This is a genomic window from Janthinobacterium sp. BJB304 (genome assembly GCF_002735765.1).
GTDB lineage: Bacteria > Pseudomonadota > Gammaproteobacteria > Burkholderiales > Burkholderiaceae_D > Janthinobacterium.
The window spans coordinates 1-109,383 of the sequence record NZ_PDZN01000023.1 but is presented as its reverse complement, the minus strand read 5'-3'; the positions used below and the strand labels follow the sequence as shown (position 1 = coordinate 109,383).

The following is a 109,383-nucleotide window of genomic DNA, read 5'->3' as shown; positions in this document are numbered from 1 at the left end:
GACAGATGCCGGGGCGGGCGCAGCAGGCGCAACAGCAGGCTCGGCCGCCGTCGCGCCGTCGAGCGCCGGGTCGCTGATGGCCAGCGGCTGCTCGGCGGCAGGCGCTGGTTCCGCCTGCGCGGGCAAGACTGGAACAGCTTCCGGCGCCGGCGCTGCCGGCTTGCTTGAGAGAAAATAGTAAGCGCCCGCACCGCCCAGCAGTACTACTGCGGCGACGGCTGCAGCGATCAGTTTCATGCGGCTGCCCGCCGCTGGGCTGTCACTTGGCGTGTCGGCCACGGGAGCTGGCGCTGGTGCGGGTGCGGGTGCGGGTGCAGGATCGGCACGGCGCTTTTCCAGCACGGGCGGTGGCGGCGGTGGCGGTGGCGCGACCGGTTCCGGGATGAAGACGGGAACGGGTTCCGGAACAGCTTGCGCGACCATTTCTGCCACTGGAGCGGGCTCAGGAACGACCACACTGACTGGTTCAGGAATCGGCGCCGACACAGGTACCGCAACAGGTTCTGGTGGCAGCACTGGCGCCACGGCAAAGCTGAACGCGCATTTGGGGCAGAACTTGGCGTCGGGCTTGCAATCATGGCCGCACTGGCCACAGGATTTGCCCGGCACGGCAGCGGCGGCGGTCGTGGCGGCGGCAAACGTCGTGCCGCAGGAAGAACAGAATTTGGCGCCCGGCTTATTCTCGGCTTGGCAGGAAAGGCATTTCAATTGGCATCTCTTTTCATATCAACGCTGGGAGTCGCGTACGCTGGCGCTTGCCAGAAAGGCAGCATTGTTGCCGTACGGCTAAATATCCAACGAGTATATTTTCAAACACCAAGTTGCCACAAGGGAAAATTGCCTTTTGCTCTATTCAATTTTTAAATATTGGTAAAAATCCCGCCGCCACGGCGGTTTGCCGCCCCATCTTGGTGCGCCCATAGCAAAAAACCCGGCAACGCAGTACGCGTTGCCGGGTTTTTCAGAGGATGCCCGAGGGCGGAAGACTATCTACTTGCGTCCACCCCGTGCCGGCGCGGCATGGCCGCCCTTGGCTGGCGGCTTGCTGCCACGGCCCATCGGCACGGCGGCCGGCTTGGCCTTCGTTTTGATGGTCGACAGAATCGATGGACGCACTTTCGACTCGGCGGCCGACGCTTTGGGCGCCGCTGCCGTGCCGCCCAGGGCGATGCGGTTCTTGCCCGGCGTGACCTTGAACTTGTCCGGCGTGCCGGCGCCATGCGTCTGGCGGCTGCGTTCGCCTGCGGCCAGGCCGCCCGATTCCGACGACGTCCAGGCCGGTATCAAGTGCTTGTCGCCATTGCCGATCAAGTCGCCACGGCCCATATTGACCAGCGCTTCGCGCAAAATCGGCCAGTTGGCCGGGTCCTGGTAGCGCAGGAACGCTTTATGGGTGCGGCGGATCTTGCCGCTGCGCGCCGTTTCCACCACTTCCGAGTCGGCTGTCACCTTGCGCAGCGGATTCTTGCGCGTGTGGTACATCGTCGTGGCCATGGCCATCGGCGTGGGCATGAAGGTCTGTACCTGGTCCAGCTTGAAATTGTTTTTCTTCAGCCACAGTGCCAGGTTCAGCATGTCCAGGTCCGTCGTACCCGGATGGGCGGCGATGAAATACGGGATCAAATACTGCTTCTTGCCCGCTTCCAGCGAAAAACGGTCGAACATTTCCTTGAACTCGTCGTAGGCGCCGATGCCGGGCTTCATCATCTTCGACAAGGTGCCCTCTTCCGTATGCTCAGGGGCAATCTTCAACAGGCCGCCCACATGGTGCGTGACCAGTTCCTTCACGTACTCGGGCGAACGCACGGCCAGGTCGTAGCGCAATCCCGAACTGATCAGCACTTTCTTGATGCCGGGAATGGCGCGCGCCTTGCGGTACAGGGAAATGAGCTTGCTGTGGTCCGTGCCCAGGTTCACGCAGATGGACGGGTACACGCAGGACAGGCGGCGGCACGACACTTCGATCTCTTTTTCCTTGCAGGCGAGGCGGTACATATTCGCCGTCGGTCCGCCCATATCGGAAATGGTACCCGTAAAACCTTTGGTTTTATCGCGGATATGCTCGATTTCACGCAGGATCGACGGTTCCGAGCGGCTCTGGATGATGCGGCCTTCATGCTCGGTAATCGAGCAGAAGGTGCAGCCGCCGAAGCAGCCGCGCATGATGTTGACGGAAAAGCGGATCATTTCCCAGGCGGGGATGTGCGCCTTGCCATAGCTCGGGTGCGGTGCGCGCGCGTAGTTCATGTCGTACACGCCATCCATCTCGTCCATGGCCAGCGGCAGCGGCGGCGGATTGAGCCACACGTCGCGCTCGCCGTGCGCCTGCACCATGGCGCGCGCATTGCCGGGATTCGATTCCAGGTGGAACACGCGCGACGCGTGCGCATACATGACGGGGTCATCCTTGACGACGTCGTAGGCGGGCAGGCGCACGACGGTCTTGTCGTGCTTTTCCTTGGCCATGGCCAGGCGCTCTTCGCGGCTCATGATGCGGATCGGCTTGATGACTTCGGCCGATTTCGACGCATTTTCCGTGGCGCAGGCGGTCTTGTCTTCCTGCACCATCTCGTACGGGCTGTAGTGCGGGTCGATCTTGCCCGGCACGTCGACGCGGGTGGAATTGTGCACGCCCCAGTCGTCGCCGGGCAGCCAGCCGGACGGCACCATGAAGGCCGTGCCGCGCAAGTCGCGGATATCCTTGATGGCTTCGCCGGCGGCCAGGCGGTGCGTCAGGTCGACCAGCGCCCGCTCGGCATTACCGAAAATCAGCAAATCAGCCTTGGAATCGGGCAAGACGGAACGGCGGACCTTGTCCGACCAGTAATCGTAATGGGCGATTCGGCGCAGGGATGCTTCGATGCTGCCGATGACGATGGGCACGTCGGAATACGCTTCGCGCGCGCGCTGGGCGTACACGGTGACGGCGCGGTCCGGGCGCTTGTTCGGTTCCGCATTGGCCGTGTAGGCGTCGTCCGAGCGGATCTTGCGGTCGGCCGTGTACTGGTTGACCATGGAATCCATGTTGCCGGCGGTAATGCCGTAGTACAGGCGCGGCTTGCCGAGGATGCGAAAGGCGTCGGCCGACAGCCAGTCGGGCTGGCTGATGATGCCGACGCGATAACCCTGCGCTTCGAGCAGGCGGCCGACCAGGGCCATGCCGAAACTCGGATGGTCGATGTAGGCGTCGCCCGTGACGAGGATGACGTCGCACTGGTCCCAGCCCAGCGCGTCCATCTCGGCACGCGACATCGGCAGGAAAGGCGCCACGGCAGCGCGGGCAGACCGCTTGGGAACGGTCGCAAATAAATTGGTAGGGGAGCTCATAGGGTACGGATTGTACCGGAATTGGCCATTTCCAACCTGACGGCCTGCTTTTTACTGTTGGATTTCAGTACAAAAAACGTTTATTTTTCAATCACTTGGGGAAAGAAGGCCCGTCCCGGCAGGGCAAGGCCCGGCATTTCCAGAAACTTGCTTAAATGCCCATGTTGGCTAAAATTTCACCCAATTCGCGCAACGCCGGCTCCAGTTTCGGATGCTTGACGGCAAACTTGGCCGACAATTCCTGGCTGCGCTCGGCCAATCCATAGGTGGTGGACTCTTCTTCCTGCTCCTGCGCGGCGCGCTTTTCCATCAGCAACTTGATGTCGACATCGAGTTTTTGCAGCAAACCATGCAGTTCTTCATCGACGGGACCGCTGGTTGCGAGTGTCGAATGCAGCTGTTGCAGCGATTCCTTGAGTTTGCTATCCATGTTTTTTCCTGTCAGTCAGTAAATTGCGTGTCCAGGAACAATTGTTCCACCTTGCTCCTGGCCCACGGGGTCTTGCGCAAAAACTTCAGGCTCGACTTGATGCTGGGATCGCTGATGAAGCAATTGATATCGATGTGCTTGGCCAAGCCGTCCCAGCCGTAGTGGGCGTGCAGGCGCGTCACGATACCTTCCAGGGTAATGCCATTCAAATCTTGCTGACTCATATACTCTTTCAACTGCCTTCTTGTTTACATCTTACTCAATTCTACGCCGCCGGCACGGAAAGCTTGCGTGCGCCATGTCAACGCAACGCAAGCTTCTGATGAGGACGTCTTACTTGGCGTTCAAGCCCCGGCGTTCCAGCAGCGGTTCCACGGTGGCGTCGCGGCCGCGGAAGTCACGGAACAGTTGCAGCGCGTCGACGCTGCCGCCGCGCGACAGCAATTTGCTGCGGAACCAGTCGCCGTTCTTGCGCGTCAAGCCGCCGTTTTCCTTGAACCAGTTGACCGATTCCGCGTCCAGCTTTTCCGACCACAGGTAGGCGTAATACGCTGCCGAGTAGCCGCCCGAGAAGCTGTGCGAGAAATAACTGGTGCGATAGCGCGGCGGCACGGGCGCGTAGTCGACACCCGCGTCTTTCAGCGATGCCGCTTCAAAGGCCAGCACGTCCGTCGGGATCTGGCTCGGCGCCAGCTGGTGCCAGCGCTGGTCCAGCAGAGCCGCCGACAGGTATTCCGTCGTCATGAAGCCCTGGTTGAATTTCTTCGCCGCCGTGACCTTGTCGAGCAATTCCTGCGGCATGGCCGCGCCGCTCTGGTAGTGCTTGGCGTAGTTTTGCAGCACTTCCGGCCAGACGGCCCACATTTCATTGACTTGCGACGGGTACTCGACGAAGTCGCTCGGCACGCTGGTGCCGGCAAAGCGCGGGTATTTCACGTTCGAAAACATGCCGTGCAGCGCATGGCCGAATTCGTGGAACATGGTCGTCACTTCATCAAACGTCAATAGCGTCGGCTGGCCGGCGGGCGGCTTCGGAATATTCAACTGGTTGGCGACGACGGGATGCGTGCCCATCAGCGATGATTGCGACACATATTCATTCATCCACGCGCCGCCATGCTTGTTGCCGCGCGCATAGAAGTCGGCGATGAACAGGGCCAGCGGCTTGCCGTTGGCATCCAGAACGTCGTAGACGCGCACGTCCGGGTTGTACACCGGCAAGTCCTTCCGCTCCTTGAAACTGATGCCGTACAACTTGTTCGCGGCAAAGAAGACGCCGTTGTTCAGCACGCTGTTCAATTCCAAATACGGTTTCAGCTCGTTTTCATCGAAATTGAAACGCTGCTTGCGCAGCTTGTCCGTGTAGATGGCCCAGTCGGCCGCTGCCACCTGGAAACCGCCTTTTTCCGCATCGACCACTTGCTGCAGGTCGGCCGCTTCGCGGCGCGCATTGGCGACGGCCGGTTTCGCCAGTTCCGACAGCAGGGTGTTGACGGCCGTCGTGGTCTTGGCCGTCTGGTCTTCCAGCGCATACGCGGCGTAGTTGGCGTAACCGAGCAAGGTCGCCCGTTCGGCGCGCAGTTTGGCCAGTTTCAGCACGATGGCGCGGTTGTCGAACTCGCCGCCCTGGCTGCCGCGGTTCAGCGACGCGTCCATCAGGCGCTGACGCGTCTTGCGATCCGTCAATACGGCCAGCGGCGGCTGGCCGCTGGTGTTGACGAGGGCGATGACGAACTTGCCCGTCAAGCCCCGTTCCTTGGCGGCCGTGGCGGCCGTATCGATATCGCTGTCCGTCATGCCGGCCAGCTCGGCACGCGTGTCGACGACGATGCTCTTGGCATTCGTTTCCTTCAGCACGTTTTGCGCGAAGGCCGTTTCCAGGCCCGCCTGCTCGGCGTTATAGGCTTTCAGTTTTTCCTTGTCCGCATCGGACAGCTTGGCGCCGGCGCGCACGAAATCCGTGTGATAGCGTTCGAGCAGGCGCAGGGATTCGGCATCGAGGCCCAGCTTGTCGCGCTTGGCGTACAGGGTGTCGATACGGGCGAACAGTTTCGGGTTCAGCGTGATGGCATCGCCATGCGCGGCCAGTTTCGGCGACACGTCCACTTCCACCGCTTCCAGCACGGCATTGGTATTGGTTGAGGTCATGTTGCTGAAGATGCTCTGCACGCGGTGCAGCAGCTGTCCCGTGCGCTCGAGGGCCACGATGGTGTTCTCGAACGTGGCCGGCTGACGGTTGTTGGCAATCGCATTGACTTCGGCCAGCTGGCGTTTCATGCCTTCGGCAAACGCCGGCGCATAGTGACCATCCTTGATCAGGCCGAACTGCGGCATCTGGAACGGCAGCGGGCTCACTTTGAGCAGGGGGTTCTGGGCGCTGACGGCGGCGGCAGGCGCGGTTTTTGCAGTGGCGGCCAGGGCGGATGGGGCGGCGTGGGCCAGCATGACGCTGGCGGCGATGACGAGCAGTTGTGGACGGATCATGACATCTTTCAGGAAGCGCGGGGAAGAACCGCGATCGCGTCGCGGGCCAGTGGCAGATCATAGCAGCCTGTCACACAGGCGTCATCCAACATGGGCGATCCTGTGGTGCAGCACGCCAAATGCGCGGTTTACCACGGTTTACAGGCAAAATCCCCAAATAAAAATGGCCGCCAATTGCTTGGCAGCCATTTTTTCATTGACCCAGCCTTGACGCCGGAATCACCCGATTACTTGCCGTTCAAGCCACGGCGTTCCAGCAGCGGCTCGATCTTCGCATCGCGGCCGCGGAAGTTGCGGTAGATGTCGAGCGCATCGGCGCTGCCGCCGCGCGACAGCAACTTGGCTCTGAACCAGTCGCCGTTCTTGCGCGTCAGGCCGCCGTTTTCCTTGAACCACTCAACCGTGTCGGCATCGAGCTTTTCCGACCACAGATACGCGTAGTAGCCGGCCGAATAACCGCCCGCGAACGCATGCGAGAAATACGTGGTGCGGTAGCGCGGCGGTGCCGGGGAGAAATCGACACCCGCTTCCGTCAAGGCGGTTTTTTCAAACGCCAGCACGTCGGTGGGGATCTGTGCCGGGGTCAGCTGGTGCCAGCGCTGGTCCAGCAGGGCCGAGGCCAGGTATTCCGTCGTCTTGTAGCCCTGGTTGAAGTTGTCGGCCGCCGTCACCTTGGCCAGCAGTTCGGCTGGAATGGCCGCGCCCGTCTGGTAGTGCTTGGCGTAGTTTTGCAGCACTTCCGGCCACAGCGCCCACATTTCATTGACTTGCGACGGGTATTCGACGAAGTCGCGCGGCACGCTGGTGCCGGCGAAGCGCGGGTATTTCACGTTCGAAAACATGCCGTGCAGCGCATGGCCGAATTCGTGGAACATGGTGTTGACTTCGTCAAACGTCATCAGGGTCGGCTGGCCCGCTTCCGGCTTTGGAATGTTGAGGTTATTCGCGATCACCGGCTTGCGGTTCAGCAAGCTCGACTGACCCACATAGGCATTCGCCCAGGCGCCGCCACGCTTGTTGCTGCGCGCGTAAGGGTCAAGCGTAAAGATGGCCAGTTGCGTGCCGTCTTCATTGAAGACGTCGTACACCAGCATGTCGGACGTGTAAACGGGCAAGTCGGTGCGCTGCTTGAAAGTGAGGCCGTACAACTTGCCGGCGGCAAAGAACACGCCACGGGTCAAGACGCTGTGCATTTCAAAGTACGGTTTCAACTGATTTTCATCAAAGTTGTAGCGTTCGGCGCGCACCTTGTCGCTGTAGAAGGCCCAGTCGGCGGCGCCTACCTTGAAGCCGCCTTTGCCTGCATCGATGACCTTCTGGATATCGTCCGCTTCGCGGCGCGCGTTGACGACGGCCGGCTTCGCCAACTCGCCCAGCAGGGCGTTGACGGCGGTGGTGTCGTGCGCCGTCTGGTCTTCCAGCGAGTAGGCCGCGTAGTTCGGGTAGCCCATCAGTGCGGCACGTTCGGCGCGCAGCTTTGCCAGTGCCAGCACTTCCTCGGTGTTGTCGAACTCGCCGCCACGGCTGCCGCGCGCTTGCGATGCCGCCATGATGCGTTCGCGCACAGCGCGGTTGGTCAGCAGCGACAGCGGCGCCTGGCCCGTCGTGTTGACGAGGGCAATCACGTATTTGCCATCGAGGCCGCGCTTCTTGGCCAGGCCGGCAGCCACTTCGATGGCGGCCGGCGACAGCCCGTCGAGTTCTTCACGCGTATCGACGACGACGGCCGAAGCGTTCAATTCCTTCAGCACGTTCTGCGCGAACTTGGTCGACAGGGCCGCCAGCTGGCCGTTGTAGGCGCGCAGCTTTTCCTTATCAAGCGCCGACAGCTTGGCGCCGGCGCGGACAAAATCGGTGTGGTAGCGTTCCAGCAGGCGTTTCGATTCGGCATCGAGGCCCAGCTTGTCGCGCTTGGCGTACAGGCTGTCGATGCGCTTGAACAATTTGTCGTTGAGCATGATCGCGTCGCTGTGGGCCGCCATCTTCGGCGCCAGCTCGCGTTCCAGGCTCTGGATCGTGTCATTCGTGTTGGAACCGGACATCACGGAAAACACGGTGCGCACGCGGCTCAGCAGCTGGCCCGAGCGTTCCATGGCCACGATGGTGTTGTCGAACGTGGCCGGTTTCTTGTTATTCGCAATCGCGTTGATTTCCGCCAGGTTGGCGGCCATGCCTGCCGTAAAGGCGGGCGCGTAGTCGGCGTCCTGCACCTTGTCGAACGGCGGATAGTTAAAGGGCAGGCTGCTCGCCTGCGCAAACGGGTTCGAGGCGGGCAAGGCGGCGGTAGCGGCGGGCACGGTGGTAGCGGCGGTGGCGGCAAAAGCGGCGGCGGCTGGCGCCAGCATCAGGCTGGCGGCGATGACGAGCATTGTAGGACGGGTCATGTCTTCTTTCAAGGAACGCAAGAGAGCCGCGATTGTGTCGCGGGCCAGCCTGAAATAATAACAGCCTGACACACTTGCGTCACCAGCAACTACCGGTGGTAGCGCGCCCGCCAGTGATGAACGGTTTTCATGCGCCCCGCACTACGATGCCGATTTAATAATGCGGCGGACGTTCGTTGACCAGCCCGCCATTCGCCTGCTGCGCCCCGTCGCGCACATGCTCGCCCAGCTTGTGCAGCATCGCTTCCAGCTGGTCGATGCGCTTGCCCTGCTGGTACACCATCTGGTTCAGCGACTCGACCAGATCTTCCTGCTGCGCCAGCTTGATTTCGATATCGACGAAACGTACTTCCATCTGTTCTGCATTGTCCATGGTGCTCTCGGTGATTCCTGACTGAAAGGGGGCATTCTACCGCCGCAGCGGCGTGAGCCAGGACAAACTCCCTCCATTCGCCGCCGGACGGGCCCCGATTTCTGTTTATTCTTCCTGGATGGGCTCAAGCCGCTTGACGAATGAGAACAAACGATTACAATGAACACACCAACGCCACCCGAACCAGTACTGATCGATACGCGCAAGACGACAGAATACCGGCGCTGGGAAGATTCCCTGCACGATGTGGCGGCGGCGGCCATCGATGCGCGCATCAAGCATTTGCAGCATGGTAAAAAGGGCGACTGGCGGTCAGTGGGCGAAGGCGTGTGCGAGTTGCGTTTTTTACAGACGGGACCCGGCTGGCGCGTGTATTTTCACGAGACCAACCTGGGCACCCTGATCTTGCTGCTGTTGGGTGGCAACAAATCGAACCAGCGACGCGACATCAAACAGGCGCAAGCGATCCTCAGGGAGCTGAAAGCCCGGCAGGCAGCCATCCGCAAAGCGGCGGCAAGCCTATCGACAGGAGCACGAAAGAAATGAACCAACATATCGACCATGACACCTTCGACCTCGACGACCTGGAAGCCTTAGGCCTGAGCAAATTTGATCCGACGCAACACCTGACCAGCAAGGCCGCCGTGGCCGCCTACATGAGCGAAATCGTCGCCACCGGCAACGCCGAACTGTTCCAGTCCGCCATGAACGACGTGGTGCGCGCCTACGGCATGGGCAAGGTGGCGGCCCGGGCCGACATCACGCGCGAAGGCGCGTATAAAGCCTTGCGCGAAGGTAGCAAGCCGCGCTTTGAAACCATTTTGAAGATGCTCGATGCGCTGGGCATGCAACTGGCCATCGTGCCCAAAACCACGCCCGACAGCACCGTGGAAGCGTGAACGCTGCTTAAGCCTTCGGCGCGGCCAGCAAGGCCTTCATGCGCGCCAATCTTTCCTTGGGCGAAATCACTTCCGCTTCCGTCGGCACGGCGTCGCCCACGTCGAGTTGCATTTCCTTGATGAAGCGCGACGGGTCGCAATGGACTTGCTCGCCCGCCCGCTTGCGCTTCTTGCACCAGGTAATGTGCAAGGTGCGCTGCGCGCGCGTGATACCCACGTACATCAGCCGCCGCTCTTCCTGGATGCGCGCGGCGATGGTTTCGGCCGGCGCGTCAGGGTCGCCCTTGTGCGGCAAAATCCCCTCTTCCACGCCAACGAGAAATACGTGCGGAAACTCCAGCCCTTTCGACGCGTGCAAGGTGGACATGCGCACGGCATCCTGCTCTTCGTCCTTGCCCTCGAGCATGGTCATCAGGGCCACCATCTGCGTCAGTTCCAGCACGTTCTTTTCTTCGCCGTCGCGGTCCTTGCCGCCCCGGCCCCGTTCCTTGAGCCAGTTGACGAATTCGAGCACGTTCTGCCACTTGCTTTGCGCTTGCCGTTCCTCGAAGGCATCGTACAGATACGATTCGTAGTGGATTTCCTTCATCATGTCGTCCAGCACTTCGGCCGCATTGTCGCCGCTGCCGGCAGCGCCGGGACGGCTGGCGCGCGATTCGAGGTCGTTGATGAAGTTGCAGAAGTCGCGCAGCGGACCCAGCTGGCGGTCCGTCAGCTTGGCCTCGATGCCGCCCTTGAACACGGCCTGGAACAGCGAGCACTGCCACTGCCCGGAAAACGCGCCCAGCACCTCCAGGGTCGACTGGCCCACGCCGCGGCGCGGCGTCGTCACGGCGCGAATGAAGGCCGGGTCGTCGTCTTCGTTGGCCAGCAGGCGCAGGTAGCTGATGATGTCCTTGATCTCGGCCTTGTCGAAGAAGCTCTGGCCGCCCGAAATCGTGTAGGGGATGCGTTCCTTGCGCAGACATTGTTCGATGATGCGCGCCTGGTGGTTGCCCCGGTACAGAATCGCGTAATCGGAAAATTTGTTCTTGCGCTCGAAATGGTCGGCCGAGATCATGATGGCGACCTGCTCCGCCTCCTGCTCGTCCGTCTGCATGCCCAGCACCTTGATCGGCTCGCCCAGGCCGTGTTCCGACCACAGCGACTTTTCAAACAGCTTCGGATTGTTGCCGATGACGGCATTGGCCGCGTTCAGCACGCGCATGGTGGAGCGGTAATTCTGCTCAAGCTTGATCACGCGCAAGTCGGGGAAATCCGTTTCCAGCGTTTTTAAATTTTCCACCGTGGCACCGCGCCACGCATAGATCGCCTGATCGTCGTCGCCCACGGCCGTAAACATCGGCTTCTTGCCGATGCCCGTCACCATCAGTTTGACCAGTTCGTACTGGCAGGTATTCGTATCCTGGTATTCATCGACCAGCAGGTAGCGCAAACGGCGCTGCCACTTGTCGCGCACGGGGCCGTTGTTGCGGAACAATTCCACGGGCAGGCGGATCAGATCGTCGAAATCGACGGCCTGGTAGGCGGAGAGCGTTGCCACATAGCTGCGGTAGATGCGCGCCGCGTTGGCTTCATCTTCATCCTTGGCTTGCGCCAGCGCCATGTCCGGATCGATCAGGCCATTTTTCCACAGCGACATGGCATTCTGGATGCCGCGGATCACCTGTTTATCGGTGGTAATGGCGAGGTCTTGCACGAGGGAAAAACAGTCGTCGCTGTCCATGATGGAAAAGCGATCCTTGAGGCCCACGCCATTGGCTTCCTGGCGCAGGATTTTCACGCCCAGCGAGTGAAAGGTCGACACCGTCAACTGCTTGGCCTGGCGCGGCTGTTTCAACAGCTTGGCGATGCGTTCCTGCATTTCCAGCGCCGCCTTGTTGGTGAAGGTCAGCGCGGCAATGGTGCGCGGGTCATAACCCCGGTCTTCGATCAGATGGGCGATCTTTTGCGTGATCACGCGCGTCTTGCCCGAACCGGCGCCCGCCAGCACCAGGCAGGGGCCGTCGAGGTAGGTAACCGCTTCGCTTTGGGGCGCATTCAGACCGAACTGTGGTGCTTTGGACATCAGGGTATTTCCGCAGGGAACAGCAGCCCATTGTAACAGCGTCGCGCCCGCCATTTGCACGGCAAGATCTGCATGAAAAACAGGCAATGGCATTGATATATCGCCATATGCCGCCATCTTGGCCGATGCAATGCGTGCGGCGATGCCACGCCTGGAGTACCATTCCGCCTATATCGCCCGTGCGCGCCCACTTACCGAATGGCAGTCCCATGAAATTTGAACACCTGATTGAAATCAATGATCCGTTGAATCCGCTGATCGACACCTTGACCCTGGAACAAGTGTGGCGCGGCCTCGTCTTGCGCGCCGAGTCGCCGAAGCTGTTCGTGCCGCACCTCGATGAGTGCCGGATCAGCGAGCGCTGCGATGCAGGTTTCGCGCGCAGCCTGCGCTATGGCGAACTGGTCATCAACGACAAGGTGGTGCTGGTGCCGCAACTGCAGGTGCGCTATGAAGTGCCGGCGCAACAGGATATCAGCGCTTCCTCGCTGGTGATGACCATCGAAATGCCCGACGAAGCGAGCCTGTGGGTGCGCTTCCAGTACGACGACGGCCATGACGCGGCCACCGATGCGGCCAACGCCCTGTACGACGACTTCCGCCGCTCGGCCTACAAGGAGTCGGACATCGACACGGTGCGCATCATGCGCGAGCTGGCGCTCGAGGGACGGCTCGATGCAGGTCTGCTGAATTAAGCTCCCGCGCTAAATTCGTGCGCTGCGGCCCCATAACTGGTCGGGGCGAAACTGCAGTCCCGCCTGCTCCGCGCTGAGCACTTCGCGGATGGCGTGCAAGTCCACGCGCGTATCGCGCCGCAGCGGCACGTCCAGGCGCGCGCCGCGGGGGCCGACCAGCGACTGCACGTGGGGCGTGGTGGCGTTCAAGCCCTTGCGCGTGACGACGCCGATTTCTCCATTGAGTAATTTGACGAAAGTGCCGACCGGATAGATGCCCAGCTCGCGCACCAGCAGGGACGCCAGCGGCGCATCCAGGGTGGCCTTGTCGGCCATCAACATTTCACGCAAGGCCACGTTCGGCAGCAAAGGCTGGCGGTAGCTGCGCTTCGAGACGCGCGCGCAATAGCGGTCGGCCAGCATGATCAGCCGGGCGCCGATGCCGATCGCCTCGCCTTGCGTGCCCAGCGGATAGCCGCTGCCATCGATATTTTCATGATGCTGCAGCACGGCCTGCAGCCAGACGGCATCCGTGACGCCGGCCGCGCGCAGCAAGTCGACAGCGGCTTGCGGATGGGCGCGCAAATAGGCGCGTTCCTGTGCGTCCAGCGGGCCCGCCTTGTGCTGGAAATCCGCATGGCGTTCCAGCATGCCCACATTCATGCTCAGCGCGGCCAGCAGCACGCTGCGCACGACGGCGTCGTCGAGTTTCAGGGCGCGCGCCAGCAGGGCCGTGATGACGGCCGTGTCGACGCTGTGGCGCACGGCAAAGTCGCCCGCGCCCTGGTTGTGCAGGATGCAGGCCAGCGCCACGTCGGCATCCAGAACAACGGCCTCTTCCACCAGTTGCGCCAGCGGCGCCAGGGACAGGTGGCTGCCCGCCTGCCCGGCGGCGACGGCCGGCAAGACGAGGGCCAGCCCTGCCGTGACGAGGTTCAGCATGCGCAGGGCCGATGGCGCTTCCGTGGCCGTGCGCGGCACGTCGGCGCTGGTATCGGCGATGACGCCGCGCGCCAGCAGCAATGCGATCTGGTTTTCGCTGCTGATGACATGGCCCAGCCTGGCCAGCAAGCCGCCCGTTTCGCCATGCACGTCCCAGGGCAGGGCCACGCCCAGGGCGAGTTCTCCCGCGTAAATGCGCCGAATTTTCACATCGTCTCCATCATCGCCTGCACCCGCTTGTTTTTACCATCCTGGCATCAGCGGCATGTGCCAATTGAAATGTTTTTTGCTTTTAATCAATATTTCAATGTGGCAGCGATGATCGCGCAATCATGTGCGCTTGTCTACAAAATTGTATAAATATCAAAATTGCATCAGACGCCAGGCGAGCAGTCGGCGCAGCCGGGTGCGTGTTCCGGGTCTTTTTCCAGGTGCAGCGCCAGTTCGCGCAAGGCCGTGCGCACGCCTTCCTCGATGACGGGGTGGTAGAACGGCATGTCGAGCATGGCCGGCACCGTCAGCTGCGCCTGGCAGGCCCAGGCCAGCAAGTGGCCCAGGTGTTCCGCCCGTGGGCCGATCAGCTCGGCGCCAAGAAAGCGCTTGCTGCCGAATTCCGCATACACGCGCAACATGCCCTGGTTTTGCAGCATGACGCGGCTGCGGCCCTGGTTGCCGAACGACACGGCACCGACGGCAAAGCGGCCCGCGTGACTGACGCACAATTGCTGGTAGGTGGCGCCCACGGTGGCGATCTGCGGCTCCGTGAAAGCGATCGCCAGCGGCGTGCGGCGCAAGCCAGGTTTGACGTCGGGAAAGCGCGCCGCGTTGTCACCCGCTATGCGGCCCTCGTCGGCCGCTTCGGGCAGCAGCGGCAAGGCGTTGTCGGCATCGCCCGCGATGAAGATGGCGCTGGTGCCGCACTGCATGGTGTGCGGGTCATGCAGGGGGATGCTGTGGCGGTCGAGCTCGATTTGCGCCGTGTCCAGGCCGATCTTGTCCACGTTCGGACGGCGGCCGATGGCGGCCAGCACGTACTCGAACTGCTCGTTTTTTTCCTGACCCGCATCATCGCGGCTGGTCAGCGCGATGCCGCCGCCGTCCGGCGTTGTTGCCATGTGCGCGACCTGGGTCATGAAACGGATATCGAGTTCGCGCGCCAGCACGGCATCGGCCTCCCGCAGCACCAGCGGGTCCGTCAGCTGCGCGACCTTATTGCCGCGCGCAAACAAGGTCACGCGCACGCCCAGCCGCGCCAGCGCCTGGCCCAGTTCCAGACCGATGACGCCGCTGCCGACCACGGCGACTGACTTTGGCAAGTCCGTCCATTCGAACACGGCGTCGCTCGTGATGACGCGCTCGCCCGCCGCCTGCCACTCGGGCGGCACGATGGGCGTGGAACCGGTGGCGATCACCACGCTGGCCGCTTCGACAAGCGTATGTTCGTCGACCTGCAGCTTGCCCGGCGCAATGAAGCGGGCGTGGCCGCGCAGTTTTTCTTCCTCGGGGATGGCGTTGACGCCGTCGAGCACGAAGCCGACAAAACGGTCGCGCTCGCTGCGCACCCTGGCCATCACTTGCCGGCCGTCGATGCGCACGGGGCCCGGATGCACGCCAAAAGCGGGCGCGGCGGCCACGGCATGGGCCGCCTCGGCCGCCGCGATCAGGAGTTTGCTGGGCATGCAGCCGACCCTGGCGCACGTCGTGCCGTACGGCCCGCTTTCGATCATCAGCACGCGCTTGCCCTGCATGCGCGCGGCCTTGTGCGCCGTCATGCCGGCCGTGCCGCTGCCGATCACGGCTACATCCACTTGTATCGTTTTCATCGTGCTACTTATCTCCGCGTCAGATTGCTCACAGCGTTCGATACTACCCGTTTGCCGAAAATAAGGTTTTACTTTGCTGCAATATGTGTATTAGTATAACTAATCAATTCTAAAATTTATAAGCTGAGCTAATGGGATCACTCGATTATCGCGCGCTGGCCGTGCTGGACGCCGTGGCCAGCCATGGCAGTTTCGACAAGGCCGCCCTGGCGCTGGGCATCACCCAGTCGGCCGTCTCGCAGCGCATCAAGGCGCTGGAAGACGCCAGCGGGCGCTTGCTGATCATCCGTGGCCAGCCAGCCGTGCCGACGGGCCTGGGCCAGCGATTGATCGTGCATCACCGCAACGTCAAGCTGATGGAAGCATCGCTCGACATCGACCTGGGCAACAGCGTCAGCATGCCGGAAATCGCCATCGCCATCGATGCCGACAGCCTGGCCACGTGGTTCCCCGACACCTTGTCCGCCCTGCTGGCACCACCGCGCTGCCAACTCGACGTGCGCCTGGCCGACAGCGACAGCGCCCTGCAGATGGTGCGCGACGGCTCCGTGTTCGGCTGCGTGGCGGCCGAATCCGGCACGGCGCTCGACGCGGCGGCCGCCACCAGCGTCACGCCGCTGGGCACCTTGCGCTATGTCTGCGTGGCCACGCCCGTGTTTGCGGGCCACTGGTTCGGCGACGGTTTTATTGCCGAGGCGGTGCAACTGGCGCCCGCCGTCGTGGGCCAGCACGGCTTGCTGGCGCGTTTCCTCGCTGAACAATTGAGCATGCGCGAACCGTTTCCGCACCATACCTTGCCGGTCGAAGCGACGCGCCGCGCCTGCGTCCAGGATGGCCTGGCCTACGGCCTGATGCCGCAGCGCCTGGCCGCGCAGGCGCTGGCGACGGACCGGCTGGTCGACCTGCTGCCGGGCAGCACCCTGGACGTGCCGCTGAGCTGGCACGCGTGGACCCTGGACACGCCGTTTACCAAGCTGTTGTCGGAACAGATCGTCAAATCGGCGCGCGATTACCTGCAGTAATTTAAATATCGAGCGGGTCCACTTCCAGCGACCATTTCACGCGCGTCTTCATGGCGCGCAACTCCGCTAACCATTCCTTCAGGAACGCCTGCAAGGCCGGCCGCGAAGGCGATTCGAGCAGCAGCTGGGCGCGGTCCACGTTGTAGACGCGCGTCATGCTCATGGGAATCGGGTCATTGATGGTCACCTGCGGGTGTTCCATGCACTCTTTCGCCGCCTGCAGGAATTCGATGGCCGTGGCCAGCTCGGGCGCCTCGGCACGCAGCAGGGCCTGGAACAGATACGGCGGCAGCGCCGCCTGGGCCCGCTCTTCCAGCAAGGTCGTGGCGAAATGGTCGTAATCGTGGTTGACGACGGCGTCGTACAGCGGATGGCGCGCATAGCGCGTCTGGATCAGCACTTCACTGACGCTGCCGCCTTCCGTCTGCGCGGCCCGCCCGGCGCGGCCCGCCACCTGCATCAGCTGGGCGAACAGGCGTTCGCTGGCCCGGTAATCCTGGGAAAACAGGGCCGTGTCCGGGTTCAGGATGCCGACCAGGGTCAGCTTTTTGAAATCGTGGCCCTTGGCCACCATCTGCGTGCCGATCAGGATATCGACTTCGCCCCGGTGCACGGTGTCGAACGCTTCCTGCGCACTGCCCTTCTTGCGCGTGGAATCGGCGTCGATGCGCAAAATGCGCGCCTCTGGAAACAATTGCTGCAAGCCCTCTTCCACGCGTTGCGTGCCCCGTCCCAGCGGCTGCAAGTCGATGTTGCCGCACGTGGGGCAATGGCGGGGAATGCGCAATTCCAGGCTGCAATGGTGGCAACGCAAGCGGTGTTCGGGCTTGTGCAGCACCATGAACGAAGTGCAGCGCGTGCAATTGCTGATCCAGCCGCACGATTCGCAGCAGATCACGGGCGAATAGCCGCGCCGGTTCAGGAACAGCAGCGACTGCTCGCCGCGCTCCATGCGCAGTTTTAATGCGGCGACCAGATGCGAGGTCAGGCCATCCTTCGGCTTGTCGCGCTCCATGTCGAGGATCTTGACGCGCGGCAGGACCGCATTTTTGACGGCCCGCTCGCGCAATTCCAGCTTGCGGTAGCGCCCCGTCTGCGCGTGGTGCCAGCTTTCCAGCGACGGCGTGGCCGAACCGAGCACGATGGGAATCTGCAATTGCCAGGCGCGCCACACGGCCAGGTCGCGCGCGGAATAACGCAAGCCTTCCTGCTGCTTGTAGGAAGGATCGTGCTCTTCGTCGATGACGATCAGTTTCAATTTCGGCAAGGACGCCAGGATGGCCAAGCGCGTGCCGAGCACGATGCGCGCCTGGCCCTGGTGCGCGGCCAGCCAGTGCAGCATGCGCTCGCCTTCGGACAGGCTGCTGTGCAGGGTGGCCAGCATGACGCCGGGAAAACGCGCGCGGATATTGCCTTCCAGCTGGGGCGTCAGGTTGATTTCCGGCACTAAAATCAGGATTTGCGCATCGTCCTCGCGCGCCAGCACCTGGGCGCACGCCTGCAGATACACTTCCGTCTTGCCGCTGCCCGTCACGCCGTACAGCAGGGTCGGCTTGAAACCCTGCGCGCCGCCGATGGCGTCCGCCGCCTCTTGCTGGGCAGCATTGAGCGCAGGCATGTTCAGCGGCGTGCCGTCATGCGCGTCGGCCAGCTTGCCCAGCTTCTTGATGGCGCGGTCGAGCGCCACGGTGGTGAGCACGCGCAAATTCTTCGGCAAGCCCGGCAAGGCCACTTCACCGAGCGGGCGCTGGTAGTAATCGGCGGCGAAGGCGGCCAGCGCCAGCCACTGTTCCGACAGCGGCGCCAGCTGGCTGCGCACGGCCAGCACGTCCTTCAATTTCGCGGCGGGCACATCGGTGCTGTCGGACACGCCGACGATCAGCCCCATCACTTCGCGCCGGCCGAATGGCACCAGCGCCAGCTGCCCCACTTGCGGCAGCGGCACGGCAGCGCCCGTATCCGCCGCCGCTGTCCAGCGGTAGTCGAACAAGGCGTTCAAGGGCGTGTCGAGCGCGATTTTCAGGATGCACGACGTCAAAATGCACTGCGACATGGGGATAGGGCCTATCTCAATAAAAAAGCGCGCCGCAGGGGCGATGGCGCGGCGGGATGTCCGGCATCAAGCCAGCGGGCCATGATACTTGTTTCATCCGTCAAACGCCTAACGACGGACGGGACGGCGTACTCTCGTGCCTGAAGAAAATTCTGTGGATAACTTTGTGGACAAAGCAAAATTAACTTTCAGAAAAATGTGGACATAAAATTTCGACTGCCGTCAAGAGCGGCACGCAAGAAAAATTAATCATTTAAAATCAATGGCTTAAAAATTGATGCCCGGGCGGCCACAAATCCACAGGGCATTTCCGCCGCTGTGCATAACTGAGCCATTTGTAATGTATTTATACAGAAATCGGCACCATTTTGAGGCGTCCGATCGGGAAAGACGCGGACGGCATGCAGCAAAATTGACAATTGCCGGGCAAGCGTTCGTTTTTACCTGACGGACGGCGAAACATTGTTCAATTATCATGCACTGCAACATGCACTTCAGGTGAAACCTGAACATCGGCGCTAAGTATCGGTTAACAAAATACTTTTCAATTTTATCCACAGAATCTGTTGATAACTTTGTGGACAATGAAGGAATAAGGCAAGCGGACGAAAGAATAACCTTATCAATAGCAACAAAGTCCGCTAGTCAATGAATTTTTTATTCCTTAATAATCAATCACTTGCAAATCGCCCCCGGGCATGGCTTTGACACTGCCTCTTATTTCCGCAGCAAAAAAAATTGTGCATAAGTCGGTATGTCTTGCTAAGGCGCAGCAAAGAAAAAGGCAGGCTTCCGTTGGAAAGCCTGCCTTTTCTGCCCCTGCGCCAGGGGAAAACGACGACTTACTGGCCGCTGCGCATGGCGCGGCTCATGCTGTGCACGGCTTCCACCATCGCTGCCACGGATTCCGGCGGCGTGAACTGGGAAATGCCATGACCCAGGTTGAACACGTGGCCCGTACCAGCCGATGGCGCGCCGAAGGCGTTGAGCACTTTCGCCACTTCGGCGCGGATCTGCTCGGGGCTGGCGAACAGGATGGCAGGGTCGAGGTTGCCCTGCAAGCCCACTTTATGGCCCACCAGCTGGCGCGCGCGCGTCAGGTTGACGGTCCAGTCCAGGCCCACGGCATCGGCGCCGATGTCGGCGATCTGCTCGATCCACTGGCCGCCGCCCTTGGTAAACACGATGGCGGGAATCTTGACGCCATCCTTGTCGCGTTTCAGCTGCGCCACCACTTGCTGCATGTAGGCCAGCGAGAATTCCTGGTAGGCGCCGTCAGCCAGCGCACCGCCCCAGGAATCGAAGATCATCACGGCTTGCGCGCCAGCGTCGATCTGCGCATTCAGATACTGCGCCACGGACGTGGCGTTGATCGCCAGGATGTGGTGCATCAGGTCAGGGCGGTTGTACAGCATCTTCTTGATGGTATGGAACTCTTTCGAGCCGCCGCCTTCCACCATGTAGCACGCCAGGGTCCACGGGCTGCCGGAAAAACCGATCAGCGGCACGCGGCCATTGAGTTCCGTGCGGATTTGCGTGACGGCCTTGAAGACATAGTCGAGCGACGCCAGGTCCGGCACTTGCAAGGCCTTCACGTCCTGCTCCGTGCGCAGCGGGCGCTCGAACTTCGGCCCTTCGCCATCGGCGAAATACAGGCCCAGGCCCATGGCGTCAGGCACCGTCAGGATGTCCGAAAACAAAATGGCCGCGTCGAGCGGGAAACGCTCCAGGGGCTGCAAGGTGACTTCCGTTGCGTAATCGGGATTCTTCGCCAGGCCCAGGAAGGAGCCGGCCCGCTCGCGCGTGGCGCGGTATTCGGGCAGGTAGCGGCCCGCCTGGCGCATCAGCCAGACAGGAGTGTGCTCGGTCGGCTGGCGCAGCAGGGCGCGCAGGAAAGTGTCATTCTGGAGCGGAGCAAATTGTGGCATGGCAGGCAATCGAGCTTGGAGAAGCGGTATTATCGCATCCAATCGCCGCCATTTCATTGATTCCGGTGCCGCTTTGCAGCATTTGCCACGCACAGCGATGACTTTCGTTGTGCCTGCCCTTCCATTATGATGATGAACGCCGCCGCGCTGCCTGACGCCGCCTGGAGGCCCCTCTTCCCACCACGACACGGAGCCCGCATGACCTCGACCGCATCCAGCACCCCTTATGGCATTTGGCCATCGCCGATCAGCGCGGCCATCGTCGCCGCCGGCGCCTCGCCGCTGACGCAGCTGGCCCTGGGAGGAGCGGATGGCGCCGACGTGTTCTGGCTGGCCGGGCGCGCCAGCGAGGCGGGCCGCAACACCCTGCTGCGCCAGCGCGGCGCGCGTGTCGATGAACTCACGCCAGTGCCGTTCAATGTGCGCAGTCGCGTGCATGAATACGGCGGCGGCGCGTATGCAGTGGCCGGCGATACCGTGTATTTCTCGCATTTCGCCGACAATTGCCTGTACCGCGTGGCCGGCGACGCCGCGCCCGAAGCGTTCACCACGGGCGGCAATACGCGCCATGCGGACTTCGTCGTCGATGCGGCCCGTGCCCGCCTGATCGCCGTGCGCGAACAGCATCCGGCAGAGGGACATGCGCAGCCGGAAAACTGCCTGACCGCCGTCGGCTTCGACGGGCACGAAACGGTGCTGGCGCGCGGCCACGATTTTTATGCGGCGCCGCGTTTGTCGCCGGACGGTAGCCAGCTCGCCTGGATCAGCTGGGACCACCCGCGCCTGCCGTGGCAAGGCACGGAACTGTGGCTGGCCGACGTGCAGGCGGACGGCAGTCTCGGTTCGCCCCGCCTGATCGCCGGCGGTGCGCGCGAGTCGATTTGCCAGCCGGAATGGTCGCCGAACGGCTTGCTGCACTTCGTTTCCGACAGCAGCGGCTGGTGGAATTTGTACCGTCTGCACGGCGCCGACATCGAGGCGCTGTGCCCGATGGAAGCGGAATTTGCCACGCCGCACTGGACATTCGGCGGCAGCATGTACGGTTTTCTTTCCGACGACGAGATCGTCTGCACGTATATCCAGTCCGGCATCAGCTACCTGGCGCAATTGAACGTGACGGCGGCCAAGCTGGAACCGATACCGCACCCGTACCAGGAAATCCGCGAACTGCGCGTGGGGCCCGGCTTCGTCGCGCTGCTGGGCGGCAGTCCCACCATCGCGCTGGAACTGGCGCGCATTGACCTGTCGAACCATGAACTGGAAGTGCTGGCGCAGTCGATCACGGCCTTGCCCGCGCTGGCTTACCTGTCCGTGCCGCGCAGCTTGAGTTTCCCTAGCAGCAATGGCCGCACGGCGTACGCGTTCTTCTATGCGCCCACGAATGGCGACGTGCAGGCGCCGGCAGGCACCTTGCCGCCTGTCATCGTCATCAGTCATGGCGGCCCCACGAGCATGGCCAGCAATACCTTGAAGCTGGCGACGCAATACTGGACCAGCCGCGGCATCGGCGTGCTCGACGTCAACTACGGCGGCAGCAGCGGCTTCGGCCGCGAATACCGCGACGCGCTGCGCGGTCAGTGGGGCATCGTCGACGTGGAAGACTGCATCGCCGGCGCCCGCTACCTGGCCGCCAACGGCCTGGCCGACCCGGAACGCCTGATCATCCGCGGCGGCAGCGCGGGCGGACTGACGACCCTGTGCGCACTGACCTTCCACGACGTCTTCAAGGCCGGCGCCAGCTACTATGGCGTATCCGACCTGAAGGGCCTGGACGACGATTCGCACAAATTCGAATCGCGCTACACCGATTACCTGATCGCCCCCCAGCCGCAAGCCGAGGCGCTGTACCGCGAGCGCTCGCCCATCCACCACACGGACAAACTGTCGCGCCCGATGATCTTCTTCCAGGGCCTCGATGACAAGGTGGTGCCGCCGCAGCAATCGCAGCTGATGGTCGACGCCATGCAGGCGCGCGGCGTGCCCGTCGCCTACGTGCCGCTCGAAGGCGAGGGCCACGGCTTCCGCAAGGCGGAAAACATCGTGCGCACCCTCGACGCGGAACTGTATTTCTATCAGCGCGTATTTGGCCTGCCCGTGACGGCCGGCGAGCCGCCCGTGCACATCGCCAACTTGCCCGCATGAGCGAACAGCATGTAGAGCAACATCTGCTGGACGAGTTCGCCGCACTGGAGCAGCACGAACAGATGATCCTGGCCTTGCTGGCCATCGCGGGCGAACCGGTGGGCAAGCATGCCGTGTATGAACACTTGCAGCGCGCCAATGTCGTCGAGCCGGACGGCACGCCGTTTTCCCTGCTGGTGGTAACCAACATGCTGCAACGGCTGACGCGTCTGGCGCTGGCCAGCGAGGTGGTGGGGCGCGGTTTTGCCTGCGAAGCCAGGCTGCGCTGGCCCGCCATGCGCGCCGCCATCGAGCACCTGGTGTTCCGCGACCTGTGCCAGGCCATCGAGCTGATCAACCCCGTGCGCCGCAACTGGGATGGCTATGTGGAATTGCGCAGCTACCGGCAAGGCGTGGCGCGCCTGCGCATCGCCCTCTTGCGCAATGACGAGGTGCGCCACGTGGCCGCCATCCTGGCCGCCTGCATGGCGTGCTATGAAGCGCAGCAGCTGCATCCGCTGATCGAGATCTTCGGCCGGCCGTTCGAGCCGGAAATGTTGTCTTTCGTCATGCCGCAATTGCAGGACGACATCCTCGCCGTGCTGTTGGGCAACGCCCCGCGCGAACCGGCCACGGCGCACGCCATCCGTACCTACGCGCGCGCGCACCACGCGCGCCAGGCGGCCGCGGGCGACCACATCGGCGCCGCCCTGCCGCTGGCCTTGGCCGAGGACGCCCTGCTGTGCGGCGAACTCGACGCGGCCGCGCGCTACCTGGCGGGCCAGCAGGGGCCGCAGGCGCTGTTTGTCGACAGCAGCATCGCCCTGTTGCGCGGCGAACATGCGCACGCCGTGGCGGGCTTTGAAACGGCCCTGAAAGGGTTACGCAAGGAAACAGGCAAGCGCAAGCTGTGCTTTACGGGCATCGGCGGCCACCTGTACGTGCTGGCCTTGCTGCGCGGCAACGACGCCAAGCTGCTGAAAAGCGCGGAGACCTACCTCGATATCGCGCTGCATGCGCAACCGAACCACGACAGCATCGTCTACCAGCAACTCAATACCTTGCGCCTGGTGCGCGCCGGCGTGCTGCAAGCCGATGCGATCCCCACGCGCAGCTGGGAAACGGGACTGCAGGCGCAGCTGTTCCAGGCCTTGCTGTACTACTGGCTTGCGCTACCGCAATTGAGCGAGCGCAAGGATCAACTGCGCCTGTTGGTGCAGCAAGCGGACGCGGCCGGCTACGACCTGATTGCCGCGCAGGCGGCCGGCTTGCTGGGCTTGCTGGGCGAGCCGCAGCAGGAGCGCTATGCCACGGCCAAACGGGCGCAACACGGTCTGACGGACATGGCGCCGTGGTTCGAGCGCCAGGAAGCGTGGCAGCGCCAGCTGAGCGCCCTGATCAACCTGCAGCAGAACGCGCCCGCCGAAGCGCTGGGCGGCGTCTCGCGCCTCGTGTGGCTGGTGGCGTTCGACCCGCGCTTCGGCCTGACGGCCGTGGAAGTGCGCGAGCAGAAACGCGACGCGCGGGGCGGCTGGAGCAAGGGCCGCGCCATGGGCCTCAAGCGCCTGGCCGAAGAGGCGGGCGACATCGATTTCCTCACGCCGCAAGACGCGCGCGCGGCCGGCAGCATCGCGCCGTTCAAACAATATTATTCGTCGGCGCCGCGCTATGAAATCGAGCTGGACAAGGCTGCCGTGCTGCTGGTGGGCCACCCGCTCGTCTTCTGGCTCGATCACCCCGACACGCGCGTGGAACTGATCGCCGGCGCGCCCGAGCTCCTGATCAAATCGCACGAGGGGCAACTGTGGCTGGGCATGCAGCCGCCGCTGCCCGACAACGGCGGCAACGTCGTGGTGCAGCGCGAGACGCCGACGCGCCTGCGCGTGGTGCACATCCTCGACGAACACCGGCGCATCGGCGCCATCGTGGGCCTGGGCCTGTCCGTGCCGCTGCACGCGGAAAAACAGGTGATGCAGGCCATCGGCGCCATCTCGTCCATGGTCACCGTGCAGTCCGACATTGGCGGCGGCGCGGGAGACGCGGAAGCGATCACGGCCGACCACCGCCTGCACGTGCATTTGCTGCCCTACCAGCAGGGGTTAAAGATGCAGATTCTGGTCCGCCCGCTGCTCGACAACGGCGCCTATTACGCGCCGGGCAGCGGCGCCGAAAGCGTGTTTGCCGATGTGGCGGGCCGGGCCGTGCAAGCGCGGCGCGACCTGAATGCGGAACGCGAAGCGCAGCGCCAGCTGATCGGAAAATGTCTGGTGCTGGAAGAGGCGGAAGAAGAGCATGGCGAATGGCTGCTGGGCCAGCCAGCGCTGGGCCTGCAATTGCTGGTGGAGCTGCAATCGCTCGACCCCGCCGGCATGGTCTTGGCCTGGCCCGAAGGCGAAACCATGCGCGTGTCGAAGCGCATCGACAGCGGCCAGATGCGCCTGAATATCAAGAGCGAAAAAGACTGGTTTGCCGCCAGCGGCGAAGTGCAGATCGATGAAGACAAGGTCATGGATTTGCGCGCGCTGCTCGATTTGATGCAGAACAATAAAAGCCGCTTCGTGGCCTTGGGCGACAACCAGTTCCTCGCCCTCAGCGATGAATTGCACCGGCGCCTGTCGGAACTGGCCGCGTATGGCGAAGCGCATGCCGATGGCGTACACATCCACCCGCTGGCCGCGTTTGCGCTGGAAGAGCTGGCCAACGATGCGGGCGGCGTGAAGGCCGACAAACTGTGGCGCGAACACCTGCTGCGCCTGCGCGCGCTCGACGACTATCAACCGCATCTGCCCAGCACCCTGCAGGCCGACTTGCGCGATTACCAGCTGGCCGGCTACGAATGGCTGGCGCGATTGGCGCACTGGGGCGTGGGCGCCTGCCTGGCCGACGACATGGGACTCGGCAAGACGCTACAGGCGCTGGCGCTGATCCTGGCGCGTGCGCCGAACGGCCCCACCCTCGTCGTCGCCCCCACGTCCGTGTGCATGAACTGGATCAGCGAAGCGCAGCGCTTCGCGCCCACCTTGAACGTCAAACTGTTCGGCAGCGGCGACCGGGCCGACATGCTCGACACCCTGCAGCCGTTCGACGTGGTGGTGGCCAGCTATGGCTTGCTGCAGCAGGAAGCCGCCATGTTTGCCGGCGTGCGCTGGCATACGATCGTGCTCGACGAAGCGCAGGCGATCAAGAATGGCGCCACCAAGCGCTCGCAAGCCGTGATGGCCCTGCAAGGCGACTTCCGCATGGTGGCCAGCGGCACGCCGCTGGAAAACCACCTGGGCGAACTGTGGAATCTGTTCCGTTTTATTAACCCGGGCTTGCTGGGCACCCTGGACCAGTTCAATTTGCGTTTTGCGGGACCGATCGAAAAGGATCAGGACAAGCGGGCGGCGGCCGGCGCGCGCCTGCGGCTGCGCCGCCTGATCGCGCCGTTCATCCTGCGCCGCACGAAGACGCAAGTGCTGTCGGAATTGCCGTCACGCACGGAAATCGTGCTGGAAGTGGAATTGTCGCCGCAGGAAACGGCGCTGTACGAATCCTTGCGCCGCGAAGCGCTGGAAAAGCTGGCCATGGTGGAAGGACCGGCCTCGAAAAAGGCCATCCAGATCCTGGCCGAGATCATGAAACTGCGCCGCGCCTGCTGCAATCCGCAACTGGTGGCGCCGGAACTGGGCCTGGCCAGCAGCAAGCTGGCCGCCTTCGCCGAACTGCTGTCGGGCTTGCTGGAAAACCGCCACAAGGTGCTCGTCTTCAGCCAGTTCGTCGACCATTTGACACTCATCCGCAAGCACCTGGAGCAGCATGGCGTCAGCTATCAGTATCTCGACGGCAGCACGCCCATGCAGGAGCGCAAGCGCCGGGTCGACGCCTTCCAGGCGGGCGATGGCGACGTCTTCCTGATCAGCCTGAAGGCGGGCGGCATGGGCATCAACCTGACGGCGGCCGATTACGTGATCCACATGGACCCGTGGTGGAACCCGGCCGTGGAAGACCAGGCCTCGGACCGCGCCCACCGCATGGGGCAATTGCGCCCCGTTACCATTTACCGGCTGGTGGCGAAACACACGATCGAGGAAGGCATCGTCGAATTGCACCAGCACAAGCGCGACCTGGCCGACAGTCTGCTGGAAGGCAGCGATGCGGCCGCGCGCATGTCGGCCAGTGACATGCTGGGCATGCTGCAGGAAGGGCTGAAGCGATGAGCTTGAAAAAATGCACGGGGAAGCCGCGTTCCATGCGATGATCGTTTTTCCCTGTTTTGATGCCACGCCATGACCGACTATATCGCCACCAGCGCCGGCCAGCGCGCCACCTTTTTGTGCGGCAAATCCTGGACCGCTTATGTCAGCACCTTCATCATCGCCGTGCTGCTGTTCTTTGCCGCCCTGCCGCTGGCCTTCAAGTACAACGCGCGCGCCGCCTTCGTGGTGCTGATCGGCTCGGCGCTGATCGTCGCCTACCGCCTGCTGACCATCCGCAGCTATCAGCTGTACTACGACGAGGCGGGCGTGTGGCTGGCGTCCGGCATCTTGCCGTGGAAAAAGAAACTGACGGGCGTCAAGTGGCGCGACATGGATGAAGCCGTCTATGAAACCAACTTCTGGAGCTGGCTGTTCCAGTCCTATACGGTAAGAGTCCGCCAGCGCTACACGCAGGAAACGGAAATCCACGCCACCGGCATGGCGCGCGGCAAGGATGCCGTGGCGGCCATCAATGCGCGCCACCAGGACCTGCTGCGCGGCAGCGCCATCGTCGTCTAGCGCCGCGCGTTCCCGGCGCAAAAAACTGCGCAGCGGCGGCAATTAATGCTAATCTTTGGGCCGCCCAGGCAAGCAAGGCCAACCTTTCAATAGTTGTTTGTTACTTATATTATCAGTTTATTATTTTCTGATACCGACAAACAGCAAAATATTCAAGAGATAAACTATGCTGATCAAAAATAAAGTTGCGCTCGCCGCATTGATGATGGCTTTTACCCTGACACCGGCCAGCGCCGCCAAGAAACCGCAGAAGCAAGGCAAGGCCGGCACCAGCAGCAGCAAGAAAAAAACCGTCGGCAAGAAAGCGGCCGTCGTCACGGCGGCCACGGCAGCGACGGTCGCGGCCGTCGCCAGCGAGAACAGCAGCGACCGCTCCATGAATAACCTCAGCGGCCAATTCCTCACGGCCCTGTGGCGCCTGGACCCGGAAAGCGCGATTTCGGTCGGCAAGTACGATGGCGCCGCCAACCTGAGCATTCCCGACGCGGCCAGCCGCCAGAAGCAGCTGGCCTTCATCGAAGAATGGCTGGGCAAATTCGGCAAGCTGAATGCCGGCAAGATGTCGGACAAGCAACGCACCGACCTGGCCTTGCTGACGAATAAATTGCAGTCGGACCGCTGGTATCTGACCACCTTCCGCGAATTCGAATGGAATCCCGCCCAGTACAACGTGGCTGGCTCCATCGATTTCATCCTGAACACGGAATACGCGGCCCAGCCGCAGCGCCTGCGCACCTTGCTCAAGCGTATCGCCACCGTGCCGCAATACTACGCGGCCGCCCGCGCCAGCATCGTCAACCCCACGCGCGAGCACACGCAGCTGGCCATCGCCCAGAGCGCCGGCGTGCTCAGCGTGCTTGACGACCTGAACAAGACGGCACAGGGTTCCATCCTGACGCCGGCGGAAAAGCAGCTGTACAGCGCGCGCATCGCCGCGGCCCGCACGGCCGTGCAAGGCTATGCGGCCTGGCTGACGGAACAGGATGCCGCGCTGGCGCAGAACGGCAATGCGCGCTCCTTCCGCATCGGCAAAGATTTATATGAACAGAAATTCGCCTACGATATCCAGGCCAGCGTGAGCGCCGAGCAGATGTACCAGAAAGCCCTGGCCGCGCGCGAAAAGCTGCTCGAGCACATGGATAGCCTGTCCGACGAGCTGTGGGTGAAAACCATGGGCAGCACGGCCAAGCCGGCGGACCGCACGGCGAAGATCGGCATGGTGATCGACAAGCTGTCCAGCAAGCACGTGGCTCCCGCCGACTTCGTGCCGGAAATCCGCCGCCAGATCCCGGAATTGCAGGAGTGGGTGACCAGCCACAACCTGCTGACGATGGACCCGAAAAAGCCTCTGGTCGTGCGTGAAACGCCCGCCTACCAGCGCGGCGTGGCCGGCGCCAGCATCGAGGCACCCGGCCCCTACCGCCCGCAGGACCGCACCTATTACAACGTGACGCCGCTCGACGGCGAAACGCCGGAACAGGCGGAAAGCAGCTTGCGCGAGTACAACCACTGGATCTTGCAGATCCTGAACATCCACGAAGCCATCCCCGGCCACTACACGCAGCTCGTGTACGCGAACAAGTCGCCGTCGCTGGTCAAATCGATCTTCGGCAATGGCGCCATGATCGAAGGCTGGGCCGTGTATGGCGAGCGCATGATGCTCGAATCGGGCTATGGCAACAACGCGCCGGAAATGTGGCTGATGTATTCGAAGTGGAACTTGCGCAGCGTCACCAACACCATCCTCGACTACAGCGTGCACGTGCTGGGCATGACGGAAGCGCAAGCGCTCGACCTGCTGACGCGCCAGGCCTTCCAGACCAAGCGTGAAGCGACGGAAAAATGGCGCCGCGTGCAGTTGAGCTCGGTGCAACTGACCAGCTATTTCAGCGGCTACAGCGAAATCATGGACTTGCGCGAACAGCGCAAGCAAGCGCTGGGCAACAAGTTCGTGCTGAAGGATTTCCACGAGCAATTCCTCAGCTATGGCAGCGCCCCCGTGAAAGTCATCAAGGAATTGATGAATTAAGCGGCGCTCGCCGTCAGCTTGCAAAGGGCGCTGCGGCGCCCTTTTTGCATGCGTTTGCGCCGCCGCAAACCACCAGCGCCCCTGTCCATTAAACTGACGGGAAGGCAGGCGCCACCGCACTCCTCACTGGCAATTGCCGATTTTTCTGCTAGGGTGAGTTCAGGAGCGTCCATGCATATGCCCATCCAGTTCGACACCCTCGATTACGCCAAACGCCTCGCCTCGGCGGGCGTGCCCACACAGCAGGCGGAAGCCCATGCCACGGCCCTGGGCGAGGTACTGGGTTCGGCCGTCGTCGTGCATGGCGAACTGGCGGCGCTGGAGCGCAATCTGCTGGGGGAAATCAAGCTGGTGTCGCAGAACGTCGATACCAAGGTAGGCGCCCTGGAGGTGAAGATCGATGCGCTGGAGCTCAGGCTCGACACCAAAATAGACGCCCTGGAGCAAAAATTCGACGCCCGCCTGGAACGCCTGGACTTGCGCCATGGCGCCGACATGAAACACGTCTACTGGATGATGAGCACCGTGATCCTGCTCAACCTGGGCATCCTCAGCAAACTGATGCTGCAGTAAGCGCGCACTAACTTTCTCGACAATGAAAAAGCCGCTGCTCCCGGGGGAGGTCAGCGGCTTTTGCCTGCGAGTATAGTAAAGCATCTAGGACGCCTCTTCCGGCGCCTGGGTAGCCTTGACGAAGATGGGCGCCACCAGCAGGCCCAGCTCGAACAGCAGGCACATCGGGATGGCCAGCGAGAACTGGCTGACCACGTCCGGCGGCGTGACGATGGCGGCAATGACGAAGGCGCCGACGATGATGTAGGGACGCACTTCCTTGAGTTTCGCGATGGAAACCAACCCCATGCGCACGAGGATCACCACCACCACGGGCACTTCGAACGTGGCGCCAAAGGCCAGGCACATCGACATGACGAAATCGAGGTAGTTTTCGATATCCGGCGTCACCGCGATCGACGACGGCGAAAAGTCGCTGATGAAGTGAAACACGCGGCCAAACACAAAGAAATAGCAGAAGGCCACGCCGGCCATGAACAGCAGCGACGAGGAGATGACCAGCGGCGCGATCAAACGCTTTTCATGCGTGTACAGGCCGGGGGCGATAAACGCCCACATCTGGTACAGCACCCAGGGCAAGGCGACGATAAAGGCGATCACCAGCGTCACTTTCATCGGCACGAGGAAGGGCGAGATGACGCCGGTGGCGATCATTTTCGAGCCGGCCGGCAGCGAGGCGATCATCGGCGCGGCAATGAAATCGTAGATATGCGAAGGGCCGGGCCAGTAAAACAGCACGGCGCAGACGACGGCGATGCCGATCGACGCCTTGACCAGGCGGTTGCGCAGCTCGACCAGATGCGAGATAAAGGTTTCTTCCACCGGAGATTTGCTACTCATGAGTAAAAGGAGGAGGAACTGGCACGCGGACGGAAACGCGCCACGCGGGCGGCCGCCGACTGCACGTGCAGCTTGCCGCCATGGCGCTGCTTGTACCAGCCAGGGATGGCGGAATTGCGCACCAGTTTCTTGCGGCGGAATTCGCGCGCCTTGCGGGCCAGGTCATCGTTGGTGGCGCGCAGCATGGCTTCATGGGCGTCGTGATGCCCCTCATACGAACTGGAATCGCCGCGCCAGGCGTTTTCCACCTCGGCCAGGTTGCCGGAAATCGAATTTTCCACGCCATGCATGGATTTCTCCACACTTTGCTTGACGGAATGGGCCGCCTCCTGCACTTCCTTCTGCAGGTTTTTCAGCTCTTCCATTTCAATTTCGCGCGAGACTTCGGATTTCACCTGGTTCAGGTAGCGTTGCGCGCGGCCATACAGGGTGCCGGCCATGCGCGCCACTCTCGGCAACTTTTCAGGGCCGATGACTATCAACGCAACCACGCCGATGATGGCGATTTTAGAGAGACCGAGATCGATCATAAGCGGACAAGGCTGTTACCGGACGAGGCAAGCGCCCCGCCACGCTATCAGGACTTGCTTTTCTCTTTCGTTTCCACGTCGATGGTGCTTTTGTCGGCCACTTGCGATGGCGCAGCAGGAGGGGTATTGGCTGCCGGCGCGTCATCGTCGCCCTTGACGCCATCCTTGAAGCCTTTGACGGCCTTGCCGATATCACCGCCGATATTGCCCAGTTTCTTGGTGCCGAAGACCAGCATCACGATAACCAGAACGATCACCCAGTGCCAAATACTCAATGAACCCATCACATTCTCCTTGCGGGACGGTGCCCGAATAGCGTCAACCAATGCCGGTAGTATACACGCGAACCCGGCGCACGGCGAAATCAGTGCTGGCCGCGCCAGGGACGGGGACCGCCGTACACATGCATGTGCAGGTGATACACCTCTTGCCCACCGTTCGGGCCGCTGTTGATCATGGTCTTGAAGCCGCCGGCAGGCGTGCCATCGGCGTCATAGCTGACGGCGCAGCCAAATTCGGCGGCGAGTTTCGGCGCCAGGCGCAGCAGCTTGCCCAGTATTTCCGTATGGCTGTCGTCGCAATCGGACAGGCTGGCCACGTGGCGCTTCGGGATCAACAGCAGATGCACGGGGGCGGCCGGGTTGATGTCCTTGAAGGCCAGCAAGTCGTCATCCTCATACACGATGGTCGAGGGAATTTGTTTTGCAGCAATCTTGCAGAAAATACAGTTATCCACGCACGCTCCAGTAGGTCAGTGTTTGTCTGTTTCGCCAGCGTCGCGCAGCTCGTCCTTGCGCGCCGCCTTTTCCTCGAGGCCGGACAGGCCTTCGCGGCGCGCCAGCTCGTCGAGCACCTGCTGCGGCGTCAGGTCGAACTGCGCCAGCATCACCAGCGAGTGAAACCACAGGTCGGCGCATTCGTACAAGACCTTCGACGGGTCGTTGTCGCGGCGCGCATCCTTGGCGGCCATCACCGTTTCCGTCGCTTCCTCGCCGATTTTTTTCAAAATGGCATCATCGCCCTTGGCAAACAGGCGCGCGACATACGAGGTGGCGGGGTCGCCGCCATTGGCCAGCTTGCGCGATTCGATCACGGCGGCCAGGCGTTTTAACGTTTCACTCATTTGCTCTTGCTTTCCGCATAAATCGTCTCAGGGTCTTTCAGGACGGGGTCGGTGATCTGCCATTCGCCCGTTTTCTCGTCGCCTTCGAACTTCTGGAAGAAGCAAGAATGGCGACCCGTATGGCAGGCGATGCCGCCCGCTTGCTCGATTTTCAGCAAGACCACGTCTTCGTCGCAATCGAGGCGGATTTCCAGCACCTTTTGCGTGTGACCCGATTCTTCGCCCTTGTGCCACAGTTTCTTGCGCGAACGGCTCCAGTATACGGCTTCGCCCAGCTCCACCGTGCGCGCAAGCGCGTCGCGGTTCATCCAGGCGAACATCAGCACGTCATTGCTGCCCGCTTCCTGCGCGATCACGGGCACCAGGCCGTGCTCGTCCCATTTGACCTTTTTCAGCCACTTGGCATTGCTTGCTACGATGGTTCCGTTCTGCATGTTCTTCTATCCCGCTGATATTGACTTGCTTGTCTTTACGCCAGGCGCATGGGGATGCCCTGCTGCGCCATGAAGCGCTTGGCTTCCTGCACCGTGTGCTGGCCATAGTGGAAGATGCTGGCGGCCAGCACGGCGTCCGCCCGGCCCACCTTGATGCCGTCGACCAGGTCTTGCAAGCCGCCCACGCCGCCCGAGGCGATCACGGGAATGCTGACGGCATCGGATACGCCGCGCGTCAGGCCCAGGTCGAAGCCCACCTTGGTGCCGTCGCGGTCCATGCTGGTGAGCAAGATTTCACCGGCGCCCAGGCTTTCCATTTTACGCGCCCATTCGAACGCGTCCAGGCCCGTGGCCGTGCGTCCGCCATGGGTAAACACTTCCCACTTGCCGGGCGACACCTGCTTGGCGTCGATGGCGACGACGATGCATTGCGAACCGTGCTTTTGCGATGCCTCAAACACCAGCTGGGGGTTCGTCACGGCCGAGGTGTTGATGCTGACCTTGTCGGCGCCCGCATTGAGCAGCCGGCGCACGTCTTCCACCACGCGCACGCCGCCGCCCACGGTCAGCGGAATGAACACTTGCGACGCCACCGCTTCGATGATGTCGAAGATCAGGCCGCGGTTGTCGCTCGAAGCGGTAATGTCGAGGAAAGTGATTTCGTCGGCGCCCTGCTCGTCATAGCGGCGGGCGATTTCCACGGGATCGCCCGCGTCGCGCAATTCCGTGAAATTGACGCCTTTGACGACGCGGCCATTGGTCACGTCGAGGCAGGGGATGATACGTTTTGCAAGCATGATGGGTTCCAGATTGTCGCCAGGCCAGGACACGCGCAGGCGCGCCCCGGCCGGGCAGGCTTAAACGGCGGCGTCGGTCAGTTCGTCGGCGCGTTCCTGCGCTTGCGCCAGGTCGATCGTGCCTTCATAGATGGAACGGCCGCAGATCACGCCTTCGATGCCTTCGGCCTGGACTGCGCACAGCGCTTCCACGTCGCCGATGTTGTGCAGGCCGCCCGAAGCGATGACGGGGATCTTGACGGCTTGCGCCAGCTTGACGGTGGCTTCGATATTGATGCCGCCCATCATGCCGTCGCGGCCGATGTCCGTGTAGATGATCGATTCGACGCCGTAGGCTTCGAATTTTTTCGCCAGGTCGATCACTTCGTGGCCCGACATCTTGCTCCAGCCATCGGTTGCCACTTTGCCATCCTTGGCATCGAGGCCGACGATGATGTGGCCCGGGAAGGCACCGCAGGCGTCGTGCAGGAAGCCGGGACTTTTCACGGCCGCCGTGCCGATGATGATGTAGGTGATGCCGGCGTCGAGGTAACGCTCGATGGTGTCGAGGTCGCGGATGCCGCCGCCCAGCTGTACAGGGATTTCCTCGATGTCGTTTTCCACGGCGAAATCCTGCACGGCTTTCAGGATGGCTTTCACGGCGCCTTCGTTCTTCGGCTTGCCGGCAAAGGCGCCGTTCAGGTCGACCAGGTGCAGCCGGCGCGCGCCCTGCATCAGCCAATGGCGGGCCATTTCGGCCGGGTCTTCGGAAAATACGGTGGCAAGTTCCATATCGCCTTGTTTCAGGCGTACGCAGTGACCGTCTTTCAGGTCGATGGCGGGAATAAGCAGCATGGTCAGTGTGGTTTAAAAGTGAGTGAGTGACGGAAAAAAAGCCGGAGAGCCAACGTTAAGGTTGCCAGTGAACGAAGTTCTTGTACAGCTGCAAGCCAGCGGCAGCACTTTTTTCAGGGTGAAACTGTGTCGCGAAAATATTATCACGGGCGACGGCGCAGGCGAACGGCGCGCCATAGACAGTCTCGCCCACCGTGTGCGCCGCCTCTTGAGGTTGAGCAAAATAGCTGTGCACAAAGTAAAAATACGCATTGTCGGCGATACCATCCCACATGACATGGGACGCCGTTTGCCGCACTTGGTTCCAGCCCATTTGCGGCACCTTGAAGCGCGAGCCGTCTTCCTGCACCTGGCCGTCGAGCTGGAAACGCACGACTTTGCCTGGCAGCAAGCCCAAACCGGCCGCGTCGCCCTCTTCGCTGCCGTCGAACAGCATTTGCTCGCCGATGCACACGCCCAGCACGGGCTTGCTGTCGGCGGCGCGCAGCAGCGCCTCCAATACGCCCGATTCGCGCAGACTGCGCATGCAGTCAGGCATGGCGCCCTGGCCCGGCAGGACGATGCGGTCGGCGCTGTCGATGTCGGCAGCGACACCGGAAATGCGCACATCGGCGTCCGGCGCCACGGCACGCAAGGCTTGCGCCACCGAGCGCAAATTGCCCATGCCGTAATCCACCACCACAATTTTATTCATGTTTGATCCCGGAATCTACAATATAGCGAGAGCGGCGCTCACAGGCTGCCCTTGGTCGATGGAATGATGCCGGCCGCGCGCTCGTCGAGCTCGGCAGCCATGCGCAGCGCGCGGCCAAAGGCCTTGAACACGGTTTCGCACTGATGGTGGGCATTCGTGCCGCGCAAGTTGTCGATATGCAAGGTCACGCCCGCGTGGTTGACGAAGCCGCGGAAAAATTCCAGCGTCAGGTCGACGTCGAAGCCGGCGATCATGGCGCGCGTAAACGGGATGTGGTATTCGATGCCAGGGCGGCCCGAGAAATCGAGCACCACGCGCGACAGCGCCTCGTCCAGCGGCACGTAGGCGTGGCCATAGCGGCGGATGCCCTTCTTGTCGCCGATGGCCTTGGCCACGGCCATGCCCAGGGTGATGCCCACGTCTTCCACCGTATGGTGGTTGTCGATATGCACGTCGCCCGTCGCTTCGATATCGAGGTCGATCAAGCCATGGCGGGCGATCTGGTCCAGCATATGGTCGAGGAAGGGCACGCCGGTATTGAGCTTTTGCTGGCCCGTGCCGTCCAGGTTGAGGGCGACGCGAACTTGCGTCTCATTGGTGTTGCGCGTGATTTCTGCGGTGCGGTTCATGGGAGGCTCTGGCGATAGGCTAAACGAGGGATGCCTTGAAGGCATCGTAAAAAAGGGAATTTTCTTCCGGGGTGCTGACGCTGATGCGCAGGCAATTGGCCAGCGCAGCATGCATTTTACTCATATTTTTAATTAAAACCCTGCGGGCAAGCAGTTTTGCGCAAACATCGTCGGAATCTGCCACACGAATCAGAAGAAAATTTGCCTTCGAGGGAAATACCGTCACGCCGGGCAGCTCCGCCAGGCGCCGTGCCAGGTCGTCGCGCGCGCTGTTGAGCAAATCCGCCTGCGCGTTGAGCACGTCGAGGTGTTCGAGCGCGAATTCGGCCGCCGCCTGCGTCAGCACATTCACATTGTACGGCGGACGCACTTTCTCGAACTGCGCCAGCAGGGCCGGCGCGGCCGACATGTAGCCGAGGCGGATGCCGGCCAGGCCCAGTTTCGACACGGTGCGCATCACCACCAGGTTTTCATATTCGGGCAGGCGGCCCATGAAGCTGCGCTGCGCGAACGGCTCGTAGGCTTCGTCGACGACGGCGATGCCCGTGTCGCCCAGGGCGGCGAGGATGCGTTCGATATCGGCAGCGGCGAACAGGTTGCCCGTCGGGTTGTTCGGATAGGCGAGGAAGACCAGCGCCGGGCGGTGCTCTTCGATGGCCGCCAGCATGGCCGGCATGTCCAGGCTGAAGTCGGCCTGCAGCGGCACGCCGACGAAATCCATGCCGGCAAACTGCGCCGAGCGCGCATACATGACGAAGGCCGGCACGGGCGCCAGCAGCACGGCGCGCTGGCCCGGCGCTTGGCGGGCGCAGGCCATGGCCAGGATGGAAATCAGTTCATCGGAGCCGTTGCCCAGCATGACGTCGTAACCGGCGGGCACGCCCAGTTTGGCGCAGATGGCCGCCTGCAGGCTGGCGTACGACGGCGGATAGCGGTTCAGCGCCACGCCGGCCAGGCGCGCGCCCAGTTCCTCGCGCAGCTGCTGCGGCAGCGGATACGGGTTTTCCATCGCATCGAGCTTGATGTAACCGCTGGCATCGGCTACCTGGTAGCTTTTGACGGCCCGCACATCGGCGCGCACGGTGTTGCTGATTAACTGATCGAGGAAAGACATGCTGCAAACACTCCTGATGAAATGAAATGGAGACTAAATGACGACGTCTTCCGGCACGCTAGCGCTGCGCGCCTTGCGGGCCGGCGCTTTTTTCACGGCGGGCGGCTTTTTCACGGCAGCCGTTTTTCTGACCGCCGCCGGCTTTTTCGCCGCCTTGGCGGGCTTGGCCGCGGGCGATGTGGCCGGTTCGGCCAGCTCCTGCGCGAGGGCCGCCAATCGCTGTTCGATGATGGCGCAGTAGTCGGGATTCAATTCAAAACCGACGAAATCGCGCCCGCAGCGCTTGGCCGCCAGGGCCGTGGTGCCGCTGCCCATGAACAGGTCGAGCACCACGCCGCCGGGCGGGCACGACGCCTTGAGCATGCGCTCGATGATTTCGAGCGGCTTTTGGGTCGGGTGGTCGGCCCGTTCCGGGTGTTCCTTGTGCAGGCGCGACACGCTCCACAAGTCTTTCGGGTTGTAGCCCACTTCCAGCCATTTCGCGCCGATGAAGATCGAGCGCGAACGGGCCTTCTTGGTGGCCGCGTCGTAGGCGATGCGCACCGCGTCAAGGTCGAAGTAGTAATCCTTGCGCTTGACGAAGAAGCCGATGGTGTCGTGCACCGATGAAAAGCTGCGCACACTGCCGCCCATGGACGGCACGCGGCGGTCCCAGATGATTTCATTCATCATCGCCATACGCTGTTTGAGCATGACGAAGATTTCCGGCGAATAGCGCCAGGTGAGAAAGATATACAGGCTGCCGTTGGCTTTGAGCTTGGGCAGCGCCGCATCGATCCACTGTTCCGTCCAGCGCAGGTAGTCGGCCACCGACTGCTGGTCCGAGGCATTGCCGTAATCCTTGCCCAGGTTGTACGGCGGATCCGTCAGGATCAGGTCCACCGAGCCATCGGGAATGCGCGCCAGCCCCGCCAGCGCGTCTTCGCAATAGACCCGGTTGACCCAGTCCGGCCGCTCCGCCATATTCGTCATGGCTGCGGCTTCAGACGCAGTTCGGCGCTTCGCGCGTGGGCCTGCAAGCCTTCGCCATACGCCAGCGTGGCGGCGACACGGCCCAGGGTTTGCGCGCCCGCCTCGCTGACGTGAATGATGGACGAACGCTTCTGGAAGTCGTACACGCCCAGCGGCGACGAAAAGCGCGCCGTGCGCGACGTCGGCAGCACGTGATTGGGACCGCAGCAATAGTCGCCCAGCGATTCGGACGAAAAGCGGCCCAGGAACATGGCGCCGGCGTGGCGGATCTGCTCGGCCCACTGCTGCGGGTTGTCCGCCGAGATTTCCAGGTGCTCGGCCGCGATGGCGTTGGCGATCTCGCACGCCTCTTGCATGCTGCGCACCTTGATCAGCGCGCCGCGGTCGGCCAGCGAAGTGCTGATGGTGGCCTGGCGCGGCATCGTCGGCAGCAGCTTGGCGATGCTCTCCTCGACTTGCGCGATGTAGGCCGCGTCGGGGCACAGCAGGATCGCCTGCGCCAGTTCGTCGTGCTCGGCCTGCGAAAACAGGTCCATCGCGACCCAGTCCGGGTCCGTCGTGCCGTCGCACAGCACGAGGATTTCGGAAGGCCCCGCGATCATGTCGATGCCGACGATGCCGAACACGCGGCGCTTGGCGGCCGCCACATAGGCGTTGCCGGGGCCGACGATTTTGTCGACGGCGGCAATCGTCTGCGTGCCGTAGGCCAGCGCGCCGACGGCTTGCGCGCCGCCGATGGTGATCACGCGCGTCACGCCCGCGATCGCGGCGGCGGCCAGCACCATCTGGTTTTTCACGCCATCGGGCGTCGGCACCACCATGATGATTTCGCCCACGCCCGCCACGTGCGCGGGGATGGCGTTCATCAGCACGGACGACGGATACGCTGCCTTGCCGCCCGGGACGTAGATGCCGACCCGGTCCAGCGGCGTGATTTTTTGCCCCAGCACCGTGCCATCGGGCTCGGTGTAAGTAAAACCGCGCAATTCCTCGCGCTGGCGTTCGTGGAAGGCGCGGATGCGCTGCGCGGCGATCTGCAGCGCCTCGCGCTGCGCCGACGGCAGGCCGTTCAGGGCCGCCTGCAGTTCGGCTTGCGAAATATCAAACGCCGCCATTTCCGCCGCGCCGCCATGCGGGATGCGGTCGAAACGGTTGGTGTATTCCAGGACGGCGGCGTCGCCGCGCGTTTTCACGTCGGCCAGGATTTTTGCGACCGACGTTTCAATCGCTGCATCGGTGCCCGCCTCGAACGCCAGCAAGGTGTCGAGCGATTGTTGGAAACCTTCCTGGCTTGAATCGAGCTTGCGTATCTGTATCGGCATAATCGGCTTTCTGCTACTGAATGTGTCTAGGCTTGCGAGGCGCGTTCAAACGCCTCGATAATCGGCTGCAAGCGCTCGCGCTTGAGCTTTAATGCCGCCTGGTTGACCACCAGGCGCGACGAAATTTCCATGATGTGCTCGACCTCGACGAGGTTGTTCGCCCGCAAAGTGCTTCCCGTGCTGACCAGGTCGACGATGGCGTCGGACAGGCCTACCAACGGCGCCAGCTCCATCGAGCCATACAGCTTGATCAGGTCGACGTGCACGCCCTTGGCGGCGAAATGCTCGCGCGCCGTGTGCACGAACTTGGTGGCCACGCGCAAACGCGCGCCCTGGTGCACGGCCTTTTCATAGTCGAAACCGGCCTGCACCGCCACCGACATGCGGCAGGAAGCGATATTCAGGTCGATCGGCTGGTACAGGCCTTCGCCGCCGTGTTCGAGCAAGACATCCTTGCCCGCCACGCCGAAATCGGCCGCGCCGTACTGCACGTAGGTCGGCACGTCGCTGGCGCGCACGATGATGACGCGCACGTTCGGATCGTTGGTGGCCAGAATCAGCTTGCGCGAGGTCTCCGGGTTTTCCAGCACCTTGATGCCGGCCGCTTCCAGCAGCGGCATGGTGTCTTCAAAAATGCGGCCCTTCGAGAGCGCCAGGATCAGCTGGGAGCTGTCGCCGTTGTTCGATCCGTTCATGCTCGTTCCTTACTCATTTATGATTTACAACACCTGACAAAACCGTAGCGAGCGAAAGTGATTTGTGGTCGAGAAGCGCAACTGTACGAAGGTACAGTGAGCATCGGAGGCCGCAAAGCACGACGCGCAGCAGGTTTTGACAGGCGTTACTTGATGCGTACGATGTTGGCGCCAACTGCCGACAACTTCACTTCCATGCGGTCGTAGCCGCGGTCGAGGTGATAGATGCGGTCGATCAGCGTTTCGCCGTCGGCTGCCAGGGCCGCGATCACCAGCGAGGCCGAGGCGCGCAGGTCGGTCGCCATCACGGGCGCGCCGCGCAGCTGCTTGACGCCGGCGATGATGGCCGTGTTGCCCTCGATGGTGATGTCGGCGCCCAGGCGGTTCATTTCCTGCACGTGCATGAAGCGGTTCTCGAAAATCGTCTCGGTGACGCGGCTGGCGCCGTTGGCGATCGTGTTGACGGCCATGAACTGCGCCTGCATGTCGGTCGGGAAGCCCGGGTATTCCGTCGTGCGGAAGCTGACGGGGTTCGGACGGGCCGACATCTCGGCGCGGATCCAGTCGGCGCCGAAGGTCATCGTCAGGCCCATGGCGCGCAGCTTGTCGAGCGCCGCGTCGAGAATGTCGGTGCGCACGTTGCGCAGGGTGATGTCGCCGCCGGTGGCCGCCACGGCGCACAGGAAGGTGCCCGTTTCGATACGGTCGGCGATCACCGCGTGCGAGGCGCCGTGCAAGGCGTCCACGCCCTGGATCACCAGGCGGCTGGTGCCGATGCCGTCGATCTTCGCGCCCATGGCCACCAGCAGGTGCGCCAGGTCGGTCACTTCCGGTTCGCAGGCGGCGTTTTCCAGGATGGTCTCGCCTTCGGCCAGGGTCGCTGCCATCAGCAGGTTTTCGGTGCCAGTGACGGTGATCATGTCGGTGACGATGCGCGCGCCCTTGAGCTTGGCGCACTTGGCGTAGATGTAGCCCGCTTCGATGCGGATCTCGGCGCCCAGCGCCTCTAAACCCTTGATGTGCTGGTCGACGGGACGCGAACCGATGGCGCAGCCGCCCGGCAGCGAGACCTTGGCTTCGCCGAAGCGCGCCAGCATGGGGCCCAGCACGAGGATCGAGGCGCGCATGGTTTTCACCAGTTCATACGGCGCTTCCAGGGTGTCGATGGCGCTGCCGTTGAGAACCACGCGGTCGCCGTCCTGCTGCACTTTCAGGCCCGTCTGGCCCAGCAATTTGAGCATGGTGGCCACGTCGTGCAAATGCGGCACGTTCGTCAGGTCCAGGTCGCCCGCGGTCAGCAGACCCGCGCACAGGATGGGCAGGGCGGCGTTTTTCGCGCCGGAGATGGCGATGTCGCCGTTCAGGCGGTTGCCGCCGTTGATGAGGAGCTTGTCCATGTGCTTATCCTTGGAATTCTTCAGGTGTCAGGGTTTTCATCGACAGCGCGTGGATTTCTTCGCGCATGCGGTCGCCCAGCGCCGCGTAGACGATCTGGTGACGCTGGATCAGGCGCTTGCCGGCAAACGCGGGCGAGACGATCACGGCCTGGAAGTGCTGGCCATCGCCCTCCACTTCGAGGTGCGTGCATTCGAGGCCGGCCGACAGGTAGCCGTGGATCAGTTCTGGAGTGGTGGTCACGATAAGTCCTTGATATTGAATAATGTAGTGATGTGATGTGCCGTAATCAATGGCGCAATCTGTAACCGCTTTTCAGCAGGCGGATCGATGCCAGCGCCAGGATCACGAGGAAGCCGGCGACGATGGAAAGACTGAGCCACGGGCTAACGTCGGACACGCCGAAGAAGCCGTAGCGGAAGCCGTCGATCATGTAGAAGAAGGGGTTCAGGTGCGATACCGTCTGCCAGAATGGCGGCAGCGAGTGGATCGAGTAGAACACGCCCGACAAAAAGGTGGCCGGCATGATCAAAAAGTTCTGGAAGGCGGCCAGCTGGTCGAATTTCTCGGCCCAGATGCCGGCGATCAGGCCCATGGTGCCCAGCATGGCGGCGCCCAGGAAGGCGAAGATGACGATCCACAGCGGCGCGACAAACGACAGGTCGGCGAACCAGCAGGTGATGGCAAACACGCCAAAGCCCACGGCCAGGCCGCGCGCGACGGAAGCGAGTACATACGCCGAGAAGATTTCCCAGTGCGACAGGGGCGTGAGCAGCACGAACACCAGGTTGCCCGTGATCTTAGACTGGATCAGCGAGGACGAGGAATTGGCAAACGCGTTTTGCAGCACGCTCATCATCACCAGGCCGGGAATCAGAAAGGCCGTGTAGCTGACGCCGGGGCTCGGCTCCACGCGGCCGTCGAGCACATGGCCGAACACCAGCAGGTACAGCATCGACGTGAGCACGGGCGCGGCCACGGTTTGCGTCGCCACTTTCCAGAAGCGCAGCGTCTCTTTGTAGACGAGGGTGCGAAATCCTGTCGAAATCATACGGTACCTTTATCCATGATCTGCAAGAAGATATCTTCCAGGTCAGCTTGTTGCAATTGCATTTCATCGATCTCGACGCCCGCTTCGCGCAGGCGGGCGAGGATTTTCTCGACTTCGCTGTATTCGTTGACGCGCAGGCTGAACTTGTTCGGTGCCTGCTGTTCTTCCGGGTGCAGCACCAGGTGCTGCAGGTCGGCCGGCAGGCTGCCGTGTTTCAGGTGCACCTGCAGCTGCGAGCCGGCGATGCGGCGGATCAGCGCCGACATGGTGTCGAGCGCCACCACCTTCCCGCTTTTCAGCATGGCGACGCGCTGGCACATGGCTTGCGCCTCTTCCAGGTAGTGGGTGGTCAGCACGACCGTGTGGCCGCCTTCGCGGTTCAGGCGCGAGATGAACTTCCACAGGGTCTGGCGCAGTTCCACGTCGACGCCGGCCGTCGGTTCATCGAGCACGATGACGGGCGGCTTGTGCACCAGCGCCTGGGCCACGAGCACGCGGCGCTTCATGCCGCCGGACAGGGCGCGCATATTCGTGTCGGCCTTGCCGGTCAGGTCGAGGTTTTCCATGACCTCGTCGATCCACTTGTCGTTGTTCGGCAGGCCGAAGTAGCCGGACTGCAGGCGCAGGGTTTCGCGCACGGTGAAAAACGGGTCGAACACGAGTTCCTGCGGCACCACGCCCAGGTTGCGGCGCGCATTGCGGAAGTCCTTGACCACGTCGTGGCCGTGGATCTTGACGGTGCCCGCGTCGGGGCGTATCAGGCCGGCGATGATGGAAATGAGGGTGGTCTTGCCGGCGCCGTTGGGACCGAGCAGGCCAAAGAACTCGCCTTCTTCGATGGCCAGCGACACGCCGCCCAGCGCCTTGAGCGATTTATAGCTCTTTTCTACATTCGTGATTTGAATTGCGGTCATGTGCTTGTTTCAAGTGTAATGCGTCTGGTGTGATGCGCCGGCTGCCGGGGAAAGCCAGGCTGGCAGGCCGGCGCAGGGCGCCCCTTCCGTGGAGGGTGGCGCAACAGTCAATTATAGTTGGAAACTTCGTGGAACACTTGGAGATCAATCCGGCGGCGCTGCTGGCCTGCCGGCTTGAAAGCTACTGCTGATGCGGGGAGTGGGACAGGATCAATGATGATGCAGGTCGGACGGGCTGCGCTCGGCGTGGCCGCCGGCGCTGGCGCAGTCGTCGGCCGTCAAGGTGCTCGAAACGAGCGAGCAGACGCCATACAACTTGGTGAGGTTTTTCAGGTTGTTCGGCAGGTTTTTCAGCTCCAGCACGCCGCCCGCGTCCTGCGCGGCGCGCTGCCACGTCAGCATGACGGACACGGCGGCCGAATCGACGGCCTTGACATTGCGCAAGTCGAACTTCGTCTGACCCGAGCGGATGGCGTCCAGACCCTGCTCCAATGCCGAAGTGGCATTGTGCACGGTCAGGGAAGTCAGGGACTGCAAGGTGTCGAGAGAGTCGGGCATGGCGTCGGGCTGCGCTGGTCTGGAGCTGGGTCTGGAGCTATATGATAGCCGATTATTTGGCTTTGGCAGCGGGACGGCTGGCCAGGGCCTTGTTTTTTGCCTGCAAGGTCTTGATCAGGCCATCGATGCCGCCCTTGCTGATCTCGCTGGCGAAGCTGCTTTTGTACGTTTCCACCAGCCACGCGCCCAGCACGTTGATGTCATAGATCTTCCAGCCGGACGGGGTTTTCGCCACGCGGTAGTTCAGGGGCACGGGTTCGCCGCGCGCCACGTTGACCTGCGAACGCACTTCCACTTCCGTGTCAGCCGGGTCGGCGCGCAGCGGCTTGAATTCCACGGTTTCGTTCTTGATCTGCGACAGGGCGCCCGAGTACGTGTAGATCAGCAGGGTGCGGAATTCCGCCGACAGCTGCTTTTGCTGGTCCGGCGTGGCGTCGCGCCAGAAGCGGCCGGCGGCCAGGGCCGTCATGCGCTGGAAATCCACGTAAGGCAGGATTTTGCTTTCCACCAACTCGGTGACGCGCTTGATATCGCCAGCCTGGATGGCCTTGTCGTTCTTGGCCGTGTCGATCACGTCCTGGCTGATGCGCTTGACCAAGACGTCCGGCGCTTCGACAGCAGGAGCGGCCTGGGCGGCGGTGGCAAAGGCGATGGTCGCCATCGCCAGCAGTTGTTTCATCAATTTCATGGTTCTACCTTTCATGGTGTTGCTATGCACCGGCTGGCGTTGATCGCAGCCGTGGTGTTTCTGTACCGGAGTTTACTCCTGGGGCCTGGCCTCGGAAGCAACGGTATTGCTACCAGATGTTACGAGGTCCGCTGGCGCCACCTCGGCGGCGGCCGTGGCCGCAGGCGCGTCATTGGCAGCTTGCGGTTTGGCCTCGTACTCCGGCTCGTAATCGCTGGTGTCGTTTTTTGGCACTTTGCGGTCGCGGCGGTCCGTATCGCCGTCGAAAACCTTGCTTTCACGCGCTTGCAGGAAGCCGTCGCGGATGAATTCATAACGGTCCAGCGCGGCCGCTTCCATCAGGTTGGTCGCGTCGAGCAGCGCGGCGCGCTTGTCGACCACGCGCGTCACCGTGCCGATATTGCGTACATTGACGGGATCCTTGTAGCGCCATGGGTCGCCCGCGATATCGAGCGGCAAGGCCACCGTGTCGCGCACGGTCGATGGACCCAGCAGCGGCAGCATCACGTACGGACCCGACTGGACGCCGTACCAGCCCAGGGTCTGGCCAAAGTCTTCGTTATGCTTGGGAATGCCGGCCTGCGACGCGATGTCGATCAGGCCGAGGATGCCGAAGGTCGAGTTCATGCTGACGCGCACGACGTCTTGCAAGCCCGCTTCACCCTTGCCTTGCAGCAAGTTGTTCACGGCACTCCACACATCGGCCAGGTTGCCGAAGAAGTTGCCCACGCCCGTTTGCACGAACGACGGCGTCACCGTCTTGTAGGCCGTGGCAACAGGCTTCAGCGCCACCTGGTCGACGGTATCGTTAAACTTGAACATCGCGCGGTTATACCCTTCCAGCGGGTCGCGCGGATTGGTGCCGGTGGCGCAAGCGCTCACGCTGGCGGCGATGGCCAGGGCCAGGCCGATACGCGCCAGGCTGCCTTGGGGTTTCTTGGTCGACTCGCTCATTTGCTGTCCTTTCCTTCCGCTGCCTTGCTGTAGATGAACTGATTGATCAGGTCTTCCAGCACTGTGGCCGATTGAGTACGGGCGATCTTGTCGCCCTCTGCCAGGTTCGCCAAATCGCCGCCTGCTTCCAGGCCGATATATTGCTCACCCAGCAAACCGGCCGTCAAAATCTTGGCCGAGCTGTCTTTCGGAAATTTGTAGCCATCTTCGATGTCGAGTTTCACCAGCGCCTGATACGTCTTGTCGTCAAAGCGGATCTCCGCCACGCGCCCCACCACCACGCCAGCGCCCTTGACGGGCGCCTGCGGCTTGAGACCGCCAATATTGTCGAACTTGGCCGTAATGGTATACGTCTTGCTGAAAGACAGCGAGCTCATATTGCCGGCCTTGAGCGCCAAAAACATCAATGCCGCCACACCCAGCAAGACGAACAAGCCGACCCAGACATCCAAAGATTTACGTTGCATAAACAATCCTAAATAATTTTTACTTGCCGCACCTGCGCAGAACACTGCCCAGGCCGATAATTTTGTCGCCTATCGGCAATTACTTGCTAAACATCAACGCCGTCATCATGAAATCGAGCCACCACACCATCAACGACGAAATGACCACCGTGCGCGTGGTGGCGCCGGACACGTCTTCCGGCGTCGGCTGCGCCTGGTAACCCTGGAACAGCGCGATGAAGGTCACCGCGATGCCGAACACCAGGCTCTTGATGGTGCCGTTGCCCACTTCTTTCCAGACATCCACGCCGCCTTGCATCTGCGACCAGAACGAGCCTTCATCGACGCCGATCAGCACCACGCCGACCAGGTAGCTGCCGATGATGCCGACGGCCGTGAAGATGGCGCCCAGGATCGGCATGGCGATCACGCCGGCCCAGAAACGGGGCGCCAGCACGCGCTGGATCGGGTTGACGGCCATCATTTCCATGGCCGACAGTTGCTCGCCCGCCTTCATCAGGCCGATTTCCGCCGTCAGCGAGGTGCCGGCGCGGCCGGCGAACAGCAGCGCCGTGACGACAGGGCCCAGTTCGCGCGTCAGCGACAGCGCCACCAGCAAGCCCAGCGACTGCTCGGCGCCATACGTGGTCAAGGTGTAATAGCCTTGCAAACCCAGCACCATGCCGACAAACAGGCCGGAGACGGCGGTAATCACCAGCGAGCGGTTACCGATAAAAAACAGTTGCTCGATCACCAGGCGCGGACGGCGCCACAGGCCGCCCGACGAGGCGATGATGATAAAGAACGAACGCACGGCAAAGCCGAGGTCTTGTACCGAATTGCGCAACCATGCTCCGATCGACGCGAGGAAACGCGCGATCATCGGCCCGCTCCCGCATGCAGGCCCAGGTCGTCGGCCAGCGACTTGCCCGGGTAATGGAACGGCACGGGGCCATCGGCCTCGGCATTGACGAATTGCTTGACGTACGGATGCGTCGACACGGCCATCTCGGCCGGCGTGCCGTGCGCCACAATTTTGCCCGATGACAGAAAATAGACGTAATCAGCGATGGCGAAACACTCCTTCACATCGTGCGATACCAGGATAGACGTGGAGCCCAGCGCATCGTTCAAATTGCGGATCAAATTGGCCGTCACGCCCATGGAAATCGGGTCCAGGCCGGCGAACGGCTCGTCGTACATGATCAGTTCAGGGTCGAGCGCGATGGCGCGCGCCAGCGCGACGCGGCGGCCCATGCCGCCCGAAATCTCGGCCGGCTTCAATTGCGCCGCATTGCGTAAACCCACGGCGTGCAGCTTCATCAGCACCAGGGTGCGGATCAGCTCTTCATTCAAGTCCGTGTGTTCGCGCAGGGGGAACGCCACATTTTCAAACGCCGTCAGGTCCGTAAACAGCGCGCCGTGCTGGAACAGCATGCCCATCTTGCGGCGCAGCCGATACAACTCGTCGGTTCCCAGCGTATGCACGATCTGGCCGTCGACATTCACGGAACCGGAACTGGGGCGCAGCTGCCCGCCGATCAGGCGCAGTACGGTCGTCTTGCCACTGCCGGAGCCACCCATGACGGCCACAACTTTTCCACGTGGGAAATCCATTTGAAGGCCCGATAAAATCGAACGTTCTCCATAGGCAAAGTGTAAATCACGGATCTCAACAAGATTTGGCACGACGAAGCTCACTATTTTAATGGCGTATTGTAGTGCAGAAACGCCAACCTCTGCTGAGACACCCCTTGGGACAGCCCCGTAAAGGGGAAGAATACAACACTAATGAATCGAAAGTCAGATATTGTAGTGGAAATTTGACCTGCGCATCACGCCCCCATCCGCCGGCGTTCACGGCCGTCCACTTGATAACTAAAATAACAAGGGCCACGCCGCAATCCGCGCCGTGGCCCTGTCAAAAAAACGAACAGTTGCTCGTTGATTAGCGTGGCAGCAGGGATGCCCCCATCAGGAACTCATCGACGGCGCGCGCGCACTGGCGCCCTTCGCGGATGGCCCACACCACCAGCGACTGGCCACGGCGCATGTCGCCGGCCGCAAACACCTTGGCCACCGAGGTCTGGTAGCAGCCGGCGCCATCCGTTGTCGCCTTGACATTGCCGCGCGCATCCGTATCGACGCCGAACGCTTGCAACACTTGTTGTACTGGTGAAACAAAACCCATGGCCAGGAAGACCAGGTCCGCCTTCATCTCGAATTCCGAGTTCGGCACTTCGCTCATCTTGCCGTCTTTCCATTCGACTCTGCAGGCGATCAGCTTTTCCACCTTGCCGCCCTTGCCTTCGAAACGCTTGGTGGCCACGGCCCAGTCGCGCTCGCAGCCTTCCTCGTGCGAGGACGAGGTGCGCAGCTTGGTCGGCCAGTACGGCCAGACCAGCGGCTTGTTTTCCTGTTCCGGCGGCTGCGGCATCAGTTCGAACTGGGCCACCGAGGCGGCGCCGTGGCGGTTCGAGGTGCCCACGCAGTCGGAACCCGTATCGCCGCCGCCGATCACCACCACGTGCTTGCCCGTCGCCTTGATCTGGTCCTTGAGCTTGTCGCCCGCGTTGACCTTGTTTTGCAGCGGCAGGAAATCCATGGCGAAGTGCACGCCTTTCAATTCGCGGCCCGGCACGGGCAAGTCGCGCGGCTGCTCGGCGCCGCCGGCCATGATGACGGCGTCAAATTCTTTTTCCAGGTCTTCCGGGAAAATGGTTTCCTTGGCCCAGTTGTTTACATGCGCAGGGAAATCCTTGCCGACCAGCACGCTGGTGCGGAAGACCACGCCTTCGGCTTCCATCTGTTTCACGCGCAGGTCGATGTGCGATTTTTCCATCTTGAAGTCGGGGATGCCATAACGCAGCAAGCCGCCGACCCGGTCGCTCTTTTCAAACACGGTGACGGCATGGCCGGCGCGCGCCAGCTGCTGCGCCGCCGCCAGGCCGGCAGGACCGGAGCCGACGATGGCCACTTTCTTGCCGGTGCTAAAACTCGCCGGCTGCGGCGTGACCCAGCCGTGCTCCCAGCCCATGTCGATGATTTTATGTTCGATCGACTTGATGCCGACCGGATCTTCATGGATGCCCAGGGTACAGGCCGATTCGCACGGCGCCGGGCAGATGCGGCCCGTAAATTCCGGGAAGTTATTCGTCGAATGCAAGATATCGAGCGCTTCGCGGTAGGCGCCGCGGTACACGAGGTCATTCCAGTCGGGAATGATGTTATTCACGGGGCAACCCGTGGTGCAGAAGGGAATGCCGCAATCCATGCAGCGCGCACCCTGCACGGTCGCTTGCGCGTCCGACAGGTGCAAGACGAATTCCTTGTAGTTCTTCAGGCGCGCGGCAGGCTCCAGATAGTGTTCGTCCTGGCGCTTGAATTCCATGAAGCCGGTAATTTTACCCACGATGTTTCCTTTGTATTTGGCTGGCGGGGAGCGGCATGGCCGCTCCCTGGTCATTCATTTGGCAATGAGCTTGGCTGGCTCAGGCGGCGACGGCTTGCACTTCCATGGCGGCATCCGCTGCCATCTCGATCAGCGCGCGCTTGTATTCGTTCGGGAAGACTTTCACGAACTTGCCGCGCGCCGCCGCCCAGTCGTCGAGCAGGACGCGGGCGCGGGTGCTGCCCGTGTGCTTGAAATGACGCTCGATCAGGCGCTTGAGGATGACTTCGTCCGCTTCCGGCACGCCGTCGCGGTGCTGCGTGTGCCAGGCGTCGCGGTCGACATGCTGTTCCGCCGCCGACACGACCTTGTCCAGGCTGACCATGGCCGTGTTGCACTTGCTGGCAAAGTCGCCCGCCGGGTCATACACATAGGCGATACCGCCCGACATGCCGGCCGCGAAGTTGCGTCCCGTGTTGCCCAGGACCACCACCGTGCCGCCCGTCATGTATTCGCAGCCATGGTCGCCCAGGCCCTCGACCACCGTGGTGGCGCCCGAGTTGCGCACGGCAAAGCGTTCACCAGCCACGCCGTTGAAGAAGGCTTCGCCGGCGATGGCGCCGTACAGCACCGTGTTGCCGATGATGATGTTGTCCACGGCCCAGCCGCGGAACTCGGTATTGGGCCGCACGATGATGCGTCCGCCCGACAAGCCTTTACCGACGTAATCGTTGCCCTCGCCCACCAGGTCGATCGTGATGCCGTGCGCCAGGAAGGCACAGGCCGACTGGCCCGCCGTGCCTTGCAACTGGATGTGGATGGTGTCGTCCGGCAAGCCGGCGTGGCCGTACTTCTTCGCCACTTCGCCGGACAGCATGGTGCCCACCGTGCGGTTCAAGTTGCGCACGGGCGAGATGAAGGAGACGCGCTCGCCCTTTTCCAGCGCCGCGCGCGCTTGCGCGATCAGCTTGTGGTCCAGCGCCTTTTCCAGCGCATGGTCCTGGAATTCCACGTGGCGGCAAGCCTGGCCATCCGGGGTTTCCGGCTTGTAGAAAATGGACGAGAAGTCCAGCCCCTGCGCCTTCCAGTGCGAAATCGCCTTCGATTTGTCGAGCAAGTCGACACGGCCGATCAGCTCGTCATACGTGCGGATGCCCAGCTGCGCCATCAATTGACGGGCTTCCTCGGCCACGAAGAAGAAGTAATTGACGACATACTCGGGTTTGCCCGAGAACTTGGCGCGCAGCACCGGATCTTGCGTGGCCACGCCCACCGGGCACGTATTCAAGTGGCATTTGCGCATCATGATGCAGCCTTCGACCACCAGCGGCGCCGTGGCGAAACCGATCTCGTCGGCGCCCAGCAGGGCGGCGATGACCACGTCGCGGCCCGTCTTCATCTGGCCGTCGGCCTGCACGCGGATGCGGCTGCGCAAACCGTTCAAGACCAGCGTTTGTTGCGTTTCAGCCAGACCCAACTCCCACGGCGTGCCCGCGTGTTTCACGGACGACAGAGGCGAGGCGCCCGTGCCACCGTCGTGGCCGGCGACGACCACGTGATCGGCTTTCGCCTTGGTGACGCCGGCAGCGACCGTGCCGATGCCCACTTCCGACACCAGCTTCACGGAAATCGAGGCGCGCGGGTTGGCGTTCTTCAAGTCATGGATCAGCTGCGCCAGATCTTCGATCGAATAGATGTCGTGGTGCGGCGGCGGCGAAATCAGGCCCACGCCCGGCACGGAAAAGCGCAGGCTGGCGATGTATTCGGACACCTTATGGCCCGGCAACTGGCCGCCTTCGCCCGGCTTGGCGCCCTGCGCCATCTTGATCTGGATCTGGTCGGCCGAGTTCAGGTAGGCCGCCGTGACGCCGAAACGTCCCGACGCCACCTGCTTGATGCGCGAGCGCATGGAATCGCCTTCCTGCAGCGGAATATCGACGACGATCTGCTCGGCACCCACGACGGACGCCATGGTGTCGCCCTGGCGGATCGGGATGCCCTTCAATTCCTGCGTGTAGCGGTTCGGATCTTCGCCGCCCTCGCCCGTGTTCGACTTGCCGCCGATGCGGTTCATGGCCACCGCCAGGGTCGCGTGCGCTTCCGTGCTGATGGAGCCGAGCGACATGGCGCCCGTGGCGAAACGCTTGACGATTTCCTTGGCCGGTTCCACTTCGTCGAGCGGGATCGCCTTGGTCGGGTCGAGCTTGAACTCGAACAGGCCGCGCAGGGTCAGGTGGCGACGGCTCTGGTCGTTGATGATTTGCGCATACTCTTTATAGCTGGAGAAATTGTTGCTGCGCGTGGAGTGCTGCAATTTCGCAATCGCGTCCGGCGTCCACATGTGGTCTTCGCCGCGCACGCGGAACGCATACTCGCCGCCCGCGTCGAGCTTATCAACCAGCACGGGATCGTTGCCGAAGGCCAGCGCGTGCAGGCGCAGCGCTTCTTCCGCCACTTCAAACACGCCGATGCCTTCCACGTTCGAGGCCGTGCCCTTGAAATATTTGTCCACCAGCGACTTGTTCAGGCCGATGGCTTCGAAGATTTGCGCGCCGCAGTAGGACATGTAGGTCGAAATGCCCATCTTCGACATGACCTTCATCAAGCCCTTGCCGACCGCCTTGGTGTAGTTATAAATGGCTTTCTCGGCCGACAAGTCGCCGGGCAAGCCGTGCGCCATCTCGGCCAGGGTTTCCATGGCCAGGTACGGGTGGACGGCTTCCGCGCCATAGCCGGCCAGCAAGGCGAAGTGGTGCGTTTCGCGAGCCGAGCCCGTTTCCACGACGAGACCGGTGGACGCCCGTAAACCCTTGCTCACCAGGTGCTGGTGCACGGTGGAGGTGGCCAGCAGCGCGGGAATCGCCACCTGGTCGGCGCAAATGGCGCGGTCCGAAACGATCAAAATATTGTGGCCGGATTTCACGGCATCGACGGCTTCCGCGCACAGCGAGGCCAGGCACGCTTCCACGCCTTCCTTGCCCCAGGCCAGCGGGTAGCAAATATCGAGTTCATACGACTTGAACTTGCCGCCCGTGTGGGCGCTGATGTTGCGCAGACGCGCCATGTCGTCAAAGCCCAGCACGGGCTGCGCCACTTCCAGGCGCATCGGCGGGTTGACGTTGTTGGTATCGAGCAAGTTCGGTTTCGGGCCGATGAAGGACACCAGCGACATCACCATTGCTTCGCGGATCGGGTCGATCGGCGGATTCGTCACTTGCGCGAACAATTGCTTGAAGTAGTTATACAGCGGTTTCAGCTTGTTCGACATGACGGCCAGCGGCGAGTCATTGCCCATCGAGCCCGTCGCCTCTTCGCCGGCCAGTGCCATCGGCGCCATGAGGAATTTCAAGTCTTCCTGCGTGTAGCCGAACGCCTGCTGGCGGTCGAGCAACGATGGCTGGGCTTTTTCGCCCTGTGCGCGGTCTTGCTTGGCTTGTCCTTCGGCCAGCTTGATCTCGTCGAGCTTGATGCGCACCGAGTTGATCCACGCCTTGTACGGCTTGGCGTTGGCGTAAGTGTTTTTCAGTTCCTGGTCGTCGATGATGCGGCCCGCTTCCAGGTCGATCAGGAACATTTTACCGGGCTGCAAGCGCCATTTCTGGATGATTTTCGATTCCGGGATCGGCAGCACGCCCGATTCCGACGCCATCACCACCAGGTCATCGTCCGTGACGATGTAGCGTGCCGGACGCAAGCCGTTGCGGTCCAGGGTGCCGCCGATGTGGCGGCCGTCCGTGAATGCCATGGCGGCGGGGCCGTCCCACGGTTCCATCATGGCCGCGTGGTATTCATAGAAGGCGCGGCGGTTGTCGTCCATCGTCGTGTGGTTTTCCCACGCTTCCGGAATCATCATCATCATCGCCTGGGCGATCGGGTAGCCGGCCATCAGCAGCAGTTCCAGCGCATTGTCGAAGCACGCCGTGTCGGACTGGCCTTCATAGATCAGCGGGAACAGTTTCTGCAGGTCGTCGCCCAGCACGGCCGACTTCATCACGCCTTCGCGCGCGCGCATCCAGTTGAAGTTGCCTTTCACCGTGTTGATCTCGCCGTTATGGGCGATCAGGCGGTAGGGATGGGCCAGCGGCCATTCCGGGAAGGTATTCGTCGAGAAACGCTGGTGCACCAGGGCCAGGGCCGAGATGCAGCGCGCATCCTGCAAGTCCTTGTAGTACACGCCCACCTGGTCGGCCAGCAGCAAGCCTTTGTAGACGATGGTACGGGCCGACATCGACGGCACGAAGAATTCCTTGCCGTGCAACAGCTTCAAGGCCTGGATGGCGTGGCCCGACGATTTGCGGATCACATACAGTTTGCGCTCGAGCGCGTCGGTGACCATGATGTCCGGGCCGCGGCCGATGAAGATCTGGCGGATGACCGGTTCCTTGGCGCGCACGGTGGGCGACATCGGCATGTCCGTATCGATGGGCACGTTGCGCCAGCCCAGCACGACCTGGCCCTCGATGCGCACGGCGCGTTCGATTTCCTGTTCGCAGGCGATGCGCGACGCGTGTTCCTTCGGCAGGAAGACCATACCCACGCCGTATTCGCCAGGCGGCGGCAATTCCACGCCCTGCTTGGCCATTTCTTCGCGGTAGTACTGGTCGGGAATCTGGATCAGGATGCCGGCGCCATCGCCCATCAGCGCATCGGCGCCCACGGCGCCCCGGTGATCGAGGTTTTTCAGAATCAGCAAACCCTGTTCGACGATCGAATGGGTCTTGTTGCCCTTGATATGGGCGACGAAACCGACGCCGCAGGCATCGTGTTCATTGGCTGGGTCGTACAGGCCTTGCGCTTTCATGGGCTTCTCCGCTGCATATGACTATCGAAAAACTAGAGTAGTGCAACGCAACAAAAAACTCAACCAGAAAAATTAGGGTCGGAGTCGAATTAAATTCGATTCCGTCGCTCTAAAAATTTAATAGGGACATAGTCGAAGCCATTTCAATAAAACGTCAGAAAGAAACCATTTTTTGTTTTAAGTGCGAATGCCTTTCAATTGGGGGCGGACTCGGCCACGATTTTGCGGGGACGGCCCCGCTTGGCGGGCAGCACTTGCCGCTGCATTTTCTGCTCCAGCGCCTGCTTGAAAGCGTCGGAACCCAGCGGCCAGCCCTTCAATACAGCCTGTTCCACGGTGTTTACCTGGCTGCTGCCCAGCCCCTGCTCGAACAGGCGCAGATACGCCGCCTCGCGGTCGAACGGCGTATTGCCCAGCGCCCAGTACAGCGCATGGTCGGTGATGACGGGATCAGGCCGCACACCAGCGTGGTGGGCATAGCTGGACCAGCTGTAATCGAGCGCCTGGCCCGCCAACCCCGTTTGCACGGGCACGCATTCCAGGTAACGGCAGCAAGTAAGGAAGAAATTGTCGGGATCGATGACGGAAGTTTTGTAGCGTCCCTGCCACAGCGCCCCTTCACGGCCGTATTTCTGGTTGAAATACGGCACGTAATAGCGCCCCAGCCACTGCATCAGCTGTCCCAGTCCCGTCGCATCGGCTGGCGTCGCCAATAAATGTAGCTGATCTGGCAATAAAACGTAGGCATGGATGGCCACCTTGAACATTTTCGCGCCCGTTTTCAGCCAGGACAGAAATTGGGCATAGTCCGCCACGTCCTGGAACACGCTCTGGCGGTTGCTGCCGCGCTGGATCACGTAATGGGGCAGTGCGGGAATGATGAGGCGGGGCAAACGGGCCATGGCTGATATCATAAAATAAAGGCTAAGGCCTTGATTTTACACACTTGCGAGCGCAGGACACAACTCTGACCCTGTTTTATTTGAAATGCTGGAAAAAGCGATTGACTCTGTCCCTGAATTGTCCTGCAGGAGACTATGCACCTTCGCAGGCGGCAAGTTGGTAGTCCCAACGACCACCATGATCGAGGCAACTATCAATTTTCCACTCCTTGCGCAGCCAGAGAGCGGTACTGGCCAGTGCAACGATCAACAACAGGCCAGATAGGAATCGCCGTTTCATGCTACTGGCCGCCTCTGGCGGTCAGGACAGGTTAAAACTGGCCGACAGGCTGTAGCCCTCGCCATACGCGCTGCGCAGCGGCAAGTCCTGGCCCAGGCCCGTCTTGGCTTTCTTGCGCAGGCGGTACACGAGCATGTCGACGCGGCGGCCCGCATCCGGATCTTCGCCGCCCATGCCGGCCACGATGACGTCGCGCGGCACGGGGCGGGTATTGATGGTCAGCAGGTGCAGGAAGTTGAATTCCTTTTCCGTCAGGGCGATGACGGCGCCCATCAATTCAAGTTGGCGAGCGCTTACTTTCAAGGTCCACTTGCCCGGCTCGGGCACGGGATCTTGCGGGCCGACGCGGCGGTCGAGCGCCTCGATGTGGGCAGCCAGTTCGGGGAATTTGATCGGCTTGGTCAGATAGTGGTCGGCGCCCAGGCGCAAGCCGAGGATGCGGCTGTCGAAGGCGACACGCCCCGTCAGCACCAGCACGCCGATCTGCGGATACAGCTGGCGCATGCGGGGGATGACGTTGAAGCCGTCCTCATCGGGCAAGCCCAGGTCCAGCACGACCACCCCGACATTGCCATGGCTCAACGCCGTCCACATCCCGCCAGCGGAGCTGGTGATATGCACTTCGTGTTCGAGCTCAACGAGAAACTCCGCCATGTCTTCGGCGTAGTCCAGATTGTCTTCGACGATCAGTATTTTCGTCATTGCAACGCCATTCTTCCATTAGTGAGCTACCGTGGGCAAACCATGCCATTCACTTCTGCACCATGATGGACGGCACAATAGGTTTACGTCAAGGAATTATCACGGTTGCCTTCAGCGGAAGCAACTTTTTTCTAGTCTAGCCAGGAAGCGGCAGCCAAATGCGGAAAATAGCCCCGCCTTCGGGCAGATTATGCCCCTGTAAACTCCCGCCATGCACGTCCACCACGGCGCGCGCCATGTACAGGCCCAGGCCCGCACCGGCATGCGTGGCATCGGTTCCACGGAAACCTTTTTCGAACAGCTGCGCCAGTTCTTCTTCCCGCAAACCGGGCCCCGCATCGCGCACGCATAGGGCCACGCCGCCTTCGGGCACCAGCTTGCCAGACAAGGTGATGCTACTGCCCGGCGGGCTGAACTTGACCGCGTTGTCGAGCAGGATTTTCAGGCACAGGGCCATGCCAGGCACGTCGCAGCGCAGCCGGGCCGGCAAGTCTTCATCGAGTTCCAGCTGTACGCGGTGGCTGGCCGGCACGGTGGCGGCCGCCTGCTGCAGCAAGGCCAGCGGCGCGATGCCGTCGGCGGCCCGTTCGCGGCCGATGGCCGCCATGCGTTCGGGTGACAAATAATCGTCGATCATGGCCAACAAACGGTCGACAGCCGTCTGGATTTTCACGTAGCGCTTGCGCGTGGCTTCGTCAGCCTCGTTCGACGTCGAGACGAGGCGCTGGATGGCGCCGTCGATGGTGGCCAGCGGCGTGCGGAATTCATGCGACAGCATCGAGGCGAAACGCTTCTGCTCCTTTTCCCGCTCGGCTTCCTGCGCGTGGGCGACGCTGACGTCGCGCACCGTGCCCACCACGGTGACGCCCCGCCCCGCTGCCGCAGGCACGATGGTCGAGCTGATTTCCAGCGCCAGCGGATGCCCATCGGCATGCGCCAGCTCCACTTCGCGCAGCAAGGTCAAGCGGCTGGTGTCGCCATCGCGCCAGCGCTGCAGCCGGGCCGGCACGTCGGCCGCCAGGCGTGCCGCGTGTTCGCGCAAGGCTGCCTGGTCGTAACCGGTCAGGCGTTGCGCGGCGGGGCTGATGTAGAGTAATTCGAGGGTCGCGGCGTCGAGCAGGAAGGCCGCGTCGCGCCCGTGTTCAGCCAGCAGGCGGAACGTCGCTTCACCGGCCCGCGCGTACAGCAGGGCGCGGCGCAACTGGACGAAACGCAGCGCCATGAGGATGGCGCCGGCAAGCAGCAGGAGGAAAATGGGCAGCATGCGTTATACCTGGCAGAAAGAATTGCCAAGTATAAGCGTGCGCTGCCCTTAATCTTCCAGCGGGGCGAAAATCTGCTGCAAGTCTTCCTGCGTGAGGGCCATCTTTTGCGATTCGCCTTCGGCCAGGATCGATTGCGCCAGCTCCGATTTCTTTTGCTGCAGCAGCTGGATTTTTTCTTCCAGGGTGCCCTTCGCAATCAATTTGTAGACGAACACGGGCTTGTCCTGGCCGATGCGCCAGGCGCGGTCCGTGGCCTGGTTTTCCGCCGCCGGGTTCCACCACGGATCGTAGTGGATGACCGTGTCGGCGGCCGTCAGGTTCAGGCCCACGCCGCCCGCCTTCAGGCTGATCAGGAAGATCGGCACGGCGCCCTGCTGGAAGGCGGCCACTTGCGCACCCCGGTCCTTCGTCTCGCCCGTCAGCAAGGCGTATGGGATGTCGCGCGATTCCAGCTCTTCCTCGATCAATTCCAGCATGCTGGTAAATTGCGAGAACACGAGGATCTTGCGCCCTTCGTCGAGCAAGTCTTCCACCATCTGCATCAGGTCGAGCAGCTTGGCCGAACCGGCCGACTGCTTCTTCGCCGGCAAGGATTTCACCAGGCGGGGATCGCAGCACACTTGCCGCAGTTTCAGCAGCGCTTCGAGAATGACGATCTGGCTGCGCGCCACGCCCTTCTTGTCGATTTCTTCGCGGACCTTTTGATCCATCGCAAGACGCACGGTTTCATACAGGTCGCGCTGCGGTCCCGTCAATTCCACCTTGCGCACCATTTCCGTCTTCGGCGGCAGCTCCTTGGCGACATTGTCCTTCGTGCGGCGCAGCAGGAACGGTTTGATGCGGCGGTTCAGCAGCATGCGGCGCAGCGGGTCGTCCTGGCGCTCGATCGGATGACGGAACTGCGTATTGAAGGTCTTTTCGTCGCCCAGCAAGCCCGGCAGCAAGAAGTGGAATTGCGACCACAGTTCGCCCAAATGATTTTCCAGCGGCGTGCCGGACAAGCACAGGCGGTGGCGCGCGCGCAGCAGGCCCGCGCTTTGCGCCGCCTTGCTGCGCGTATTCTTGATGTAATGCGATTCGTCGAGGATAACCAGGTGGAAATCGTGCTCGCGCAAGGTTTCCTCGTCGCGCGGCAACAGCGCGTAGGTGGTCAGCACCAGGTCGCATTGGTCGATCTGGTCAAATTGCTGGGCGCGGTCCTTGCCTTGCAGCAGCAACACCTTCAGGCTGGGCGCGAACTTGGCCGCCTCGTCCTGCCAGTTGCCCATCAAGCTAGTCGGTGCGATGACGAGGGCCGGATGCGTGAGGCGGCCCGCTTCCTTTTCCACGAGGATATGCGCCAGCGTCTGCACGGTCTTACCTAAGCCCATGTCATCGGCCAGGATGCCCGCCAGGTCGTGGTCGCGCAGGAATTGCATCCACGCCAGGCCGTCGGCCTGGTAATCGCGCAAGGTTGCCTGCAGGCCGGCGGGCGCCGCCACTTTTTGCACGGAACCGAACTGGCTCAGCTTGCGGCCCATGGCACGCAGCTGTTCGCCGCCCGTCCACTGCATGTCCAGGCCCCGCGCCAGCTCTTCCAGGCGCGCCGCATCGAGCGTCGACATGCGCACGGCACGCTTGATCTTGTCGCTGAAATACAGCTCGCCCAGCGTGTTCAAAATCGGACGCACGCGGCCCCACGGCAGGGCGACGCGCGTGCCGTCCGGCAAGGTTGCCAGCATCTGGTCATCGTCCGCATGCGCTTCGATGACTTTCGGATTGAAATCGTTGGGCGCGTTGCGGATCAGCTGCACCAGCACGGGCAGCAGCGGCACGCGCTCGTGGTTGACGACGATGCCCAGCTCCAGCTCGAACCAGGCGTTGCCGCTGTCCGGATCCTGGTCATCGATTTCCGCGTACCAGTCGCCCACGTCGCTCACGTCGTAGCGGTACTTGGCCGTCTTTTCCACGATCCAGCCCTGCTCCAGCAAGGCGTCGATGCCGGACTCGGCAAAACGGAGCCATTCCGCCTGGGAAGGCAGCAGCAAGGCGCCCTTCAAGCCGCTCAAGGGAGCGGAGCCCGGCTTCTTGAATTGCAGCTCGGCCAGGGTGGCCAGTGCGCGCGCTTCATCGACCGTGTTTCTCTGGATAATTTCCGTCACCTCGCCCACTTGCCGCACCACACGCTGCGACGGGTCGAACGAGACTCTTTCGCCATCGTAGTCGTAGGAGAGCACGGCGAAGTCGCTCCAGCGCTGCAGGCTGCCATCGGCCAGCATGGCGCTGTCCAGCAGCAACACCGGTTGCGCCGGCACGTCCTTGCGCAAGCGCTGCGGCAACGGTTGCGGCAGCGGCATCAGATGCTGCAAGCCCTGCGCCAGCAGCAACTGCGACACGCGCACCTTGTCGTTCGCATTCAGCGGCGGCGCCTGCGCCACCAGTGCCTGCAGGTCGGCCAGCGAAATGTCGGAGCCGCCCTGGTTCAGTTCCAGCACGCCGCACGACAGATTGTCGATGTACCACGGCGGATCGGTGGGCAGCATGTAGTCGATCTGGTCGGCGCCATGGTGCTTCGCGCCTTCCGGCGGGTCCACTTGCCAGCCCAGGCGCATGGTCTTGCCTTCGTCGCGCCAGAACAGGCGGGCGGGACGCACGGGACCTTCCTTCAATGGATACACGAGACCATTGCCGACGTCGGCCCAGGAATTGGCCCACAACAATTTATCCTGCTCTGCCAGCATTTTCAGCAGGGCCGCACCCACCTTGCCCTTCGGCTCCGTGGCGCTGCCCGTCTGCGAACTCTGACCGCTGCGCATGGCCACGAAGAAACGCACGAGGTCTTCGTCGGCCGGCGTCAAAAACGTGGGCGGCGCCGACAGCAGGGAAAAGATTTCGCTGATGGGGGACGCCGCCGCCACATCGCCGTTCGGCCGCAGCCGCGCCTTGTACAGGCACAGGGCCACGTGGCGGCCGCCGCTGGTGGGCGCCAGCACGTAGATCAGGCGGTGCTGGTTGAGTTTGGGATCGGGCTCGGCTATCGTCAGCACGGCCTTCGGATGGGCGGCAGCCTCCACCCGCTGCAGCCAGGTGGCGACGGCATACGGCAAAGGCGCTCCCGGCGCGCTGGCCGGGGCAACTGGGGTTTCACTGGTTTCGTCGCGGGTAAAATCCATGGGGCGCATTTTTGTGTAAAGGTCGTATCCAAATCGGCAACAGGCAATATTATCCGCCATACAGGCGTTGCTGGCTTGATTCACACACGCTCTTTGAGCAGTTTTAATGCGCGATGCCTAAAAAATAAGTATTTAATACGACACTTGGGGTCCGCTGACGGCAAAAAAGGCCCGTCATGGGCCTTTTTTCGCCGCCTGTGGAGGGATTATCAGGCCGGCACAGTTTCTTCTTCGGCCACGCTTGCGGCCTCGACTACCGGTGCCGTGCTCGTATCGGCCGGCGTAAAGTTGCGCAAAAACAAGAAGAACTGGCCCATCATCTGCGTCCACAGTTGCAGATTGATATTCAGGTACTCCTTGCTGACGCCGCCGGCGACCAGCACATCCATCTCCAGCACGACGAAATCGCCATGCTGGGCCACGCGGGCGAAACGCTTGCTGCGGTGCCATTCGGCCAGCAAACCGGCCGGCAAGTCGCCGCCCTGCACGCGCAGCGGGCAGCTCAGGGTCAGGTCCGCGTACTGGCCAGGCGCTGCTTCGTTACCCCACAGCACCTGAAAGCCGATGCCATGGCTGGCACTGTGCAGGCGCACGACGCCGTCGTGTTCGATGCTGGTGACGGCGCAGCCGGCCGCCTTGATGGCCTCGGCCGTTTGTTCAGCGTTCAGGGTGGTCAGCAAGCTATTCGTGTTTTCCATCGTCATTCCATTCATTTCAAAAAGTAAAAATTATTGGGGTGCCGGCGCGGGCGCGGCCGGCGTTGATGCCGCTTCGGTTTGACGCGCATCAAAGCGGCCCTGGTACAGCTGGTCGCCGTACTGCTGCGCGATTTGTTCGAGTTTCACCCGGCTTTGCGCGGCGAACGGCTGGCGCGCTTTCATGACGTCCAGCACGTCCAGGCTTTCATACGCTTGCAGGATCTCTTTCCCTGCCGCATACAGCTGGGCATTCTTGCTTTCGCAGCGCGCCAGTGCACTGCGCTGCACCGCCACTTCGCCGTCCAGGCGCGCCCGCTCCGCTTCGATCTGCTTGCCCGTGACGGCCAGCCGTTCGCCGGCCTGGCGGTACTGCGCCAAATTCGCGGTTGCCTCCTGTGCGGCGGCGGCGCTGCGCTGCTGCTCGGCGGCCAGTTTCTCCCGCTGCGCGCGTTCCTGCGCCAGCTGCGACTGGCTGCGCGCCAGCTCCTTTTTCAAGCCATCGCTGGCAGGCGCCGCGGCGGCGGCGAGCGTCGCCTTGGCGGCCGGCGCGCCCTTGGCTTTCAGCGCTTCCAGTTCGCCGCGCGTCTGCTGCAGCTGCGCCGTGACATTGCGCAACTCGGCACGCAAACGCTCTTCCATGCTTTGCCCTTTTTGCGCTTGGGCGGTGCCGGCGGCCAGCAAGCTCAACAGCAATAAAGGCAGGCGCATTTTGTTGGATATCAACATCATGGCTCCTTAAAAACGCGCGTTCAATTCGATTTGCAGGGTGTCGATCGACAGTGCCGAACCGAACACTTCGCGGCTCGACGTCCAGCGGCCGTTCAGCCAGGTATTCTTGTCGAGCGCATACGCGCCACCGAGGTAGTAGCCGCGCGCATTCGTGCCGCCCAGATGGAAGGTGGAATCGTTGTAGGCGTCAGGCAAGGCGTCCGGTTCGATGCGCTTGTAACCAAGCAGCACGTTCCAGTCGCCGCGCGCCGCCGGGCTGGCCTTGCCCAGGGTCGCCTGCAGCATGTAGGCATTGCCGCCGCTCTTGAAATCGGCTTGCGAGACGCCGCCCGTGCCGCCGAAGTTATTCATGATGCCGCCCTTGGCGCGCGCCCACATTTCATTCTTGTCGTAGGCCATGTTGCGCACATAGTCGCCTTCGATGCGCAAGTCCGTGCCGCCCGCGACCTTGCTATCCCAGCGCGCATTCAGGTTGGCCAGGCGGAATTTCGACGCCAGGCCCACGAATTGCGGCTGCGGCGTGTTGGCCGGATCGAGCGGATTCAGGGCGATATTGCGCAGCAACATCAAGCTATTGCCCTTTTGCATGCTCGATGGACGCGACCAGTCCGTGCTGCAGCCATCGGCGCCTGCGTACAAGGCGCACGGCTGCGAATACTCGCCGCTGATGTTGCGGAAGTTGTAGTAGGCCAAGGCGCCACGCAATTGATGGTCGCTATTGATCTTCCACGACGCGCCCACTTGCGCACCGAGCAGCCATTTGTTTTCGCTCGACATTTTTGCCTGGCTGCGGCTAGGCGCATTGTCGGACGAATACTCGAGCGGAATCAGGCCCAGGGTGCCGAACACGGTGACGTCCTTGCTCTCGCCGACCGGCTGCTGCAGCTTGGCGGCGATGCCGTCGAAATTGAGTTCACTGGAAAACAGTTCGTCGCCGGACACGAATGGATTGTCGAAGCGGCCCGCCGTCAGTTTCAGCCAGGAAGCGGGCTGGTAGGACAGCCAGGCCTGGTCCAGCCAGATGTTCTTCTTGCCCAGGCCGCCACCAAGGGTTTGCGTGGTGGACACCGGGCTGTCGTCATTGCCGCTGGCCAGGCGGATGCCCGCTTGCGTGGTGTCGGAAATGTCGGCCAGGATGCCGAGGCGGGCACGGGCGCGCAGCAAGTGCTTGCGGTCTTCGCGCGTGTTGAGCAACGCCGGCAGGGCCAGGTTGGTGTTCGAATTGACGTCGTAGCCGCTGCCGCTGTTGAGCGAGCGCCAGTCGATCTCGATATTGCTGTTGGCCATGTCGTAATAGCGCGATTCGTAGCGCGCGCGCACGTCGCCTTCCACGCGGATGCGCTTGGTCCAGGCCGGCGTTTCATTCGGCGCCGCCCAGCCGCCCGCTTTTGCTTCGGCCATGACCTGGCCCTTGATCTCGTCGCGGATCTGCTCGCGCACGGTTTGCGAAATATACGGCACGCGCACGTCGCCCGGCTGCACTTGCGCCAGGGCGGCCGGCGCAGCGGCCGGACGGGCTTGCGCCGCGGCCAGCGCTTCGCTCTGCGCCTGCGCCAGCAAGGCTTCGCCGGCATCCTTGTTCAGGGCGCCGCTCTGGATCAGGCCGCGGATCAGCTTGACCATGGTGCTGTCGGCCGGTGCCTGCGCTTGTACTGCGCCCGCCGCCACGCTCAGGGCCAGGGCTGCCAGCGCCAGTGGAAGACGGCGCGCACGCTGTGGGGGAGAAAATAAGGAATTCATTGCTTCTTTCGGGAAAAATTAAAATGAATGTCGTAAAGAACGCCTGACAAAACCGTCGCGAGCGGCAGTGAGTTGTGGCTGAGAAGCGCAGCTGTGCGCATGCACAGTGAGCATCGCAGGCCGCAAATCACAACGCGCAGCAGGTTTGGTCGGGTGTTCACGGTCGGCGGCCCTTGATCGATACCCGGGCCGGGAAACGCAGGGACGCCGGCGGCCGCTCATCGGCGCGGAAGTCGCGCACCATGGCCAGCACCTGCTCATCCGTCTGCGCATTGCCCGTGCCTTGCACCAGCTGCACTTTCGTCGTCCTGCCTTCCGTATCGAGCCACAGGTCGACGCGGATATCGCTGAACGCCAGCTGGCGCGTGCGCGGGTCACGGGCGAACGCCAGCTGCAGCGCGTTGGCCACATAGCGGCCATACGATCCCGCGCCGAGGCCGCCGCCACCGCCGCCGCCCGTCATGCCGCCGCCGCGCCCGGCCTGAATGCCGAACGCGTCGCTGCCGGCCTGCGCCGCGCCGTCGATGGTGACGGGGTCGCCCTTGTCCGGCGACGGGCTTTCCGGCGCGTCATCCATGGGCTTGTCGGCAGGCGTCGGTTCCGGCTCGGACACTTCCGGCACCACCTTGTCCGGTGTCGGTTCCGGCAATTTTTCCGGTTCCGGCGGCGGCGGTGGCGGCGGTGGCAGCATCAGCATCGGCGGCGCCGCCACTTCGCGCTTGGTGGCCGCCGTGTCCGACAGCAAATACCAGACCAGCACGGCCAGCGCAGCGGCCAGCAGCGCGCCGCCGGCCACGCCGCCCCAGCGGCGCCACCACTGCGCCGCGCCCGACGATTCCGAGCCGGCCATCTTCATCATGTCGTCACGCTTCACCTTGCGCTCCTCATGCCGGCTTGCCGGTCACCAGGCCCACCTGGTTCAGGTCGATACGGCGCAGCAGGTCCAGCACTTCGACCACTTTCGCGTATTGCACGGCGGCGTCGCCGCGCACGATCACGGGGAAGTCGGGCGTCAGCGCCTTTTCCGTGCGCAGCCGCTCTTCCAGCTCGGGCAAGGTGACGGGATAGGCGTCGAGGAAGACCTGGCCCGCGTTGTCGATGGTGATGGCCTTGGTCTTCGGCTTTTCCAGCGCCATGGCCGAGCTGGCCTTGGGCAGGTCGACCTTGATGCCGGGGATGCTGGCGTTGCTAGTCAAAATGAAGATCACCAGCACCACCAGCAGCACGTCGACGAAGGGCGTGATGTTGATGCCGCCGCTACGCTTGCGGGGGGTAAACTTGGCGGAGGTGGCCATGGTTATGCGCCCCTCACGCCTGATGCAGCGCGGGACGCATCTGGCGTCCGTCGCCCTGCTCTTCCGCCAGACGCGTGGCGAATTCATCGACGAAGACGGCCATATCGGCAACGATGGCGTCCGAACGCGAGGACAGCCAGTTGTAGCCGAACAGCGCGGGAATCGCCACGCCCAGGCCGGCAGCCGTACACAGCAGCGCTGCCGCCATGCCCGGGGCCACCGAGTTGATGTCCACGGCGCCGGCCATGGCCGCCACGACGAACACCAGCATGATGCCGATCACGGTGCCGAACAGGCCGACGTACGGCGCGCCTTCGATGGTGGTCGAGAGCCAGATCATGCGCTTGGACATGCGCTCGCTTTCGCGCACCATCACGCCATCCATGGCGGCGCGGATGGCGCCGATGGTCGCGTTCGAGACGGCGTTCAAGTCGTAGCCGCGGTCGTGGCGGCGGCGCATCTCGTCGATGGCCACGTCATACAGACGCCACAGCGAGGAATCCGTTTTCACGGAAGCGCTCAGCTTGCCGTTGCGTGCCAGGTGATCGAGCGGCGCGCCGGCCGCTTCGTGGAACGACTGCATGAACTGGGCATTGGCGCGCGAGATGGCGCCATAGCTGCGGCCCTTGCCGATCATAATGATCCACGACAAGACCATCATCAGGCCCAGCACGCCGACGACGATCCACGCGTCGAGCGGCATGGCGGCGATGATGAAGCCGAAATGGCTTTTGCCGGCCTGCTGTTCATCGGCGCCAAACACGGCCAGGCGCGATTCGGAGCCTTGCGAGACGGCGTCGGCCAGCAGCAGGGCGTCGGGACGGGCCGTGCGCGACAGGCGCAGCTCGTCGATGGCGCCCGTGAAGTTGGCCAGGGCGGCGGCGCCGGCGGCGACCGGCGGCGCATCGGCGCCCACCGAGGCGGCCGTGCTGAATGCCGGCAGGGCGGTGGCCAGCGAGACGGCCGGACGGCCGCCCACGTACAGGGCCACATTGTTCTTGTCGGCCTTGACGGCCAGGTGCGACCATTGCGCGGCCTGGATAGGCTGGCCCGGCTTGCTGCGCTGACCGTTGACCTGCACGAAAGGCACGCCCTGGTCCACGCCGATCAGCAATTCATTGGCGCCGTCGCGGCGCGCATACAGCACTTGCTGGGCACCCAGGCTGTCCGGACGCACCCAGGCGGAAAAGGTGAACGGCGCGCCGGCGGCCAGCGCCAGCGATGGCGAGGCGGGCAGCATCAATGGCGTGGTGCCCAGGCGGGCGCCGGCGCCGATGACGGAACCGTCGAGCGCCGGCACGGCCGTCTGGGCATGGTTGCCGTAGGCGGTGCTGTCGCGCGAGGGCACGCCCGGTTCGCTGAAGTGGTACACGAGGCTGTAGTCGGGGTCAAACGTACGCTGGCCGTTGCCGGAGGCGGGCGCCTTCGGATTGCCGTAGTACATCCACAGCTGCTGCGGCGTACCGGCCGTCAGGGCCGGCACGTCGACCCAGATCAGGGCGATGCCCAGCAGCGGATTGAATTGCTCGATCTGGTGGTTCAGCACCGTTTTATCGTCGCCCGCCACGAAGCGCAGGTCGGCGCCGTTGTCGCTGACGCCTTCGAAGTTGAAGTTACCCGAATGCAAGCGCAGCAGCACGGGGATGCGGCCGGGATCGCCGCCCACGGCGCCCGCCTTCGGGCCGGCGTCGACGGTGACGGGTTTGCGGTAAGCCCAGTCGGGCTGCCACCAGGCATGCGCCAGGCCGGGAACGAGCGTGCCCAGGATCGTGAGCAGAAAAAGAAAACGTTGCATGACAGTGATTCTCCGAAGAAAAGTCTAAAAAAGTGCAGTGCTGTTGAGCTGGCCCGTCAGTAGCTGGCCGACAGGTTGAAATTGATGCGGCGCACGTGTTTGTGCGTGCGCGGGCCATCGCGCAGCGGATACGAAAAATCGATGCGGCCATTCAGGTAGCGCAGGAACTGGAAGCTGCTGCCCACGCCCACGGAGGCCAGGCCGAACAGGTCTTTCTGCTCGATCATCGGATCGCGCAGGCGCAGGCGCGCGCCATCGGCAAAGGCGAACAGGCGCCAGTTTTCCAGGCGGCTGAAATACGTCAGCTGGGGCGTGCGCCATTCGACCGTGCCGGACACGCCGTAATCGCCCGTCGCTTCGGCCGACAGGTAGCCGCGCACGGAATTGGCGCCGCCGGCGGCCATCTGTTCGCCCGACACGAGCGCCGCATCGGCCAGCTGGCCCGCCAGCTTGCCGTACAGCTGCGCGCCGCTGCCCAGGGTATAGGTGGCGTTGGCGTCGCCCTTCAGGACGAGGAAGCTGGGTGTAGCCTTGTAGCGCTTGTTGTCGTAGGTAGCGCTGTCGCTGCCGTAGCCGAACGCGGCGCGCGTGCCGGCCACCAGCGACAGGCCCAGGCCATACGTTGCCGCCTCCGTCTGCGCAAAGCCGTTATACGACACGCTCAGGGGCACGTACTTGAGCGGAATATTGCTGCCCGTGCCATTGAGCTTGAGCGCTTCCTGGTTATCCTTGAAATCGATGCCGGCAGAAAAACTGTGCCACCAGATGCCGCTGTTGGGCACCGTGTAGTTGACTTTCATGCCCAGCGCATGGCCCTTGCCCAGCACGCTGGTACCGCCCGTGCTGGCCACATTGCTGTTCGACTGGTAGCCGGTCGCTTCCACGCTCCAGCCCTGCGTGCCGATCGGCGCCACGTACGAGGCGGACCACACCTTGGTCTGGTTCAGGTCGCCCGGCGTGCCGAAAAAGCTGATGGTGGCGCTATGCCCGAGCTGCCACAGATTGTCGTGGCCGACCGACATGCTGGTACGCAATTTCTTCGTATCGGCGCTGTAATCGTTGTTCAAGCCCACGCTGGCGCGCCACGGGCTGCTGTCGTCCACTTTCAGGTCCACGTCCATGGTGCCGGGCAGGCTGCCCTGCTTGACCAGCGGCATCACCTGGCGCTTGGGACCGCGGTTCAGGGCCGTCAGTTCCACTTGCGCCTGCGTAAAGTCGGGCACCGTGCCTTCCGTCAGGGCCGGCACTTGCTGGCGCACGTCGAGCGGCGAGTTGTATTGCGCGCCGACCACGCGCAAGCGTCCCACCTTCGTTTCGCTCACCTGCAGCACCACCACGCCCTGCTCCACCTGCTGCTCCGGCAAGTCCACGTAGACGGACTGGTAGCCCCGGGCTTGATATGCAGCAACGAGGGCGTCACGCGCCCCTTCCACGTCCTTCAAAGTGCGGCCCGGCCCCAGGAAGGGCGTGACCGCCTCTTCGATGGCGCGGGCGTCGAGCACGGTATTGCCGCGCACCAGGTATTCCTCGATCGTCACTTGCCGTTCCGGCGCGGCCACGGGGGCCGCCGCCGGCACCGCATCCTGCGCGCGCGCCATGCCGGGCAGCGCCAGCATGGCCAGGCACAGCATCGTCAAGGCGGTTGCAGGCGCCGCTGGCGGCACGCCCCTGCCCTTGGTTGTCATTTCACGCATCTTCCATTCACCTTAAAATCAAACGGTTGCCCTGTATTGCGGCGCTGGGCCGGCGTTTTTTTGTTGCTGATGTTCATCTACTGATGCCTAGACAGCCGCCGCGCGCGACGACTGCCGAATGTCATCAAATGTTCATAAAACTCACGGTTGCAGTCCGCGCCGCTCGTTCGGCGTGAGCGCCTGCAGCTGCGGCGCCGTCAACGGTCCCGCGCCCAGCACCTGCACCACGCCGGCCGGCTGGTAGCTGGACGCGTGCGGCTCGCCGCCCTGCTGCTTGCCGGTGCCGCCCTCATCCGCCTGCTCGTTGCCAAAACCCAACACTTTCACGGTGAACAACGATGGCTGCGCCTGGCGCGTGGCGGCCCGTTCGCGCTGCAGCACGTCCTGCGCCGCCGTCACGGCCTGTGTCGCGGCCGCGCTGGCATTGCTCAGTGCTCCCACGTTCACCGATGCGACGGTTGGCACGCCCGTGGACTTGCCCTGCACCTGGATGTTTTCCGCATTCACCACCTGCAGGGCGGCCAGATTGACGTTGCCCGAGACGCGGATGCCCGCCTCGCCCGCATCGATGCTGCCCAGCGGGGCGATCAGGTCGATGTCGCCGGGCGGCACCTCCGGGATCGGATTCAGCGTGGCGATGCCGGCGCCCGTCGTCGGCGTGCTCGGCGACAGGCTGACGAGGCCGATGCTGTCGTACGCGCGGCGCTGCGGCGTGTAGACGACGGTGGACTTGGTGCCGCGGCCCGCGTTGATGTCGCCCGTGGCCGACCAGGCCAGGATGTTGCCGCCGAAGGTAGTAAAGATGCGGCTCTGGCCCAGCAGGATGCTGTCTTTCGCATACATCTGGATGTCGCCCTGTCCCTGCGTCAGCACGCCCGAGCCTTCGCCCGGCGCATAGCCGCCGTCGACGCCGATCAGCGCGCGGCCGCCCGGCACCGTGATGCCGATGTCGCCGCCGAAATCCGTGTGGATGCCGGCATCATTGACGGTCACGTAAGGCACGTTGTAGTCGGGACGGCCCGCCTCGGCCCATTCCTGCGGGCTCAGGTAGCGCACGCCCGCGACGGGACGCTTGGTGAACACGCCGCCGTATCCGCTGACGGTGTACAGCGCGCTGCTGAACATCGTCAGATCGCCCTTGTACTCGATCTTCTTGCCCGCCTTGTCCTGCGCCGGGAAGAGGGTAGCGATGGCTTCGCGGCCGCGCAGATAGCTGCCGCGGCGCGCGCCGTCCGCATCGTTGTACTCGCGTCCGGCCGCCTTCAGCTCGGCAAAGTAGACATTGCTCAGGTACACCTGCTGCTGTTCCTTCGGCAAGGCGGCAAAGAAGCTGCGCGCATCGGTGGCCGGGTCGTAGCGGATGCCCAGGCCGCTGTCGCCGCCAAAACGCGTCGTCAGCCAGTTCACCAGGTGCAGCTGGCTGACCTGCGCGTATTCGCGCGCCAAGTCGCGCCGCACGCCGCCCGTTTGCTGGCCGGCTTTCTCCAGCTCGGCCTGCTTCGTGCCGAGGAAGGCGGCAGCGCCCGCCTCGTCGCCGCTGTAGGCGAACTGGCCGCGCAGCCAGTCGGCCAGGGTCAGCTTGCCGCCGTAGACGTACACGGCGCTGCCGGCCTGGTCGGCCAGCGGCTTGCTTGGATCGGCCAGCTTGGCCGGGTCCAGGTAGCGCGCCGCGAAGGCCGCATAGTCGGGACCGTTGCGGCCCACGCCGGCGGCCACGCTGATACCGGCGCCATCGCCGCGCTTGTCCTGGCCGACATTGACGATGGAGCCGAGGCTGCGCAATTCCGCCTTGTCGGCCATGTACAGGTCGCGCCCGGCGCTCACATTGAGCTGGCCCGGCCCCGCCACATAGAAGGTGCTGTAGCGGATATCGCGCCCGGCGCTGACGACGGAAACGTCATCGGCATGACGGTGCACGAACAGATTGCCGCGCGCCGACGAGCTGCCGAAGACGACCGGCTTTTCCGGCAGCTCGGGACTGTTGGCAAAGGGCTGGCCGGTCCATCCCGCCGCGCCGTCCGGCACGCTCTCGACCGTTCCCAGCGGCGTGCCGGAGTTGACGATGTCGCGTCCTGCGCGCACGGCCACGGCGCCGCCGCCCTCGTACCACAGGCCCAGGGCGCCGCTGACGCCCTTCAGGTTGCCCCGGTACACGATACCGCCCGTGCGCAGGCCGACGATGTCGCCGTTGTTGGCATAGAAGTGCGCAGGCAACTGGCCTGCCGGCACATAGTCGGAGACCGTCGGCGGGGTCATGCTGAACAGCGGATACACTTGCTGATTGGCATCGCTGGCGCCATTCGACGTCGTACCAAACCATTTCAATGCCCCCGGCGCCAGCGCATCGGCGCTGACGTTATGCAGCGGCAGCAGGCCGAACCAGACCTTGTCCAGTGCGCCGACGAAGCCCGGATTGAACGGATTCGGCAGCATGCGCGGGTCGGCGCCCGATGGCGTGATCGGATAACCGGCCGCATGGATGGAGTCGGCGGCCAGCATTTCCAGCTGGCCCGTGCCCGTCCTGACAAATTGCGGCGCCACCGGCGACGGCGCCAGGATCACGCCGTTTTGCGGCATGTCCACCTTGCCGCCATCACCACCCAGCCTGCCCAGGCTGGCATTGCCGTAGTACAAGCTGCCGCTGGCGGCCACGGCGCGCAGCACGGACGGCATGACGAAGCGCCCGTCCGTCGGCGCGTGGTTGTCGCCGGGCGTCGCATTGATCCAGGACGAGGTGGGCGTCAGGTTGCCGCCCGCGCTGAACAGGTCGATGGCCGTGGCCGGCGTCCACAGCGAGAACCAGCTCCAGCCTTCGCCGGTGCGCTCCACGCCCTGGTAGCTGAACGGCGAGCCATAGCCCAGTTGCTTCACGCGGCCCGCATCGGCCACGCCGCCCAGCACCACGTCGCCGCGCGCATCGATGCGCACGCCGCTGTCGCCCGGCACCAGAATCGGCCCGCCGCTGGCGATCGCCGTGCCCGCCGTGTAGGTTTCGTACGGACGCGATTCCGTCGGATCGGCGCGGTCGAAGCGCAATTCGATGCCGCCCACGGCGCCCGCCTCCAGGCGCAGCGCGCCGCGCAGGTTAGTGAGCGTGCTGTTCAGGCCAGGGATCTGGCGTTCGAAACGCGTATTCGGATTCGGCCGGTCGCTATTGCTGTCGAAACTGCGCACCTCGGCCACTGGGTTCAGCCCGCCGCCGATGCGGATATCGAGGTCGCCGCCGCCCGTCAGCAGCAGCTTGCCGTCCGGCGTCACCCTGCCCGTGCTGCCCACGGCCACGTTCAGGCCCTGGCTGCGCGGCGCGAACTCGCCGCCCGGATCGGCGCGCGAGGCCAGCATGCCGGCGTCGCCGCCCGCCTGCAGCAGCAGATTGCCGCCGCCCAGGGTGCCGATGCCCGTAAAGCCCGACAGCCCCGGCAAGCCCGAGAACAGGTCGACGCCTTCGGGACGCGCGACATAGGTGCCGAAATTGATCCACCATGCCGTCGGCACGCCGCCCCCCGTGCTGCCGCTGCCCTGGCGCCACAGCCAGGTGCCGATGTCGCTGGTGTCCTGCTGCGCGCGCAGCCAGCCGATGGCATCCTCGCGGCGTTGCGTGGAGCTGCCCAGCGTATCGCCCTTGACGTCGCCCTGGGCGCGCAGCAGCAGGTTACCGCCATGCTCGGGATACCAGGCGCGGTACAGGCTCTGGCTGCCGCCATCGACAAACGGCGTAAAGTCCGTGCCCAGCGCACCGAGCAGGTGGCCCTTGGCGTTCAGGCCGCGCGGCAGGTTGAACAGATCCTTGCCATTGACCAGCGGCGAGGCCGACTGCGTGCCCGCCGTGTAGACGCCATACAGCGAACGCATGTCGAAGTCGCCCGCGGCGAGCAAATCGAGGTCGCCCGTGCCCGTGCGCAGCACGCTGAACAGGGGCTGGCGCGCCGGCTCCACGCTGGTCACCTTCTCAGGCGGCGTGCCGTCGGCCACCTTGACCACCAGATAGCCATAGTTTTCCAGCATGTTTGCCTCGTCGCCAAACCAGCTGATGTCAACCTCGCCTTCGGGATATCCTTCGAGGAGAGCCGCTTCGCTGAAGATATATTTGGCCGGCGAACCCGTGCCCGGCACGATGGAAGTCACCGCGTCCAGGCCGTAATGCGTATCGGCCAGCATCAGATGGGCGTCCTGCGCATGCGGTTTCAACGCGCGCGTGTCGGCCGCCGCCGTATCGGCGCCGCCCACCAGGCGCAGCGACCACGCTTGCGAACCCTGGGCCAGCATGGGCGCCAGCGCCAGGTTGCGGCCCTGGCTTCCGCTGCCATCCGCGCTGCGCAGCGACACCATGGTGACGTCGCCCGGCAGCCTGACCACGGTGCCGGCGGGCAGCACGCTGCCCTTGTCCAGCGCCAGCGCCGAGGCCAGCACCACGCCATTGACGGCATTCGTGCCATCGGCCACGTCCCACGGCCGGCCTTCCGGGAAAGGCAGGGCCACGTTCGCCGGCCACACCATGGCCGCCACCTGGGCCGCGCCAGGCAGGCGCAGGCCGGCATCGAGCTGCATGCCGCTCGATAAGGTCAGCGCCTTCGGCAAGACGGTGCCGGCCGCGTACAGCACGCTGCCGTCGGCATTGCGCACGGCGCCGCCCAGCACGCTGCCTGCAGGCAAGTTCAGCTCCGCCGTCAAGGTGGCGCGCGCCGCCAGCAAGGTACCGCTGCGCAACTCCATGGCTTTCATCGGCACGGCGAAATTGACGCTCGTGCCCGATTTGAAATAGGTGTTTTCGGCCAGGGTCACCAGGCCCGCTTGTGGCACGACGACCTCGCCGCCCCACGGCAGCCGGCCTTTCACCAGTTGCCAGCCCTTGTCATCGATCGTGACGGGCAGGACGCTGGTATCGAAACCATCGGTGATGCTGCCAAAGACGCTGAGCTTGCCGCCGGCGCGCAGCACCAGCGCACCGGCCTCGCCCGAGCCGTACACGCCGCTCAGGCGCGCCAGCGGATTGACGCCGTCATAGCGGTGGCCGGACAGGTCGATGTCGCCATCGATATGCAGGTCGCCGCCCGGCGTGGCGCTGACGATCTCGACGCCGGGGCGCAAATGGAAAGCGTTGGCATCGCCGCGCAAGCCGCGCAGCTTGTTGTTCATCAAGTTGCCGTTCGCCAGCGCATTGGCCATGAAGGCCTGGCTGTCCCCGTGCTTCTCGTTCAGGTAAGCCTGGTTGATGCTCTGGTAGCTGCGGCCGTCCGCATCCTTGCCCGTGCCCGCTGGCGCATCCTTGTATTGCCAGAAGGCATTGACGTTGATCGTGCGCGCGCCGGCGATGTTCAGCGCGCCAGCCGCGTCGATGTCGATGTCGCCGCCCGTGGCGCCGCCCAGGCGGCGCGCGTTCAGGTCGATGCTGCCGTAGTTGCCGCCCTTGTCTCCGCTGCGCAGGTCGAAACGCGCGCCGTTTTCCAGGGTCAGGCGGCCGCCAGGCGACGCCAGTTCGATCACGGCGCGGTTCGGCGCCTCGATCACCTGGCCGTAGCTGTCCGTGCGCAGCACCGTGCCGTGCGCATCGAGCACGGCGCCGGATTGGATGGTGACGCCATCGCGGCCGGCCAGGCGGATGCTGCCCACCTGTTCGCCGCTGGCGTCGATGCGGCCATTCACCGTCAGGCTGCCGCCATCGACGGAGACGCTCACTTCGCGCGCCTTGAGCTCGTCGCCGATGGCCAGATTGCCCTGTTTGAGCTGGAAGCTGCGGCTGCCGAATACCTTGCCCGTGTTCAGGCGCTGGTTCAGGCCGACGAAGTCGCCGACATGCTGGGCGCGCAGTTCCAGGCCGCCCGCCGCGTAGGCCACCTGAGTGCCGCCCGCGTCATAGCTGCCGCTGGCGCCGCCCAGCAGGCTGCCGCGCAAGTCGGCCGTGCCGGCCGCCTCGCCCGCAGCGATCACGCTGAGCTTGCCGGCGCGGTTGTTCACGGCCGACACGTCGATCACGGAAGCGGCCGCCTGACGCACGTCGCCCTCGCGGCTGTCGAGGATCACGTCGCCGCCCCAGCTGTACTTGCTGGTGTCGTAGAAATCGATCTTGCGGCCCGCCAGGTCCAGCTTGGCCTTGTCACCCAGCAATACATCGCGCTCGGCCGACAGGGTCAATTTTCCGCTCGGCAAGATCACCGCCGTATCCACGCTGACGCTGTTACCGCTGAGGGCCACTTCGGCGCCCAGGGCACCGGCCAGCGCCGCATTCGTCGGCGTGGCGGCGGCGGCACCGGCCGGTGCGCTCACCTTGACGGCGCCGCCCGCCGTGATGCGGTTGACGGAGCCGGCCGCGCCCGTCAACAGCGGCGTGTTGATCAGCAAATCGCCGCCGCTGTAGCGGTAGCCATTGGTGGCCGTATCCCACGCGCTCTGCGACTGGTAGACGGACAGGCTGCCCTTGTTGTTGGCCGTCAGCTGTTCGCTGGCATTGAGCGCCACCTGGCCAAAGCCCAGCACCAGACGGTCCAGCTTGTGGATAGTGTCGGGACGGCTGTCCGGCGTGAAGCCGAACTCGATGCGCCTGGCGTCGACCTGCAGGCGGCCGCTGCCCGTGCCGGGGCCATTGGCGACGACGGCGCCAGGCGCATTCGTCGCGCCCTGCCACACGAGGGTGTCCGTATAGATGCGCGCCAGCGCGTCCGTGCCGCCATAGCCGTAGATGGCCGGCGTGTTGAGCACCAGGCGCGACAGCGACGACTTGCCCGTGGCCGCATCGATGGTCGACAGCTGCGACGAATCATAGAAGTTGAAGGAATTGCGCGCCGTCAAACCCAGGTTTTCCAGCGCCGGTGCGCCCGTGCTGGTGTCGCCGCGCAGCAGGCGGTCGAGCACGCCCTGGTTCAGCGCCAGGCCGTCCGGCAGGGCGCCGCGCGCGCTGGCGTCGGCCAGCGACGCCTCGCTGCCGACATTGATGGCCCCCATCGCCAGCACCAGGTTGCGCGTGCCGTAGCGCACGTTGTCGCGCAGGGTAAATGCGCGCTCCGTCACGGCGGCGATGGTGCCCTCGGAATACAGCGAGGTGCTGCCGCCGCAGGCGCCGCCCGCCTTCGCACACGCGCCGATATCGATGATGCCGGGGCCATACGATTCGGACGACGGCGGCGCGGCCGGCAGCATGTCCAGCCAGCCGTTCGAGACGGCCAGCACGCTGCCCATCGGCTCGTACACATAGCCGTCGCGCGAATCCCAGGCGGCCTTGCCGCGGCCCAGCGTATTGATGCCGGAGCCTTGCTCCAGGATGATGCCGTCGTCTTTTCTCGCCGTCACCAGAAACACTTCGGCCGCCTTCAGCACGGCGCCGTCGCGCAGCACGATGCCGCCCGCCGATTCCTTGATGGCGGCAATATTGGCGCGCTGGTTGCTGCCCGTGCCAAAGTCGCTGTAGGTCACGCGCGGCAAGCCGCCGATGCCCACGCGCTGGGCGCCGAAGGCATTGATCTGCGATGCATGCACGGAGACACCATTGAAATCGGCCAGCGGCGCCGTGCCGTCGGCCAGCACCTCGTAGCGCGTCGACGCATGGTTGCCCGTGCCCAGCAGCAGGGAGCCGCCGAAGCCGCCCTCGGCCGGCGCATACAGGGCGCTGCCATCCATCATCAACGGCGTATGGTTGTCCTTGACGCTGTGCACGGACGGGGCGATCAGCTGCACGCGCACGCCCTTGGCATCGCGCTCCAGCGCGGCGCGCGGCACGCCGTCGCGCGTGGCCTGCGCCACGGCGAAGGCGGCATAGCCCGTCTCGTTGTATTGGGAATAGGTGCGCAGCACGTCGGCCGGCGTGAGGATGGCCTGGCGCGCCACCACGTCGCGGATCGCCGTGCCGGCCACGCCCGTCTGCGCCGCCGTCGCATACGAGCCATTGCGCATGGCCACCGTGCCGCCCGCCTCGACGGCGCCGGCCAGGCCATTCAATTCCACGCGGAACGCACCAGGCAGCAGGGCGAAATTCGACGGCAGCAGGGTGTAGGTGCCGGCTGCCAGGCCGGGCACGCCCGCGCCGATAGTGATCTGACGTCCCACGGCGGGCTTGCCCGCGCCTTGCTCGGCCGTCAAAGGCGCCACGTCCGGCTGCACGCCGGGAAGGATGGCGTACACGGGGTTGGTGTTCAGGCCGGGCAAGGTGAAACCGCCGTTCGGCTTCATCTGTACCAGCGGATTGAGGCGCGCATCGGTGGAACCGCCGCGTCCGGCCAGGAAGGCCGCGCCCGTCAAGGTGCCGCCGCCCGACATGTCGAGCACGGCGCCTTGTTGCACGTCGATGGCGGCGCCCGTCAAGGCGATCTCCGGGCCGTTGCCCACGCCCTTGAACACGACATCGTTGCCGTCATACAGGTAGCTCAAGCCATCGAGCGTGCCGCCGTAGGGCATCGTCAAGCCTTTCGCGCTGACCGAGGTCAGGCTGCCAGGCAACAGGTTGACGCGGCCCGTATTGGCTTCAAAGCCTTCGGCGCCCAGGTTGATCTGGCCCAGCGGCGCGCGCAGCACGCCATGCTGGTTGATGGTGGGCGCAACCAGGCTCAGGGTGCCGAACACGGAGAACGGCTGGTTCGGCGTGGCGCCGCCGCCGCTGCGTCCGATATTGAGCGTGCGCAGCGGATCGAGCGTGACGCGGATATTGCCATACTCGTCGATGCCGCTCTGCTGCCCCACCGTGACCATGCCGCTGTCGCCCGTGGCCGGGTAGATCTGCGCGGCCACCAGGGTGGCATTGCCGGGCTGGTACAGGGCGGCGCTGTTCGACAGGCGCATGTCGCCGCGGCTGCTCAGGGTAAGCTGCTCGAAGGCGTCGCGTTCGACCACCAGGTCGGCGCCGCTGCTCTGCGCGATGGTGCCGCGCGTGCCCATGTTGACCTCGCCCGCGATATCGAGCATGCCCGCATCGATCTGCAGCAGGGAATCCTCGGCCACCAGCGGCACGCCCAGCATGCCGCGTCCCTTGCCCAGGTTCTTCGAGCCTTTCACGGCATTGGGCACGATGTAGTCGTCCTTCTGCGCACGCACGGCCGTCCCCAGGCGCACGTACGGCGCCGCCAGGCGCACCTGGCTGGCGAGGCTGCCCGCCTTGTCCTCGCCATCGGGCAAAGGCTGCTGCGCCAGCCCCAGCGAACTGGCGCTCAGGCGCAGGCTCTGGCCCAGCGACAGATTGACGTCGCCGTCAAAGCTGAGCATGCCGTTCACGTGCAGGGCCAGGTTGTCGAAACCGCCCGCCTGCACGCGGTCGGCGCCCAGGCGCGCGCTGCCGTAGCGCAGCGCCGCATCCTGCTGGCCGGCGCGCAAGTCGTCGGGCAAGGCGCTCTCGCCCTGCACCTGCGCCAGCTGCATTTCGCGCGGCACGCGCACCGCGTTGTCCACGTTGTCGCCTTGCAAGTTGTAGCGGTTGACCTTGCCATAATTGGGCGTGTCCAGCGCCAGCGCCAGGGTGCCGCCGGCCGCCCCGGCGCCGCCGGCCGCCGCGCGCAGGGTGCCGTCGGCGAAGATGCCGTTATACGAACTGAGCGAGATCAAACCGCCGTTGCCGGCCACGTTGACGGTGCCCTGCTGCGGCAAGTCCAGCGTGGCGTGCGCGCCGCTGGCGTCGAGTAGCGCGCCCGGACGCACGACGACAAAGGCATCGGCCGCGTCGACGCTGGCCGCATCGGCCTTGTAGCGGGCGCCGATTTCGATGCTGCCGCCCTGGTCGGCACGGCCATAGCGCCCGCCGCGCATGTCGGTGGCGACCGTGGCGCGGCCGGCCACGTCGAGCACGGCCTTGTCGCCGAGCCAGATCGAGGTGGCTTGTCCCTTGCCGTTCGGCACATCCACCTCATTGCCCGTGCCAAACGTGCCCGGCAGGACGGCGATCTTGCCGCCCCAGGCGTCGAGGCGGCCGTCGATGGTGATCTGGTCATTGCCCGTCAGGCTGATCTGGCGGCCCGGATCGACCTTGATGGCGGCGCCTTCCTGCACCGCCAGGGCGCCCTTCACGTAGGAGCTGCCGGCCGTCAGCGACAGGTCGGCGCCGGTACGCTGCGTCAAGCGGGCCTTGCGCGCATCCTCCTGGTACAGCGGCGGCGTCCACAGTTCCAGCGCGGCGCCCGGGTCGGTGCCGCCTGCCACCGTGTGGCCGGTGGCGGGATTAAAGCGCAGCACGGGCATGGTGACGTCGATGTGCGCGTCCTTGACCACCACCACGCCATCGCGGCCCGTGACGGCATAGTCGGCAAAGCCGCTCTGGAACAGGCTGGCGTCCAGCGCCAGCAGCGGCTTGACGGTCACGTCGCGCCCCAGCACCGTGCCGGCCGGCAGCAGCATGCCGCGCGGCGCGCGCAGGTCGTCGGCGGCGATGCTGCCGGCCGCATACTGCGTCGTCACCGGCGGGATCGGCAAGCCGTTCGGAAAGACCGCCGCCGAGACCACGAAACCGGCAGGCAGGTTGTTGACGGCTGTCAGCACGCTGCCGGCGCGAACGATGGAACCCTGGTAAACAGACGTGCCGCCGGCGGTGACGACATAGGCGCCTGGCGGCACCAGCAGGTCGGCTCCCAGCACCAGCGGTTTCTGCGCCGACACGTCCGCCGTCACGGGTTTGCTCAAAACCTGGCCCGGCTTGATCAGGCTGGTGCTGAGCGCAAAATCGAAGGGGATCTTCTCGCCCTGGGCGATCAGGAATTCATCGGCCAGGCGCAGGCCTGGCGCAGCGCCGGTCCCCGCCGCCAGCACGTCGTCGCCCTGCAGCTTGCCGCCGATGCTGACGGCCGCGCCGCTGTCGATCACCAGGCGCCCGCCGCCCTTCACGCCATGGCCGCGCAACTCGCCGTCGAGCTTGAGCATGGCGCCCGTCGGCGCTTTCTCGGTCGGCAGGTCGACGGCCAGGGTGATGTCGCCGCCCCGCCCGCCCTGCAGGCTGCCATTGCCCATCAGGGCGGCGCCGGACGAGACGTCGATGACGCTGCCGCCCGTCAGGTCGATGCCGCCGGAGCTCTTCAGGGTAACCTTGCCGCCATTCACATACGGCAAACCGGCGACGGCGCCCGGATCGAGTTCCAGGTTGCTCCACAGGCCGCGCGCATCGAGGCGCACGCCGGGCGCCACGCGCACGCCGGCCGTTCCCGTGGGACGGTTGTCCGGCACCAGCTTGCCTTCAGCCCATACGTCGCCCGCCCCCGCCAGGTAGCGCGAAACGATGTTGCCGGCGGCGATGCTGCCGCCGCGCGCGCTGACATTCGCCTTGATGGCCACGTCGGTGGCGTGCAGGGCGACATCGCCGCCATCGGCCACGCGCACGTCGGCATTGACGTCGAGCTTGTCGTAGGCGTAGATATTCAGGGCACCCAATTCCAGCCCGTTGAGCCAGTCCGCATCGAGTTGCAAGGTCTTGCTGCGCGCGGCCGGCAAGGCTTCGCTCAGCAGCTGGCCATCGGCGATGCCCGCCACCTTGCCGATCTCGACCTTTTCCAGCACGGCTTGCGGGCTGTCGCGCAGCTGGCCCGCCTTCGGATCGAAGACGGGCGTCATTTTGCCGATGATTAATTGACCGGCACGCGCCGCCGCCGTCTGCGCCTGCTTGTAGCTGTCCATGCCGTCATCGCGCTTGCGCTGCTGGCGCTCGCCCTGGAAGACGGAGGTGTCGATATCGCCTTCGAGCACGGCGGCGCCCGTGGACACGATCAGGCGGCCCGCGTCGCGGCCCACCGTATAGCCGTTTTCCAGACGTTCGCGCGGGCCGATCAGGGCATTCGCGTACGTCTCCGTCGTGTTCGCGCCCCAGCGCGCATGCGTGCTTTCATAGCCGCGGTACAGGCCCGTGTACAGGTTGTCGCCGGGCGCCGTGCTCAGCTTGTACATCGCGCCATCGGCGCCCTTCAGCCACGTCTGCTTGACCATGCCCGTCTGCACGTCGAGCGAGCCGCCGGCGATGTTGATGCGCGAACCGGCCTGCGTCACCACTTCGCCGCCGCCAAAGCCGACGGTGCCGCCTTGGGCCGCCCATTCGCCGATGCCGTGGCCGCTGGTGTTCAGGTAGCCGCTCACTTCCAGCAAGCCGCCGGCCGTGTACCAGCGGTCCGTGGCGTAGCCATTCGTGCCGGCCGGCACCAGCACCAGGTCGCGGCGGTCAACCCACACGTCGCTGTTGTTCAGGTATTTCGCGTCGCGGCTGCCCGGTGCGTCACGCTGTTCGTTGCCTTGCACGTTGATCAGCACATTGTTGCTGCTCATGTCGACCTTCACGCCGACGGCGCCCGAGACGTCGATGGCGGCGTCGCGCGCCACGTGGCTGCGGCGGGCCGCGTCGACCAGCACCTGGCCGCCTGTGGCCAGGGTCAGCGAGTCGCCTTCGAACTCGACATTGCCAGCGGAGACGATGCGCACCAGCGACTGGTCGCGCCGGTCCTGCGGCGTGTCCGTGCCCTTGCCCGTGTCCTTCAGCAAGGTATCGCGCTGCACGTCGAGCGCCGTGGCGCCGTTGTCGTCGATGACAATGGCGCTGACGCTGCCGCGCGCCAGGGTGATGCCGGCATTCTCGCCCGCCGCCGCCAGGTGGATGCTGCCGCGTCCGTTGACGCTGGTGCTCGACAGCAGCACGCCATCCTGGCGCAGCGTGTTGCCGCTCAGCGTGATGTCGCCGCCGGCCGCCTGGATCAGCCCGTTGTTGACGACGCTGCCCGCCTTGCTGTCCGCCACGCGCAGCATCTCGACTTCATTGCCGCGCGTGCTCGAGTACTGGTTCTTGTCCGTGCCCTGGCCCGGGCGCACGATGATGGCGTCGCCGGCGGCCAGGGTGGTCTGGCCATTCGGCGTGGTGATGGCACCCGCGTTGTCGACGCTGCGGCCGGCCAGCAGCACGTAGCCGCCGCCTTCCGTCACCGTCTGCGGCTTGCGCGTGTCGATGCGCGCGCCGGCGGCGACGACGACGTCCGCCTCGGCCTTGCCATGCGTGGAGGTATTCTGGCCCAGCAGCAAGTCATTCGCGAAGGTCGGCACGGCGCCCGTGCCCTGCGCCTTGCCGTACAGGCCGCTCTTGAACTGGCTGTCGCTCATGCCCATGGCGGCCGCCGCCAGGTTGCGCGTATCGACCTGGCTGCTGCCCGTAAACACGATGCCGTTGCGGTTGACGATCATCACCGTGCCGTCGGCCTTGATCTGGCCCTGGATCTGGCTGGGGCGCGCCAGCGGATCATTGACGCGGTTTAATACGGACCAGTTCGATTTCTGGTCGAATTGCAAGCTGGTGTTCTTGCCGACGTTAAAACTTTCCCAGTTCAGTATCGCCTTGTCGTCCGTCTGCACGACCTTCACGACGGTCTTGCCGTCGGCCTGGGTCTGCACGGGGCCCTGGGCATTGAGCCAGCCGGCCGTCAGGCTGTTCGTGTCGACCTGCAAGCCGCCCTTGACCAGGCCATCGGGCGCGCCGCCCGCCGCCAGCGCCGCCTGGCGCGCGGCCGCCTGCACCGCCTGCTCGGCGGCGATGCCGCGCGCGGCCAGCAACAGGTTATTCAGCGATTGCTGCAGCTTGCCTTCGGCCTTTTGCTGCTGCAGCAGGGAATTGTTCAGCGAGGTAGCCGGCTGGCCATTCGGCAAGCGCCCCGTGGTGGCGGCCGTGCCCTGCTGCGCGCCCTTGCCCGCGAACCAGGCGCCGCTGAACGGCTGCTGCGCCTGCGCGCCGCCCGCCTGCAGCAGCATGGCGATGGCCAGCGCCAGCGGTTTCAGACGCACCGGGAGACCGGGCCGGTTGCCCGCCATGGCGGAGGAGGATGCGTGTTTCGTGACCGACTTGCTTCGCTGCATGGCGACATTCCCTTTTCATGTTCCGTTGCTGACCGATATCGCGAGGCGGCGCGCACCACGCACGGGGCGGGCGGCAGGCACTGATTCGCGGCTTCCAGCAGCATTGACAGGGAACAAGGTCCGGGACTGCAAAAGGTCATCAAAATGTCATAATTGGGACGGCCCGCCAAAGCGATGCGGCCCGTACGAACATCGCTAGCCGAACAGCACGATGCCGCCCGGCAGCCGCGTCACGCGCGCGCCATACGCATCCTGGATCAGGGCGATCACGTCATCGAGGCGGTCGAGCGAAAAGCTCGCTTGCACGCGCGTCTGTTTCAAGGCGTCGCCATTGAGGATCAGCTTGCCGGGACGGTAGCGGTTCACCTCGTCCACCACCTCGGCCAGGGTGCTTTGTTTAAAAACCAGCAGCCGGTGGCGCCACGCGCTGACGTCGCTCTTGGCCACCGCGCGGGCAATGCCGAAATGCTCGGGCCGGTAGCGCAGCTGCTGGCCCGCCGCCAGCTCCGCATCGTTGCCGGCCTGCGCCACGCGCAAGCGGCCCGCCAGGCACGTCACGCACACTTCCTGGCCGAACAGGCGGATATTAAAGCGCGCGCTGCCGGCCGACACACTGCCGTCGCCCGCCTGCACGCGCACCCGCGCCGCACCGCGCAGGCCGGCCTGGAATTCCGCCTCGCCCGCCAGCAGCACCAGCGATGCGGCGCCGTCCTGCACGGACGCCGCGTCGAGGCGCGTCTGCGTATTCATCTGCACCAGCACACCGCCATCGAGCGCCACTTCGCGCTGCTCGCCCGTGCCCGTGGCGTAGTCGGCGGCAAGACCCGCGACGGCCGGCCACAGGTCCGTCGGCGGGCGCAGCGCCAGCAAGCCCAGCGAGGCCGCCACGCCGGCGCCCAGCCAGGCGCGCCGCGCCGTATTCACCGGCGCCTGTGCCCGCTTGACGGCGCGCGCGGCCGGCGCCATGGCGCCCCACACGGCGCGCGCCTCGGCAAACGCCGTCGCATGCCTGCGGCTGCGCGCGCACCAGTGGCGAAACACTTGCGCATCGCGTTCGCTGACCTGGCCCGAGGCCAGGCGCACGACCCATGCCTGCGCTTCCTTCTGGATGACACCCATGTCGTCTTCCGCTTGTTCAATCATGATGTTTAGACGTTTTTCCCGCGCCGGGACCGAAGCGCTGGATGAAATCGCGTCCCATGCGCTCGCAGCAATGTTCGAGGCCGGCGCGCAATTCCTTCTCCACCGTGCGGGCGGAAATGCCGAAGCGCTCGGCGATGTCGCGGTGCGGCAACTGATCGACGCGGGCGGCGATGACGATGGCGCGCCGGCGTTTCGGCAACTCCTGCAAGGCCCGTTCCAGTTCTTCCAGTTCGGCGCGCGCGCTGAAGGTGCGGGCCGGGTCGGCCAGCTCGTCGGCCATCTCGTACAAGTCGTCGATATCGGGAAGGCTGAGCAGGCGCGCATTGTCGCGGCGTTGATCTTCCGCAATGTTGATGGCGATGCGCATCAGATACGCGGACGGATAGCTGATCGCTTCGGGCGCGGTCATCTTTTCCACTCTTAAATATGTTTCATGCAGCGCGTCGTTGGCCAGGTCTTCCGAGCCCAGGCGGCGCTGCAGGTGGCGGCGAAACTGTCCATAGCGTTCCAGGAACAGCTTGCGCAAGGTGGCTTTCAGCAAGTCCGACATGCTCAAGTCGCTCCGGCCGGCAGGTAGGGCGCGCAATCGGCCCCTGGGTCGGGCCGCGGCGTCAGCAGGATCGTCAGCGGCTGCGGCAAGCCCGCCGGCGGCGCGCCATCCATCAGCAGGCTGCGTAGGCGCTGCAACACGGCGCGGTCGCGCTGTTCCACGCCGCTCGCTTCGAGCACGTGGACGGCGCGCACCTTGCCCCGCTCGTCGAGCCACAACTGGAAGGCCAGGCGGTAGCGGCCGAAAGCGTCCGGATGCAAACGGCACAGGGCGCGCGTGAGCGAACGCTGCAGGATGACCGCATAGCCCTGCAGCGGTGGCGCGGCAGGAGCGGCCTGGGCCGGCAAGGGCGCCGGCGCTGCCGGGGCGTCGGCCAGCGCCAGCAAGGTAAACGCATTGCTGCCGCTGAAGCGCGCGCCCAGCTGCGTGCCGGCCAGCAGGCGCTGCAGCGCTTCGGCCGGCGTGTAGTCGCCGCGCACGGGCGCTGCCACTCTGCCGGCCGCCAGCTGGCTGCTGACGAGCACGGAATACCCGGTCACTTCGCCAAACGCCACCAGGGCCGCGTCGAGCGGCTGGGCGGGCAAGTCGAAGCGCAGGGTAGAGTGCGCGCTGGCATCAGCGCCATCCGCACCGGCAGCGGGCCGCGCGAATGTCATCAATGTCATCAATGTCATCAGCAAGCAGGCGGACAGGGCATTGCCCCTTGCGGCGCGGCGGTGGCTTAGTGTCATTTTCCAGGGGAATCAACGAAAAATCCTGCTCATGAAGTGTCTTGACTGCAATGTTGTCTGCAGAATGGCAGGATGGTAGCTTCATAAAATGACAACTGCATGACATGGCGCCAGCCCGCATCCCGCTCTGTGTCATCGCCGCGACACATGACCTTGCTATGCTGGACGCTTATTTACCGCTCCGGGAGCCGCCATGGCACGCCTGTTATCACTGTTGCTGTTGATCTGCGCCGCCCTGCCCGCGCAGGCGGACGAGCACACCGTCGTCGTGACGGCCGCCGCGCCGCCAAAGGGCTGCGTGGAAGTGGAAGCGAACGGCCAGCGCGCGCCATCGATATCTTGCTTGAATGAAAAATTATTGCCGAATAGCAACACCATGAACCGGCCGCCGCCCGCCCTGTCCGGCGCCGAAGCGATCATGCAGCGTCCGTCGAACCAGCTGGGGCTGTACAACCGCGCCGCCCTCGAACACCGCATGGGCAATGCCTTTGGCAAGTCCGTCACGCCGCAGAGGCCGCCGGCTCCCGCGCCCGCCAGCCCGCTGCTGCCGGCCCGTTGAAGCGCTTGTCAACGCACAGTCCATTTGCGCTGTCAAGATTGCGCAATCGCGCCGATTGCGTATCATTCCAGGCTTGATCGCTCTGGAAACAACCATGCTGCCCACTATCGAACAACGCCTTGCCCTTGAACTTGCCGCCAAACCGGTGCAAGTTGCCGCCGCCATCGAACTGCTCGACGAAGGCGCCACCGTGCCCTTCATCGCCCGTTACCGCAAGGAAGCGACCGGTGGCCTCGACGATATCCAGCTGCGCCTGCTCGAAGAGCGCTTGCGCTACCTGCGCGAGCTGGAAGAGCGGCGCGCCGCCATCGTGGCCTCGATCACGGAACAGAACAAAATGACGCCCGAGCTGCTCGACGCCGTCATGCACGCGGAAGACAAGACGCGCCTGGAAGACCTGTATCTGCCATACAAGCAGAAGCGCCGCACGAAGGCGCAGATCGCCATCGAAGCGGGCCTGATGCCGCTGGCCGACGGCTTGCTGGAGAACCCGGAACTGACGCCGGAAATGGAAGCGGGCAAGTTCCTGCGCGACGCGTTTACGAGTGCCGACGGCAACAACCCAGGCGTAGCCGACACCAAGGCGGCCCTCGACGGCGCGCGCCAGATTTTGATGGAGCGCTTCGCCGAAGACGCGACCCTGCTGCAAACCTTGCGCGAATACGTGCAGGAACACGGCATCGTCGAGTCGAAAGTGGTGGACGGCAAGCAGGACGAAGGCGAAAAATTCGCCGATTATTTCGATTACTCGGAAACCATTTCCACCGTGCCATCGCACCGCGCGCTGGCGCTGCTGCGCGGCCGCCGCGAAGGCATCCTCGACGTCACCCTGCGCCTGGACACGGAAGCGGAAAAACCGAAATGGGATGCGCCGCACAACCCGTGCGAAGGCCGCATCGCCGCCCGCTTCGGCATCAAGCAGCAAGGCCGCCCGGCCGACAAATGGCTGGCGGACACGGCGCGCTGGACCTGGCGCGTGAAAAGCTTCATGCACCTGGAAACGGAACTGATGGGCGCGCTGCGCGAACGCTCGGAACTCGACGCGATCAACGTCTTCGCCACCAATCTGAAAGCGCTGCTGCTGGCCGCGCCGGCCGGCCAGCGCGCCACCATGGGCCTCGACCCTGGCCTGCGCACGGGCGTCAAGGTCGCCGTGGTCGATGCCACTGGCAAAGTGGTCGACACGGCCGTGATCTATCCGCACCAGCCGAAGAACGACTGGGACGGCTCCCTGCACACGCTGGGCCGTCTTGCCGCCAAGCACAATGTGTCCTTGATTTCAATCGGCAACGGCACCGCCTCGCGCGAGACCGATAAACTGGCGCAGGATTTGATCAAGCAGCACCCGGAAGCGAAGATGACGAAGATCGTCGTCTCGGAAGCGGGCGCGTCGGTGTATTCGGCGTCCGAATTCGCCTCGAAGGAATTGCCGGACATGGACGTGTCCCTGCGCGGCGCCGTCTCGATCGCGCGCCGCTTGCAAGACCCGCTGGCCGAGCTGGTCAAGATTGACCCGAAATCGATCGGCGTGGGCCAGTACCAGCATGACGTGAGTCAAAGCCAGCTGGCTCGCTCGCTCGATGCCGTGGTGGAAGATTGCGTGAATGCCGTGGGCGTGGACGTGAACACGGCGTCGGCTCCCCTGCTGGCGCGCGTGTCCGGCCTGTCGGCCAGCGTGGCGCAAAGCATCGTCACCTACCGCGACATGAAGGGCGCGTTCACCTCGCGCGCGGCCTTGAAGGCCGTGCCGCGTCTGGGCGATAAAACCTACGAGCAGGCGGCGGGCTTCCTGCGCGTGATGGGCGGCGAGAACCCGCTGGACGCCTCGGCCGTCCACCCGGAATCGTATCCGCTGGTGGAAAAGATTCTGGCCGACATCAAGAAGGATATCAAGGCCGTCATCGGCGAGACCGCCTTGCTGAAAACCCTCAGCCCGGCAAAGTACGCGGATGAAACCTTCGGCGTGCCGACCATTAGCGATATTCTGAAGGAACTGGAAAAGCCGGGCCGCGACCCGCGTCCGGAATTTACCACCGCCACCTTCAAGGAAGGCGTGGAAGAAATCCGCGACTTGCGCCCGGACATGATTCTCGAAGGCGTGGTCACCAACGTGGCCGCCTTTGGCGCCTTCGTCGATATCGGCGTGCACCAGGATGGCCTCGTGCACATCTCGGCCCTGTCGAACACGTTTGTGAAAGACCCGCACACGGTGGTGAAAGCAGGCCAGGTCGTGCGCGTGAAAGTGCTGGAAGTCGACGAGAAGCGCAAGCGCATCGCGCTGACCATGCGCCTGACAGACAGCGCGCCGCAAGCGGGCAGCAAACCCGAGCAGCGTGGCGACCGCAATGACCGCCGCAGCATGGCGCAGCACCAGTCGCAGTCGCGCAACGCACCGGAGCCGGCCGGCAGCATGGCCGCCGCCTTCGCCAAGCTGCGCGGCTAAGCCCATGGCCGCCGGGCGTGACCTCGTCATCCTGGCGGTGGACGCCGCCGGCCCGGATGCGCAATTGCTGCTCGATGCATTGTCAGAGGCATTGCTGCGCATCAATGGCGACAGCGGCCGCTCTTCCTTCGATGTCGAAGCGGCAACGCCACGCGGCGGCTTTTACCTGGCCCGCGATGCCAGCGGCGCCCTGCTCGGCTGCGCCGCCCTGCGCCCGCTGGGCGAAGCGGACAGCGCCATAGGCGAACTCAAGCGCATGTATGCGCATCCCGGCAGCACAGGCGTGGGCGCGGCCCTGCTGGCCCACGTGGAGGCGCAGGCGCGCCGGCATGGCTACCAGGCTCTGCACCTGTCCACCCGCGTGGTAAATAGCCGCGCCGTGGCGTTTTATGCCAGGCACGGCTATGTGCCGGTCCTTGCCTGGGGCAAATACGTGGGCGCGGCACAATCGACCTGCCTGGGCAAGACCTTATAAGCGTCAACGTGGCTGACTTGCCCGATTTATGACTTGAGCGCATACCCGTGCCGTCGTTTTCTTATAAAATGACGGCATCTATTTATTTACCCATCAGAGGCAGCTATGAGCGACGTACAAACCTGGATCAAAGAAACCGTGACGAACACGCCAGTCGTGCTGTTCATGAAGGGCACGGCCCAGTTCCCGCAGTGCGGCTTTTCCGGCCGCGCCATCCAGATCCTGAAAGCGTGCGGCGTGGAAAACATCGCTACAGTCAACGTGCTGGATGACCCGGAAGTTCGCCAGGGCATCAAAGATTACTCGAACTGGCCGACCATTCCGCAGCTGTATGTCAAAGGCGAGTTCATCGGTGGTTCCGATATCATGAATGAAATGTTTGAATCGGGCGAATTGAAGTCCCTGCTGGATGCCTAATCAGCAGCAGCGGCCGCGCCGTGTCGTCGTGGCCATCACGGGCGCCACCGGCGCCGTGTATGGCTTGCGGCTGCTGCAATTGCTCGGCGCCATCCCCGGCGTCGAAACGCATCTGGTCCTGTCCGATGCCGCTGTTTTGACCCTGCACCAGGAAACGGGCGTGGGGCGCAAGGAAATCGAAGCGCAGGCGCACGTCGTGCACAAGCTGCGCGACATCGGCGCGTCGATCGCCAGCGGCTCGTTTCAATCCGATGGCATGGTCGTCGCGCCGTGCTCGATGAAGACCCTGGCGGCCGTGGCGCACGGCTTGTCGGATAATCTGATCACGCGGGCCGCCGATGTGGTGCTCAAGGAGCGCCGCCGTCTGATCCTGATGGTGCGCGAAACGCCGTTCAACCTGGCGCACCTGCGCAATATGACGGCCGTGACCGAAATGGGCGGCATCATCTTCCCGCCCTTACCGAGCTTTTATCACCACCCGCACAGCATCGCGGAGATGGTCGACCATACGGTGGCGAGGGTCATCGACCTGCTCGGCATCGAGCACGCCCTGGCACCGCGGTGGAATGGCCTTAAAGCGTCAGAAACCTGACATCACCAACGCAATCAACTTATAGGCGGGGAAACCCCTGCCAAGTCACGATGCCTGACAAAAGCGTAGCGAGCGGCAGTGAGGCTCGGCGCCCCCTTGTGGCCAAAAAGCGCAACCGTACTTTAGTACGGGGGCGCCGAGCCGGTGAGCATCGCAGACTACCTATGCCGACGCGCAGCAGCTTTGGTCAGGCATCCTTCATCGCTTGTCGAACTGATGAGCACTGGCCTGCTTCAAATCCCTGGCTTCTTCAACCATCCTGCGGTGGGCGATCCGTTTGCGCATCACTTCCGCATGTTGCGCGGCAGTCATGGGGGGCACGGTCATCAAGTCCTTCAGCTGCGCGGTATTGCTGTAGTTACTTTTCATAAGACGGCTCAAATGCTCGGCTCCGTAGTGGATGAACTGGCTGCTTCTGATGTGATTATGCGCTGGTATTGGCCGCTGCGCCGCTGCGTACGGGATTATTGTCAAATAATTCCGCTGCAGCGCAACATGCGAGGTCTTATTGTGCGGCAAAATCATGTCTCCAGTATGACCTTGCGCAAATAAAAGGACAGGGGGAGCGCCGCCAGCGTAAAGCGGACGGCGCCGGCCGGGGAGGGCCTGGATGCTTACTTTTGGTAGTTGACTCTCACCAGCATGCGAATAAATTCTCGCGCGATTTGACGATGATGTTCATCTAATCTTTGCAAATCGGCAATTAATTTCACATCGGCGGACTCAAAGCGCGATAAAGCGCTGCCCGCTTCGCCATTCGGCGTGGCGCTTTCCGGGCCGCCAAAACGCAACCATTCCGCGGGAACGCCCAACCATTGGGCAATCATACGCAATTTTTCTTGCGTGGGAATTGCTTCACCTACTAACCATTTCCTAGCTGCATGCACAGTAATCGGGCGTCCATCGAAACGGATGTTGAATTCCCGGGCCAGTCTGGTCGGGCTGTCTGGAGAGTAATGGGCGTTTTTGAGAGCCAACTGAAGTCGCTGGCTGAAGCTTTCGCGTTCGTTAGAAGAATTCATAGGTGTACTATTTCATGTTGTAACATGAAAGTCAGTTTCTTGAATGACCATACAGATTGTTACATTTGAAAAGAGTATCAATTAACAATTAACACTCCGGCCGGGCTTTTCAGGTCAAAAAGTGGGCCGAATTTTCTCTTGCGATTCTGCGTGGCTTCGGGTCAAATTCGCGGCTAGCCTTGATTTTCGCACTGCAGCACGATTCAAAGCCTCGGTTTGGCATTACAACGTACGGTATCGGATAATGCCCTCCTCTGCCGATACACGCAATGCCCATGTCATACAATTTCTTGTAGACAAAGTTTTCAGAAGGGCCATTTTGTTTCCAATATGGAAACGACATGAACAACGTGTTCATAGTGAAACGTTGTTTTTTGATCGTGCCTATTGGAAAGAATCTGCACCTAAAAAATTTTACTGCCATCGCAGCGAAAAGAATGTCGCCGTTATGCCAGGAAAGCTCTTTTTGGTGTCATCTTGGCCACCAACTCTCGATCTTAAGCGCGTTTGTGCAAGAAGAATCAATTTATTTTCAGTAATTGTTATCTGATTCGCCAAACTCTCCTGCCCACGCCGCCTTTTTTCTTTGTTGCAGCACGGGCAGGGCACGCTACAATAGTATTGACGTTGACGTAAACGGCACTTTGCCACCACCTGCCTCGCCGCACCCCATCTGACGACCGACCACCCATGCAACCGACACCGCCCGCACCCACGACGACCTATACCATTACCGAACTGGCGCGGGAATTCGACATCACGGCGCGCGCCATCCGCTTCTATGAAGACCAGGGCTTGCTCAGTCCGAAACGCGAAGGCGCAGGCGGCCGCAGCCGCGTCTACACGCCGCGCGACCGCACCCGCCTGAAGCTGACCCTGCGCGGCAAGCGCCTGGGCCTGGCCTTGTCGGAAATCAAGAGCCTGGTCGACATGTACGAGTCGCCGAAGGACACGCGCGCGCAGATGGACCGCTTCCTGGGCGTGCTGGCGCAGCACCGGCAGACCCTGGAGCAGCAGCGCATCGATATCGAAATGGCGCTGGCGGAAATCAGCGCGCATGAAGACGCGTGCGCGCGCATGCTGGCGGACTTGAACCTTGATAAGGCGCAAACAAGCTAGCAAGGCAAGCGGCGCACACCTGCCGCGCGCGCCACTTTACGTTTACGTAAACGTCACAACTGAGTATCATAGCTTCACTGACCCGGCACCCATGACCGCCACACTTATAACGACGACGAGGACGACATGCTCCATCTCCCAGGCTTGACCTTTGACCACGGCGACGACATCGCCTCCCTGCGCGAAGCGATCCAACAATTTGCCGCCGCGGAAATCGCGCCGCGCGCGGCCGAGATCGACCGCACCGACCAGTTCCCCATGGACCTGTGGCGCAAGATGGGCGACATGGGCTTGCTCGGCATCACCGTCAGCGAAGAATACGGCGGCGCCGGCATGGGCTACCTGGCGCACATCATCGCCATGGAAGAGATCTCGCGCGCCTCGGCTTCCGTCGGCCTGTCCTACGGCGCCCACTCGAACCTGTGCGTGAACCAGATCAAGCGCAACGGCACGGCCGAGCAAAAAGCCAAGTACCTGCCGAAACTGATCACGGGCGAACACATCGGCGCCCTGGCCATGTCGGAACCGAACGCGGGCTCGGACGTCGTCAGCATGAAGCTGCGCGCCGACTTCAAGGGCGACCGCTGGGTCTTGAACGGCACCAAGATGTGGATCACCAACGGCCCCGATGCGGACGTGCTGGTGGTGTACGCAAAGAACGACCTGGAAGCGGGTCCGCGCGGCATGACGGCTTTCCTGATCGAAAAGAATTTCAAGGGCTTTTCCATCGCGCAAAAGCTCGACAAGCTGGGCATGCGCGGCTCGCACACGGGCGAACTGGTATTCCAGGATTGCGAAGTACCGGCCGAAAACGTGCTCGGCGGCCTGGGCAAGGGCGTCAACGTGCTGATGTCGGGCCTCGATTTCGAGCGCACCGTGCTATCCGGCGGCCCGCTGGGCATCATGCAGGCCTGCATGGACCTGGTCGTGCCCTATGTGCATGACCGCAAGCAATTCGGCCAGCCCATCGGTGAATTCCAGTTGATGCAAGGTAAGCTGGCCGATATGTATTCGACCATGATGGCGTGCAAGGCCTATGTGTACGCCGTGGGCCAGGCTTGCGACCGCGCCACCACGCCGGAAGCCGTGCGCCAGTTGCGCAAGGATGCGGCCGGTGCCATTCTGTATAGTGCGGAAAAGGCGACCTGGATGGCGGGCGAAGCGATCCAGGCGCTGGGCGGCAACGGCTACATCAACGAGTATCCGGCCGGCCGCCTGTGGCGCGATGCCAAGCTGTACGAAATCGGCGCCGGGACCAGCGAAATCCGCCGCATGCTGATAGGCCGCGAACTGTTTGCGGAAACCAAGTAAGCACGGGCGCGCGGCGATCGACTGGGTGAGGAGCCATTCATGCGAGCACAGATATGACGCACATTGCCTTCCCCAAATTGCTCTCTTCCCAGATTGCATTCGATATCGCGCGCACCATCCGCGACGGCTTCGACAAGCATTACCGCCTGTTCCGCGCAACGAGCCAGCAAGCCAAGCGGTATTTCGAGCAAGGCGCCTGGAGCGCGGCACAGACGGCGGCCCGCGAACGCATCGACTTCTATGACAAGCGCGTGCAGGAATGCGTGCAGATGCTTGAAGATGAGTACGAAGAGTCGGAGTTGAGCGACGAAGTGTGGCGAGAACTCAAGCTGCACTACATCGGCATGCTGACGGAACACAAGCAGCCGGAACTGGCGGAAACCTTCTTCAATTCCGTCTGCTGCAACATCCTGCACCGCACGTATTTCAATAACGACTATATTTTCGTGCGCCCCGTCGTTTCCACGGAATACATCGAAACGCAAGACCCCGCACCCACCTACCGCGTGTATTACCCGGGCCAGGATGGCTTGCGCGACACCCTGACGCGCATGGTGAAGAACTTCCAGCTGGACTGCGCATTTGCCAACCTGGAGCGCGACGTGGCTCAGGTGGAAGCGCGGCTGCAGCAGCTGTTCGGCAGCGACCGGCTGGAGCCGAACCACCAGCTCCAGGTCCTGACCAGTTTGTTCTACCGCAACAAGGGCGCCTACCTGGTCGGCAAGGCCATCAACGGCAACCGCGAATACCCGTTCGTCGTACCCATCCTGCACAACCGCCACGGCAAGCTGGTGCTCGACACGGTGCTGTTCGAGCAGCAGCAGATCGCCGTGCTGTTTTCGTTTACGCGCGCGTATTTCCTGGTGGATATGGAAGTGCCGTCCGCCTACGTACAATTTCTCCGAAGTTTGCTCCCGCGCAAGCCTCGCAGTGAGATTTATACGATACTGGGCTTGCAAAAGCAGGGCAAGACCTTGTTTTACCGCGACTACCTGCAGCATTTAAAACACTCGTCGGACCACTTCGAGAGCGCGCCCGGCATTCGCGGCCTGGTGATGCTGGTATTTGCCCTGCCTTCGTTTCCGTATGTCTTCAAGGTGATCAAGGATTTCTTTCCTCCTCCCAAGGAAACCACGCGCGCGCAAGTCCAGCAAAAGTATTTGCTGGTGAAACACCACGACCGCGTGGGCCGCATGGCCGACACGCTCGAGTATTCCAACGTGGCTTTTCCCCGCGCCCGCTTTGCCGCGGAACTGCTGGCCGAGCTGAAGCAGTTCGCCCCTTCGCTGATCGAAGAAGAGCACGGGCAGATCATCATCCGCCACCTGTACATCGAGCGGCGCATGGTGCCGCTGAACATGTGGCTGAGCAATGCCGAGAAGGAAGGCCGCGATGACCTGGTGGAACACGCCATCATCGAGTACGGCAACGCCATCAAGGAATTGGTGGCGGCGAATATTTTCCCTGGCGACATGCTGTATAAAAACTTTGGCGTGACCCGTCATCAGCGTGTCGTATTTTACGATTACGATGAAATCGAGTACATCACCGATTGCCAGTTCCGCGTCATCCCGCAAGCCCGCACGGAGGAGGAAGAAATGTCGGCCGAACCGTGGTATCCCATCGGCAAGCACGATGTGTTTCCCGAACAATTCGGCACCTTCCTGCTGGGCAATCCCCGTATCCGCAAGCATTTCATGCAGCACCATGCCGACCTGCTGACGGCCGCCTACTGGCAGGCGCGCAAGCAGCGCATCGAAGACGGCCATATCGAGGACGTCTTCCCGTATCCGCAGCACCTGCGTTTTTGTATGCAGTCACCTTCCCACCCCTCAACCGGAGATCCAACATGAATGATCCAGTCGTAATCGTCGGTGCCGCGCGCACCCCCATGGGCGCCTTCCAGGGCGACTTTGCCAACGTCACCGCCAGCGACCTGGGCGCCGTGGCCATCCGCGCCGCCGTCGAACGGGCCGGCGTGGCGCCGGATGCCGTTGAACACGTGTTTTTCGGTAATTGCCTGATGGCTGGCCAGGGCCAGGCGCCCGCGCGCCAGGCCTTGCGCAAGGCAGGCTTGCCCGATTCCACGGGCGCCGTGACCCTGTCGAAAATGTGCGGCTCGGCCATGCAGACGACCATGTTCGCGCACGACACTTTGCTCGCCGGCAGCGCCGACGTGGTGGTGGCGGGCGGCATGGAATCGATGACCAACGCCCCCTACCTGGTGCCGAAGGCGCGCGGCGGCTACCGCATCGGCCACGGCATGATCTATGACCACATGATGATGGATGGCCTGGAAGACGCCTACAGCCGCGACGAAAAGGGCAATGCCCGCTCGATGGGCACGTTCGCCGAAGAGTGCGCCAGTCAGTACAGCTTCACGCGCGAAGCGCAGGACGCGTTTGCCATCGAATCCGTGAAACGCGCGCAGGCGGCCACCAAGGATGGCAGTTTCGAATGGGAAATCGTGCCCGTGACCGTTTCCGGCCGCGGCGGCGACACCGTCGTCAGCATCGATGAAGGCCCGCAAAAAGCCCGCCTGGAAAAAATCCCGACCTTGAAGGCGGCATTCAAGAAGGATGGCACCATCACGGCCGCTTCGTCGTCGTCGATCAACGATGGCGCGGCAGCCCTGGTGCTGATGCGCGAGTCGACGGCGAAAAAACTCGGATGCACCGTCATCGCGAAAATCCACGGCCACGCCACGCACGCGCAGGCGCCGAACGAATTCACCACGGCCCCCATCGGCGCGGTGAAAAAACTCTACGCCAAGACGGGCTGGAACAGCAGCAATGTGGACTTGTTCGAGATCAACGAAGCGTTCGCCGCCGTGCCGATGGCCGCCATGCACGACCTCGACATTCCGCACAGCAAGATCAACATCCACGGCGGCGCGTGCGCGCTGGGCCACCCGATCGGCGCCTCGGGCGCGCGCATCATCGTCACCCTGCTGGGCGCCCTGAAGAAAACCGGCGGCAAGCGCGGCGTGGCGGCCCTGTGCATCGGCGGCGGCGAAGCGACGGCGATGGCGATCGAACTGGTATAAGCTGTTCCTGAGCACGGGCGCGCACTGCGGTTCACGGTGCGCGCCTTTCATTTTATTTTCAGGGAGAAAACATATGCCTACCGCATTGATCATCGGCGCCTCGCGCGGCATCGGCCACGAAATCGTCCGTCAATACCGCCACGATGGCTGGCGAGTGATCGCCACGGCGCGCACGCCGGACGCCTGCGAGGCCCTCAAGCAACTGGGCGCGGAAGCGCACCAGCTCGACGTGACGGATGTGGAAGGCTGTGCCGGCCTGGGCTGGAAGCTCGACGATGAAAAACTCGACGTGGCCATCCTCAACGCGGGCGTGTATGGCCCCCGCCACGACGGGTTTCCTGCGCAAGCCGATTTTGACCTCGTCATGCACACGAACGTGCTGGCGGCCATGCGGCTGCTGCCGATATTGGCGCCGCTGGTGGCTAACGCCAAGGGCAAGCTGGCCGTGCTGTCCTCGCACATGGGCTCCCTGAGCGAGCGCGGCAACCCCAGCGGTTCGCTGTACCGCGCCAGCAAGGCCGCCTTGAATTCCGTGCTGATCGACACGTCCCTCGTGCATGGCCCGCAAGGCGTCAGCTGCGTCGCTTTCCACCCGGGTTGGGTACGCACGGACATGGGCGGCGCCGGCGCTGATATTTCACCGGAAGAAAGTGCTGCCGGCATCCGCGCCACCCTGACCAGCCTGCCGGCCACGGACAAGGCCGTGTTCCGCAACTACGACGGCAAACCCATCGCCTGGTAATTCCCTGAATCCACCATAAAAACAAACGAGACGACGTCCCATGATACTCAATGAAGAACAAACGATGATCCAGGAAGCGCTGCGCAGTTTTTCGCGCGAGCGCCTGGCGCCCAATGCGGCTCGCTGGGACAAGGAACATCATTTCCCGAAAGAAGAATTGCAGGAACTGGCCGCGCTGGGCGCCTTTGGCGTGGCCGTGCCGGAAGCGCTCGGTGGCGCCGGCCTCGACTACGTGTCCTTGGCCCTGGTGCTGGAAGAAATCGCCGCCGGCGATGGCGGCACGTCGACCATCATTTCCGTGAATAATTGCCCCGTGTGCAGCATCGCCATGATGTATGCCAATGATGCGCAAAAGGAACAGTGGCTGCGTCCGCTGGCGCAAGGCACGATGCTGGGGGCGTTTTGCCTGACGGAACCACACACGGGCAGCGACGCCTCCGCCCTGCGCACCACGGCCACCCGCGATGGCAATGCATATGTAATCAATGGCACGAAGCAGTTCATTACCAGCGGCAAGTATGCGGACGTGGCCATCGTCATGGCCGTCACCGACAAGGCGGCCGGCAAGCGCGGCATCAGCGCCTTCTGGGTGCCGACGAACACGCCAGGCTACATCGTGGCGGGACTGGAACAGAAGATGGGCCAGCATTCGTCGGACACGGCGCAAATCCTGTTCGAGAATTGCCGCATCCCCGCGGAAAATCTGATAGGCGAAGAGGGCCAAGGCTACAAGATCGCCCTGTCCGGCCTGGAAGGCGGACGCATCGGCATCGCCTCGCAAGCCGTGGGCATGGCGCGCGCCGCGTATGAAGCGGCCTTGCAGTACGCACGCGAGCGGGAAAGTTTCGGCAAACCCATCTATGAACACCAGGCCGTGCAATTCCGCCTGGCCGACATGGCCACGCAGATCGAAGCGGCGCGCCAGCTGATCCGCCACGCGGCGGCCATGAAGGATGCGGGCCTGCCCTGCCTGAAGGAAGCGGCCATGGCCAAGCTGTTTGCGTCGGAGATGGCGGAAAAAGTGTGCTCGGACGCCATCCAGGTGCACGGCGGCTACGGTTATGTGTCCGATTTCCCCGTCGAGCGCATCTACCGCGACGTGCGCGTATGCCAGATTTACGAGGGCACCAGCGATATCCAGAAAATCCTGATTGCGCGGGCGTTGTAAACCCCAGGCAAAAGCTGGGGTCAGACCCCCATATGCGTTGGCGCGGAGCTTTGCGTTAGCGTTGTTGTGGGTCTGACCCCATACGCCAACGATGGACGAAAAAAAGCCCGCTAAAACGCGGGCTTGTTCCAATGTATTACCAATGCTTTAATCGTGTCATGGACGCCAGTGCTATCTGCAAAGTGCCTCCTGATTTTCGGACTCCCATGCTATCTGCATGGTGACTCCAAGGTGTAAATCGACCATCGTATCCGGAATTACAAAATCCATTTCTTCGCACTGTCACGCCATCGACATTACACCTGTCGGTCGCCGCGCTGAAACTGGATGGCGAGATAATTTGTTGCCAAATCTCAATCACTGAACGGAGTATAGCACAGCTTTTTGTGCAATGCAACAATGAATTGAAGCCATACGTTAAATCAAGTCCTTAGCGCCAGCGGCTTGTCTTCTTCGCCGCCACGGGCCACTCTTTCGTACTCGGAAATCACTTGCGCGCCCAGCAGCAGCAGGGTGGCGCCGATTTCCAGACTGAACATGACGACGATGGCCGTCGTCATCGAGCCATACACGACATTGACCTGCGACAAGGTGGAAAAATACCAGACCAGCACATGGCGGGCGATTTCCCACAGCAGGGCCGCCGTCACGCCGCCGATCAACGCATGCGTGATCGACAATCTTCCCACCGGCATGACCAGGTAAATAGAACTGAGCACGAGGATTTCGCCGCCCAGCCCCAGCAGATACAGCAGCACGCCGGATACCCCTTCCAGGCCCCAGTCGTGGCGCAGGAAGCGCACGCTTTCCTCGCCCATCACCTGCAGGCTGCCCGCCACCAGCGTGATGAGCAAGATGCCCACGCCCAGGCACAGGATGTAGCAGTACGGCAGCACGGCGGAAATGAGGAAATGGCGGCGGCGGATGGCGACGCGGTGAACAAAGATCACGCTCATGGCGTTTTCCAGCACGGTAAACGCCAGCGAGCTGAAAAAGAGCATGGTCAGCAGCAGCAGCCAGCCGATCACGCCCCGGTTGTCGAGAAAATGCGCGATCTCGCCCACGATGGCCTTCGATTGGCCTGGCACCAGCCATTCCAGGTAATGGCCGATTGTCTGCAGCAATTCATCCTGCGCGATCACGTGCGACAGTGCCACCACCACCAGCATCAGCAAGGGCACGATGGACAGCAGCGAGTAATACGCGACGGCGCCCGCCAGCAGCAAGCCCTGGTTGGCGCGGAAACCCTTGAGCACCTGCAGCGCGAAGGCCAGCGGGTGGCTGAGGATGTAGGTACTGGCGTGGCGGTTGATCATGTCGGATGCGGTGAGGAAGGCGGCGCGGCCTCGTGCCACGCCTTATCACACTAGCATACTGACAATCGCCCCGCTGCACCGTACGCTAGCAGACGGCCGGCTCCAGCAGGGTCAAGGTTTGCCGGTCCGCATCCAGGGTGGCCAATATGCCCATCGGTAGCGTGAACTGGTGGCGGATGTGGCCAAACGAGTAGCCGCTGACGGCCGGCACGCTCAAGGGAAGCAAATGCTGGTCCAGGGTGGCATCGAGGCTCAGCGCCGTATCGCCCTCGGCCGCCTCACAATGTTCGAAAATGCCCAGCATCAAGGCCGCCGCGTGCTTGAAACCGACGGACAGGTCAAGCTGGCATAGCATGCGGTCGATACGGTACGGCACTTCATTAATTTCTTCGAGGAAAAGGATGTGCTCGCGGAAATCGGCCGCATACGGCGTGCCGGCCAGCGCGCTGACCATGCACAGGTTGCCGCCCGTCAAGCGTCCCGTCGCCTGGCCGCCGTGCACGGTGCGGATGGCGAAGTTCGGCTGCGTCTGCGCGCGGCGGTGGTTGTCCAGCGCCATCGGTATCGTATAGCTGTCTTGCGGCGTCATCAGCACATTGCGCAGCTGCGTCACCGTGTAGTCGGAAAACGTGGACGAGGCCACGGGTCCGTGGAAAGTCACCAGGCCCGTCTGGCTAGCGATGGCCAGATGCAGGGCCGTGATGTCGGAGTAGCCGATCAGCACTTTCGGATTGCGCTGGATCAAGGCGTAATCGAGCAGCGCCAGCAGCGAAATGCAGCCGGAACCGCCACGGATGGCCCACACCGCCTTGACCTCGGGATCGGCGAACGCCGCGTGCAGATCGTCGAGGCGCTGCTGCACCGTGCCCGCATAGTTGCCGTGCACGGCGCGGATGTTAGCGCCCAGACTGGCGCGCAGTCCCAGCGATTCGATGTTGCGCTGGGCCTTGGCGATGGCGTCCTCATCCGTAAAACCGCCCGGTGCGATGATGGCCACCAGGTCGCCGTCGCGCAGGCGCGCCGGCTTGATCAATGCGTGGTGCTGTTGCATGCGTTTGCCCTTCCCTTGCGCGGCCGCCGCCCATGCCGGTGTACCTGCCGCCCCGAGAGTGGCGGCCAGCAAGCCGCCGAAGCGGCGCCGGCTGAGATTGGTCTGACTGGACATGCGGCCCTTTCCTGGAATAAAAACGGCGACGCCAGGCGCCGCCGCACGAGGTTAGCATGCCGACGGGATCGCCGCCGGCATGACCGCCTTACATGAACTTGTACTTCAGCTGGAACGACAGCGAACGGCCGCGCGGGTCGGCCACGCGCGGGTCCCAGCCGGCGCCCACCACTTCATCCACGTTGTGCGCGGTGAATGGGGGATCGCGGTCGAACAAGTTCTGGATACCCACGGTGATGGTGGTATTTTTAAAGCCCGTGTACGTGCCCGACAGGTTATACGTGGTGTAGCTGGACACGTCCGGCTTGAAGCCCGGCGGCGGCGTACCCTTGCCGCCGTTCGGCAACTGGTCCTTGTAGCCCGACGAGAAACTCTGCACCAGCAAGCCGCTCCAGTCGCCGCGCGACACGCCGAAACTGGCATTGTGTTTCCAGCGCAGGTACAGATCGCGCGTATAAAACTTGCCGACCAGTTCCTGGTATTCCTGGCCTTGATACTCCGCAAACTTGAAGCTGTCCATATACGTGCCATCCAGGGTCGCCGTCCATTTCGCGTCCCGGATCTTGCCTTCGCCGCGCAAGCCCACGTCGAGGCCGCGCACGCGGCTGCCTGCCGCATTGATCCAGCCCGCCTGCACGTACTCGATGGTGCCGTCCGGATTGCGGTGGATGTACTGGTTCAGCGCCTGGTAGTTGGTCAGCACGATTTGCGGCGTGCGGTTCAGGATGCGATCCTTAGTATTGATGGCCCAGTAGTCGAACGAGGCCGAATATCCCTTGAATGGCTCGATGACAAAACCGACGCTGCCCTGCTTCGACGTTTCCGGTTTCAGATTCGTGTTGCCGCCCGTCTTGTAGTCGAGACGGTCGATGGCGCAATACTCGGGCACGCCCGGATGCTTGGCGCAGCCTTCCTGGTCGACCACGCCGTTCGGCAATTCCTGGCTCAGCGAACCGGAATACAGCTGCTGGAAGCTTGGTGCGAGGAAACCCTTGCTGGCCGAACCGCGGAACAGCAGGAAGTCGGCCGGCTGGTAGCGGAAGGCCACTTTCGGATTCGTCGTCGCGCCCACCAGGCTGTAATCGTCGCGACGGATGGCCAGTTGCATTTCCAGGTCTTTCATGACCGGCACCAGCAGCTCGGCATACACGGCCTTGACGGTACGGCTGGCATCTTTGAGTGCGGCATTGCCTGGCGACAGCAAAATCTGCGTGGCGTCAACGTCTTGCGCGAAACTGTAACCTTCGCGGCGCAAGTCGAAGCCGGCCGCCATGGCCAGCGCACCGGCCGGCAGCTGGAACAGTTCGCCCGAAACGGAACCGTCGATCTGCGTCAGGGTCGTCTTGCCATGCTGGAAGTCGCCACGGAACTTGGTCGATTCGATCAATTGCTTGGCCGCTTCCGTCTGGCTCTGGCCGGCGCCCACCCACGGATTGATGATGCCCGTGGCCAGGGCTGCGTACAGCTTGTCCGTGTAGGAATAGCCATCCGTCAGCTTGGTCTTGGTGCTGCTTTCGGCGCGCGAAATGCCGGCCTTGTAATCCCACTTGCCGAAGTTGCCTTCAAAGCCCACCAGCACGCGCGCATTGTCGGTGGTGTTTTCCTGCGTACGGTTGCCCACGTCATTGGCGCGCCATTTGTAGGAAATCGGCTTGCTCTTGTCGAACGACGGGATGTAGGCCGACAGATCCTGGTAGTACGCGCCGCCGACCGGATACAGATTCTTGTTAGCGACGGTCGCCTGCACCTGCATCGGCGTCAGGATGGCCGTGGCCTTGGTGCGCGAACCGAGCACTTCGACAAACATGCGGTGGTCGGGCGCCAGCTGGAAGGTGCCGCGCGACAACAGATTGGCCCGCTCGACGGGGAATTGCAGCACATAGTCGGCGCCATAGTCGTAGGCGCACGAATACCTGGTGCGCAGCGGCGAGGTCACGTCTTTCCACAGCTCCGTCTGGTACTGCGACATGCCGGCGATGGTGTCGCACTTGCCCTGGAAGCTCAGGGGATTGGCTTGCAGGTATTTATTCGCATCGCCCGGCAGCTGAAACGACGTGCCCAATGCCGTGCCGGTCCCTGCCATCTGGTTGGCAAACGGCGTGCCCGTGGTATCGGGCGACAGGCCGCGGCCCGGCTGAAAGCCGTTGACGAAGGAACGGTCGCTGCCGTTCAGGCGCTCGGCCTTGTCGACGGTCAGGCTGGCCATGATGTTGTAGCGGTCCGACTCCAGCGAGCCCGTGCCGGCCAGCAGGGAAGCGCGGCGCGTGGCGCCGCCGCCGGCCTGCGTGTCGTTGGTGGAAACGGACGCTTCCACGCCGTTGTAATTGGTCTTCAGAATAAAATTGATCACGCCGCCGATGGCGTCCGTGCCGTAGATGGCCGAGGCGCCATCCTTGAGAATTTCCACGCGAGAAATCGCGCCCAGCGGGATCGAGTTCAAGTCGACCGACTTGCCGCTGGCGCCGTGCGTGGCGATGCGGCGGCCGTTCAACAGCACCAGGGTGCTCGACGGTCCCAGGCCGCGCAGCGAGGCGAACGAGGCCCCGCCGCTGACCCTGTCCGCATCGGCGCCAAACACGTTATTGCCCGACGTCATGTTATCGGCGCCCGTGCCGTTGGCCGACAGGGTGCGCACCAGTTGCTCGGTCGTCGTGATGCCCTGTTTTTCGATCTGGTCAAAGCTGATGACTTGCACCGGCAGCGCGCCTTCCTTGGCCACGCGCTTGATGCTGCTGCCCGTCACTTCGACCCGTTGCATCGCTGGCGCCGCCGCCTCCTGTGCCATCACCGGCCCCACCACCCCCATCAATGCCACCAACTGCGCTAGTTTCTTCAATTTCACTGGTCTCTCCTTGTTGGGCAATCGAAACTTGAGTTCTCAAGTCCAGGCTGTTTTGTAAGGTCGCGGCGTCTGTCTCGCGGTACATTTTTTTATGACGCCAGCGCTTTACTTTATTTGTTTTCATTTTCAGAGTAGCGCGATGCGTCCGGGCCCAGCCAATGAAAAATGCTTTCCTAACCATAACTTTTTGGAATGAATGCCCTTTTCAGCGACGTGGTCACTTGCCTGCGGGGCTACCCTTGGTTTTGTCCACGTCCAGATAGCGCCAGGACGTGAATTCCACGGGGTGGCGCCTGTAGTTTTTTAGCCACGGTTGCTGCAGGTCGGCAGAGATGGGATGCGTCAGCAGCACCCACGGCGTGTAAGCGTGGATCAGCTGAAACAGGTCGAAGTACAGACTGCGTCGGCGCGGCGTATCGGATAGCAGGCGCGCCTCCTCATAACGTTTATTGTAATCGGGCAAATTGAAGCGGGCATAGTTGGCGCGGCCAACGTTGCCGCCATACAACAATTGCATAAAGTTATCGCCATCGGGGAAGTCGGCGATCCAATTGGTCTCGAACATCTGCACCTTGCCCAGGCGCGACGCCTTGATGATTTCCGTCTTCTTGTCGCTTTTAAACTCCACGCGCAGGCCGATGGCGTTCAGGTTGCGCCGCCACAATTCATCGCGCAGCCGGCCCACCGTGCTCGGCTCCGTGTGCATGGTGAGGATCAAGGGCGTGCCGTCGGGCTGTGTGCGGAAGCCGTCGGGGCCCGCCTTGTAGCTGAAGCGGTCCAGCAGGGCGCGCGCCAGCGCCGGATCGTAACCGACGGGGCTGCGGTAGCTCTTGTCGTAACCGAGCACGTTGGGCGGCAGCGGCGACTGCGCCGGCAAGGCCAGGCCTTTCTTTAATAACGCGATGTCTTCGCGGCTGTTGTAGCTGAGGGCGATGGCGCGCCGCAGGGCCAGCTTGTCCTTGCTCATGCCGCCCAGCACGGGGTCGTCCATATTCATCCACATGTAATACGTCTGCAGCACGGGAAAGCGCGTCAGCTGCAAGCCCTTGGCGGCCAGCGCCGGTTTCAGGCCACCGTTTTCCAGCACCATGTCCGTCATCGATTCCGGCACTTGCTCCAGGTAATCGAATTCGCCTTTCAGGAATCCCAGCATGCGCGATTGATATTCCTCAACGATGCGCACCTCGATGCGCTCGACCAGGGGCAAACGTTTACCCTCCAGCGCGGCGGCGATGGCGCGCGCATCGGCCGGCAAGGCGGCCAGCGCCTTGGCTTCCGTATGGAACACGGTAGGACGGAAAGTCGGGTTGGCTTGCAGTACGATCTTGTCGCTGCGTTTCCATTCCTTCACCAGGAATGGCCCCGTGCCCACGGGATGGTTGCCGATCTGCCCTGCCGCCGGGTACGCTTCGGCCACTTCGCGCGCCACCACGGCGGTCGCCGGCATGGCCAGGTAGAACAGGAAGTTCGGGTCGATGGCGTTGAGGCGAATGCGCAAGGTGTATTTGTCCAGCGCCTGCAAGCCGGCGATCGGCGTGTCGTAGCTGAATTTGCTTTTCAGGGCCGCGTCGCCCACCAGCTTGTCTTCCAGCAAGAACAGCCACGGCGACTTCAGGCTGGGGTCATACAGCCGCGTCAGGCTGTACACATAGTCCTGCGCCGTCACTTCGCGCGGCTGGCCCTTGAAGGCGGGATCGGGGGTGAAGAAAATGCCGGGCTGCAAATGAAAGAGATATGTGCGCCCGCCGTCTTCCACCGTCGGCAAGCCGCGCGCCGTATTGCCCTGCAGCTGCACCGGGCGCGCCAGGTAGTCGTAGCGCAGCAAGGGATCGAAGATGTTTTCCATCAAATTCAGGCTGGCCAGGTCCGAGGCCACGGCCGGGTCCAGGCCCGTCTCGCTGGTACTCAAAAACAAGTGCAGGGTCTTGTTCGCGCGGGCATCGGTGGCGGCATCGGCGGGCACGTTAAATAGCGTCAACAGGGCCAGGCCGGCGGCGCAGGCGGTTTTGCGTAAAAACATCATCAGTGATCCAGTGCAGACAAGGGTAACGAACAGCGATAAGCGACAGGCATCCCCCACACTACGCGGGCAAGCTATGGGGCGCCAATGAAAACAGGCTGCCAGCTTATAACTTTTTGGCATGCGATTGCTGCATTCTTTCATCAACTCGTATCGGGCTGCCTCTATACTTTGTTTGCAGCACCTTTTCACCTCCCCGAAAGACAGAACTGATCGCATATGGCACTTAATTACATCTGGTCCGGCTTTTTCCTCGTTGGCTTCCTGGCCGCAGTGCTGCAGTGGCTGTTTCTCGGCGATACCGATATCTTCAAGCGCATCATCGACGGCACGTTCGAAACGGCGCGCATGGGCGTGATGGACATCGCCCTGCCGCTGGCGGGCGTGATGACCTTGTGGCTGGGCATCATGAACATCGGTGAAAAGGCGGGCATCGTCGGCTGGCTGGCAAAAGTCATCGCGCCCTTCTTTTCGCGCATCTTTCCGGAAATTCCGAAAGACCATCCGGCCACGGGCCACATGGTGATGAATTTCTCGGCCAACCTGCTGGGCCTGGACAATGCGGCCACGCCCTTCGGTCTGAAAGCCATGGAAAGCCTGCAAACCTTGAACCCGAACAAGGAAGAGGCGACGAATGCGCAAATCATGTTTTTGGTGCTGCACACCTCGGGCCTGACCCTGATTCCGCTGGCCATCATGGCGCAGCGCTCGATTCTTGGCGCGGCCGACCCGTCCGACATCTTCATCCCCTGCATGATCGCCACCTATGTGGCCACCATGGTCGGCATCATCACGGTGTCCATCAAGCAACGCATCAACTTGCTCAACAGGGTCGTACTGGGCTGGATGGGCGGCATGACGAGCGCCATCGTGGCCATGATCTGGTACTTCACGCAATACCTGACGAAGCAGGAAATCGAGCTGGTCTCGAAGGTGGTCAGCAACCTGGTATTAATCAGCGTCATCGCCATCTTCATCATCGGCGCCCTGCGCAAGAAGGTGAACGTGTATGACGCCTTCATCGAGGGGGCGAAAGGCGGTATCCAGACGTCGATCACCGTGATTCCCTACCTGGTCGGCATGCTGGTGGCCATCAGCGTGATCCGCAACGCGGGTGTCTTCAATTTCCTGATGAGCGGCATGAACTGGTTTTTCGCCAACCTGGGCATCAATACGGACTTCGTGCCCGCCCTGCCGACGGCCATGATGAAGCCGCTCAGCGGCTCCGGCTCGAAAGCCATGATGATCGACGCCATGAATACCTATGGCGTCGACTCCTTTGTCGGCCGCCTGGCCTGCGTCTTCCAGGGCTCGGCCGACACCACCTTCTATATCGTGGCCTTGTACTTCGGTTCGGTGGGCATCCGCAAGACGCGCTATGCCATCACGGCCGGTCTGATCGCCGATCTGGCCGGCGTGATCACCGCCGTCTTCGTTGCCTACGTCTTTTTCCACTAAGGAGAGCCATGTTCCGTCCCATCCTCATCGCCGCCTTGCTGGCTGGCATCGGCTTGTCGAATGCACAGGCGCAATTACCCGAATCCGTCAGCCTGCTGCTGCGCAGCGCGAATATTCCCGAAGACGCCATGGGCGCCATCGTCTTGCGCGGCAACACCACCGTGCTGTCGCATGGGGCCGAGCGCAGCATGCAACCCGCATCCACCATGAAGCTGGTGACGACGGCCGTGGGCCTGGAGCAATTAGGCCCCATCTTCCGCGGCCGCACGGAGCTGCGCACCAGCGCCGACGTCATCAATGGCGTGCTGAAGGGCGACTTGATCCTGCGCGGCGGCGCCGACACGGATTTCAACGCGGACGTGCTGGAGCACATGCTGCAAACCCTGCGCAACCAGGGCATCGTGAAGATCAAGGGCGATCTGATCCTCGACCGTCAGCTGTTCCAGCCGGCCCGGCCCGACATCGGCGCGCCGCCGTTCGACGAGTCGGCCGAGTTCCGCTACAACGTCATCCCCGATGCCTTGTTATTGAACACCAATTTGCTCGATATCAATATGAACTCGACGGACCGGCAATTGAGCATCCTGATGCAGCCGGCGCTGGAGAACGTCAGCATCACGAGCGACATGAAACTGGTCAAGGGCAGTTGCGCGCGATGGGAAGACGGCTGGCGTCCGCCAGAATACCGGCGCGATGCCAACGGCAAACTGCAAGTGATACTGCACGGTACTTTCCCGCAAAATTGCAGCAAGGCCACCAGCATCAATGTGCTTGATCGCAACGATTATGCGGACCGCTTGTTCCGTGCCACCTGGAAACGCCTGGGCGGCACGATCACGGGCACGGTGCGCGAAGCGCCGTTGACGGGCTTGCCGCCGACGGCCGAACCGGTCGGCACGCGCATGCTGGCCGACCACGTGGCGCGCGCCCTGCCGGAAGTTTTGCGCGATATCAACAAGACCTCCGACAACACCCTGGCCCGCACCCTGTTCCTCAGCTTGGGCAGCTTGCAAAGCGATGGCTGGTTAGGCAGCCGCCCCGTCGCCATGGCTGCGCCGGAAGACACGGCCAGCCGGGCGCGGCAAGTGATCCAGGAATGGTTTCAGCGGCACAATATCGATACCCAGGGCATGCTGGTCGACAACGGTTCCGGCTTGTCGCGCACGGGACGCATTGCGCCAGCGCAAATGGCTGGCGTGCTGCAGGCGATGCAGCAAAGTCCATGGGCTCCCGAGTTCCAGTCCAGCCTGCCCATCGTGGCGCTGGACGGCACCATGCGCAAGCGCCTGCTGAACAGCCCGGCCGCCGCGCGGGCCCGCATCAAGACGGGAACATTAAAGAATGTGGTGGCCATCGCCGGTTACGTGCCCGATGCGAATAATCAACAGTGCGTGGTGGTCGCCATGATCAATAGCGACCTGGTTGGCAACGGCAATGGCCGCGCCGCCGTCGATGCGCTGATCGAGTGGGTGGCCAGGAGCGGCGCCGCGCCGGTGGTAGCTGGCCAATAAGGCCGGTGCAGCGGCCTAGCGTGGTGCGCTGGCAAACGCCAGGCGCAGCACATACGCGGCGACGGCGCCGATCAGCAAGACGGTCACCAGCGACGCTTCCACGCCGAAGGCGCCGCCCGTCAGCATGGCATTGCCCGCCAGTTCCCCACGCAGCAGGCCGTCCGTGGCCGCATGGCCCGATACCGTCGAGGAAAACACCTGGCTGACACAATAATTCCAGCCGACATGCGTGCCGATGCAAACCCACAGGCGGCGCGTCTGCATGTACAGGGCGGCTTGCAACACGCCATATGCAGCAATCGCGATGATGGCCAGCAGCGAAAAACCAGCATTGGGCAAATGGGCCAGGGCGAACACCAGCGATGAAATCACGATGGCGGCCTTGCTGCCCAGCGCACGTGCCGTCACGCCGAACAGGATGCCGCGAAACATCATCTCCTCGGCCATGCCGACCAGCACGAGTTCCGCCAGCGGCAGCAGCAACATGAAGCTCGGGGCGTTGACGCCGCTAAACTGATATACGCCCAGCGCTGCCAGCACGACAAAGGTGAGAAAGACCAGTCCGGCGCCGAGCAGCAATCCGCGTCCCAGTTCACGCGCCATGCCCGGCATTGCCAATTCGGCCGGCTGGCGCTTCTCGATGCACCGCACATAGAAACGGTAGCCGCACCACACCAGCAGCGCCGCCAGCAACTGCGGCCACAGGATGCGATAGGGCTTTTCCACCAGTTGGGAAGCGGTGCCCATTACCAGCGGTATCCCGGCAAAGGTAAGGACCATGCCCAGCACAATCTGCACCAGCGGATAGGCCATCAGGCGGGCCAGAGGGGATTTTTTTGTTGCCATGCTCAGGGTATTGTCCATCGTCGCTTTCCTCAGATAGTTTTCAGGGCGTTGTTTTTAGCTGCTTGCTTGTATCGCGGATGCGCTCGCCAAATGAGCGCTGTTCCAGCATCGTGATGGCTTGCGCCAGGCATGTGGATAAAGGAAATGCCAATTCCGCATCCAGGCTATCGGCAGCACACTTGGTCGCCTGCCAGCAAGTCTGCAAATGGGGCAGCAAGGCCTCGCCCTGGCTGCTCAGGCGTACCACACGCTGGCGACCATCCTCGCCACCGGCTGCCACCAGCAGCAAGCCTTCCTTTTTCATCAATGCCACCGTTTGCGTGACGGCTGGCTGCGTGATGCCCGCCAGCTCGGCCAACTGGCCGATGGTCGCGCTCTGCTGTTGCGCCAGCACCCGCATCACGGGCGTGTAGCGCGGCCGGTAATCGAGACCCGCGTCCGCGTAGGCTTGCTGGACGGCGCCGTCCAGCAGTTCGATCAGGTGGCGTAGTTGTGTTCCGAGTCCTTGTTTCATGTAGCGATAGTAACAGCATTTACATAAGCACTTATATAAATACTGAAAGCTGTTGCATTTTATGCACAAAGTAGCAGGGGGGTAGCTGAAAAGAGGAGGAGTGGCGAGGAATCGCCAGACGAAAAAAAACCCCACCGGAGTCCGGCGGGGTTTTTCTCTACTGCGAATAACAAGCCTGACGATAACCTACTTTCACACTGGTTGCAGCACTATCATCGGCGCAAAGTTGTTTCACGGTCCTGTTCGGGATGGGAAGGGGTGGGACCAACTTGCTATGGTCATCAGGCATA

The 109,383-nt window shown here is 63.2% G+C and carries 82 protein-coding genes, 1 rRNA gene and 2 pseudogenes; 23 read left to right on the top strand and 62 right to left on the bottom strand.

Translation table 11 applies throughout. The features are described from left to right. The 8 genes and pseudogenes from CSQ95_RS30155 to CSQ95_RS23625 form a co-directional block, all read right to left on the bottom strand. Positions 1 to 432 (bottom strand): annotated as a pseudogene (locus tag CSQ95_RS30155) (ribonuclease E/G); the annotation flags it as partial. Positions 433 to 600: 168 nt separating this feature from the next. Beyond that, positions 601 to 708 (bottom strand): annotated as a pseudogene (locus CSQ95_RS30360) (zinc-ribbon domain-containing protein); the annotation flags it as partial. A gap of 282 nt (positions 709 to 990) precedes the next feature. Then, the gene (locus CSQ95_RS23650) at positions 991 to 3,252 is read right to left on the bottom strand and encodes a YgiQ family radical SAM protein (RefSeq protein WP_218963641.1); all 2,262 of its coding nucleotides are present in this window, start codon (positions 3,250 to 3,252) and stop codon (positions 991 to 993) included. Positions 3,253 to 3,478: 226 nt separating this feature from the next. Further along, positions 3,479 to 3,757, bottom strand: a complete 279-nt coding sequence (locus tag CSQ95_RS23645) for a DUF4404 family protein (protein WP_099411273.1) — start codon at positions 3,755 to 3,757, stop codon at positions 3,479 to 3,481. An 11-nt stretch (positions 3,758 to 3,768) separates the two neighbouring features. After that, positions 3,769 to 3,981: a VF530 family DNA-binding protein gene (locus CSQ95_RS23640; RefSeq protein WP_070219603.1), complete on the bottom strand. Its 213-nt coding sequence runs from the start codon at positions 3,979 to 3,981 to the stop codon at positions 3,769 to 3,771. Positions 3,982 to 4,090: 109 nt separating this feature from the next. Beyond that, a complete protein-coding gene (locus tag CSQ95_RS23635; protein WP_099411272.1) occupies positions 4,091 to 6,241 on the bottom strand; it encodes a M3 family metallopeptidase in 2,151 nt (716 codons plus the stop codon). 227 nt (positions 6,242 to 6,468) lie between these two features. Beyond that, positions 6,469 to 8,625: a M3 family metallopeptidase gene (locus CSQ95_RS23630; protein ID WP_257218195.1), complete on the bottom strand. Its 2,157-nt coding sequence runs from the start codon at positions 8,623 to 8,625 to the stop codon at positions 6,469 to 6,471. Between the two features lie 154 nt (positions 8,626 to 8,779). Further along, positions 8,780 to 8,998 carry a SlyX family protein gene (locus tag CSQ95_RS23625; protein ID WP_034753936.1) on the bottom strand — a complete coding sequence of 73 codons (219 nt, stop codon included), beginning with the start codon at positions 8,996 to 8,998 and terminating at the stop codon, positions 8,780 to 8,782. 159 nt (positions 8,999 to 9,157) lie between these two features. On the opposite strand from CSQ95_RS23625, the gene CSQ95_RS23620 reads away from it, so the two are divergent. Then, the gene (locus CSQ95_RS23620; protein ID WP_218963640.1) at positions 9,158 to 9,544 is read left to right on the top strand and encodes a type II toxin-antitoxin system RelE/ParE family toxin; all 387 of its coding nucleotides are present in this window, start codon (positions 9,158 to 9,160) and stop codon (positions 9,542 to 9,544) included. Further along, the gene (locus CSQ95_RS23615) at positions 9,541 to 9,897 is read left to right on the top strand and encodes an addiction module antidote protein (RefSeq protein WP_070219611.1); all 357 of its coding nucleotides are present in this window, start codon (positions 9,541 to 9,543) and stop codon (positions 9,895 to 9,897) included. Before CSQ95_RS23620 ends, CSQ95_RS23615 begins: the two co-directional genes overlap by 4 nt. A 7-nt stretch (positions 9,898 to 9,904) precedes the next feature. Here CSQ95_RS23615 and CSQ95_RS23610 read toward each other — a convergent pair whose 3' ends face one another. Next, positions 9,905 to 11,965, bottom strand: a complete 2,061-nt coding sequence (locus CSQ95_RS23610; RefSeq protein WP_099411270.1) for a UvrD-helicase domain-containing protein — start codon at positions 11,963 to 11,965, stop codon at positions 9,905 to 9,907. A gap of 209 nt (positions 11,966 to 12,174) precedes the next feature. Here CSQ95_RS23610 and CSQ95_RS23605 point away from each other — a divergent pair, with 209 nt between their 5' ends. Continuing rightward, positions 12,175 to 12,660, top strand: coding sequence for an SRPBCC family protein (locus CSQ95_RS23605; protein ID WP_070219615.1), 486 nt, complete (start codon positions 12,175 to 12,177; stop codon positions 12,658 to 12,660). 9 nt (positions 12,661 to 12,669) lie between these two features. On the opposite strand, the gene CSQ95_RS23600 is transcribed toward CSQ95_RS23605, so the two are convergent. Further along, positions 12,670 to 13,791, bottom strand: coding sequence for an HD-GYP domain-containing protein (locus CSQ95_RS23600; RefSeq protein WP_257218194.1), 1,122 nt, complete (start codon positions 13,789 to 13,791; stop codon positions 12,670 to 12,672). Positions 13,792 to 13,955: 164 nt separating this feature from the next. Further along, a complete protein-coding gene (locus CSQ95_RS23595) occupies positions 13,956 to 15,404 on the bottom strand; it encodes a dihydrolipoyl dehydrogenase (protein WP_099411269.1) in 1,449 nt (482 codons plus the stop codon). Positions 15,405 to 15,535: 131 nt separating this feature from the next. On the opposite strand from CSQ95_RS23595, the gene CSQ95_RS23590 reads away from it, so the two are divergent. Further along, on the top strand, positions 15,536 to 16,426 hold the full coding sequence (locus CSQ95_RS23590) for an ArgP/LysG family DNA-binding transcriptional regulator (RefSeq protein ID WP_099411268.1): 891 nt from the start codon (positions 15,536 to 15,538) through the stop codon (positions 16,424 to 16,426). A 1-nt stretch (position 16,427) separates the two neighbouring features. Here CSQ95_RS23590 and CSQ95_RS23585 read toward each other — a convergent pair whose 3' ends face one another. Together CSQ95_RS23585 and hemE are read right to left on the bottom strand one after the other, a co-directional pair. After that, a complete protein-coding gene (locus tag CSQ95_RS23585; protein ID WP_099411267.1) occupies positions 16,428 to 18,479 on the bottom strand; it encodes a primosomal protein N' in 2,052 nt (683 codons plus the stop codon). 842 nt (positions 18,480 to 19,321) lie between these two features. Beyond that, positions 19,322 to 20,407, bottom strand: a complete 1,086-nt coding sequence (gene hemE, locus CSQ95_RS23580; RefSeq protein WP_070312001.1) for a uroporphyrinogen decarboxylase — start codon at positions 20,405 to 20,407, stop codon at positions 19,322 to 19,324. Positions 20,408 to 20,605: 198 nt separating this feature from the next. On the opposite strand from hemE, the gene CSQ95_RS23575 reads away from it, so the two are divergent. The 5 genes from CSQ95_RS23575 to CSQ95_RS23555 all read left to right on the top strand — a co-directional run bounded on the left by CSQ95_RS23575 (position 20,606) and on the right by CSQ95_RS23555 (position 29,887). Continuing rightward, entirely contained in the window at positions 20,606 to 22,549 is a 1,944-nt protein-coding gene (locus tag CSQ95_RS23575) for a prolyl oligopeptidase family serine peptidase (RefSeq protein WP_099411266.1), read from the top strand. Then, positions 22,546 to 26,727 carry a DEAD/DEAH box helicase gene (locus CSQ95_RS23570; RefSeq protein ID WP_099411265.1) on the top strand — a complete coding sequence of 1,394 codons (4,182 nt, stop codon included), beginning with the start codon at positions 22,546 to 22,548 and terminating at the stop codon, positions 26,725 to 26,727. The genes CSQ95_RS23575 and CSQ95_RS23570 overlap by 4 nt, the downstream gene beginning before the upstream one ends. Before the next feature lie 69 nt (positions 26,728 to 26,796). Further along, positions 26,797 to 27,285: a hypothetical protein gene (locus CSQ95_RS23565; RefSeq protein WP_099411264.1), complete on the top strand. Its 489-nt coding sequence runs from the start codon at positions 26,797 to 26,799 to the stop codon at positions 27,283 to 27,285. Between the two features lie 169 nt (positions 27,286 to 27,454). Continuing rightward, the gene (locus CSQ95_RS23560; RefSeq protein ID WP_099411279.1) at positions 27,455 to 29,314 is read left to right on the top strand and encodes a DUF885 domain-containing protein; all 1,860 of its coding nucleotides are present in this window, start codon (positions 27,455 to 27,457) and stop codon (positions 29,312 to 29,314) included. Between the two features lie 171 nt (positions 29,315 to 29,485). Further along, positions 29,486 to 29,887 (top strand): hypothetical protein, encoded by a 402-nt coding sequence (locus CSQ95_RS23555; RefSeq protein WP_099411263.1) that lies wholly within the window; start codon positions 29,486 to 29,488, stop codon positions 29,885 to 29,887. Positions 29,888 to 29,971: 84 nt separating this feature from the next. Here the strand turns inward: CSQ95_RS23555 and tatC are convergent, their stop codons facing one another. The 41 genes from tatC to CSQ95_RS23350 form a co-directional block, all read right to left on the bottom strand. Further along, on the bottom strand, positions 29,972 to 30,727 hold the full coding sequence (tatC, locus tag CSQ95_RS23550) for a twin-arginine translocase subunit TatC (protein ID WP_035823092.1): 756 nt from the start codon (positions 30,725 to 30,727) through the stop codon (positions 29,972 to 29,974). After that, positions 30,724 to 31,257, bottom strand: a complete 534-nt coding sequence (gene tatB, locus CSQ95_RS23545) for a Sec-independent protein translocase protein TatB (RefSeq protein ID WP_070290303.1) — start codon at positions 31,255 to 31,257, stop codon at positions 30,724 to 30,726. Before tatB ends, tatC begins: the two co-directional genes overlap by 4 nt. 47 nt (positions 31,258 to 31,304) lie before the next feature. Then, positions 31,305 to 31,541 carry a Sec-independent protein translocase subunit TatA gene (gene tatA / locus CSQ95_RS23540; RefSeq protein ID WP_046683197.1) on the bottom strand — a complete coding sequence of 79 codons (237 nt, stop codon included), beginning with the start codon at positions 31,539 to 31,541 and terminating at the stop codon, positions 31,305 to 31,307. A gap of 80 nt (positions 31,542 to 31,621) precedes the next feature. Beyond that, positions 31,622 to 31,993, bottom strand: coding sequence for a histidine triad nucleotide-binding protein (locus CSQ95_RS23535; RefSeq protein WP_070313395.1), 372 nt, complete (start codon positions 31,991 to 31,993; stop codon positions 31,622 to 31,624). A 15-nt stretch (positions 31,994 to 32,008) separates the two neighbouring features. Further along, a complete protein-coding gene (locus tag CSQ95_RS23530) occupies positions 32,009 to 32,380 on the bottom strand; it encodes a phosphoribosyl-ATP diphosphatase (RefSeq protein ID WP_034753849.1) in 372 nt (123 codons plus the stop codon). Continuing rightward, positions 32,377 to 32,814, bottom strand: a complete 438-nt coding sequence (gene hisI / locus CSQ95_RS23525; protein WP_070219635.1) for a phosphoribosyl-AMP cyclohydrolase — start codon at positions 32,812 to 32,814, stop codon at positions 32,377 to 32,379. Before hisI ends, CSQ95_RS23530 begins: the two co-directional genes overlap by 4 nt. 35 nt (positions 32,815 to 32,849) lie before the next feature. Next, positions 32,850 to 33,611 (bottom strand): imidazole glycerol phosphate synthase subunit HisF, encoded by a 762-nt coding sequence (gene hisF / locus CSQ95_RS23520; RefSeq protein ID WP_070219637.1) that lies wholly within the window; start codon positions 33,609 to 33,611, stop codon positions 32,850 to 32,852. Between the two features lie 60 nt (positions 33,612 to 33,671). Continuing rightward, positions 33,672 to 34,445 carry a 1-(5-phosphoribosyl)-5-[(5-phosphoribosylamino)methylideneamino]imidazole-4-carboxamide isomerase gene (gene hisA / locus CSQ95_RS23515; RefSeq protein ID WP_070219639.1) on the bottom strand — a complete coding sequence of 258 codons (774 nt, stop codon included), beginning with the start codon at positions 34,443 to 34,445 and terminating at the stop codon, positions 33,672 to 33,674. A gap of 55 nt (positions 34,446 to 34,500) precedes the next feature. Further along, positions 34,501 to 35,139, bottom strand: a complete 639-nt coding sequence (hisH, locus tag CSQ95_RS23510; RefSeq protein ID WP_071650181.1) for an imidazole glycerol phosphate synthase subunit HisH — start codon at positions 35,137 to 35,139, stop codon at positions 34,501 to 34,503. A 38-nt stretch (positions 35,140 to 35,177) separates the two neighbouring features. Next, the gene (gene hisB, locus CSQ95_RS23505; protein WP_010402123.1) at positions 35,178 to 35,768 is read right to left on the bottom strand and encodes an imidazoleglycerol-phosphate dehydratase HisB; all 591 of its coding nucleotides are present in this window, start codon (positions 35,766 to 35,768) and stop codon (positions 35,178 to 35,180) included. Between the two features lie 19 nt (positions 35,769 to 35,787). Continuing rightward, on the bottom strand, positions 35,788 to 36,882 hold the full coding sequence (gene hisC / locus CSQ95_RS23500; protein ID WP_099411262.1) for a histidinol-phosphate transaminase: 1,095 nt from the start codon (positions 36,880 to 36,882) through the stop codon (positions 35,788 to 35,790). Between the two features lie 33 nt (positions 36,883 to 36,915). Next, a complete protein-coding gene (locus CSQ95_RS23495; protein WP_373632833.1) occupies positions 36,916 to 37,854 on the bottom strand; it encodes a site-specific DNA-methyltransferase in 939 nt (312 codons plus the stop codon). Then, complete coding sequence (hisD, locus tag CSQ95_RS23490; RefSeq protein WP_099411261.1) at positions 37,851 to 39,176, bottom strand: histidinol dehydrogenase; 1,326 nt, start codon at positions 39,174 to 39,176, stop codon at positions 37,851 to 37,853. The genes CSQ95_RS23495 and hisD overlap by 4 nt, the downstream gene beginning before the upstream one ends. Before the next feature lie 26 nt (positions 39,177 to 39,202). Continuing rightward, positions 39,203 to 39,871 (bottom strand): ATP phosphoribosyltransferase, encoded by a 669-nt coding sequence (gene hisG / locus CSQ95_RS23485; protein WP_070219646.1) that lies wholly within the window; start codon positions 39,869 to 39,871, stop codon positions 39,203 to 39,205. A 146-nt stretch (positions 39,872 to 40,017) separates the two neighbouring features. After that, entirely contained in the window at positions 40,018 to 41,268 is a 1,251-nt protein-coding gene (gene murA, locus CSQ95_RS23480) for a UDP-N-acetylglucosamine 1-carboxyvinyltransferase (RefSeq protein ID WP_070257789.1), read from the bottom strand. A gap of 4 nt (positions 41,269 to 41,272) precedes the next feature. Then, positions 41,273 to 41,509, bottom strand: a complete 237-nt coding sequence (locus tag CSQ95_RS23475) for a BolA family protein (RefSeq protein ID WP_034753824.1) — start codon at positions 41,507 to 41,509, stop codon at positions 41,273 to 41,275. Between the two features lie 46 nt (positions 41,510 to 41,555). Continuing rightward, positions 41,556 to 42,317: an ABC transporter permease gene (locus tag CSQ95_RS23470; RefSeq protein ID WP_070290316.1), complete on the bottom strand. Its 762-nt coding sequence runs from the start codon at positions 42,315 to 42,317 to the stop codon at positions 41,556 to 41,558. Then, entirely contained in the window at positions 42,314 to 43,231 is a 918-nt protein-coding gene (locus CSQ95_RS23465) for an ABC transporter ATP-binding protein (RefSeq protein ID WP_070290317.1), read from the bottom strand. The genes CSQ95_RS23470 and CSQ95_RS23465 overlap by 4 nt, the downstream gene beginning before the upstream one ends. 210 nt (positions 43,232 to 43,441) lie before the next feature. Then, complete coding sequence (locus CSQ95_RS23460) at positions 43,442 to 43,789, bottom strand: lipid asymmetry maintenance protein MlaB (RefSeq protein WP_070219654.1); 348 nt, start codon at positions 43,787 to 43,789, stop codon at positions 43,442 to 43,444. Between the two features lie 52 nt (positions 43,790 to 43,841). Next, the gene (locus CSQ95_RS23455) at positions 43,842 to 44,477 is read right to left on the bottom strand and encodes a phospholipid-binding protein MlaC (protein ID WP_070219656.1); all 636 of its coding nucleotides are present in this window, start codon (positions 44,475 to 44,477) and stop codon (positions 43,842 to 43,844) included. A gap of 72 nt (positions 44,478 to 44,549) precedes the next feature. Continuing rightward, complete coding sequence (locus tag CSQ95_RS23450) at positions 44,550 to 45,431, bottom strand: VacJ family lipoprotein (protein ID WP_099411260.1); 882 nt, start codon at positions 45,429 to 45,431, stop codon at positions 44,550 to 44,552. Continuing rightward, positions 45,428 to 45,898 (bottom strand): outer membrane lipid asymmetry maintenance protein MlaD, encoded by a 471-nt coding sequence (mlaD, locus tag CSQ95_RS23445; protein ID WP_070219660.1) that lies wholly within the window; start codon positions 45,896 to 45,898, stop codon positions 45,428 to 45,430. Before mlaD ends, CSQ95_RS23450 begins: the two co-directional genes overlap by 4 nt. Before the next feature lie 79 nt (positions 45,899 to 45,977). Next, positions 45,978 to 46,760, bottom strand: coding sequence for a lipid asymmetry maintenance ABC transporter permease subunit MlaE (gene mlaE / locus CSQ95_RS23440; RefSeq protein ID WP_070219663.1), 783 nt, complete (start codon positions 46,758 to 46,760; stop codon positions 45,978 to 45,980). Then, a complete protein-coding gene (locus CSQ95_RS23435; protein WP_070290376.1) occupies positions 46,757 to 47,566 on the bottom strand; it encodes an ABC transporter ATP-binding protein in 810 nt (269 codons plus the stop codon). Before CSQ95_RS23435 ends, mlaE begins: the two co-directional genes overlap by 4 nt. A gap of 259 nt (positions 47,567 to 47,825) precedes the next feature. Continuing rightward, positions 47,826 to 49,289, bottom strand: a complete 1,464-nt coding sequence (locus CSQ95_RS23430) for a glutamate synthase subunit beta (RefSeq protein ID WP_070290321.1) — start codon at positions 49,287 to 49,289, stop codon at positions 47,826 to 47,828. A gap of 79 nt (positions 49,290 to 49,368) precedes the next feature. Beyond that, a complete protein-coding gene (locus CSQ95_RS23425; protein WP_099411259.1) occupies positions 49,369 to 54,069 on the bottom strand; it encodes a glutamate synthase-related protein in 4,701 nt (1,566 codons plus the stop codon). Between the two features lie 194 nt (positions 54,070 to 54,263). Beyond that, on the bottom strand, positions 54,264 to 54,971 hold the full coding sequence (locus CSQ95_RS23420) for a transposase (protein WP_099411258.1): 708 nt from the start codon (positions 54,969 to 54,971) through the stop codon (positions 54,264 to 54,266). A gap of 301 nt (positions 54,972 to 55,272) precedes the next feature. Further along, positions 55,273 to 55,953 carry a response regulator transcription factor gene (locus tag CSQ95_RS23415; RefSeq protein WP_034753797.1) on the bottom strand — a complete coding sequence of 227 codons (681 nt, stop codon included), beginning with the start codon at positions 55,951 to 55,953 and terminating at the stop codon, positions 55,273 to 55,275. Between the two features lie 136 nt (positions 55,954 to 56,089). Continuing rightward, entirely contained in the window at positions 56,090 to 57,217 is a 1,128-nt protein-coding gene (locus CSQ95_RS23410) for a PAS domain-containing sensor histidine kinase (RefSeq protein WP_099411257.1), read from the bottom strand. A 48-nt stretch (positions 57,218 to 57,265) separates the two neighbouring features. Next, positions 57,266 to 60,370, bottom strand: a complete 3,105-nt coding sequence (locus tag CSQ95_RS23405) for a DEAD/DEAH box helicase (RefSeq protein WP_099411256.1) — start codon at positions 60,368 to 60,370, stop codon at positions 57,266 to 57,268. Between the two features lie 209 nt (positions 60,371 to 60,579). Beyond that, positions 60,580 to 61,068, bottom strand: coding sequence for a YbjN domain-containing protein (locus CSQ95_RS23400; RefSeq protein WP_230506489.1), 489 nt, complete (start codon positions 61,066 to 61,068; stop codon positions 60,580 to 60,582). Between the two features lie 30 nt (positions 61,069 to 61,098). After that, positions 61,099 to 61,797: a hypothetical protein gene (locus tag CSQ95_RS23395; RefSeq protein ID WP_099411254.1), complete on the bottom strand. Its 699-nt coding sequence runs from the start codon at positions 61,795 to 61,797 to the stop codon at positions 61,099 to 61,101. Between the two features lie 6 nt (positions 61,798 to 61,803). Further along, entirely contained in the window at positions 61,804 to 63,537 is a 1,734-nt protein-coding gene (locus tag CSQ95_RS23390) for a putative porin (protein ID WP_099411253.1), read from the bottom strand. A 157-nt stretch (positions 63,538 to 63,694) separates the two neighbouring features. Continuing rightward, complete coding sequence (locus CSQ95_RS23385; protein ID WP_257218192.1) at positions 63,695 to 64,411, bottom strand: energy transducer TonB; 717 nt, start codon at positions 64,409 to 64,411, stop codon at positions 63,695 to 63,697. 10 nt (positions 64,412 to 64,421) lie between these two features. After that, entirely contained in the window at positions 64,422 to 64,832 is a 411-nt protein-coding gene (locus CSQ95_RS23380) for a biopolymer transporter ExbD (protein ID WP_034753784.1), read from the bottom strand. Positions 64,833 to 64,845: 13 nt separating this feature from the next. Beyond that, a complete protein-coding gene (locus tag CSQ95_RS23375; RefSeq protein ID WP_099411252.1) occupies positions 64,846 to 66,627 on the bottom strand; it encodes a DUF2341 domain-containing protein in 1,782 nt (593 codons plus the stop codon). A gap of 56 nt (positions 66,628 to 66,683) precedes the next feature. Further along, positions 66,684 to 68,321 carry a ShlB/FhaC/HecB family hemolysin secretion/activation protein gene (locus tag CSQ95_RS23370; RefSeq protein WP_180279144.1) on the bottom strand — a complete coding sequence of 546 codons (1,638 nt, stop codon included), beginning with the start codon at positions 68,319 to 68,321 and terminating at the stop codon, positions 66,684 to 66,686. Between the two features lie 141 nt (positions 68,322 to 68,462). Next, positions 68,463 to 82,103 carry a filamentous haemagglutinin family protein gene (locus CSQ95_RS23365; RefSeq protein ID WP_099411251.1) on the bottom strand — a complete coding sequence of 4,547 codons (13,641 nt, stop codon included), beginning with the start codon at positions 82,101 to 82,103 and terminating at the stop codon, positions 68,463 to 68,465. Between the two features lie 195 nt (positions 82,104 to 82,298). Continuing rightward, positions 82,299 to 83,246, bottom strand: coding sequence for a FecR domain-containing protein (locus tag CSQ95_RS23360; protein ID WP_099411250.1), 948 nt, complete (start codon positions 83,244 to 83,246; stop codon positions 82,299 to 82,301). After that, on the bottom strand, positions 83,239 to 83,796 hold the full coding sequence (locus CSQ95_RS23355; protein ID WP_070221741.1) for an RNA polymerase sigma factor: 558 nt from the start codon (positions 83,794 to 83,796) through the stop codon (positions 83,239 to 83,241). Before CSQ95_RS23355 ends, CSQ95_RS23360 begins: the two co-directional genes overlap by 8 nt. A gap of 2 nt (positions 83,797 to 83,798) precedes the next feature. Beyond that, the gene (locus CSQ95_RS23350) at positions 83,799 to 84,461 is read right to left on the bottom strand and encodes a secretin and TonB N-terminal domain-containing protein (protein ID WP_180279143.1); all 663 of its coding nucleotides are present in this window, start codon (positions 84,459 to 84,461) and stop codon (positions 83,799 to 83,801) included. Positions 84,462 to 84,720: 259 nt separating this feature from the next. Between CSQ95_RS23350 and CSQ95_RS23345 the strand changes: the two genes are divergently transcribed. The 6 genes from CSQ95_RS23345 (at position 84,721) to CSQ95_RS29880 (ending at position 89,565) form a co-directional block, all read left to right on the top strand. Next, positions 84,721 to 85,086, top strand: a complete 366-nt coding sequence (locus CSQ95_RS23345; protein ID WP_070221740.1) for a hypothetical protein — start codon at positions 84,721 to 84,723, stop codon at positions 85,084 to 85,086. A 94-nt stretch (positions 85,087 to 85,180) separates the two neighbouring features. After that, positions 85,181 to 87,529 (top strand): Tex family protein, encoded by a 2,349-nt coding sequence (locus CSQ95_RS23340; RefSeq protein ID WP_099411248.1) that lies wholly within the window; start codon positions 85,181 to 85,183, stop codon positions 87,527 to 87,529. Between the two features lie 4 nt (positions 87,530 to 87,533). Further along, entirely contained in the window at positions 87,534 to 88,004 is a 471-nt protein-coding gene (locus tag CSQ95_RS23335; RefSeq protein ID WP_099411247.1) for a GNAT family N-acetyltransferase, read from the top strand. A gap of 105 nt (positions 88,005 to 88,109) precedes the next feature. Further along, complete coding sequence (gene grxD / locus CSQ95_RS23330) at positions 88,110 to 88,421, top strand: Grx4 family monothiol glutaredoxin (RefSeq protein WP_034753766.1); 312 nt, start codon at positions 88,110 to 88,112, stop codon at positions 88,419 to 88,421. Then, on the top strand, positions 88,414 to 89,013 hold the full coding sequence (locus CSQ95_RS23325) for a UbiX family flavin prenyltransferase (RefSeq protein WP_099411246.1): 600 nt from the start codon (positions 88,414 to 88,416) through the stop codon (positions 89,011 to 89,013). Before grxD ends, CSQ95_RS23325 begins: the two co-directional genes overlap by 8 nt. A 216-nt stretch (positions 89,014 to 89,229) precedes the next feature. Continuing rightward, positions 89,230 to 89,565 carry a hypothetical protein gene (locus CSQ95_RS29880; protein ID WP_162995524.1) on the top strand — a complete coding sequence of 112 codons (336 nt, stop codon included), beginning with the start codon at positions 89,230 to 89,232 and terminating at the stop codon, positions 89,563 to 89,565. Positions 89,566 to 89,627: 62 nt separating this feature from the next. On the opposite strand, the gene CSQ95_RS23315 is transcribed toward CSQ95_RS29880, so the two are convergent. Further along, positions 89,628 to 90,035, bottom strand: coding sequence for a hypothetical protein (locus CSQ95_RS23315; RefSeq protein WP_034753756.1), 408 nt, complete (start codon positions 90,033 to 90,035; stop codon positions 89,628 to 89,630). Between the two features lie 690 nt (positions 90,036 to 90,725). Here CSQ95_RS23315 and CSQ95_RS23310 point away from each other — a divergent pair. The 6 genes from CSQ95_RS23310 to CSQ95_RS23285 all read left to right on the top strand — a co-directional run bounded on the left by CSQ95_RS23310 (position 90,726) and on the right by CSQ95_RS23285 (position 97,421). Next, a complete protein-coding gene (locus tag CSQ95_RS23310) occupies positions 90,726 to 91,154 on the top strand; it encodes a MerR family DNA-binding transcriptional regulator (RefSeq protein WP_099411245.1) in 429 nt (142 codons plus the stop codon). Between the two features lie 126 nt (positions 91,155 to 91,280). After that, positions 91,281 to 92,465: an isovaleryl-CoA dehydrogenase gene (locus tag CSQ95_RS23305; protein ID WP_070260712.1), complete on the top strand. Its 1,185-nt coding sequence runs from the start codon at positions 91,281 to 91,283 to the stop codon at positions 92,463 to 92,465. A 53-nt stretch (positions 92,466 to 92,518) separates the two neighbouring features. Continuing rightward, positions 92,519 to 94,318, top strand: a complete 1,800-nt coding sequence (gene aceK, locus CSQ95_RS23300; RefSeq protein WP_099411244.1) for a bifunctional isocitrate dehydrogenase kinase/phosphatase — start codon at positions 92,519 to 92,521, stop codon at positions 94,316 to 94,318. Next, on the top strand, positions 94,315 to 95,511 hold the full coding sequence (locus tag CSQ95_RS23295; RefSeq protein WP_099411243.1) for an acetyl-CoA C-acyltransferase: 1,197 nt from the start codon (positions 94,315 to 94,317) through the stop codon (positions 95,509 to 95,511). The genes aceK and CSQ95_RS23295 overlap by 4 nt, the downstream gene beginning before the upstream one ends. Positions 95,512 to 95,584: 73 nt before the next feature. Then, positions 95,585 to 96,253: an SDR family oxidoreductase gene (locus CSQ95_RS23290; protein WP_099411242.1), complete on the top strand. Its 669-nt coding sequence runs from the start codon at positions 95,585 to 95,587 to the stop codon at positions 96,251 to 96,253. Between the two features lie 40 nt (positions 96,254 to 96,293). Further along, a complete protein-coding gene (locus CSQ95_RS23285) occupies positions 96,294 to 97,421 on the top strand; it encodes an acyl-CoA dehydrogenase family protein (RefSeq protein ID WP_099411241.1) in 1,128 nt (375 codons plus the stop codon). A 422-nt stretch (positions 97,422 to 97,843) separates the two neighbouring features. Here the strand turns inward: CSQ95_RS23285 and CSQ95_RS23280 are convergent, their stop codons facing one another. The 4 genes from CSQ95_RS23280 to CSQ95_RS23265 form a co-directional block, all read right to left on the bottom strand. Beyond that, positions 97,844 to 98,737 (bottom strand): YihY/virulence factor BrkB family protein, encoded by an 894-nt coding sequence (locus tag CSQ95_RS23280; protein WP_070221731.1) that lies wholly within the window; start codon positions 98,735 to 98,737, stop codon positions 97,844 to 97,846. A gap of 85 nt (positions 98,738 to 98,822) precedes the next feature. Continuing rightward, positions 98,823 to 99,902, bottom strand: a complete 1,080-nt coding sequence (locus CSQ95_RS23275; RefSeq protein ID WP_099411240.1) for an LD-carboxypeptidase — start codon at positions 99,900 to 99,902, stop codon at positions 98,823 to 98,825. Positions 99,903 to 99,990: 88 nt separating this feature from the next. Beyond that, a complete protein-coding gene (locus tag CSQ95_RS23270) occupies positions 99,991 to 102,744 on the bottom strand; it encodes a TonB-dependent receptor (RefSeq protein ID WP_257218191.1) in 2,754 nt (917 codons plus the stop codon). A gap of 217 nt (positions 102,745 to 102,961) precedes the next feature. Continuing rightward, positions 102,962 to 104,764 carry an ABC transporter substrate-binding protein gene (locus CSQ95_RS23265; RefSeq protein WP_099411275.1) on the bottom strand — a complete coding sequence of 601 codons (1,803 nt, stop codon included), beginning with the start codon at positions 104,762 to 104,764 and terminating at the stop codon, positions 102,962 to 102,964. Positions 104,765 to 104,983: 219 nt separating this feature from the next. Between CSQ95_RS23265 and CSQ95_RS23260 the strand changes: the two genes are divergently transcribed. Together CSQ95_RS23260 and dacB are read left to right on the top strand one after the other, a co-directional pair. Beyond that, positions 104,984 to 106,222 carry a nucleoside recognition domain-containing protein gene (locus tag CSQ95_RS23260; protein ID WP_034753725.1) on the top strand — a complete coding sequence of 413 codons (1,239 nt, stop codon included), beginning with the start codon at positions 104,984 to 104,986 and terminating at the stop codon, positions 106,220 to 106,222. Between the two features lie 8 nt (positions 106,223 to 106,230). After that, positions 106,231 to 107,733, top strand: coding sequence for a D-alanyl-D-alanine carboxypeptidase/D-alanyl-D-alanine-endopeptidase (gene dacB / locus CSQ95_RS23255; protein WP_099411239.1), 1,503 nt, complete (start codon positions 106,231 to 106,233; stop codon positions 107,731 to 107,733). A 15-nt stretch (positions 107,734 to 107,748) separates the two neighbouring features. Here dacB and CSQ95_RS23250 read toward each other — a convergent pair whose 3' ends face one another. From CSQ95_RS23250 to rrf, 3 genes are all read right to left on the bottom strand, one after another. Further along, positions 107,749 to 108,597 (bottom strand): CPBP family intramembrane glutamic endopeptidase, encoded by an 849-nt coding sequence (locus CSQ95_RS23250; RefSeq protein ID WP_099411238.1) that lies wholly within the window; start codon positions 108,595 to 108,597, stop codon positions 107,749 to 107,751. Positions 108,598 to 108,619: 22 nt separating this feature from the next. Then, on the bottom strand, positions 108,620 to 109,093 hold the full coding sequence (locus tag CSQ95_RS23245; RefSeq protein WP_099411237.1) for a MarR family winged helix-turn-helix transcriptional regulator: 474 nt from the start codon (positions 109,091 to 109,093) through the stop codon (positions 108,620 to 108,622). A gap of 173 nt (positions 109,094 to 109,266) precedes the next feature. Continuing rightward, positions 109,267 to 109,379, bottom strand: a 5S ribosomal RNA gene (gene rrf / locus CSQ95_RS23240). Positions 109,380 to 109,383 lie beyond the last annotated feature (4 nt).

Excerpts from the sequence above, each read along its gene's own strand:
- CSQ95_RS23640 (WP_070219603.1), bottom strand. The coding sequence starts at position 3,981 with ATGAGTCAGCAAGATTTGAATGGCATTACCCTGGAAGGTATCGTGACG.
- CSQ95_RS23630 (WP_257218195.1), bottom strand. The coding sequence starts at position 8,625 with ATGACCCGTCCTACAATGCTCGTCATCGCCGCCAGCCTGATGCTGGCG.
- CSQ95_RS23605 (WP_070219615.1), top strand. The coding sequence starts at position 12,175 with ATGAAATTTGAACACCTGATTGAAATCAATGATCCGTTGAATCCGCTG.
- CSQ95_RS23615 (WP_070219611.1), top strand. The coding sequence starts at position 9,541 with ATGAACCAACATATCGACCATGACACCTTCGACCTCGACGACCTGGAA.
- CSQ95_RS23645 (WP_099411273.1), bottom strand. The coding sequence starts at position 3,757 with ATGGATAGCAAACTCAAGGAATCGCTGCAACAGCTGCATTCGACACTC.
- CSQ95_RS23470 (WP_070290316.1), bottom strand. The coding sequence starts at position 42,317 with ATGATTTCGACAGGATTTCGCACCCTCGTCTACAAAGAGACGCTGCGC.
- CSQ95_RS23395 (WP_099411254.1), bottom strand. The coding sequence starts at position 61,797 with ATGATGTTGATATCCAACAAAATGCGCCTGCCTTTATTGCTGTTGAGC.
- CSQ95_RS23390 (WP_099411253.1), bottom strand. The coding sequence starts at position 63,537 with ATGAATTCCTTATTTTCTCCCCCACAGCGTGCGCGCCGTCTTCCACTG.
- hisB (WP_010402123.1), bottom strand. The coding sequence starts at position 35,768 with ATGAACCGCACCGCAGAAATCACGCGCAACACCAATGAGACGCAAGTT.
- CSQ95_RS23420 (WP_099411258.1), bottom strand. The coding sequence starts at position 54,971 with ATGGCCCGTTTGCCCCGCCTCATCATTCCCGCACTGCCCCATTACGTG.
- CSQ95_RS23415 (WP_034753797.1), bottom strand. The coding sequence starts at position 55,953 with ATGACGAAAATACTGATCGTCGAAGACAATCTGGACTACGCCGAAGAC.
- CSQ95_RS29880 (WP_162995524.1), top strand. The coding sequence starts at position 89,230 with ATGAGCACTGGCCTGCTTCAAATCCCTGGCTTCTTCAACCATCCTGCG.
- CSQ95_RS23280 (WP_070221731.1), bottom strand. The coding sequence starts at position 98,737 with ATGATCAACCGCCACGCCAGTACCTACATCCTCAGCCACCCGCTGGCC.
- CSQ95_RS23460 (WP_070219654.1), bottom strand. The coding sequence starts at position 43,789 with ATGCCCGACTCTCTCGACACCTTGCAGTCCCTGACTTCCCTGACCGTG.
- CSQ95_RS23565 (WP_099411264.1), top strand. The coding sequence starts at position 26,797 with ATGACCGACTATATCGCCACCAGCGCCGGCCAGCGCGCCACCTTTTTG.
- CSQ95_RS23610 (WP_099411270.1), bottom strand. The coding sequence starts at position 11,965 with ATGTCCAAAGCACCACAGTTCGGTCTGAATGCGCCCCAAAGCGAAGCG.
- CSQ95_RS23305 (WP_070260712.1), top strand. The coding sequence starts at position 91,281 with ATGCTCCATCTCCCAGGCTTGACCTTTGACCACGGCGACGACATCGCC.
- CSQ95_RS23250 (WP_099411238.1), bottom strand. The coding sequence starts at position 108,597 with ATGGACAATACCCTGAGCATGGCAACAAAAAAATCCCCTCTGGCCCGC.
- hisD (WP_099411261.1), bottom strand. The coding sequence starts at position 39,176 with ATGCCGATACAGATACGCAAGCTCGATTCAAGCCAGGAAGGTTTCCAA.
- CSQ95_RS23495 (WP_373632833.1), bottom strand. The coding sequence starts at position 37,854 with ATGACGAATATGGCGGAGCGGCCGGACTGGGTCAACCGGGTCTATTGC.
- grxD (WP_034753766.1), top strand. The coding sequence starts at position 88,110 with ATGAGCGACGTACAAACCTGGATCAAAGAAACCGTGACGAACACGCCA.
- CSQ95_RS23315 (WP_034753756.1), bottom strand. The coding sequence starts at position 90,035 with ATGAATTCTTCTAACGAACGCGAAAGCTTCAGCCAGCGACTTCAGTTG.
- CSQ95_RS23380 (WP_034753784.1), bottom strand. The coding sequence starts at position 64,832 with ATGGCCACCTCCGCCAAGTTTACCCCCCGCAAGCGTAGCGGCGGCATC.
- CSQ95_RS23325 (WP_099411246.1), top strand. The coding sequence starts at position 88,414 with ATGCCTAATCAGCAGCAGCGGCCGCGCCGTGTCGTCGTGGCCATCACG.
- hisG (WP_070219646.1), bottom strand. The coding sequence starts at position 39,871 with ATGAACGGATCGAACAACGGCGACAGCTCCCAGCTGATCCTGGCGCTC.
- CSQ95_RS23245 (WP_099411237.1), bottom strand. The coding sequence starts at position 109,093 with ATGAAACAAGGACTCGGAACACAACTACGCCACCTGATCGAACTGCTG.
- CSQ95_RS23455 (WP_070219656.1), bottom strand. The coding sequence starts at position 44,477 with ATGAAATTGATGAAACAACTGCTGGCGATGGCGACCATCGCCTTTGCC.
- mlaD (WP_070219660.1), bottom strand. The coding sequence starts at position 45,898 with ATGCAACGTAAATCTTTGGATGTCTGGGTCGGCTTGTTCGTCTTGCTG.
- tatB (WP_070290303.1), bottom strand. The coding sequence starts at position 31,257 with ATGATCGATCTCGGTCTCTCTAAAATCGCCATCATCGGCGTGGTTGCG.
- hisI (WP_070219635.1), bottom strand. The coding sequence starts at position 32,814 with ATGCAGAACGGAACCATCGTAGCAAGCAATGCCAAGTGGCTGAAAAAG.
- CSQ95_RS23355 (WP_070221741.1), bottom strand. The coding sequence starts at position 83,796 with ATGTCGGACTTGCTGAAAGCCACCTTGCGCAAGCTGTTCCTGGAACGC.
- CSQ95_RS23340 (WP_099411248.1), top strand. The coding sequence starts at position 85,181 with ATGCTGCCCACTATCGAACAACGCCTTGCCCTTGAACTTGCCGCCAAA.
- hemE (WP_070312001.1), bottom strand. The coding sequence starts at position 20,407 with ATGCCACAATTTGCTCCGCTCCAGAATGACACTTTCCTGCGCGCCCTG.
- CSQ95_RS23370 (WP_180279144.1), bottom strand. The coding sequence starts at position 68,321 with ATGCGTGAAATGACAACCAAGGGCAGGGGCGTGCCGCCAGCGGCGCCT.
- CSQ95_RS23425 (WP_099411259.1), bottom strand. The coding sequence starts at position 54,069 with ATGAAAGCGCAAGGCCTGTACGACCCAGCCAATGAACACGATGCCTGC.
- hisC (WP_099411262.1), bottom strand. The coding sequence starts at position 36,882 with ATGTCTTTCCTCGATCAGTTAATCAGCAACACCGTGCGCGCCGATGTG.
- CSQ95_RS23345 (WP_070221740.1), top strand. The coding sequence starts at position 84,721 with ATGGCACGCCTGTTATCACTGTTGCTGTTGATCTGCGCCGCCCTGCCC.
- CSQ95_RS23625 (WP_034753936.1), bottom strand. The coding sequence starts at position 8,998 with ATGGACAATGCAGAACAGATGGAAGTACGTTTCGTCGATATCGAAATC.
- CSQ95_RS23410 (WP_099411257.1), bottom strand. The coding sequence starts at position 57,217 with ATGCTGCCCATTTTCCTCCTGCTGCTTGCCGGCGCCATCCTCATGGCG.
- CSQ95_RS23265 (WP_099411275.1), bottom strand. The coding sequence starts at position 104,764 with ATGTTTTTACGCAAAACCGCCTGCGCCGCCGGCCTGGCCCTGTTGACG.
- hisF (WP_070219637.1), bottom strand. The coding sequence starts at position 33,611 with ATGCTTGCAAAACGTATCATCCCCTGCCTCGACGTGACCAATGGCCGC.
- CSQ95_RS23590 (WP_099411268.1), top strand. The coding sequence starts at position 15,536 with ATGGGATCACTCGATTATCGCGCGCTGGCCGTGCTGGACGCCGTGGCC.
- mlaE (WP_070219663.1), bottom strand. The coding sequence starts at position 46,760 with ATGATCGCGCGTTTCCTCGCGTCGATCGGAGCATGGTTGCGCAATTCG.
- CSQ95_RS23465 (WP_070290317.1), bottom strand. The coding sequence starts at position 43,231 with ATGACCGCAATTCAAATCACGAATGTAGAAAAGAGCTATAAATCGCTC.
- aceK (WP_099411244.1), top strand. The coding sequence starts at position 92,519 with ATGACGCACATTGCCTTCCCCAAATTGCTCTCTTCCCAGATTGCATTC.
- CSQ95_RS23260 (WP_034753725.1), top strand. The coding sequence starts at position 104,984 with ATGGCACTTAATTACATCTGGTCCGGCTTTTTCCTCGTTGGCTTCCTG.
- hisA (WP_070219639.1), bottom strand. The coding sequence starts at position 34,445 with ATGCTGCTTATTCCCGCCATCGACCTGAAAGACGGTCACTGCGTACGC.
- CSQ95_RS23275 (WP_099411240.1), bottom strand. The coding sequence starts at position 99,902 with ATGTCCAGTCAGACCAATCTCAGCCGGCGCCGCTTCGGCGGCTTGCTG.
- hisH (WP_071650181.1), bottom strand. The coding sequence starts at position 35,139 with ATGAATAAAATTGTGGTGGTGGATTACGGCATGGGCAATTTGCGCTCG.
- CSQ95_RS23405 (WP_099411256.1), bottom strand. The coding sequence starts at position 60,370 with ATGGATTTTACCCGCGACGAAACCAGTGAAACCCCAGTTGCCCCGGCC.
- CSQ95_RS23450 (WP_099411260.1), bottom strand. The coding sequence starts at position 45,431 with ATGAGCGAGTCGACCAAGAAACCCCAAGGCAGCCTGGCGCGTATCGGC.
- CSQ95_RS23350 (WP_180279143.1), bottom strand. The coding sequence starts at position 84,461 with ATGACATTGATGACATTCGCGCGGCCCGCTGCCGGTGCGGATGGCGCT.
- CSQ95_RS23575 (WP_099411266.1), top strand. The coding sequence starts at position 20,606 with ATGACCTCGACCGCATCCAGCACCCCTTATGGCATTTGGCCATCGCCG.
- CSQ95_RS23290 (WP_099411242.1), top strand. The coding sequence starts at position 95,585 with ATGCCTACCGCATTGATCATCGGCGCCTCGCGCGGCATCGGCCACGAA.
- CSQ95_RS23310 (WP_099411245.1), top strand. The coding sequence starts at position 90,726 with ATGCAACCGACACCGCCCGCACCCACGACGACCTATACCATTACCGAA.
- CSQ95_RS23650 (WP_218963641.1), bottom strand. The coding sequence starts at position 3,252 with ATGTCGCGTGCCGAGATGGACGCGCTGGGCTGGGACCAGTGCGACGTC.
- CSQ95_RS23365 (WP_099411251.1), bottom strand. The coding sequence starts at position 82,103 with ATGCAGCGAAGCAAGTCGGTCACGAAACACGCATCCTCCTCCGCCATG.
- CSQ95_RS23585 (WP_099411267.1), bottom strand. The coding sequence starts at position 18,479 with ATGTCGCAGTGCATTTTGACGTCGTGCATCCTGAAAATCGCGCTCGAC.
- CSQ95_RS23335 (WP_099411247.1), top strand. The coding sequence starts at position 87,534 with ATGGCCGCCGGGCGTGACCTCGTCATCCTGGCGGTGGACGCCGCCGGC.
- murA (WP_070257789.1), bottom strand. The coding sequence starts at position 41,268 with ATGGACAAGCTCCTCATCAACGGCGGCAACCGCCTGAACGGCGACATC.
- CSQ95_RS23635 (WP_099411272.1), bottom strand. The coding sequence starts at position 6,241 with ATGATCCGTCCACAACTGCTCGTCATCGCCGCCAGCGTCATGCTGGCC.
- CSQ95_RS23375 (WP_099411252.1), bottom strand. The coding sequence starts at position 66,627 with ATGCAACGTTTTCTTTTTCTGCTCACGATCCTGGGCACGCTCGTTCCC.
- CSQ95_RS23595 (WP_099411269.1), bottom strand. The coding sequence starts at position 15,404 with ATGAAAACGATACAAGTGGATGTAGCCGTGATCGGCAGCGGCACGGCC.
- CSQ95_RS23400 (WP_230506489.1), bottom strand. The coding sequence starts at position 61,068 with ATGGAAAACACGAATAGCTTGCTGACCACCCTGAACGCTGAACAAACG.
- dacB (WP_099411239.1), top strand. The coding sequence starts at position 106,231 with ATGTTCCGTCCCATCCTCATCGCCGCCTTGCTGGCTGGCATCGGCTTG.
- CSQ95_RS23360 (WP_099411250.1), bottom strand. The coding sequence starts at position 83,246 with ATGATTGAACAAGCGGAAGACGACATGGGTGTCATCCAGAAGGAAGCG.
- CSQ95_RS23295 (WP_099411243.1), top strand. The coding sequence starts at position 94,315 with ATGAATGATCCAGTCGTAATCGTCGGTGCCGCGCGCACCCCCATGGGC.
- CSQ95_RS23530 (WP_034753849.1), bottom strand. The coding sequence starts at position 32,380 with ATGAGTGAAACGTTAAAACGCCTGGCCGCCGTGATCGAATCGCGCAAG.
- CSQ95_RS23620 (WP_218963640.1), top strand. The coding sequence starts at position 9,158 with ATGAACACACCAACGCCACCCGAACCAGTACTGATCGATACGCGCAAG.
- CSQ95_RS23555 (WP_099411263.1), top strand. The coding sequence starts at position 29,486 with ATGCATATGCCCATCCAGTTCGACACCCTCGATTACGCCAAACGCCTC.
- CSQ95_RS23285 (WP_099411241.1), top strand. The coding sequence starts at position 96,294 with ATGATACTCAATGAAGAACAAACGATGATCCAGGAAGCGCTGCGCAGT.
- CSQ95_RS23570 (WP_099411265.1), top strand. The coding sequence starts at position 22,546 with ATGAGCGAACAGCATGTAGAGCAACATCTGCTGGACGAGTTCGCCGCA.
- tatC (WP_035823092.1), bottom strand. The coding sequence starts at position 30,727 with ATGAGTAGCAAATCTCCGGTGGAAGAAACCTTTATCTCGCATCTGGTC.
- tatA (WP_046683197.1), bottom strand. The coding sequence starts at position 31,541 with ATGGGTTCATTGAGTATTTGGCACTGGGTGATCGTTCTGGTTATCGTG.